Source organism: Streptomyces sp. NPDC002795 (genome assembly GCF_042888725.1).
Lineage (GTDB): Bacteria > Actinomycetota > Actinomycetes > Streptomycetales > Streptomycetaceae > Streptomyces.
In genome coordinates this window covers 910,960-1,026,302 of record NZ_JBIAQB010000001.1, presented here as the reverse complement: position 1 = coordinate 1,026,302, position 115,343 = coordinate 910,960, and the positions used below count along the sequence as shown (strand labels likewise).

Annotated in this window: 98 protein-coding genes and 4 pseudogenes (2 of these 102 only partly in view); 57 read left to right on the top strand and 45 right to left on the bottom strand. The window is 70.4% G+C overall.

Annotation, left to right across the window (positions count from 1 at the left end; genetic code table 11):
- The 10 genes and pseudogenes from ACFYWS_RS04490 to ACFYWS_RS04445 all read left to right on the top strand — a co-directional run.
- A protein-coding gene (locus ACFYWS_RS04490; protein ID WP_389269397.1) for a cytochrome P450 crosses the window boundary here: on the top strand, positions 1–173 show its final stretch. Its footprint begins 1,066 nt before the window's first position; only the last 173 of its 1,239 coding nucleotides appear in the window; its start codon lies off the left edge, out of view; the stop codon is at positions 171–173.
- 21 nt (positions 174–194) lie between these two features.
- Positions 195–287, top strand: a pseudogene (locus tag ACFYWS_RS04485) (NIPSNAP family protein); the annotation flags it as partial.
- A gap of 127 nt (positions 288–414) precedes the next feature.
- Positions 415–2,646: a CDP-glycerol glycerophosphotransferase family protein gene (locus ACFYWS_RS04480; protein ID WP_389269395.1), complete on the top strand. Its 2,232-nt coding sequence runs from the start codon at positions 415–417 to the stop codon at positions 2,644–2,646.
- Between the two features lie 22 nt (positions 2,647–2,668).
- The gene (locus ACFYWS_RS04475; RefSeq protein WP_389269393.1) at positions 2,669–4,897 is read left to right on the top strand and encodes a CDP-glycerol glycerophosphotransferase family protein; all 2,229 of its coding nucleotides are present in this window, start codon (positions 2,669–2,671) and stop codon (positions 4,895–4,897) included.
- A gap of 57 nt (positions 4,898–4,954) precedes the next feature.
- Positions 4,955–7,195 carry a CDP-glycerol glycerophosphotransferase family protein gene (locus ACFYWS_RS04470; protein WP_389269391.1) on the top strand — a complete coding sequence of 747 codons (2,241 nt, stop codon included), beginning with the start codon at positions 4,955–4,957 and terminating at the stop codon, positions 7,193–7,195.
- A 65-nt stretch (positions 7,196–7,260) separates the two neighbouring features.
- Positions 7,261–8,847 (top strand): hypothetical protein, encoded by a 1,587-nt coding sequence (locus ACFYWS_RS04465; protein WP_389269389.1) that lies wholly within the window; start codon positions 7,261–7,263, stop codon positions 8,845–8,847.
- Positions 8,848–8,849: 2 nt separating this feature from the next.
- Entirely contained in the window at positions 8,850–10,403 is a 1,554-nt protein-coding gene (locus ACFYWS_RS04460) for a hypothetical protein (RefSeq protein WP_389269387.1), read from the top strand.
- Positions 10,373–12,427 (top strand): N,N-dimethylformamidase beta subunit family domain-containing protein, encoded by a 2,055-nt coding sequence (locus tag ACFYWS_RS04455; protein WP_389269385.1) that lies wholly within the window; start codon positions 10,373–10,375, stop codon positions 12,425–12,427. The genes ACFYWS_RS04460 and ACFYWS_RS04455 overlap by 31 nt, the downstream gene beginning before the upstream one ends.
- 45 nt (positions 12,428–12,472) lie before the next feature.
- A complete protein-coding gene (locus tag ACFYWS_RS04450; protein ID WP_389269383.1) occupies positions 12,473–12,898 on the top strand; it encodes a hypothetical protein in 426 nt (141 codons plus the stop codon).
- Positions 12,899–12,971: 73 nt separating this feature from the next.
- On the top strand, positions 12,972–13,577 hold the full coding sequence (locus ACFYWS_RS04445) for an acyltransferase (RefSeq protein ID WP_389269381.1): 606 nt from the start codon (positions 12,972–12,974) through the stop codon (positions 13,575–13,577).
- 1 nt (position 13,578) lies between these two features.
- Here ACFYWS_RS04445 and ACFYWS_RS04440 read toward each other — a convergent pair whose 3' ends face one another.
- Positions 13,579–14,547 (bottom strand): glycosyltransferase family 2 protein, encoded by a 969-nt coding sequence (locus tag ACFYWS_RS04440; protein WP_389269379.1) that lies wholly within the window; start codon positions 14,545–14,547, stop codon positions 13,579–13,581.
- A gap of 89 nt (positions 14,548–14,636) precedes the next feature.
- Between ACFYWS_RS04440 and ACFYWS_RS04435 the strand changes: the two are divergent.
- Positions 14,637–14,960, top strand: a pseudogene (locus tag ACFYWS_RS04435) (GtrA family protein); the annotation flags it as partial.
- Between the two features lie 58 nt (positions 14,961–15,018).
- Here the strand turns inward: ACFYWS_RS04435 and ACFYWS_RS04430 are convergent.
- From ACFYWS_RS04430 to ACFYWS_RS04410, 5 genes are all read right to left on the bottom strand, one after another.
- Positions 15,019–16,056 carry a Gfo/Idh/MocA family oxidoreductase gene (locus ACFYWS_RS04430; RefSeq protein WP_389269377.1) on the bottom strand — a complete coding sequence of 346 codons (1,038 nt, stop codon included), beginning with the start codon at positions 16,054–16,056 and terminating at the stop codon, positions 15,019–15,021.
- Complete coding sequence (locus ACFYWS_RS04425; RefSeq protein WP_389269494.1) at positions 16,053–17,156, bottom strand: DegT/DnrJ/EryC1/StrS family aminotransferase; 1,104 nt, start codon at positions 17,154–17,156, stop codon at positions 16,053–16,055. The genes ACFYWS_RS04430 and ACFYWS_RS04425 overlap by 4 nt, the downstream gene beginning before the upstream one ends.
- Positions 17,157–17,295: 139 nt before the next feature.
- Complete coding sequence (locus ACFYWS_RS04420) at positions 17,296–17,823, bottom strand: NUDIX hydrolase family protein (RefSeq protein WP_389269492.1); 528 nt, start codon at positions 17,821–17,823, stop codon at positions 17,296–17,298.
- 92 nt (positions 17,824–17,915) lie between these two features.
- Complete coding sequence (locus tag ACFYWS_RS04415) at positions 17,916–18,560, bottom strand: DUF4232 domain-containing protein (RefSeq protein ID WP_389269375.1); 645 nt, start codon at positions 18,558–18,560, stop codon at positions 17,916–17,918.
- Positions 18,561–18,725: 165 nt separating this feature from the next.
- Positions 18,726–20,372 carry a methyltransferase domain-containing protein gene (locus tag ACFYWS_RS04410; protein ID WP_389269373.1) on the bottom strand — a complete coding sequence of 549 codons (1,647 nt, stop codon included), beginning with the start codon at positions 20,370–20,372 and terminating at the stop codon, positions 18,726–18,728.
- Positions 20,373–20,815: 443 nt separating this feature from the next.
- Here ACFYWS_RS04410 and ACFYWS_RS04405 point away from each other — a divergent pair, with 443 nt between their 5' ends.
- Together ACFYWS_RS04405 and ACFYWS_RS04400 are read left to right on the top strand one after the other, a co-directional pair.
- Positions 20,816–23,194, top strand: coding sequence for a beta-L-arabinofuranosidase domain-containing protein (locus ACFYWS_RS04405; protein WP_389269371.1), 2,379 nt, complete (start codon positions 20,816–20,818; stop codon positions 23,192–23,194).
- Positions 23,195–23,272: 78 nt separating this feature from the next.
- Positions 23,273–23,854, top strand: a complete 582-nt coding sequence (locus tag ACFYWS_RS04400) for a dihydrofolate reductase family protein (RefSeq protein ID WP_389269369.1) — start codon at positions 23,273–23,275, stop codon at positions 23,852–23,854.
- Between the two features lie 12 nt (positions 23,855–23,866).
- Here the strand turns inward: ACFYWS_RS04400 and ACFYWS_RS04395 are convergent, their stop codons facing one another.
- The 3 genes from ACFYWS_RS04395 to ACFYWS_RS04385 form a co-directional block, all read right to left on the bottom strand.
- The gene (locus tag ACFYWS_RS04395) at positions 23,867–25,204 is read right to left on the bottom strand and encodes a M1 family metallopeptidase (RefSeq protein ID WP_389269367.1); all 1,338 of its coding nucleotides are present in this window, start codon (positions 25,202–25,204) and stop codon (positions 23,867–23,869) included.
- Between the two features lie 80 nt (positions 25,205–25,284).
- Positions 25,285–29,175: a Pls/PosA family non-ribosomal peptide synthetase gene (locus ACFYWS_RS04390; RefSeq protein WP_389269365.1), complete on the bottom strand. Its 3,891-nt coding sequence runs from the start codon at positions 29,173–29,175 to the stop codon at positions 25,285–25,287.
- Positions 29,176–29,358: 183 nt separating this feature from the next.
- On the bottom strand, positions 29,359–30,957 hold the full coding sequence (locus tag ACFYWS_RS04385) for a GMC oxidoreductase (RefSeq protein ID WP_389269363.1): 1,599 nt from the start codon (positions 30,955–30,957) through the stop codon (positions 29,359–29,361).
- 137 nt (positions 30,958–31,094) lie between these two features.
- On the opposite strand from ACFYWS_RS04385, the gene ACFYWS_RS04380 reads away from it, so the two are divergent.
- Positions 31,095–31,742, top strand: coding sequence for a TetR family transcriptional regulator (locus ACFYWS_RS04380; protein WP_389269361.1), 648 nt, complete (start codon positions 31,095–31,097; stop codon positions 31,740–31,742).
- A 67-nt stretch (positions 31,743–31,809) separates the two neighbouring features.
- Here ACFYWS_RS04380 and ACFYWS_RS04375 read toward each other — a convergent pair whose 3' ends face one another.
- Positions 31,810–33,129, bottom strand: coding sequence for a glycoside hydrolase family 125 protein (locus ACFYWS_RS04375; RefSeq protein WP_389269359.1), 1,320 nt, complete (start codon positions 33,127–33,129; stop codon positions 31,810–31,812).
- A 243-nt stretch (positions 33,130–33,372) separates the two neighbouring features.
- Here ACFYWS_RS04375 and ACFYWS_RS04370 point away from each other — a divergent pair, with 243 nt between their 5' ends.
- Both ACFYWS_RS04370 and ACFYWS_RS04365 read left to right on the top strand, forming a co-directional pair.
- Positions 33,373–34,317 carry an alpha/beta hydrolase gene (locus ACFYWS_RS04370; protein ID WP_389269357.1) on the top strand — a complete coding sequence of 315 codons (945 nt, stop codon included), beginning with the start codon at positions 33,373–33,375 and terminating at the stop codon, positions 34,315–34,317.
- A 3-nt stretch (positions 34,318–34,320) separates the two neighbouring features.
- Positions 34,321–35,913: a flavin-containing monooxygenase gene (locus ACFYWS_RS04365; protein ID WP_389269354.1), complete on the top strand. Its 1,593-nt coding sequence runs from the start codon at positions 34,321–34,323 to the stop codon at positions 35,911–35,913.
- A 24-nt stretch (positions 35,914–35,937) separates the two neighbouring features.
- Here ACFYWS_RS04365 and ACFYWS_RS04360 read toward each other — a convergent pair whose 3' ends face one another.
- Positions 35,938–36,471: a TerD family protein gene (locus tag ACFYWS_RS04360; RefSeq protein WP_389269352.1), complete on the bottom strand. Its 534-nt coding sequence runs from the start codon at positions 36,469–36,471 to the stop codon at positions 35,938–35,940.
- A 210-nt stretch (positions 36,472–36,681) separates the two neighbouring features.
- Between ACFYWS_RS04360 and rpmF the strand changes: the two genes are divergently transcribed.
- The 4 genes from rpmF (at position 36,682) to ACFYWS_RS04340 (ending at position 39,303) form a co-directional block, all read left to right on the top strand.
- Entirely contained in the window at positions 36,682–36,852 is a 171-nt protein-coding gene (gene rpmF, locus ACFYWS_RS04355; protein ID WP_389269350.1) for a 50S ribosomal protein L32, read from the top strand.
- A 6-nt stretch (positions 36,853–36,858) separates the two neighbouring features.
- Positions 36,859–38,031: a GTP-binding protein gene (locus tag ACFYWS_RS04350; RefSeq protein ID WP_389269348.1), complete on the top strand. Its 1,173-nt coding sequence runs from the start codon at positions 36,859–36,861 to the stop codon at positions 38,029–38,031.
- A gap of 29 nt (positions 38,032–38,060) precedes the next feature.
- The gene (locus tag ACFYWS_RS04345; RefSeq protein WP_389269346.1) at positions 38,061–38,498 is read left to right on the top strand and encodes a VOC family protein; all 438 of its coding nucleotides are present in this window, start codon (positions 38,061–38,063) and stop codon (positions 38,496–38,498) included.
- Positions 38,499–38,628: 130 nt separating this feature from the next.
- Complete coding sequence (locus tag ACFYWS_RS04340; protein WP_389269344.1) at positions 38,629–39,303, top strand: PepSY domain-containing protein; 675 nt, start codon at positions 38,629–38,631, stop codon at positions 39,301–39,303.
- Between the two features lie 45 nt (positions 39,304–39,348).
- Here ACFYWS_RS04340 and ACFYWS_RS04335 read toward each other — a convergent pair whose 3' ends face one another.
- The 4 genes from ACFYWS_RS04335 to ACFYWS_RS04320 all read right to left on the bottom strand — a co-directional run bounded on the left by ACFYWS_RS04335 (position 39,349) and on the right by ACFYWS_RS04320 (position 44,012).
- Positions 39,349–41,427, bottom strand: a complete 2,079-nt coding sequence (locus ACFYWS_RS04335; RefSeq protein WP_389269342.1) for a phosphocholine-specific phospholipase C — start codon at positions 41,425–41,427, stop codon at positions 39,349–39,351.
- 145 nt (positions 41,428–41,572) lie between these two features.
- Complete coding sequence (gene phnE, locus ACFYWS_RS04330) at positions 41,573–42,394, bottom strand: phosphonate ABC transporter, permease protein PhnE (RefSeq protein WP_389269340.1); 822 nt, start codon at positions 42,392–42,394, stop codon at positions 41,573–41,575.
- Complete coding sequence (locus tag ACFYWS_RS04325; protein ID WP_389269338.1) at positions 42,391–43,104, bottom strand: phosphonate ABC transporter ATP-binding protein; 714 nt, start codon at positions 43,102–43,104, stop codon at positions 42,391–42,393. Before ACFYWS_RS04325 ends, phnE begins: the two co-directional genes overlap by 4 nt.
- Positions 43,104–44,012 (bottom strand): phosphate/phosphite/phosphonate ABC transporter substrate-binding protein, encoded by a 909-nt coding sequence (locus ACFYWS_RS04320; RefSeq protein ID WP_389269336.1) that lies wholly within the window; start codon positions 44,010–44,012, stop codon positions 43,104–43,106. The genes ACFYWS_RS04325 and ACFYWS_RS04320 overlap by 1 nt, the downstream gene beginning before the upstream one ends.
- 233 nt (positions 44,013–44,245) lie before the next feature.
- On the opposite strand from ACFYWS_RS04320, the gene ACFYWS_RS04315 reads away from it, so the two are divergent.
- Positions 44,246–44,974, top strand: coding sequence for a GntR family transcriptional regulator (locus tag ACFYWS_RS04315; protein ID WP_389269334.1), 729 nt, complete (start codon positions 44,246–44,248; stop codon positions 44,972–44,974).
- Positions 44,975–45,014: 40 nt separating this feature from the next.
- Here the strand turns inward: ACFYWS_RS04315 and ACFYWS_RS04310 are convergent, their stop codons facing one another.
- A complete protein-coding gene (locus ACFYWS_RS04310; RefSeq protein ID WP_389269332.1) occupies positions 45,015–46,100 on the bottom strand; it encodes a zinc-binding dehydrogenase in 1,086 nt (361 codons plus the stop codon).
- 211 nt (positions 46,101–46,311) lie between these two features.
- Here ACFYWS_RS04310 and ACFYWS_RS04305 point away from each other — a divergent pair, with 211 nt between their 5' ends.
- The 6 genes from ACFYWS_RS04305 to ACFYWS_RS04280 all read left to right on the top strand — a co-directional run bounded on the left by ACFYWS_RS04305 (position 46,312) and on the right by ACFYWS_RS04280 (position 52,967).
- Positions 46,312–47,316, top strand: coding sequence for a LacI family DNA-binding transcriptional regulator (locus tag ACFYWS_RS04305; protein WP_389269330.1), 1,005 nt, complete (start codon positions 46,312–46,314; stop codon positions 47,314–47,316).
- A gap of 72 nt (positions 47,317–47,388) precedes the next feature.
- Complete coding sequence (locus ACFYWS_RS04300; RefSeq protein WP_389269328.1) at positions 47,389–48,666, top strand: MFS transporter; 1,278 nt, start codon at positions 47,389–47,391, stop codon at positions 48,664–48,666.
- A 32-nt stretch (positions 48,667–48,698) separates the two neighbouring features.
- Positions 48,699–50,471, top strand: coding sequence for a glycoside hydrolase family 3 protein (locus ACFYWS_RS04295; RefSeq protein WP_389269326.1), 1,773 nt, complete (start codon positions 48,699–48,701; stop codon positions 50,469–50,471).
- Between the two features lie 81 nt (positions 50,472–50,552).
- Entirely contained in the window at positions 50,553–51,092 is a 540-nt protein-coding gene (locus ACFYWS_RS04290) for a hypothetical protein (protein ID WP_389269324.1), read from the top strand.
- A gap of 104 nt (positions 51,093–51,196) precedes the next feature.
- A complete protein-coding gene (locus tag ACFYWS_RS04285) occupies positions 51,197–52,306 on the top strand; it encodes a sensor histidine kinase (protein ID WP_389269490.1) in 1,110 nt (369 codons plus the stop codon).
- Complete coding sequence (locus tag ACFYWS_RS04280; protein ID WP_389269322.1) at positions 52,299–52,967, top strand: response regulator; 669 nt, start codon at positions 52,299–52,301, stop codon at positions 52,965–52,967. The genes ACFYWS_RS04285 and ACFYWS_RS04280 overlap by 8 nt, the downstream gene beginning before the upstream one ends.
- Before the next feature lie 18 nt (positions 52,968–52,985).
- On the opposite strand, the gene ACFYWS_RS04275 is transcribed toward ACFYWS_RS04280, so the two are convergent.
- The 5 genes from ACFYWS_RS04275 to ACFYWS_RS04255 all read right to left on the bottom strand — a co-directional run bounded on the left by ACFYWS_RS04275 (position 52,986) and on the right by ACFYWS_RS04255 (position 57,606).
- Positions 52,986–53,336, bottom strand: a complete 351-nt coding sequence (locus ACFYWS_RS04275; protein ID WP_389269320.1) for an STAS domain-containing protein — start codon at positions 53,334–53,336, stop codon at positions 52,986–52,988.
- Between the two features lie 88 nt (positions 53,337–53,424).
- On the bottom strand, positions 53,425–54,390 hold the full coding sequence (locus ACFYWS_RS04270; protein ID WP_389269488.1) for an L-threonylcarbamoyladenylate synthase: 966 nt from the start codon (positions 54,388–54,390) through the stop codon (positions 53,425–53,427).
- 81 nt (positions 54,391–54,471) lie between these two features.
- Entirely contained in the window at positions 54,472–55,104 is a 633-nt protein-coding gene (locus ACFYWS_RS04265; protein WP_389269486.1) for a carbonic anhydrase, read from the bottom strand.
- A 130-nt stretch (positions 55,105–55,234) separates the two neighbouring features.
- Positions 55,235–56,758, bottom strand: coding sequence for a catalase (locus ACFYWS_RS04260; protein WP_389269318.1), 1,524 nt, complete (start codon positions 56,756–56,758; stop codon positions 55,235–55,237).
- A gap of 161 nt (positions 56,759–56,919) precedes the next feature.
- Positions 56,920–57,606, bottom strand: coding sequence for a DUF2848 domain-containing protein (locus tag ACFYWS_RS04255; protein WP_389269316.1), 687 nt, complete (start codon positions 57,604–57,606; stop codon positions 56,920–56,922).
- 153 nt (positions 57,607–57,759) lie between these two features.
- On the opposite strand from ACFYWS_RS04255, the gene ACFYWS_RS04250 reads away from it, so the two are divergent.
- A complete protein-coding gene (locus ACFYWS_RS04250) occupies positions 57,760–59,109 on the top strand; it encodes an MFS transporter (protein ID WP_389269314.1) in 1,350 nt (449 codons plus the stop codon).
- 37 nt (positions 59,110–59,146) lie between these two features.
- Positions 59,147–59,971, top strand: a complete 825-nt coding sequence (locus ACFYWS_RS04245; RefSeq protein ID WP_389269313.1) for a carbon-nitrogen hydrolase family protein — start codon at positions 59,147–59,149, stop codon at positions 59,969–59,971.
- A gap of 46 nt (positions 59,972–60,017) precedes the next feature.
- Here ACFYWS_RS04245 and ACFYWS_RS04240 read toward each other — a convergent pair whose 3' ends face one another.
- A complete protein-coding gene (locus tag ACFYWS_RS04240; RefSeq protein WP_389269312.1) occupies positions 60,018–60,647 on the bottom strand; it encodes a GntR family transcriptional regulator in 630 nt (209 codons plus the stop codon).
- A 66-nt stretch (positions 60,648–60,713) separates the two neighbouring features.
- Positions 60,714–61,535 (bottom strand): IclR family transcriptional regulator, encoded by an 822-nt coding sequence (locus ACFYWS_RS04235; RefSeq protein ID WP_389269310.1) that lies wholly within the window; start codon positions 61,533–61,535, stop codon positions 60,714–60,716.
- Positions 61,536–61,723: 188 nt separating this feature from the next.
- On the opposite strand from ACFYWS_RS04235, the gene ACFYWS_RS04230 reads away from it, so the two are divergent.
- Positions 61,724–62,848: a mandelate racemase/muconate lactonizing enzyme family protein gene (locus ACFYWS_RS04230; RefSeq protein WP_389269308.1), complete on the top strand. Its 1,125-nt coding sequence runs from the start codon at positions 61,724–61,726 to the stop codon at positions 62,846–62,848.
- Here ACFYWS_RS04230 and ACFYWS_RS04225 read toward each other — a convergent pair.
- Both ACFYWS_RS04225 and ACFYWS_RS04220 read right to left on the bottom strand, forming a co-directional pair.
- Positions 62,845–64,209 carry an ATP-binding protein gene (locus ACFYWS_RS04225; RefSeq protein ID WP_389269306.1) on the bottom strand — a complete coding sequence of 455 codons (1,365 nt, stop codon included), beginning with the start codon at positions 64,207–64,209 and terminating at the stop codon, positions 62,845–62,847. The two genes, ACFYWS_RS04230 and ACFYWS_RS04225, sit on opposite strands and share 4 nt — an antisense overlap.
- An 86-nt stretch (positions 64,210–64,295) precedes the next feature.
- A complete protein-coding gene (locus ACFYWS_RS04220) occupies positions 64,296–65,003 on the bottom strand; it encodes a response regulator transcription factor (protein WP_389269304.1) in 708 nt (235 codons plus the stop codon).
- Positions 65,004–65,066: 63 nt separating this feature from the next.
- Here ACFYWS_RS04220 and ACFYWS_RS04215 point away from each other — a divergent pair, with 63 nt between their 5' ends.
- Positions 65,067–66,257 (top strand): glycosyltransferase, encoded by a 1,191-nt coding sequence (locus ACFYWS_RS04215; protein WP_389269302.1) that lies wholly within the window; start codon positions 65,067–65,069, stop codon positions 66,255–66,257.
- Positions 66,254–67,285 carry a GDP-mannose 4,6-dehydratase gene (locus ACFYWS_RS04210; RefSeq protein ID WP_389269300.1) on the top strand — a complete coding sequence of 344 codons (1,032 nt, stop codon included), beginning with the start codon at positions 66,254–66,256 and terminating at the stop codon, positions 67,283–67,285. The genes ACFYWS_RS04215 and ACFYWS_RS04210 overlap by 4 nt, the downstream gene beginning before the upstream one ends.
- Positions 67,286–67,307: 22 nt before the next feature.
- Here the strand turns inward: ACFYWS_RS04210 and ACFYWS_RS04205 are convergent, their stop codons facing one another.
- Positions 67,308–67,688: a winged helix-turn-helix transcriptional regulator gene (locus tag ACFYWS_RS04205; RefSeq protein WP_389269298.1), complete on the bottom strand. Its 381-nt coding sequence runs from the start codon at positions 67,686–67,688 to the stop codon at positions 67,308–67,310.
- 91 nt (positions 67,689–67,779) lie between these two features.
- Here ACFYWS_RS04205 and ACFYWS_RS04200 point away from each other — a divergent pair, with 91 nt between their 5' ends.
- Together ACFYWS_RS04200 and ACFYWS_RS04195 are read left to right on the top strand one after the other, a co-directional pair.
- Positions 67,780–68,712 (top strand): NAD(P)-dependent oxidoreductase, encoded by a 933-nt coding sequence (locus ACFYWS_RS04200; RefSeq protein WP_389269484.1) that lies wholly within the window; start codon positions 67,780–67,782, stop codon positions 68,710–68,712.
- Positions 68,709–69,596, top strand: coding sequence for an NAD(P)-dependent oxidoreductase (locus ACFYWS_RS04195; protein WP_389269296.1), 888 nt, complete (start codon positions 68,709–68,711; stop codon positions 69,594–69,596). The genes ACFYWS_RS04200 and ACFYWS_RS04195 overlap by 4 nt, the downstream gene beginning before the upstream one ends.
- Here the strand turns inward: ACFYWS_RS04195 and ACFYWS_RS04190 are convergent.
- Positions 69,559–70,509, bottom strand: coding sequence for an alpha/beta fold hydrolase (locus ACFYWS_RS04190; RefSeq protein WP_389269294.1), 951 nt, complete (start codon positions 70,507–70,509; stop codon positions 69,559–69,561). The two genes, ACFYWS_RS04195 and ACFYWS_RS04190, sit on opposite strands and share 38 nt — an antisense overlap.
- Before the next feature lie 116 nt (positions 70,510–70,625).
- On the opposite strand from ACFYWS_RS04190, the gene ACFYWS_RS04185 reads away from it, so the two are divergent.
- From ACFYWS_RS04185 to ACFYWS_RS04170, 4 genes and pseudogenes are all read left to right on the top strand, one after another.
- Positions 70,626–71,054 (top strand): winged helix-turn-helix transcriptional regulator, encoded by a 429-nt coding sequence (locus ACFYWS_RS04185; protein WP_389269292.1) that lies wholly within the window; start codon positions 70,626–70,628, stop codon positions 71,052–71,054.
- Between the two features lie 68 nt (positions 71,055–71,122).
- A complete protein-coding gene (locus ACFYWS_RS04180; protein WP_389269291.1) occupies positions 71,123–71,251 on the top strand; it encodes a hypothetical protein in 129 nt (42 codons plus the stop codon).
- Positions 71,252–71,262: 11 nt separating this feature from the next.
- Positions 71,263–72,161: pseudogene (locus tag ACFYWS_RS04175) on the top strand (NADP-dependent oxidoreductase).
- 16 nt (positions 72,162–72,177) lie between these two features.
- Positions 72,178–73,077: an alpha/beta fold hydrolase gene (locus tag ACFYWS_RS04170; protein ID WP_389269289.1), complete on the top strand. Its 900-nt coding sequence runs from the start codon at positions 72,178–72,180 to the stop codon at positions 73,075–73,077.
- Positions 73,078–73,137: 60 nt separating this feature from the next.
- Here ACFYWS_RS04170 and ACFYWS_RS04165 read toward each other — a convergent pair whose 3' ends face one another.
- From ACFYWS_RS04165 to ACFYWS_RS04145, 5 genes are all read right to left on the bottom strand, one after another.
- Positions 73,138–73,815 carry a TIGR00266 family protein gene (locus ACFYWS_RS04165; RefSeq protein ID WP_389269287.1) on the bottom strand — a complete coding sequence of 226 codons (678 nt, stop codon included), beginning with the start codon at positions 73,813–73,815 and terminating at the stop codon, positions 73,138–73,140.
- 168 nt (positions 73,816–73,983) lie between these two features.
- Positions 73,984–74,385 (bottom strand): PPOX class F420-dependent oxidoreductase, encoded by a 402-nt coding sequence (locus tag ACFYWS_RS04160; RefSeq protein WP_389269285.1) that lies wholly within the window; start codon positions 74,383–74,385, stop codon positions 73,984–73,986.
- Positions 74,386–74,427: 42 nt separating this feature from the next.
- Positions 74,428–75,477: a phosphotriesterase gene (locus ACFYWS_RS04155; RefSeq protein ID WP_389269283.1), complete on the bottom strand. Its 1,050-nt coding sequence runs from the start codon at positions 75,475–75,477 to the stop codon at positions 74,428–74,430.
- Positions 75,474–76,493: a DMT family transporter gene (locus ACFYWS_RS04150; RefSeq protein WP_389269281.1), complete on the bottom strand. Its 1,020-nt coding sequence runs from the start codon at positions 76,491–76,493 to the stop codon at positions 75,474–75,476. Before ACFYWS_RS04150 ends, ACFYWS_RS04155 begins: the two co-directional genes overlap by 4 nt.
- 140 nt (positions 76,494–76,633) lie before the next feature.
- The gene (locus ACFYWS_RS04145; protein WP_389269279.1) at positions 76,634–77,386 is read right to left on the bottom strand and encodes a glutamine amidotransferase; all 753 of its coding nucleotides are present in this window, start codon (positions 77,384–77,386) and stop codon (positions 76,634–76,636) included.
- 130 nt (positions 77,387–77,516) lie between these two features.
- Between ACFYWS_RS04145 and ACFYWS_RS04140 the strand changes: the two genes are divergently transcribed.
- The 7 genes from ACFYWS_RS04140 to hutH all read left to right on the top strand — a co-directional run bounded on the left by ACFYWS_RS04140 (position 77,517) and on the right by hutH (position 87,754).
- The gene (locus tag ACFYWS_RS04140; RefSeq protein ID WP_389269277.1) at positions 77,517–78,527 is read left to right on the top strand and encodes a LacI family DNA-binding transcriptional regulator; all 1,011 of its coding nucleotides are present in this window, start codon (positions 77,517–77,519) and stop codon (positions 78,525–78,527) included.
- 13 nt (positions 78,528–78,540) lie between these two features.
- Positions 78,541–79,641: a M20 family metallopeptidase gene (locus ACFYWS_RS04135; RefSeq protein ID WP_389269275.1), complete on the top strand. Its 1,101-nt coding sequence runs from the start codon at positions 78,541–78,543 to the stop codon at positions 79,639–79,641.
- A 194-nt stretch (positions 79,642–79,835) separates the two neighbouring features.
- Complete coding sequence (locus ACFYWS_RS04130) at positions 79,836–80,294, top strand: hypothetical protein (RefSeq protein WP_389269273.1); 459 nt, start codon at positions 79,836–79,838, stop codon at positions 80,292–80,294.
- 165 nt (positions 80,295–80,459) lie between these two features.
- Entirely contained in the window at positions 80,460–84,131 is a 3,672-nt protein-coding gene (locus ACFYWS_RS04125; RefSeq protein WP_389269271.1) for a S8 family serine peptidase, read from the top strand.
- A 196-nt stretch (positions 84,132–84,327) separates the two neighbouring features.
- Positions 84,328–84,594 (top strand): DUF3311 domain-containing protein, encoded by a 267-nt coding sequence (locus ACFYWS_RS04120; RefSeq protein ID WP_389269269.1) that lies wholly within the window; start codon positions 84,328–84,330, stop codon positions 84,592–84,594.
- A complete protein-coding gene (locus tag ACFYWS_RS04115; protein WP_389269267.1) occupies positions 84,591–86,084 on the top strand; it encodes a sodium:solute symporter in 1,494 nt (497 codons plus the stop codon). The genes ACFYWS_RS04120 and ACFYWS_RS04115 overlap by 4 nt, the downstream gene beginning before the upstream one ends.
- A complete protein-coding gene (hutH, locus tag ACFYWS_RS04110; protein WP_389269265.1) occupies positions 86,081–87,754 on the top strand; it encodes a histidine ammonia-lyase in 1,674 nt (557 codons plus the stop codon). The genes ACFYWS_RS04115 and hutH overlap by 4 nt, the downstream gene beginning before the upstream one ends.
- Positions 87,755–87,802: 48 nt before the next feature.
- Here the strand turns inward: hutH and ACFYWS_RS04105 are convergent, their stop codons facing one another.
- Complete coding sequence (locus ACFYWS_RS04105; protein WP_389269263.1) at positions 87,803–88,759, bottom strand: PDR/VanB family oxidoreductase; 957 nt, start codon at positions 88,757–88,759, stop codon at positions 87,803–87,805.
- A gap of 169 nt (positions 88,760–88,928) precedes the next feature.
- Here ACFYWS_RS04105 and ACFYWS_RS04100 point away from each other — a divergent pair, with 169 nt between their 5' ends.
- Positions 88,929–90,134: a cytochrome P450 gene (locus ACFYWS_RS04100; RefSeq protein WP_389269261.1), complete on the top strand. Its 1,206-nt coding sequence runs from the start codon at positions 88,929–88,931 to the stop codon at positions 90,132–90,134.
- A gap of 9 nt (positions 90,135–90,143) precedes the next feature.
- On the opposite strand, the gene ACFYWS_RS04095 is transcribed toward ACFYWS_RS04100, so the two are convergent.
- The 6 genes from ACFYWS_RS04095 to ACFYWS_RS04070 all read right to left on the bottom strand — a co-directional run bounded on the left by ACFYWS_RS04095 (position 90,144) and on the right by ACFYWS_RS04070 (position 96,353).
- The gene (locus ACFYWS_RS04095) at positions 90,144–90,971 is read right to left on the bottom strand and encodes an IclR family transcriptional regulator (protein WP_389269259.1); all 828 of its coding nucleotides are present in this window, start codon (positions 90,969–90,971) and stop codon (positions 90,144–90,146) included.
- 82 nt (positions 90,972–91,053) lie between these two features.
- The gene (locus tag ACFYWS_RS04090; RefSeq protein ID WP_389269257.1) at positions 91,054–92,478 is read right to left on the bottom strand and encodes an amidase; all 1,425 of its coding nucleotides are present in this window, start codon (positions 92,476–92,478) and stop codon (positions 91,054–91,056) included.
- An 85-nt stretch (positions 92,479–92,563) separates the two neighbouring features.
- Entirely contained in the window at positions 92,564–92,860 is a 297-nt protein-coding gene (locus tag ACFYWS_RS04085) for a hypothetical protein (RefSeq protein ID WP_389269255.1), read from the bottom strand.
- A gap of 90 nt (positions 92,861–92,950) precedes the next feature.
- Entirely contained in the window at positions 92,951–94,441 is a 1,491-nt protein-coding gene (nhaC, locus tag ACFYWS_RS04080; protein ID WP_389269253.1) for a Na+/H+ antiporter NhaC, read from the bottom strand.
- A gap of 122 nt (positions 94,442–94,563) precedes the next feature.
- Positions 94,564–95,700 carry a P1 family peptidase gene (locus tag ACFYWS_RS04075; RefSeq protein ID WP_389269251.1) on the bottom strand — a complete coding sequence of 379 codons (1,137 nt, stop codon included), beginning with the start codon at positions 95,698–95,700 and terminating at the stop codon, positions 94,564–94,566.
- The gene (locus ACFYWS_RS04070) at positions 95,697–96,353 is read right to left on the bottom strand and encodes a GntR family transcriptional regulator (RefSeq protein WP_389269249.1); all 657 of its coding nucleotides are present in this window, start codon (positions 96,351–96,353) and stop codon (positions 95,697–95,699) included. The genes ACFYWS_RS04075 and ACFYWS_RS04070 overlap by 4 nt, the downstream gene beginning before the upstream one ends.
- 215 nt (positions 96,354–96,568) lie before the next feature.
- Between ACFYWS_RS04070 and ACFYWS_RS04065 the strand changes: the two genes are divergently transcribed.
- Positions 96,569–97,597 carry an asparaginase gene (locus ACFYWS_RS04065; protein WP_389269247.1) on the top strand — a complete coding sequence of 343 codons (1,029 nt, stop codon included), beginning with the start codon at positions 96,569–96,571 and terminating at the stop codon, positions 97,595–97,597.
- Positions 97,598–97,660: 63 nt separating this feature from the next.
- Here ACFYWS_RS04065 and ACFYWS_RS04060 read toward each other — a convergent pair whose 3' ends face one another.
- A complete protein-coding gene (locus ACFYWS_RS04060) occupies positions 97,661–98,995 on the bottom strand; it encodes an NAD-dependent succinate-semialdehyde dehydrogenase (RefSeq protein ID WP_389269245.1) in 1,335 nt (444 codons plus the stop codon).
- Positions 98,996–99,244: 249 nt separating this feature from the next.
- On the opposite strand from ACFYWS_RS04060, the gene ACFYWS_RS04055 reads away from it, so the two are divergent.
- The 3 genes from ACFYWS_RS04055 (at position 99,245) to ACFYWS_RS04045 (ending at position 102,039) form a co-directional block, all read left to right on the top strand.
- The gene (locus ACFYWS_RS04055) at positions 99,245–100,003 is read left to right on the top strand and encodes an ANTAR domain-containing protein (protein WP_389269243.1); all 759 of its coding nucleotides are present in this window, start codon (positions 99,245–99,247) and stop codon (positions 100,001–100,003) included.
- Between the two features lie 73 nt (positions 100,004–100,076).
- Positions 100,077–100,775 (top strand): GAF and ANTAR domain-containing protein, encoded by a 699-nt coding sequence (locus ACFYWS_RS04050; RefSeq protein WP_389269241.1) that lies wholly within the window; start codon positions 100,077–100,079, stop codon positions 100,773–100,775.
- 46 nt (positions 100,776–100,821) lie between these two features.
- Positions 100,822–102,039 (top strand): alpha-hydroxy-acid oxidizing protein, encoded by a 1,218-nt coding sequence (locus ACFYWS_RS04045; protein WP_389269239.1) that lies wholly within the window; start codon positions 100,822–100,824, stop codon positions 102,037–102,039.
- A 53-nt stretch (positions 102,040–102,092) separates the two neighbouring features.
- Here ACFYWS_RS04045 and ACFYWS_RS04040 read toward each other — a convergent pair whose 3' ends face one another.
- On the bottom strand, positions 102,093–103,637 hold the full coding sequence (locus ACFYWS_RS04040) for an FMN-binding glutamate synthase family protein (RefSeq protein WP_389269237.1): 1,545 nt from the start codon (positions 103,635–103,637) through the stop codon (positions 102,093–102,095).
- Positions 103,638–103,975: 338 nt separating this feature from the next.
- On the opposite strand from ACFYWS_RS04040, the gene ACFYWS_RS04035 reads away from it, so the two are divergent.
- On the top strand, positions 103,976–105,961 hold the full coding sequence (locus ACFYWS_RS04035; protein ID WP_389269235.1) for a glycoside hydrolase family 3 protein: 1,986 nt from the start codon (positions 103,976–103,978) through the stop codon (positions 105,959–105,961).
- 80 nt (positions 105,962–106,041) lie between these two features.
- Here ACFYWS_RS04035 and ACFYWS_RS04030 read toward each other — a convergent pair.
- Positions 106,042–106,638 (bottom strand): annotated as a pseudogene (locus tag ACFYWS_RS04030) (TetR/AcrR family transcriptional regulator C-terminal domain-containing protein); the annotation flags it as partial.
- On the bottom strand, positions 106,623–106,859 hold the full coding sequence (locus ACFYWS_RS04025; RefSeq protein WP_389269233.1) for a LysR family transcriptional regulator: 237 nt from the start codon (positions 106,857–106,859) through the stop codon (positions 106,623–106,625). The gene ACFYWS_RS04025 and the pseudogene ACFYWS_RS04030, both read right to left, overlap by 16 nt.
- Before the next feature lie 182 nt (positions 106,860–107,041).
- Here ACFYWS_RS04025 and ACFYWS_RS04020 point away from each other — a divergent pair, with 182 nt between their 5' ends.
- The 3 genes from ACFYWS_RS04020 to ACFYWS_RS04010 all read left to right on the top strand — a co-directional run bounded on the left by ACFYWS_RS04020 (position 107,042) and on the right by ACFYWS_RS04010 (position 110,688).
- Positions 107,042–107,767 carry a GntR family transcriptional regulator gene (locus ACFYWS_RS04020; RefSeq protein WP_389269231.1) on the top strand — a complete coding sequence of 242 codons (726 nt, stop codon included), beginning with the start codon at positions 107,042–107,044 and terminating at the stop codon, positions 107,765–107,767.
- A gap of 165 nt (positions 107,768–107,932) precedes the next feature.
- Complete coding sequence (locus tag ACFYWS_RS04015) at positions 107,933–109,330, top strand: cation:dicarboxylate symporter family transporter (protein WP_389269229.1); 1,398 nt, start codon at positions 107,933–107,935, stop codon at positions 109,328–109,330.
- Between the two features lie 8 nt (positions 109,331–109,338).
- Positions 109,339–110,688, top strand: coding sequence for an adenylosuccinate lyase family protein (locus tag ACFYWS_RS04010; RefSeq protein ID WP_389269227.1), 1,350 nt, complete (start codon positions 109,339–109,341; stop codon positions 110,686–110,688).
- A 46-nt stretch (positions 110,689–110,734) separates the two neighbouring features.
- On the opposite strand, the gene ACFYWS_RS04005 is transcribed toward ACFYWS_RS04010, so the two are convergent.
- A complete protein-coding gene (locus ACFYWS_RS04005; RefSeq protein ID WP_389269225.1) occupies positions 110,735–112,048 on the bottom strand; it encodes an MFS transporter in 1,314 nt (437 codons plus the stop codon).
- Between the two features lie 33 nt (positions 112,049–112,081).
- Entirely contained in the window at positions 112,082–113,233 is a 1,152-nt protein-coding gene (locus ACFYWS_RS04000) for a mandelate racemase/muconate lactonizing enzyme family protein (protein ID WP_389269223.1), read from the bottom strand.
- 148 nt (positions 113,234–113,381) lie between these two features.
- On the opposite strand from ACFYWS_RS04000, the gene ACFYWS_RS03995 reads away from it, so the two are divergent.
- The 3 genes from ACFYWS_RS03995 to ACFYWS_RS03985 all read left to right on the top strand — a co-directional run.
- Positions 113,382–114,164, top strand: coding sequence for a FadR/GntR family transcriptional regulator (locus tag ACFYWS_RS03995; protein WP_389269221.1), 783 nt, complete (start codon positions 113,382–113,384; stop codon positions 114,162–114,164).
- 63 nt (positions 114,165–114,227) lie between these two features.
- Entirely contained in the window at positions 114,228–114,902 is a 675-nt protein-coding gene (locus ACFYWS_RS03990; RefSeq protein WP_389269219.1) for an RraA family protein, read from the top strand.
- A 139-nt stretch (positions 114,903–115,041) separates the two neighbouring features.
- A protein-coding gene (locus ACFYWS_RS03985) for a 2-dehydropantoate 2-reductase (protein ID WP_389269217.1) crosses the window boundary here: on the top strand, positions 115,042–115,343 show its start. The gene runs 622 nt beyond the window's last position; only the first 302 of its 924 coding nucleotides appear in the window; its start codon is at positions 115,042–115,044; its stop codon lies beyond the right edge, outside the window.

Here is a 115,343-nt window from a genome sequence, read left to right as displayed (position 1 = left end):
TCCACCGCTGCATCGGCGCCCCGCTCGCCCGCCTGGAGGCGCGCACCGCCCTGCCCGCCCTCTTCGACCGCTACCCGGACCTGCGCCTCACGGTCGGTCCGGAGGAGCTGCGCCAGGTCCCGTCGTTCATCGCGTACGGCTGGCAGCAGATCCCGGTCCGCCTGCACGGCTGAGCCGCCTCTTGCCCACTAGGGCACGGAGGCGCACACCACGGCTGCTTCCTGCCGGCAGAGAGGGCCAGCGACAAGGCGCTGGCCCTCTTCAGCTTTCCCGGCCTCGCCGCGTACGGGCAGTCCGCTTTCACCTGAGTTCAATCAGGGTTAGGCATATCCACCAAATGCCGTATTCCGCGTAACCTTCCCAAATCATGTGCCGTTTTCGTGCAATACGCCGCTGACGACCCATGGAAACGCATTGCCACGGTTCAGTGTGATTGTCCCCGTCTATCGGGTACAGGCATATCTTCACGAATGCCTTGAATCCGTCCTGGAGCAGTCCTTCACGGATCTGGAGCTGGTCGCGATCGACGACTGCTCGCCGGACGCCAGTGGAGCGATCATCGACGAATTCGCGGCCCGGGACCCGCGGGTCCGCGCCGTGCATCTGGCGGAGAACGTCGGTCTCGGCCGGGCCCGCAACGCCGGTCTCGAACGTGCCACCGGCGATTATGTGATCTTCCTGGACAGCGACGACTCCCTCGCCCCCGACGCACTGCACGCGATCTCGGACCGGCTCAAGAACACCGACGGCCCCGACGTCCTGGTCTACGACTACGTACGGTCCTACTGGACCGGCGTGACCGTCCCCAACCCCGGAACCGTCCATCTCGCCGAGACGGGCCCCGCGTCCTTCACCCTGGACGACAGGCCGGGCCTGCTGCGGGTCCTGCACGTGGTCTGGAACAAGGCGTACCGCCGCGAGTTCCTGGAGCGCGCGGGATTCGTCTTCGCTCCCGGCTACTACGAGGACGTCTCCTGGACCTACCCGGTACTGGTCACCGCCGAGTCGATCGCGGTGCTCGACCGCGTCTGCGTGCGGTACCGGCAACGCAGAACGGGAGCGATCACCTGCTCTCCCGGGCGAAGACACTTCGAGCTCTTCGGCCAGTACGACCGGGTCTTCGCCTACCTGGACACGCATCCGGAGGCGTCGCGTTGGCGTCTCCTCGTCTTCCGCCGGATGCTCGACCACTTCAGTACGGTGTTCACGGCGCCCGACCGGCTGCCGCGCCGCAGCCGCGCCGCATTTCTGCGGAAGGCACGCACCTACTGCCGCCGCTACCGCACCCTGGGCGCGGCTCCTCCCGTGCGCACCAGGATCCGGCACGCGCTGGTCGGCCTGGGCGCGCACCGCAGCTACCGGGCACTGCAGTTCGCGGGTGTCCTCCGGCGACGCCTGCGCGGCATCGCCGTCGCCGCACGGCGTGCCGCCAGGGGGGCCGCCCTCCAGATCCACTACCGCGTCCAGCGGCTCCTCCCGCTGCGCGAGAACGACGCCGTGTTCTCCGCCTATTGGGGGAGGGGCTACAGCTGCAACCCGGCGGCCGTCGAGGCGAAGGTCCGCGAACTGGCGCCCCACGTCCGCACCGCGTGGATCGCCGACACCGCGCACCACCACACGGTCCCGCCGGCCGCCCGCCGCCTCACCCCCGGCACGGCCGCGTACTGGACGGCGCTCGCCCGCTCCAAGTACCTGGTCAACAACGTCAACTTCGACCGAAGACTCGTCAAGGGACGCGGTCAGGTATTCCTGCAGACCCAGCACGGCACCCCGCTCAAGCACATGGGCCTCGACCTCCTCGACCGGCCGCTCGCCCTCGGCGACAGCGACGTCCGGCGCGCGCTCGCCAACTGCGACAAGTGGGACTACGTCCTGTCCGCGAACCGCCATTCCACCCTCGTCTGGGAGCGGGCCTACCCCGCCGCCTACACCACGCTCGAATACGGCTACCCGCGCAACGACATCTATCGGAACGCCACCGGCGAGGACGTGGCCCGGCTGCGTGAGTCCCTGGGCATCCCCGGCGATTCCGTCGCGATCCTGTATGCCCCCACGCACCGGGACCACCGCCGCACCAAGCGCCACGCCATCGACCTGGAGCGCATGATGCGCTCACTCGGCCCCCGCTTCATGGTGCTCGCCCGCGCCCATCACCTGTCCACGGTCGCCCGGGTGGGCGACGAATCGCCCCGGCTGGTCGACGTCTCGGACCACCCCTGCGTCGAATCCCTCTGCCTGGCCAGCGACGTACTGGTCACGGACTACTCCTCGCTGATGTTCGACTACGCCCACCTGGACCGTCCGATCGTCGTGTACGCCGACGACTGGGAGGTCTACGAGGCGACCCGCGGCACCTACTTCGACGTCCGGGACTTCCCGCCCGGCGCCGTCGCCACCGGCGAGGACGAACTCGTCGACCTCTTCGCGACCGGAGCGTGGCGCGGCCCGGACGCCGCCCGGCAGCGGGCCGCGTTCCGCGAACGGTTCTGCCCGCACGACGACGGGCGCGCCGCCGAGCGGGTCGTGCGGCACGTCTTCCTCGGCGAGACCACGGGATCGCCGTCGGGGGAGCGGCGGCCGGCGCCCGCCCCCGGCCCGCGGCAGGAGCCAGGGTCCGCCGCCACGCTGCCCACCGGCGCCGCCTGAAAGCCCATCGAAGGAGTGTGTGTTGCCCCGCTTCAGTGTTGTCGTCCCGGCCCACGACGGGCCGGGACGACTGCCCGAATGTCTCGAATCGGTGCTCGGTCAGGCCTTCACCGACGTCGAGTTGATCGCGGTGGTCGGCGCACCGGAAGGGCTGTGCGCGTCGATCGTGGGCGCACACGCGGACCGCGATCCGCGGATCAAGGTGGTGCACTCGGAGCCGGATCAAGGCCTCTCGGGCGCGCGGAACGCCGGGATCGCGGTCGCCGAGGGCGAGTTCCTGCTCTTCCTCGACGGCGACGACACGCTGGCACCCCGCGCGCTGGGAGTCCTCGACGCGCGGCTCACCGAGTGCGAAGAGCCCGATCTGCTGTTCTTCGACCACGAGCGGGTGCACTGGTTCGACGGCGGCACGGGGCCGACGCTGGGGCGCCTGTGGGCGGACGCGCCGACCGGGGCCTTCGCGGTGGAACAGCACCCCGCACTGCCCGACGTATGGGTGCCCGCGTGGAGCGCGGCCTATCGGCGCGAGTTCGTGACCCGGCGCGAACTGGCCTTTGTGCCGGGCATGTTCACCGACACGGTATGGAACGTCATGACCACGCTCGGGGCCGAACGGATCGCACTGCTCGACCGGATCTGCGTACGCCATCTGCTGCGCCGCCAGGGCAGCCGGAACCACCTGCCCGGACTCCACCACATGGACCTGCTCGACCAGGTCGATCTGGTGATGCGCCGGGCCGCCGAGCTGACCCCCGACCCCGTGCTGCACGACAGGGTCTTCCACCAGATGGTGGGCAAAGTGCTCAAGACCGCGGCGACTCCCGGGCGGTTGCCTACCACCGCGGCCCGCCGGCAGTACTTCCGGCGGGCGAACCAGCTCTACCGTCAGCACCGTCCGGCCGGCAGCCGACGGCCGGGCGGAAGCGTGGGACTGCAACACGCCTTGCTGGCTTCCGGCTCCCGTGCGGCCTTCGGCGCGCTGCGCGGCACAAAGCGCCGGCTCGGCACAGCGGCCCGGTTCGGCCGACGGTGGGCGAGGCGGCTGAGCAGACGCGTCGGCAACCCTTACCGGGCATTCCTCAGGCGGCCCATCGACGAGAACCTCGCCGTCTTCTCCGCTTACTGGGGCCGCGGCTACGCCTGCAACCCCGCCGCCATCCACGCGGCAGCACGGCGCCTGGCCCCGCACATCAAAGCGGTCTTCCTCGTGACCAAGGGCCATACGGGGAACTTGCCAGACGACGTGGAGCGCGTCGTGATCGGAAGCGCCCGCTACTGGGAGGTCATGGCCACCGCCAAGTACACCTTCAACAACGTCAACTTCGAGATGGCGGTCAAGAAGCGCCCCGGCACCGTCCACGTGCAGACACAGCACGGCACCCCGCTCAAATGCATGGGCGTCGACCTGGTGGAGTACCCGGCCGCGGCCGCCGCGGCCGGGCCGCTCGGCAAGCTGCTCCAACGCGTGGACCGCTGGGACTTCAACGTCTCCTCGAACCGTCACTCCACCGAGGTCTGGGAGCGGGCCTACCCGGGCGCGTACGAGAGTCTGGACGTCGGCTATCCGCGCAACGACGCGTTCTACACGTCGACGGCCGACGACGTCGCCGAGATCCGGCGCCGCCTCGGCGTTCCCGAGAACCGGGTGGCCGTGCTGTACGCGCCGACCCACCGCGACTACCGCGCGGACTTCCTGCCCCAGCTGGACCTGGCGGCGTTCTGCCGGGCGCTCGGCGACGGGTTCGTCGTGCTGCTGCGCGCCCACCACTCCTATGTGGGGGCCGCGGGCCTCGAAGGGATGCTGCGGTCCGGCGCGTTGATCGACGTGACGGACCACCGCTCGTCCGAGGAGGTGTGCCTCGCCGCGGACGCCCTGGTCACGGACTACTCGTCGATCATGTTCGACTACGCCAACCTCGACCGCCCCATCGTCGTGTACGCCGACGACTGGGACATCTACCGCGAGACACGGGGCGTCTACTTCGACCTGCTCGCCTCGCCACCGGGCCCGGTGGCCCGCACCCAGGACGAGCTGACGAGGATCTTTCGCGAAGGCGCGTGGCACGGCGAGGCCTCGGCCTCGCTGCGCGCCGCGTTCCGCCGCCGGTTCTGCGAGTTCGACGACGGTCTCGCCGCGGAGCGGGTGGTGCGCAGGGTGCTGCTCGATGAGCCGGCGACGGCCCTGCCGCCGGTCGTTCCGCCGGGCGAGCGTGTGCCGGCCCCGGCCGCGCGCCACGTCCCGCTGCACTGACCCGTCGTCCGTCCGTCGCGGACGCCCGTCCCCATCCCCACGACAATGGAAGAGCCCGTGCCTCGTTTCAGCGTCATCGTCCCCGTCTACAAGGTCCAGGGGTACCTGCGCGCGTGCCTCGACTCGATCCTGACCCAGTCCTGCACCGACATCGAGGTCATCGCGGTCGACGACTGCTCACCCGACAACTGCGGCGCGGTCATCGACGAGTACGCGGCGCGCGACAGCCGGGTCACCGCGGTCCACCTGCCGGAGAACGTCGGCCTCGGCCGGGCACGCAACGCGGGGGTCGGTCACGCCACGGGTGACTATCTGCTCTTCCTCGACAGCGACGACAGCTACACGCCCGGGGCCCTGCGGGCCATCGACGAGCGGCTCACCGCCACCGACGACCCGGACCTCCTCGTGTTCGACCATGTACGCACCCAGTGGTGGGGCCGCGGCGGCAGGAGCATGACGGCGGATCTGCTCGCGTCCGCCGGGACGGACACCTTCGACATCACGAGCAGCCCCCAGTACCTGCATCTGTTCCTGGTGGCCTGGAACAAGGCGTACCGCCGCGACTTCTTCACCGGCCACGGACTCACGTACCAGCAGGGCCTCTACGAGGACGCCCCGGTCACCTATCAGGCGCTGGCCTGCGCCCGCCGCATCGCGTGTCTGGACCGGGTGTGTGTCGAGTACCTGCAGCGCAGACGTGGCGCGATCACCCGCACCCCGGGACGCAGGCACTTCGACATCTTCACGCAGTACGCGGGGCTGTTCGCGTTCCTCGACGCCCACCCGGAACTGCGTGAGTCGAGGCCGTACCTCTTCGAGCGGATGATCAACCACTTCCTGGCGACGATGCCGCTCAGCGAGCGCGTACTGCCCGAGGACCGGCCCGCCTTCCACCGGGAGACAGTGGACCTCTACCGGCGCCTCAAGCCCGACGGCTTCACTCCGCCGGACGATGTCTACCGCGGGCAGTGGCGTCTGATCGCCACCGGCTCCTACCCGGTGTTCCGGGCCTACGCGCTGGCCGAGCGGCTCGGCCGCGCCTCCCTCCGCAGGCAGCGGGAGCTGTCCGCAGCGGCCACCCGGCGGGTCAACCGTGTCTACGCGACGACCCAGCGCCGACGCCGCCTTGACCCCAACCTCGCCGTGTATTCGGCCAGTTGGCACCGCGGTTTGCTCGGCGATCCCGCGGCCATCGACGAGGCGGCCCGGATGCTGGCCCCGCACATCGACGCGGTGTGGGTCGTGCGGCCGGACGCCGTGGCGCAGCTGCCGAGCGGCATCGACTACGTCACGCCGGACACACCGCGCTACCACCGGGTGACGAGCCGGGCCACGTACTTCGTCAACAACGTCGGCTGGACCCTCGGCCTGGTCAAGCGCACCGGGCAGATCCACGTCCACACCCACGAGGGCAGCCCCCTGGGACACATGGGCGTCGACCGGCTCGCACGACCGGCCGCCAGACACCAGGTCAACGTGCGTGCGGACCTCAAGCGCGCGGACCGCTGGGACTTCAGCCTGGTCTCCAGCCCGTACGCGCAGCAGATCTGGGACCGCGCCTATCCCTGCCACTTCACCTCACTGCCGACAGGAGCCCCGCGCAACGACGTGCTGGTGCGTGGCGACCCGCTGCGCACGGTCGCCCTGCGCAAGCGCCTCGGTGTCCCGGACGGCAACACCGTGGTGCTCTACGCCCCGACCCGGCGCGAGCACCGCAGGTCCTACGTCCCGCGGCTCGATCTCGAACAACTGGTACGGGGGCTCGGGCCGACGGTCACCCTGCTCGTCCGGCTGCACCCGAAGGACGCACGGTCCGCGTTCCGCGGTCTGGAGCTGCGCGACCTCCAGCGGCGCGGGCTGCTCCTCGACGTCACCGACGAGCCCTCGGCCGTGGACATGATGCTCGTCTCCGACGCCCTGCTGACGGACTACTCGTCCCTGATGTTCGACTACGCCAACACCGACCGGCCGATCATCATCCACGGCGACGACTGGGAAGCCTACCGGGCGGCCCGCGGCGCCTACTTCGACGTACTGGCCGACCCACCGGGCCATGTCACCACCACCGTCGAGGAGTTGACGCGGCTGTTCGCGTCCGGCGCTTGGCGGGACACGCACTCCGCCGCGCTGCGCGCCGACTTCCGCCGCCGGTTCTGCGCCTACGACGACGGAGGCGCGGCCGCCCGGGTGGTCTCCCTGGTCATGCTCGGCAGGGAGCACCCGTCGGTCATTCCCGAGCAGGACACACCACCGCACCGCGAGGCCGCGCCCCCCGCTCTTCCTGACGGCACACGCTGACCGTACGCACGCAAGCACCACCTCCCGACTGCCGACCCGGTCCGAACCCCCAGGAGATCTCCGCCATGTCAGACGCCCCGCACGGTCCCCGGCCACGGGCCGCCGCGACCGCGAAGGCCCGGGCCCTGTGGACACGCGTCCCGCAGGACCTGCGGTTGCCGCTCGTCGTCTTCCTGTCCTGCCAGGCCTGTTACCTGCTGTGGTGGGCGGCCTTCTACCCAGGAATGATCGACTACGACGCGCTCGCCTACACCTGGCAGGTCACCACCGACCACTGGATCTCCAACCACTCGGTCCTCTACAACTCCCTGCTCTGGCTGAGCCTCAGGTCCACAGGTGGATTCGCGGCCCTGACGCTGTTTCAGACCCTCGCGATGTCCGCCGTGCTCGCCTACGCGTGCGCGAGCCTGCGCACGGTCGGCGTCCGCGGACGGTGGAGCGCACCAGCGGCGCTGGCGTGCGCCCTGGCTCCGCCGCTCGCCTCGTTCACCGTCTATGTGGGCAAGGACGTTCCGTTCACGATCTGCGCGGTCCTGGTCTTCGCCGTCACGGTGCGGCTCACGGGCAGGCGGTTGAACGGGAGTTGGGAAGGCCGCCTGCTCCGCTCCGAGATCGTTCTGCTCTGCGTCGGCTTCCTCGGCATCGGCCTGTTCCGCAACAACGGGTTCCCCGTCGCCGTGATCGCCGCGCTGTGTCTGGTCGCGGCGCTGCCCGGCGCGAGGCGGCTGCTCGTCGCGCTGGTCGCCGCCACCACCGCCGTGACCCTGGCGCTGATGTTCGTGGTCTACGCGGCGGTCGGCGTCGAGAAGCCGCCGAAGACGCTCGTCTACAACCTCCACTACGCCGACCTTTCGGTGACCTACGCGAAGGCGCCGGAGCTGTTCACCAAGGACGACCTGCGGCTGATGGCCAAGGCGGCGCCGCTCTCGTCCTGGCGCGAGAACGGCGCTTCGTGCTTCGCCTCCGATCCGATGTACCGGAGCCTGAACCGGCAGGTCACCGACCAACTCAGCGAACCACTCGTCCAGTTGTGGTGGCGCACCCTGCGCAAGGCGCCGCAGGACGTGATCGGCGCACGCCTGTGCCGGGGACACATCGCGTGGGCCGTCTTCCCCGGGCCGCAGGACCAGGGCGGCAGGACGTACAACGAGCTCAACCGGGTGGATCCGGTGTTCTACAAGTGGTACGAGGAGATGCGGACGAGCCCCTACAACGAAGCGGCCCAGCCCCGGCCGCTGTCCGCGACCCTCCACCACGTCGGATCCTTCGCGTACGAAGCCGCCCACACACCCCAACTGGAGTGGATCCTGTGGCGCGGCGCCATCTGGTCGTACGCCACCTACGTGCTCGTCACACGGTTCGCCCGCTCGCGCCGCTGCCGCCCGCTGTTCGCCCTCGCGGGTGTCACCTTCGGCACACAGCTCACCGTCCTGGTCGCGACCCCCTCGCCGTGCTTCCGCTACATGGCGGCGCCCATCTTCATCGGACTGCTCTGCCTGTCACTCGTCCCCGCGCTGCGCGGTACGGCAGGCCCGGTCATCCCGCCCCGGACCTCCCGTGACACACCGGCCGCCACCCCGCCGAAGAACGTGATCCCCACCGTGTCGGAGGCCCGGGTGTCCTCCGCGGCGCGCGCCGAGCGTCCGGAGTGAGCGTGGCCTCGACGGCGCGGTCCCTGCGGTCGCACGTACCGCCGGCACGACGGCTGCCCCTGGCCGTCTTCCTGTCCTGCCAGGCCTGCTATCTGTTCTGGTGGGCGGCCTTCCACCCGGGGCTGATGAGCGTGGACTCGGTGGTCTACACGTGGCAGGTCTCCACCGGCAACTGGCGTGCGGACCACTCGGTGCTCTACAACGCGCTGGTATGGCTGAGCTTCGAAGTCACCGGTGACATCGCCGCCCTGACGCTGTTTCAGACCCTCGCGATGTCCGCCGTGCTCGCCCACGCCTGCGCGGGGCTGCGGACCCTGGGCGTACGCGGGCGGTGGAGCGCGCCGGCCGCGGTGGCCTGCGCGGCGGCTCCACCCCTCGGATCCTTCATCGTCTTCATGTGGAAGGACGTGCCGTTCACGATCTGCGCGGTGCTGGTGTTCGCCGTGTCCGTACGACTGTTGGGCAGGCGTGCGCACGGTACCTGGACCGGCCGCCCGCGGCGCTCGGAGCTCGTGCTGCTGTGCCTCGGGCTGCTGGGTGTCGACCTCTTCCGCAACAACGGCTTCCCGGTGTCCCTGGTCGCCGCGCTGGCGCTCGTCCTGGCGCTGCCCGGGGCCCGCCTCCTGATCGCCGGTCTTGCCGCCGCGACCACCACCCTGACGCTGCTCCTCGCCCTCGTGATCTACCCGTCGGCCGGCATCGAGCAGCCGAGCAAGGCGTTCCTGTACAACCTGCACTACGCCGACCTCGCCGTGACGTACGCGCGCACCCCCGAACACTTCACCCCGGACGATCTGCGCCTGATGAGCGGGGCGGCACCACGGGCGACCTGGCACGAGGCCGGCACCAACTGCTACGTGTCCGACGTGCTCTACTACAACGCCTCCTGGAACCGGAGCGAGGCCGCCCGGCTCACCGAACCGCTGGTGCGGCTGTGGTGGCGCACCCTGCGCGAGTCCCCGCAGCAGACCATCGGCGCACGTCTGTGCCGGGCCCACATCGCCTGGTCCGTCTTCCCCGGACCGGCGGACAAGAGTGCCAGGACATGGACGTACGGCACAGCGATCCCTGCCGACCTATGGGGCTATGGAGCGATCGAGGACAGCCCCTACCGTTCGCAGCTCAAGGCCAGACCGCTGTCCCCAGCGCTCAACCACGCCGCCACCTCCGCCCGTTCCGCCTTCGGCGTCCCCCAACTGGAGTGGCTCCTGTGGCGCGGCGCCATCTGGTGCTACGCCACCTACGCGCTGGTCACGCTGCTCGCCCGAGCCCGCAGACGGCGCGTCCTGCTCGCCCTCGCCGGCGTCCCGCTCGGCGTGCAGCTCACGGTGCTCGCCGCCAACCCCGCGCCGTGCTTTCGCTATATGGTCGCGCCGATATTCATCGGAGTTCTCTGCCTCTCGCTGATTCCCGCCATACGGACCAGATCCGCCGAACACCCCGATCGTGTCGATTCTTGCGCAGGGGCATGTGACGCACAATCATCCCTGCTCACGACAGTGAATCCGGAAGGGCACCAAAGACGATGGCATACGACCCACAACAACGGTTCTTGAACCTGGTGCCCGGCGGCAACGGAATCATCTATGGGATTCAGGCGGACGGAAAGCTTTATTGGTATCGGCATACCAATTGGAGCACCGGCACCCCCGCGTCCTGGGCGAACTCCGGCTCCGGCCGCGTCATCGGGAACGGCGGCTGGCAGAAGTTCCGTTTCGTCCTGGCCGCGGCGGACGGACAGCTCTTCGCATGCATGCCCAACGGCGACCTTCTCTGGTACCGGTACATCCTGTCCAACAGCTCCACCGGCGCCGGGAGCTGGCACTCGGCGAGCGGCACCCGGATCGGAACCCAGTGGAACTTCCCCCGGGTGATCGGCGGTTGGAACAACGTCTTCTACGCGCAAGAAGGCAACGGAGACCTGCGCTGGTACAAATACACCGGAACCAACGGGTCCTTCAAATGGGCGGCCAATTCCGGTGCCAGGATCGGCACACAATGGCAGCCCTACACTCAGCTTTTCGCCGACCCCAACGGGGTGATCTACGGAACACGGCACGGCAGCGCGCTCAGCTGGTTCCGATACCTCGGGACGGACGGAAGCTTCAAGTGGGCGAACGGTGGCGAGGCCATTGACACCACCATGCTGGGTTCGTTCGAGAGAGGCCTCTTCTCCAACGGTTCCGGCGCCATTTACAAGATCCAGACGAGCACCGCCAACCCTCCGGGCTCCGACCACCGGCTCCAGTGGTACCGCCTGCTCAACTCCGAGACCGTGAACACCAGCGGTGTCCAATGGGCCAACGGGTCGGGCGCCGTGGTCGGTTCGGGATTCACCCGCGAGGAATCCGCGGCCCTGCAGGGATATCCGGCCTCGTTGTCCGCCCGGCAGGGCACGGGGCTCGGCATCCACGTGTCCACGACCTTCCCGTCGTACACGTCCTCCACCCTCCGCCTCGCCCCCACCGCGGGCGCCCCCGTCGTCGTCACCCAACCCACCAGCAGGACCGGAAGGTTCCAGCCGCTGCAGAGCGGATACCACAGCGCGGGATGCGGGTGGAGCCAGTCCTTCTCCGTCTCCGTGGGAACGGGGGCGAGCTGGCCTTCGGGCGTCTACGCCTCGCAGTTGAAATCGCCCCAGGGCAAAGAGCACAACGTGATGTTCGTCGTGCGGCCCTCGACACCGCAGCGACAGATCGCCGTCCTGGTACCCACCAACACGTACAACGCCTACAACTTCTGGGGCGGGCACAACCAGTACACCTCCGGCCAGGGCGGCGCTCAGCGCACCGTCTCCATGCGCCGCCCCAACATGGGGACCTCGTGGGACAACTTCTACGGCAAGGCCACGGGCATCATCGACCACCTGCTCTACAGCGACCTGCAGCTGTTCCGGTGGATGAGCTCGAAGAGCATCTCCTACGACTGCTACGCCGACAGCGACCTGCACACCACGGGCACCGACTGGCTGCGTACGCCGGCCCAGGGCGGGAAGTACAAGGCACTGGTACTGACCACACACCCCGAGTACTTCACGCAGACCGCGCGGGACAACGTCGTGGCCTTCCAGAACAACGGCGGACGCATCATCTACCTCGGCGGCAACGGCATCTACGAGCGGATGAAGTACACGGCGGACGGTCACGCGACCGTCTTCCGGCGGGCCGACGGCAGCCGGGACGTCTACGCCGACTCCGGACAGTCCGAGGCGCAGATCCTGGGCGTGTCCTACTACCAGCCCACGTATATGAGCTTCTCCCCGTACCAGGTGCGCGACACCAGCAGTAACCCCTTCACCGCGGGCACCGGACTGGAGGTGGGAGACATCTTCGGCACCGTCTCCTACGACATCGCCGCCAGCGGCTGGGAAGTCGACCGCCGGCCGGCCGCCCTCCCCGGTTCCGTGCTGATCGCGGAAGGGCTCAACAAGACGGGCGGAGCAGAAATGCTCTACGTCCCGCCTGTTGCCAGCAAGGGCTGGGTGTTCTCGGTCGGCTCCCTGTCCTTGACCGGCAGCATCCCGACCGACACCGCGCTCCAGAAACTCCTGCAGAACGTTTTCACGCAAGCGGTGGCCTAGGGCCTGCCGTCCCGGCCTACCGACGACTGACGGAGAGAAGAGAACATGAAGGAAATCCCGCGGCGCGCCGTGCTGGTCGGCGCTGTGGCGTCGACGGTCGCGCTGGGCCTGCCCACAGCGGCCGCCGCAGAGCGGCCCGCCCGCGAAGAACCGCCGGCCAGCAGTGCCTGCGGAGAGCTGGGCACCACCCAGGTCTGCGTCACGGCACGCGAGATGCAGGACGTGACCAGCCTCCAGTACGTCATCACCAACGGTGGTGCGCAGGAGATGACTTACACCGCGTGGTACGTGGATGCGACCGGGGGGCCTGAATCCGGCAAGGTCAAGGAAACGGTGGAGGCGGGCGGTACCGTCGTCGGATACTTCTACGGCGCCGTCCAGCACTGCTTCACGCTGCACCTGTGCGATGCCGCCGAGACGGAGTGCGTCGTCCTCGGGCCCGTCTGCGGCCCCTATCCGTCGGACGGGTGACGGCGGGCGGAGTACGTCCCCGCACCCAGATGCCCGGCGGTTCGTTCCACAGCACATGAAGCAGACAAGTGACGTGTCCCCCGCTGAGGTCCGGACGGCGGCCGGGGCCCAGGTCGACGAGTCGGCCGCACTGGGCCCCGGCACCGCCGTGTGGGAGCTCGCCCAGATCCGTGAGCAGGCCGTGCTGGGAGACAACTGTGTGGTGGGGCGGGGCGCCTATGTCGGCCCCGGCGTCAGGATCGGCCACGGGGTCAAGATTCAGAACCTCGCGCTCGTCTACGAGCCGGCGGAGCTCGGCGACGGAGTCTTCGTCGGCCCCGCCGTCGTCCTGACCAACGACCACAATCCGCGCTCGGTCGACCCCGCAGGGCGGCCCAAAGGGCGCGCCGACTGGGAGCCCGTGGGGGTCGTGGTCGCCGAGGGGGCCTCGCTCGGCGCGCGCTCGGTGTGTGTGGCCCCGGTCCGTGTGGGCCGCTGGGCGATGGTCGCCGCCGGCGCCGTGGTGTCCCGGGACGTGCCCGACTTCGCTCTCGTCGCCGGCGTCCCGGCCCGCCGTGTCGGCTGGGTGGGACGGGCGGGGCACCGGCTCCGTGAACTCCCCGGTTCGCCCGGCGTGTGGGAGTGCCCGCACACCGGTGCGCTGCACACCGAGAAGGACGACGTCCTCACGGAATCCTGATTCAAGAAGGGGTTCCGATTGCGACGGTGGCTGCCCGGCGGTCCGGGCTCTCCTGGATATCCAGCATGAGAGCGCCGATGAGAAAGTGAATTCCGGTAAGGACCGGCAGGGTTGCCAGCAGGACACTTCCCGCGCTGGCACTCGCGGGCCCGAGTGTGTGGAACAGCACCCACGTGCTCGCCACGCCGCCGAAGGCGACCAGCCCCAGCCCCGCAAGGAGCAGGAGCGCGATCGGCGAGAAGGAGAAGACGACGTACTTCAGGACGACACGCCGTCCGATCCCACGCGTCAGCTGGGTCATCAAGGCGGGAATCACCTTGTGCATACGCATCGTTGACACCTCGTTCCCGTACACCGCGGGAATGGGGACGTCGCAGGCCGGGATCCGCAGGATGTTCAGGTTGATCAGCAGGTCGTTCTCGAACGAGTAGTCCTTGGCCACGCGGTCGAGGTTGAGCCGTTCCAGTGCGGTCCTGTGGATCGCGGTGTACCCGTTCTGAGGGTCGAACAGGTGCCAGTACCCGGAGGCCAGTTTGGTCATGAAAGAGAGAACGATGTTGCCGAGAATCCGGAATTTCGGCATGCCTCGGTACGAGTCGCGGGAGTAGAAACGGTTCGCCTTGGTGAAGAGGGCGGTCCCGTCGCAGATCGGGGCGAGCAGGGCGGGAAGGTAGGCCGGGTCCATCTGCCCGTCACCGGCCATGACCACCGAGACGTCGCAGCCGAGGCGCAGGGCCTCCTGGTGCCCGTCGCACACCGCTCCACCCACTCCGGTGTTGGTCTCGTGCCGGATGAGCACCATCCGCGGGTCGCCGGCGCCGGTCGCCTCGGAGGACGTCTGATCGCTGCTGGCGTCGTCGACCACCACGATATGGTCGACGAAATCGGGCACGGTGCTGATCGTCCGGGCGATCAGCTTTTCCTCGTTGAACGCCGGAACCACGACGGCGATTTTCGTGTTCTGATACACGAAGGAAAACCCTCTCACGGTTCTTTCATGGAACCTGTCTGCGACAACAGCCTTGAGCACGGAGGAAGGTACCAGAAATCATTCAGAGAATGTGGCATTCGGCTCGCCGCCTTTCCTCTGCCGGTGCGACCAGATTCCTCCTGGTGGGAGGGGCCTGCTACGCCATTGATGTCGGAACGCTGATCCTGCTGCACGGTGTACTCCATATGCCGTTGGCCGCGGCCACCTCGCTGGCGTTCGTCACCGTGCTGGCGGTGAATTTCTGCCTCAATAGATCGTTCGTCTTCCGGAGCGGCGCGATGTTCGGCCCGGCCTTCGTCAAATATCTTGCGCTCGTCGTACTGAATTACGGGGCGACTCTGGCCACGGTCGCCGGGCTGACTGCTCTGGGCCTGTCGTACGTAGCGGCCAAGACGACGTCGACCGTCATCAACGCGGTGGCGAATTACGCGGCGTTCCGCTGGTGGGTCTTCAGGACAGCCGGCCGGCCGCCGTCGGATTCCGCGGGTGCGGGTTCTGCAGCGGCAGGGATGCCTTCCGTCGCGCCGAGTCCAGGACCACCTCGGCGACCTCCACGGTCCTCAGCCCCTGGGCGAGGGTGACGATGTCCATGGCCTTGCCCTCGACGGCGTCGCGGAACCGCTCGTGCTCGACCATCAGCGGCTCGCGCTTGGGGATCGCGTACCGGATCATGTCGCCCTCGGCGGCTCCGCGGAAGGCGCTCAGCGCTTCCCACTCCGTGGCGAAGGCACCGTTGGCATGGAAGGTGAGATCCGCGGTGAGAGTGTCCGCGATGAAGCAGCCGCGCTCGCCGGTGACCGCCGTGAAGCGCTCCTTGAGCGGGCTGAGCCAGTTCACGAGATGGCTGACCATGGTGCCGTCGGTGAGCTCTCCGACGACCGCGACCATGTCCTCGTGCGCGCGGCCGCTCTTGGACACGGTGCGGGCGGCCACGGAGGCGTAGCGGCACCCCGTCACCCAGCTGGTGAGATCGATGTCGTGGGTCGCCAGGTCCTTGACGACGCCCACGTCCGCGATGCGCGGCGGGAAGGGCCCCTGCCGCCGCGTGACCACCTGGAACATCTCACCGAGCTCGCCGGCCTCGAGGCGCGAACGCAGGCTCTGCAGCGCCGGGTTGAAGCGCTCGATGTGTCCGACTCCTGCGGTCAGCCGGGCCCCGTCGAAGGCGTCGGCCAGGCGTCGGGCCGCGATCGCGGAGTGGGCGAGTGGCTTCTCGATCAGCGCGCACACGCCGTTCGCGGCCAGGGCGATGCCGACCTCCTCGTGCAGCACCGTGGGGCAGGCGACCACGGCGTAGTCGAGGTCGAGTGCCAGCAGTTCGGGCAGGGCGGCGACGACCGGGGCGCCACGGGCGGCACCCGTGGGGTCTCCCGCCGGGTCCATGACGCCGACGAGTTCGACGCCGTCGAGCGACGAAAGCACCCGGGCGTGGTTGCGCCCCATCGAGCCCAGACCGACAAGCCCCGCACGCAGCGTCGGCCGGTTCATCGGACACCTCCGGCGATGCTCACGGCCCGGGCGATGCGCTCGAGATCGCCCGGTCCGAGGGCGGGGTGGACCGGCAGCGACAGTACCGACGCGGCTGCGCGTTCGGTCTCGGGCAGCGGAGGCCCGGCCGGGTCGCGGAACGGAGTCAGCCGGTGGATCGGCGTCGGGTAGTACACCGCGCTGCCGATTCCCTCCGCCGCCAGTTCCTGTCGCACGGCATCCCTGCGGCCGTCCGGGACGGCGACGGTGTACTGGTGGTAGACGTGCCGGGCGCCATCGGCCACGTGCGGCGCGGAAAGTCCCTCGATACGGGAGTCGAGCACCTTGGCGTTGGCCCGCCGCTGCTCGGTCCACGCGGGCAGCTGCGTCAGCTGCACCCGGCCCACGGCCGCCGCGACATCGGTCATGCGCAGATTGGCGCCGACGATCTCGTTCTCGTACCGCTGTTCCATGCCCTGATTCCTGAGCAGCCGCAGTGTGCGGGCCAGTTGGTGATCGGCGGTGGTGATCATGCCGCCTTCGAGCGCGTGCATGTTCTTCGTCGGGTAGAAGCTGAAGCATCCGGCCCGGCCGAATGTTCCGACCGGCAGGCCGTGCAGGGCGGCGCCGTGCGCCTGGCAGGCGTCCTCGACGACGGCGAGGCCGTGGCGCTCGGCGAGCGGCATCAGCCGGTCCATGGCGGCCGGGTGGCCGTACAGATGTACGGGGATCAGTGCCGCGGTGCGCGGGCCGACCGCCGCGGAGACCGCGGCCGGGTCGAGGCAGTAGGTCTCGGGCGTGATGTCGGCGAAGACCGGCTCGGCGCCCACCAGACGTACGGCGTTGGCGGTGGCGGCGAACGAGAAGGAGGGCACCACCACTTCGTCGCCAGGCCCGATGCCCAGGGCCATCAGGCTCAACTGCAGTGCGGAGGTGCCGGAGTTCACGGCGACGCAGGTTCGGCCCCCGACCAGCTCCGAGAATTCCTCCTCGAAGGCGGCCACTTCCGGCCCCTGAATGACAAGACCGCTACGCAGTACGCGTACGGCGGCTTCGATCTCGGCTTCGCCGATGACAGGCCGGGCGGCGGGAATTGGCAGATTGGACCCAGACACGAGCAGTCTCCATTGGAAAACGAAGGGAGTCGGCCTGCGTTCAACCCCGATTCACCGCCGGGGGTTTCTCTTGTTGCCTTTTATCAATCCTTAGGCGGTATGCGTAGGATGAGTGCATTGGTGGAGCAATAGCACCTGGGTGGGATCAGAGGCCGAGCCCCGCGTGGGCCAGGGCCTGTTTGAGGAGGGCGCCGTGGCCGCCGGGCATCTCGTTCTGCATGGCCGCCGAGACCGCGTCCTCGGGGCTGAACCAGACCAGGTCGAGCGCGTCCTGTCGGGGCTGGCAGTCGCCGGCCACCGGGACGATGTAGGCCAGCGAGACCGCGTGCTGGCGCGGGTCGTGGAACGGCGTGACGCCTTGGGTCGGGAAGTACTCGGCGACGGTGAACGGCTGCAGGGAGGCCGGTACCCGGGGCAGTGCCACGGGACCGAGGTCCTTTTCGAGGTGGCGCAGGAGGGCGTCACGCACCCGTTCGTGATGCAGTACGCGGCCGGAGACCAGGGTGCGGCTGACGTTGCCGTCGGGGCCGATGCGCAGCAGCAGTCCGACGCTGGTCACCTCACCGCTGTCCGCGACGCGCACCGGCACGGCTTCGACGTAGAGGATCGGCATGCGGGCACGGACCAGCTCAAGCTCGTCCTCGGCCAGCCACCCGGGCGTTGTCTCGGTCATGTCGGGCATGGGGTGATCATATTTCAGTGGGCCCGGTCTGTGGCCGAATTGACCGTGACCGGGCCTCGCTGAAGTGATGCGCTCCGACGGTCCTACTTGGCGGTGTGCGTCGGGTAGACCTCGACGTCGGTGTAGGCGCCCTTGATGTCTCCCGCGCCCGCGGGCCAGTCCAGGGTCACGCTGTGGGTCTCGTTCGGGGGCGTCACCAGGATGTTGGTCGGGGACGAGAGGCTCTCGCCGGAGCTGTCGATCTCGTAGGCCAGGTTGAAGACCGCGGAGTCACCGGGCTTCAGGGTGGTGACACGGGGCTGGGCCTGGCCGCGCTCGATGGGGTTCGAGGTGTTGTCGGCGTCCTTGATGTCGACACCGGCGAAGCCCGTCGCCGAGCAGGTGGTCGAACCCCGGTTGACCATGGAGATGTTGATCCTGCCGGTGCTGTCGTCGGGCGCGGCGTCCGTGGCGTTGATGGCGAGGTCCTCCGTCTTGCAGAAGGTGGCCTCGGCGCCGGACTTCGTCCCGCTGTTCGCGGCGCCGGCCTTGACCTCGGTGCCACTGCCGGAGTCCGACTTCGCGGCGCCGGCCTCCGCCTTCGAGGCACCGTCCGAGGACGAGGAAGAAGACGAGGAGGAGTTCTTGGAGGAGGTGTCCGTCCCGGAGTCGCCGCTGCCGCAGGCGGTGAGCGAGAGGGTGGCGGCGACACCGATGGCGGCGAAAGCGGAGAGGCGGGTGTACTTCATGGTGTTCCCCCGTGAGGAGCGTGGTGTGTGCGGTCAGAACTATTTGTATCCCGCACCGAGTCACAGGGAGTACTCCACAAGGTCTTCGTTCTGTCACAGCGATGATCATGCGAACGCGACCGGCCGACCCCGTGGATACCTCGGGGCCGGCCGGTGGAACGTCGCTCAGCCGTGCAGTTCGAAGTGGAAGATGCCCCACGTGAGATGAGCGTCGCGGCCACCGTCGACCCAGTGGCCGAGCCCCGTCTTCATCTGGCTGAGGTAGTCGTGGCTGATCTTCCTGGCCAGTCCTTCGGCCTCCAGGCGCTCGGTCTCCTCGAGGACCCGCTTGTAGTGGTTCACCAGCTGATCGCGGTGCTCTTCGAAACCGCCGTCGACGGCGGTGAACCCGAGCTGTTCCAGCTCGCGCGTGTAGAAGGCGGGCGAGCCCATGTCGTCCAGGTGGATCCGGTCGAGGATCGGCTGGAGCACGTCGGTGCGGTCGCCGTCCTTCGCCGCCATCGGGTCGGTGAAGATGACATGGCCGCCGGGCCGCAGCACCCGGGCGATCTCCTTGAGGACCTGGGCCCGGTTCCCGCTGTGCAGGAAGGCGTCCTGGGACCAGACGACATCGACCTGGTCGTCCGGGTACGGGATGTCCTCGTACGAGCCGTCCACGACCTCGATCCTGTCGGTGAGCCCGCGGCCCGAGTTCAGCTGCTTGTGGCGCTGGTTCTCCACCTCGCTGAGGTTGAGGGCCAGGACCCGGCAGCCGTACGTCTCCGCGAGGTACCGTGCCGAACCGCCGAAGCCGGAACCGAGATCGAGCACCACGGAATCCCGGGTCAGTTCGAGCTTCGACGCCATGTGCTCGACGGTCCGCCGGCTCGCGTCCGCGATGGGTTCGTCGGGGCTGTCGTACAGCCCGATGTGGATGTCCTCGCCGCCCCACACCGTGGAGTAGAAGGTGTCGGCGTCGGGTGAGTTGTAGTAGCTGCGGGCGGTGCCGACCGCGCCCTTGTACTGCTCGTCTCCGTCCGTCCTGTACTCCTTCTCCGCCACGTGGATGAAGAAGTCCGGCTGCTCACGCCGGTAGGTGTGCTGGAAGTCGCCGTAGGTCTCGATGCTCTGGAATCCGACGTCGGACATCAGCCGCCGCGTGTAGTCCCTGCGCAGCGGAAACATGTTGAGGTAGTACATGGAGCTGTCGGGGAAGCTGTACCGCATACGGCACAGGCCCTCATCGACGTACTCCGGTTCGACGATGACGTCCTCACCGCAGTAGTAGTAGCGGTGCTTGCTCGTGTACCCGTCGTCCAGGATCGCGTCGTAATTGCGCTGATCCAGTATGAGAATTCCGTCGTGCTTGAGCATCGCGTAGAACTCGGCCAGTGCCTTGCGCCGGTCGCGTTCCGAGAAGAGATGCGTGAAGGAATTGCCGAGGCAGACGATCGCGTCGTACTCCCCGTGGACGTCTCTGTTGAGCCATCGCCAGTCCGCCTGGACGACCCGCAGGATGTGCCCGCCCTGCTTCTGGCCGTTCTCGAAGGCCCTCGCCAGCATCTCCGCACTGCCGTCCGCGCTGACGGTCTCGAATCCGGCGGCCTGCAGCGCCACGGAGTGAAATCCCGTGCCTGTCGCGACGTCGAGCACGCTCTTCACCCCCCACTTCCGCAGCAGGTCGATGAAGAAATTGCCTTCGCTCTCCGTCCTCTTCTCCCAATCGATGAGGGAGTCCCATTTCTCTACAAAGCTGGGGACGTACTCCTCCGTGTAATGCCCGGTTTCGCGTACTTCGACAGGGTTGTCGCCGAACTCTTGGGCCGGTTGCACGATGATGGGGAACCCTTCAGCTATGAGGAATCTTGCCCTGGCGCGGCAGCCCGAGACGGTACATAGCTCCAGGACTCGGGAGCCGCACGGTCTGAGCGGATCGCTGTCCAAGAGCGGGGGGTCTCATGCCTCCAAACTTCGTATACAGGGCTGGGGTTGAGTCGAACAGGCGCTCTGGCCAGCGCCTCTTTCGGTTCAAGATTGTTTGAGGCGGAAATGATGAAGGCACCTCGCATAAAGGGCATTCATGAGTGAATCGCCGCGACGGCGATAGTCGGCCAGGGCCGGAAATCGCTCCAGAGGGGCTGTGTCCGGTGTGTGCAGAGGTGTTGACGGGTGGTCCACCCCGCGTGAGATCTTGTTGCCCGCTCAGGATTGTTCGGTAAGTCAGAGGCGGTTCGGTATTCCGAACGAAGCCGTAACTCCCGTGAAAGGGGAGGGGCATGACGACATCCGGTGGCCGCTTCATACGACGGCGGGACTTCATGGCCGCTTCAGCCCTCGGCGCCGCAACCGTGGCAGCCGGATCCTGGCCGGCGACCGCCCAGACGGCTGCCCAGGCGGCCACGCCCGGCACCGGCGCGGCGGACGCGCTCGCCCTTCCGAAGGACCTGCCGCCGTACGTCGGCGCGGGCAGCACGGCCCCCGTCCGGCCCTTCCGGCTGAACGACGTAACCCTGGGCAAGGGCCTGTTCCAGGAGAAGCGCGACAGAGTGAAGGCCTTCATCCGCGCCTACGACGAGCGCCGCTTCCTCGTGCTGTTCAACAAGACCGCGGGCCGGCCCAACCCGCCCGGCGTCGAGGTCCCCGGCGGCTGGGAGGACGGCGGCCTGCTGAGCGGCCACTGGGCCGGCCACTACCTCACGGCCCTCGCCCAGTCCCACGTCGACCAGGGCGAACAGGTCTACAAGGACAAGCTCGACCGCATGGTGCGTGAGCTCGGTGCCTGCCAGGACGCCCTGAAAGGCAAGACGGTTCACCCGGGCTACCTCGGCGCGCTGCCCGAGGACACCGTGCTGCGCGCGGGACCGCCCCGGTTCGCCGTGTACGGCGCCGACCCAGACACCAACACCTGGGCACCCTGGTACACCCAGCACAAGATCATGCGCGGCCTCCTCGACGCGTACACCCTCACCGGCAACGAGCAGGCCTTCGAGATCGTCCGGCACATGGCGGACTGGTCCCATCTGGCCCTGACACTCGGCGACATCGAGCACCCCGACTACAAGGGGCCCCTCACCCGCGACGACCTGAACTACCTGTGGGACACCTACATCGCGGGGGAGTACGGCGGCGCCAACGAGGTCCTCGCCGAGATCCACGCGCTCACCGGCGACGCCCGCCACCTGGAGACGGCCCGGCTCTTCGACAGCCGCGAGTCGCTCTTCGCCGCGTGTGTCGAGGACCGCGACATCCTCGTCACCACCGATGAGAACCGCCCCGGCCGCAGACGCCCGAACCACCTGCACGCCAACACACACGTCCCCAACTTCGTCGGCTACCTACGGGTCTTCGAACAGAACCGGGACGACGACTACCGGCGCGCGGCGGAGAACTTCTTCGGCATGGTCGTCCCCCACCGGATGTTCGCCCACGGAGGCACCAGCGGCACCGTCCCCGGCGCCAACACCAACCCCGAGGCGTTCCAGAACCGCGACAACATCGCCCACGCCATCGCGGGCGACGGCGCCGAGTCCTGCACCACGTACAACCTGCTGAAGCTGGCGCGCAATCTCTTCACCTTCGATCCCGACCCGGCCTACATGGACTACTACGAGCGCGGCCTGGTCAACATGGTGCTCGGGCAGCGCGCCGACACGGACCGGACGGACGATCCGCAGCTCGCCTACTTCCAGCCGCTGACCCCGGGCGCCGCCCGCGACTACGACAACACCGGCACGTGCTGCGGCGGCAGCGGCCTCGAAGGCGGCACCAAGTACCAGGAGACGGTGTACTTCCGCTCGGCCGACGACAAGACCCTCTGGGTCAACCTGTACATCCCCTCCACCCTGCACTGGCGGGAGAGGGACTTTACGGTCACCCAGAAGACCCGCTTCCCGCGCGAACAGAGCAGCACACTGAAGATCGACGGCAGCGGCCGGCTCGCCCTCAAGCTGCGCGTCCCCGGCTGGGTGGCCGACACCGGGGACGGCTTCACGGTCTCGGTCAACGGACGCCGCCAGACCGGCCCGCGCCCGAAGCCGGGCAGCTACCTCACCATCGACCGCGACTGGCGCCCCGGCGACACCGTCGAGGTCTCGATGCCGTTCACCGTCCGCATCGAGCGCGCCATCGACCGTCCGGAGATCCAGTCGGTCTTCTGGGGCCCGCTGATGATGCCGGTGCTCGGCGAGGTGGCCAAGGGCGAGTTCCAGGAGCTGACGCTCTATCAACACCTCAAGCTCGACGGCGACTACGCCCGGTCGGCGATCACCCCGCGCCGCGGCCAGACCCTCGCCGTCGGCAACCGCACCCTGCGCCCGCACTACGTCGGCGACCGGCAGCCCCAGTCCGCCTACTTCAAGCGCGTCGAACCCGAGGTGGTCTTCGGCTCCCTCGCCACCGGCGTACCCAACCGCAAGCGCGACGACAACCTGCCGGACTACGACGTACCGGTCGACGGCGTCACCTCACCCGGCGACGAGGGCCTGACCTTCCTCGACGTGGTGTGGGACGGCGCGCCGTTCGCCGGGCACCGCGACTTCGTCCGCCAGGTGGAGCGGACCGCGGCCAAGTGGAGCGCCGCGGGCCTCTTCACGGAGGAGCAGCGTGCGACCGTGGTCGAGCGTGCGGCGGAGGCGGAGCGGGAGCTGGCGCCGTAGAGGCCAGGGCGATGAATTCCGCCGTGATGTCCGGTCTGCACTTATGACGGGCGATCCATCGCGGGCCAGGAGGGCACCATGGCTGCTTCCTACACATTCGACGTCTTCTCCAGCCTCGACGGCTTCGGCGCCGCCGATGGCGGCGGCTGGACCGGCTACTGGGGGAAGCAGGGCCCCGAGCTGCTCGATCACCGCCTCGACCTGTACCGCGAGGAGCAACGGATGGTCTTCGGGGCCCACACGTACCGGGCGTTCGCGCGGATGCTGGCGGCGAGCACCGAGGAGTCGGAGGTGCGTGACCCCTGGGTGACGCGGATGAGGAGCCTGCCGGCCACGGTCGTGTCGACCACGCTCGAAGGGCCGCTCGACTGGCCGGACGCGACCGTCGCGCGGGGCGACGCCGTCGATGTCGTCGCGCGGCTCAAGCAGGAGTCTCCCGTGCCGTTGCGTTCGCACGGCAGTCTGTCCATGAACCGTGCGCTGATGGCCGCAGGCCTGGTGGACCGGGTCCAGGTGACGCTCTTCCCTGTGATCACGGGGCAGAGCGGGCTCGACCCGATCTTCCAGGGCGCGGCCGACTTCGATCTGGAGCTGCTCGAACACCGCACGCTCGACAGTCACATCCAGGAACTCGTCTACCGGCCGATCCTGCACGCCTGATCATCGACGATCTCAGGCCACCAGAACCGGCACCTCCGGCAGCGCCGTCCCGTACACCCACGCCCGGAACACCTGGTCCACAGAGTGGCGCGCGAACCGCTCCACGTGCGCGGCGAACATCTCGGTCGTGACGACGCCGTGGCGGTGCAGGTCCGTCCAGGTGCGCAGGGTCCGGAAGAACGCCTCGTCGCCGAGTGCGCAGCGCAGGGCGTGGATCGCCAGGGCGCCGCGTTCGTAGAGGCGGTCGTCGAACATGTGCTTGCGGCCGGGGTCGGCCAGGGACAGGTTCTCGGGGAGGCCTGCGAGCAGGCGGTGGGCCGTGGCGGCCAGGGTCTGGGCGTCGCGGCCGCCCGAGCGTTCGCACCAGAGCCACTCGGCGTACTTGGCGAGGCCCTCGTTGAGCCAGATGTGCCGCCAGTCGGCGACGGTGACGCTGTTGCCGAACCACTGGTGGGCCAGCTCGTGGGCGATCAGCCGCTCCGAACCGCGGGCGCCGTCAAGGTGGTTGGTGCCGAACAGTGACAGGCCCTGCGCCTCCACCGGTACGTCGAGTTCCTCGTCGGCGACCACGACCGCGTACTCGCCGAAGGGGTAGGGGCCGAACAACTCCTGGAACAGGGCCATCATCTGCGGCTGGCGCGCGAAGTCGCGGGAGAAGTCGGTGAGCAGGTGGGCCGGGAAGTGGCCGGTCTGCGGGACCCCGTCGAGGCCCGGATCGCCGAGCAGCGCTGTCTGGTATCGGCCGATGGCCAGGCCGACCAAGTAGCTTGACGTGGGGGCTGGTTGCTCGTACAGCCACGTCGTGGTCGAGGCCCTGGTCGTACGGGTGAGGAGGCGACCCCCGATCACCACCTGGTACGTGGAGGGGGTGGTGAGGGAGATCTGGTACGCGGCCTTGTCGGCGGGGCGGTCGTTGCACGGGTACCAGGAGGGGGCGCCGACCGGCTGGCTGGCGACGAGCGCGCCGTCGGTCAGCTCCTCCCAACCCAGGCCGCCCCAGAAGCTCTTCACCGGTTTCGGATTGCCGGAGTAGTGCACTTCCACGGTGAACGCGGCGCTCGCGGCCAGTGGCTTCGCCGGCCGGATGCGTAGTCGCCCACCGCGCAGCGTGTAGTGCGCGGGGCGGCCGTCGACCCGGACCCGGCCGATACGGAAATCGGCGAAGTTCAGCTGGAATTCGTCCAGTTCGGTGCGGCCCGCGATGGCACTGAGCCGCGCCGTGCCGGCCAGCCGGTTGGGCTCCGGCCGGTAGTCCAGGTCGAGTTCGTAACGGTGCACCCGGTAGCGGGAGTCCCCGTTGGACGGGAAATAGGGGTCCGCCTTGTGCTGACCGTAGTGCTGCCCGTTCACGGCTCGTCCGCTCCCTGTCCCTGTACTCGCAGTACTCGCACTCCTACGACATGGCCAACGCGCGGTCGGTGCCCACCGGTTCACGGGCGCCAGGCCTCTATCGGGTTGCCCAGCCACCGGCTCCCCGGCGGCACCGACTCGCCGGCCATCACCAGGGACGCGGGCCCGAGCGTGCTCCTGCTGCCGATCTCGCTGCCCGGCAGCACGATTCCGCCAGGACCGAGTGTTGCGCCCTCGCGAAGGGTCACAGTATCCGTCCGCAAGATCCGGTCGTGGAAGAGGTGCGTCTGCAGGACACAGCCCCGGTTCACGCTCACCCCGGCCTCCAGAGTGACCAGATCGGTCTCCGGCAGCCAGTAGCTCTCGCACCACACACCCGCCCCGATGCGCGCGCCGAGCCCACGCAGCCAGGCGGTCAGGACGGGCGTGCCGGGCACCGAGCCGACGAGCCACGGCACGGCGAGCATCTCCACGAAGGTGTCGGCCAGTTCACCCCGCCACACGAACCCGCACCACAGCGGATGCTCGCCCGTCCGATGGCGGCCGACCAGCAGCCACTTCGCCACGATCGACACCACGCACGCGAGCACGCCGGCCGACAGCAGGACGGGGCCGCTGACAAGCGCGGCCACCCACAGGCCGTGCGCCGCCGCGACGGCGGCCAGCGCGCCGAGCACCAGGACCACCAGAGTCACCGAGCAGAACACCGGGACGAGTCGGCCCAGTTCGACCACGGCGCGCGCCCAGCGCAGCCGCACCGGCGGCGTGTAGGTGCGGCTCGGATCGACACCGGTGGCCGGGCGCGGCAGCCGGACCGGCGGCAGACCCAAGTACGAACTGCCCTGCTTGGCCTTCTTCGGGGTGGCCGACAGGACGCCCACCAGACCGTCGTCAGGCACCGAACGGCCGGGCGCCGTCATGCCCGAATTGCCGAGGAACGCCCGGCGGCCGATCCGCGCGTGCCCGATCCGGACCCAGCCGCCCCCGAGTTCGTACGGCGCGGTCAGCGTGTCGTCGGCGAGGAACGCGCCGTCGCCGACCGTGGTGAGGCCGGGCAGCGCGAGCACCGTGGACACCTCGGCGTCCCGGCCCACGCGCATGCCGAGCAGCCGCATCCACACGGGCGTGACGAGCCCCGCGTACAGGGGGAACAGCGTCTGCCGGGACAGGTCCATCAGCTGCGTGACGGTCCAGGACTGCCAGCCCGCCCGACTGTGCACCGGGAACGTACCGGCGCTCAGGCCACGTCCGGCGAGGCGGACACCGGCCAGGATCAGCACGGCGTACGTGAGTCCGTAGGCGAGGGCCGCGGGGACGACGGCGAGCAGCGCGCCGCGCACGGCCTCGCTGAGCCCGGCGCCCGCGGGCACGAAGGCGCGCGCGACCAGCAGGGCGGGGAGGGCGGACAGCGGCGGGAGGAGGGTGAGGGCGAGGCCCGCGGCGCCGTACATCGCGCGCCAGCCCACCGTGCGCGGCGGACGCAGTCCCGGCCACTCCCGCTTGGCCTTGCCGAGCTTGACCGCCGGGGAGCCCGCCCAACGCTGACCGGTCGGGACGTGGCCCTGAACGGCGGAGCCCGGCGCGATCTCGGCGCGCTTGCCGACCCGGGCGCCGGGGAACAGCACACTCCGGGTGCCGACCACCGCTCCCGCGCCGACCTTCACGGCGCCGATCTCCAGACGGTCCCCGTCGAGCCAGTGCCCCGACAGGTCGACCTCGCTCTCGACGGCGCAGCCGCGGCCGAGCTTGAGCAGTCCGGTGACCGGAGGCAGCGAGTGCAGGTCGACGTCGGATCCGATTCGGGCGCCGAGCGCGCGGGCGTAGCGCTGCAGCCAGGAGCCGGTGAGGGAGGTGGCACCGCTGTGCTCGGCGAGGCGCTCGGCGGCCCACAGCCGCAGATGGACACCGCCGCCGCGCGGATACGTGCCCGGGCCGACGCCACGCAGCAGCAGCCGTGCGCCGCCCGCCGCGAGCGCGAGCCGGCCCGGCGGGCTGAACAGGAGCAGCGCCGCCGGGGCGATCAGCCACCAGGAGGCGGACGGGGCCCACGCGTAGCCGCCGAACCGGTGCAGGACGTCCGCCAGCGCGGCGAGCGCGACCGTCCAGCGCAGACCGTTCAGGGAGAACAGCGGTACCAGGAGCGCCAGTTGGATGAGCTTGGCGCGAGTCGGGACCGGGGTGATGGACCGCTCCGCGGCGTCGTCCTGCGCCGACTTCTCCAGGCGGCGGGCCAGCTTGCGCAGGACTGGACGCTCGTAGATGTCGATGACGGCGGCGTTCGGGTAGCGGGTGCGCAGCCGTGTGGTCAGCTGGGCGGCGGCGAGGCTGCCGCCTCCGATGGCGAAGAAGTTGTCGTGCGCGCCGGTCACGGGGACGCCGAGGGACTCGCTCCACTGCTCGGCGAGCCATGCCTCGGTGCCGTACAGCTGCTCGGCCGGGGCGCCGGTCTCCACATCGGGCAGCGGCCACGGCAGCGCGTCGCGGTCGACCTTGCCGGAGGTGCGCGTCGGCAGCTCGGCGACGGGGGCGAGCAACGGCACCAGTGCGGCGGGCAGTTGGCCCCGCAGCTTGTCCACGGCGGCCGCGTGCTGCCAGCCCTCCTGGGTGACGAGGTAGCCGACGAGCAACTGGTTGCCGCCGCGCGCGGTGCGCACGGCGCAGGCCGCGCCCGCGACGCCGGGCAGTGCCTGCAGCGCGGCGTCGACCTCGCCCAGCTCGATGCGCCGTCCGCCGAGCTTGACCTGCTCGTCGCCGCGTCCGAGGAAGACCAGACCTTCGGGGTCGGCCTTGACCAAGTCACCGCTGCGGTAGGCGCGCTCCCAGCCCAGGGCGGGCAGCGGCGCGTACTTCTCGGCGTCCTTGACCGGGTCGAGATAACGCGCCAACCCCACGCCGCCGATGACGAGTTGACCGCTGGCACCCATCGGGACGGGCCGGTCGGCCTCGTCGACGACGGCCAGTTCCCAGCCGTCCAGCGGCAGCCCGATGCGGACCGGTTCCGCGCCGGTCATCAGGGAGGCGCAGGTGACGACGGTGGCCTCGGTCGGCCCGTACGTGTTCCACACCTCGCGGCCCTCGGTGACGAGGCGCTGGACGAGTTCGGGCGGGCATGCCTCGCCGCCGAAGATCAGCAGCCGGACGTCGTTGAGGGCCTCCGGCTCCCACAGGGCGGCCAGCGTCGGCACGGTGGAGATGACGGTGATCTCCTGCTCGGCCAGCCAGGGCCCGAGGTCGGCGCCGCCGCGCACCTGCGAGCGCGGCACCGGAACCAGGCAGGCGCCGTGCCGCCATGCCAGCCACATCTCCTCGCAGGACGCGTCGAACGCGACGGACAGGCCCGCCATGACCCGGTCGCCGGGCCCGATCGGATCCTCGGTGAGGAAGAGCGCGGCCTCCGCGTCCACGAACGCCGCGGCGCTGCGGTTGCTGACGGCGACGCCCTTGGGCCGCCCGGTCGAACCGGACGTGAAGATGACCCACGCGTCGTCCTCGGGCCCGGGCCGCCCGACCGGAGCGGCGAAGGGCTCCGCGACGGTGAAGGTGAGCCCCGCCCCGATCACAGTCCTCACCCCCGCCTCGCCGAAGACGAGTTCGGCCCGCTCGTCCGGATCCTCGGCGTCCACGGGTACGTACGCGGCGCCCGCGGCGAGTACGGCGAGGATCGCCACGTACAGGTCGTTCGTGCCGGACGGAACGCGCACGCCGACCCGGTCGCCGCGCCCCACCCCCGCCCCGGCCAGACGGCGGCGCAGCCGCCCGACCTCGGCGTCCAGCGCGCGGTACGTCAGACGGCGCACGCCGTCGTCGAGAGCGGGTTCGTCGGGGTGTGCCCGTACGGTCGCGTCCAGGATGTCGACCAGGGTGCGCGGGGCGGCGGCGTCCTTCGCGAAGAAGTGCGCCGGAGCGTCGAGCCGTTCGGTCAGCTCCGCTTCGAGCAGGCCGAGCTCGTCGTGTGCGCGAGTGGCGTCCATCGGGTCCCAACGTCGAGACGACGACAGCCCGGCGGAAGCGACGCAAGTGCCCTCGAGCTGCCCGGAGTTGCCCAGCCTGGGCCGGACAACCGGGACATGTTACGGCGCCGGGGGCGTCGGGCGTGGATCGTGCAGGTCAATCGTGGCGTAACGAACTCACGTGAGGTTGTGTGCAGTTGTCTGTCAGATGACGGTGCCGACATCCTCCGCGGTGATGCTGTCCATGGCGCGTTCGGCGACCGCCGCGATGGTCATCGAGGGGTTGCAGGCGCCGGTGGTGCCGGGGATGAGCGCGCCGTCGAGGACGTACAGGCCGCGCTGTCCCTGGACGCGTCCCTCCAGGTCGCACACGGTGCCCATCGGCGCGCCTCCGAGCGGGTGCCAGGTGCTGTTGACCAGTGAGTTGGTGTCGACGAGGGTGCCGAGTCCCTCGGAGATCTTCGTCACCCGCTGGTGGATGGCGCGGTAGCTGCCGGAGTCGCCGCCCGCGGGCCAGTGCAGGGATACCGAGTCGGTGGCGCCGTTGTAGCGCAGGTGGCCGCGGTCGGAGCTGACGCCGAATCCGACCAGCATCGTGGTGCGGAGGTCGAGGCCCAGGGGCGGCAGGGAGGCCTGGATGACGGTGTTCGCGGTGGCGGGATCCGCCCAGTCCTTGCTGCCGTAGACGACGGGGCCGCCCTGCTCGCTGCCGAAGTCCTCCTGGAGGCTGGTCCAGGCGTAGATGCGGTCGCCGTTGGTGCCCCAGCCCTCACCGAGGCCGTCGGGCAGGTCGGGGATGGCGCCGGTCGCGCCCGCGCGGACCAGGAGCTTGCTGGTGTTGACGCTGCCGGCCGCCATGATCAGGGCGCGGGTGGTGAGCACCTTCTGTTCCTGTACGACACCGGAGTCGTCGGTGCGGTCGACGTGCACCTCCCAGCGGCCGTCGGCGGCGCGGGCCACGGAGGTGACGTTGTGGTGGGTGGCGACGGCGACCTTGCCGGTCGCCTCGGCCTGCTTCAGGTACGTCACGTCCACGGAGTGCTTGCCGCCGTTGTTGACGCCGAGCGCGCAGTCGCCGTTCGTGTACGACGGTTTCATCTCGCCGCGCAGTTCGGCCAGGGCGTAGTCCCAGTCGATCGGCATGGGGATCTTCTCCAGGCCGTATCCTGCCTTGCGGACCCGTTCGCCGAAGACCCGCGACGCGAAGTACGTGGGTGAGCCGATGAGTTGGTCGGGGGCGGTGGCCGCCTTGAGCATGCGGGCGACGCGCGGATAGTGGACCCGGTCCATACGCCGGTAGTCGAGGCCCTCGGGCAGCCAGCTGTTGAAGACGGACTCCGAGGGCTGGAGCGTCATGCCCTGGTAGACGAGCGATCCGCCGCCGACCCCGGCCGCGCACACACTGAGGATGTTCTCGCCGAGGACCGGTTCGAGGAGGCCGGTGTAGGGCGTGAAGCCGAGCGGGGTGCCGATCAGTCGGGCGAGAGGCCGGACGGCCTCGGGCAGGGTGCCGTACCAGAGCATCCGCTTGTCGAGCCCGGACACGTGGGGGAAGGTCTCCGCGTTCGGGCCGGTCGGCCAGCGCCGCCCGCGTTCGAGCACGGTCACCGGGACGCCGGACTGGGCGAGCCGCAGCGCGGCGACGCCGCCGCCGAAGCCGGATCCGATGATGACGACGCGGTGTTCCTCGCGGGTGAGCTTCACGCGGGCGGGCGCCGCCGAGGCGGTCGGGGAGGGAAGGGCGGTCACGGCGGTGAGGGCGGCGGCACCGGTGAGCAGGGCGCGCCTGGTGGGGGACGGCATGAGCAACTCCTTGACCAAGTGGGGGAGGGTACGGGGGCATGCGTACGCCTGCCAACTCCGGTCGAGAGCACGGTGGTTACTCGCCGGTCAGCTACCGCAGAGTAGAGTCGCGTGTCACTCAGTGACAAGATGGCGGCATGCGACAGATGCCATGGGAAGAGTGGTGGCAGGAGGCTCCGACGGACGAGCGGCCCTCGCTCGCCGAACGCCGCAAGGCCGCGCTCCGGTTCGAGATCGCCTGCGAGGCGGTGCGCCTGTTCACCACCCAGGGCGTCACCGCCACGACGGGCGAGCAGATAGCGCGGGCTGTCGGCGTCTCCTCGCGCACGCTGTGGCGCCACTTCCCGACGAAGGAGAGCTGCGTGCTCCCGTTGCTCACGGCGGGACTCGACTTCGCCGTGGCCCAACTGCGCCACTGGCCACCGGAGATGGACCTGCTGGACTTCTTCGCCGAGACGCGCGGGACGGGCGATCTGCCGCCGGGCACGCCCACCATCCTCGCCCTGATCCGCATGACCTCGACCGAACCCGCGCTGCGCGCCGTCTGGCTCCAGGCCCACGACGACGCGCTCCCCGTCCTCGGCCGTCTACTCGCGGAACGCTCCGGTGACGCCGCCGACGACCTGCGCGTGACGGTGCACGCGGCGACACTCAACGGCGCCCTGCGCGCGGCCGCGGAGAACTTCGCCCGCCGCTACGCGGACCAACCCGACGCCTCCTACGACGAGTTCGCCGCGTGCCTGGACGTCGCCCTGCGCGCGGCGTCGGAGGGGCTGCCGTACTAGGGCGTGTTTCGAACGTCCCGTCTGCCTCGCGGGGCCTGGGCGGACGACGCTACTTTCGAAACAAGCCCTAGCCGTACTGAAAGTGCGCCGACGTGTCCCACCAGGAGCGGGTGCCGAACCCGGCCAGGTCCAGGGCCAGTTCCGCGTACATGGCGTTGGCCCACGAGAACCAGTCGCGGGTGAACTGGTCCGGGTCGTCCTTGTGGAAGGACTCGTGCATCGCGCCTGTTCCGGCGTCGGTGTCGATCAGGGTGTGCAGCAACTGAAGCCGCCGGTCAGGGTCGTTGCTGGTCAGTCCCTCCACGGCGAGGGCGATCGGCCAGATGTGGCCGTCAGGGGTGTGGGGGCTGCCCACGCCCTCGGCGGCCGTGCCGCGGTACCAGGTCGGATTGGCGGGGGAGAGCACGAACGCGCGGGTGGCCAGGTACAGCGGATCCGTCGGCGATACGTCCGCGACCAGCGGAAGGGACAGCAGGCTGGGCATGTTGGCGTCGTCCGACAGGAGCGCGTTGCCGAGTCCGTCGACCTCGTAGGCGTAGATCGGGCCATGGTCGGGGTGGTCGACGGTGCCGTGTCGCCGCGTCGCCGTACGCAATTCGCCCGCCAACTCTGCGGCCGCGTCGGCGAGTTCAGTGTCCTGAACGTACTGAGCCATCTTGGCGACGCCGTCGAGGGCCGCGGCGGCGCACAGGTTGGCGGGCACGTTGTATCCGTAGGTGCACGCGTCGTCGCTGGGCCTGAACCCGCTCCAGGTCATCCCGGTCCGGGCGACGGGCGTTCCGCGTCCCCCGTTCTTCAGGGTCTCGGTCGGCGGGACGTTCGTCCGCACGAAGCGGTACTTGGAGAGGTTCTCGTGGTCCTGCTCCGTGCGCCATACGGAGATCGCGGCGCGCGCCGCCTCCATCGCCTGCGCCACATGCTCGGTGCGGCCGGTCGCCCGCCAGAAGCGATGGGCCAGCAGGAGCGGGAAGGCGAGGGAGTCGACCTCGTACTTCTCCTCCCACACCCAGGGGTCCTCGCACAGGTCGTCCGCGTCATAGGTCAGCCCGGAGGGCTCGGCGTTGAACGCGTTGGCGTACGGATTGTGCGCGATCTGCTGGAACTGGCGGCGCAGCACGGCGAGGAGGAGGTCCTGGAGGTCCGTGTCGTCCTTCAGGAGCGCCAGGTAGGGCATCATCTGCGTCGTCGAGTCGCGCAGCCACATGGCGGGGATGTCGCCCGTCACGACGAAGGCGGTGCCGTCGGGCATCGGGCGGATGGTGCGGGCCAGCGTGTCGTCCAGGCAGCGCACCAGCGTCTGTCCGAAGCGGGGGTCGCCGAGCTCGTCGAGACGGCGGACCGCCTGCTGGACGACCGGATGGTGCTGGACGCTGGTGGGAAACGGCATCGTCGGCCTTTCGGTGGCGGGGCGATGCCAAACGTAGATCACGACCGTGGGGCGGGGAAGAGCGCGGCGCCCCCGGACGTACACCAAGGGCGCGAGCCGGCCCCTGCCGAGGTCTGGACCCCGCGAGGATCTCCGGCGACCATGGCCCGTGCACGGTACAGCGGCCGGTGCGCGGGACCGGTCCCGCTCGCCGTACGAGCATCACCTCCGAGAAGACGAGCACATCGACGAGGGGACGGCCGTATGCCACTGGAACCGGTGACCCAGGCGTTTCTGGCGGAGTTGGCCAAGGCCGAAGGGCCGGCGATGCACGAGTCCACACCGGCCATCGCCCGGCTGCACGGCCCGGTCCTCTCCGGTCTCAGCGGCCGGGGCCCGGAGGTCGGCGCGGTACGGGACGTCAAGATCGAGGGCAGGGACGGCGGGCGCTTCCGCACGCGGGTGCTGCGCCCCGCGGGCACACCGCAGGCGATCATCGTGTACTTCCACGGCGGCGGCTGGGTCGTCGGAGACATCGACCTTCAGTACGACCACGTGGGCCGCCGTCTCGCGAACGCGACGCAGGCGACCGTGGTGATGGTCAACTACCGCAAGGCGCCCGAGTACCCGTTCCCGACCGCGATCGAGGACAGCTGGGCTGCCCTGACCTGGACCGCCGAACGGGCCGCCGAACTCGCCCCGCATGGCGCCCCGTTGCTCGTCGCGGGCGACAGCGCGGGCGGCAACATCGCCGCGGTCATGGCCCGGTGGGCCCGCGACCGCGGCGGCCCCACCATCGACTACCAGGCGCTCGTCTACCCCGTCACCGACTGCGACATGGACCGGCCCTCGTACATCGCTCCGCAGAACCAACTCCTGCTCGCCCGCGACACCATGATCTGGTTCTGGAACCACTACCTCCCCGACGAGCAGGCCCGCACACACCCGGACGCCTCCCCGCTGCGCGCCGAAAGCCTCGCGGGACTGCCCCCGGCGTTCGTCCACGTCGCCGAGTACGACCCGTTGCACGACGAAGGTGTCGCCTACGCGCACGCGCTCCGCGACGCGGGAGTCCCGGTGGCTCTGGAGGAGGCGGCGGGCCAGATGCACGCCTTCTTCCAGATGGTGGGCATCCTGCCGGGCTTCGAGGACGGGCTGCGGCTGGTGGCGGAACACATCAACAAGTTCGTCGCCGAAAGGGTGGTGTGAGCCATGGCCGACCATGATGTCATCGTCATCGGTGCCGGTTTCGCCGGCCTCTACCAACTGCACCGGCTGCGCGCGCTCGGCTTCGACACCTGCGTCATCGAGGCCGGTGCGGACGTCGGAGGCACCTGGTACTGGAACCGCTACCCCGGAGCCCGCTGCGACATCGAGTCCGTCGAGTACTCCTACTCCTTCGACGCGGACCTGGAACAGGAGTGGGACTGGAGCGAACGCTACGCGGCCCAGCCAGAGATCCTCTCCTACGTACGCCACGTCGCCGACCGCTTCGACCTCCGCAAGGACATCGCCTTCAACACCCGTGTCCAGGCGCTCCATTGGGACGACGCGGCGCAGCGCTGGACGGTGACGGCCTCCGACGGCACACCCCGCACCGCCCGCCACGTCATCGCGGCCACCGGCTGCCTGTCCGTACCCTCCCGGCCCGACTTCAAGGGCCTCGCGGACTTCGCGGGCGAAGTGCTGTGGACGTCGAACTGGCCCCACGAGGGCGCCGACCTGGCCGGGAAGCGGGTGGCCGTGATCGGCACCGGTTCCTCCGGGCTGCAGACCATCACCGCGATCGCCCCGCTGGTCGGCTCGCTCACCGTCTTCCAGCGCACCCCGTCCTACGCCGTGCCCGCCCACAACGGCCCCAATGCCGCCCGCCTCGCCGAGGCGCGGGCACGCTACCCCGAACGGCGTGAGGTGTCCCGCGCCTCCTCGAAGGGCTTCGACTGCGACGAAGAGGCGCAGGTGCTGCTGACCGAGACGGAAGAGGCGGAAATCGCGGGGGAGTTGGACCGGCGCTGGGACATCGGCGGGCTGTGCTTCGGCAGCGGCTTCAGTGACCTGCTCAGGGACGCGGAGGCCAACGAGGCCGTCGCCGAATACGTCCGCACCCGGATCCGCGAGAAGGTCAAGAGCCCCGAACTCGCCGAGCGGCTCACCCCGCGCACGTACCCGATCGCCAGCAAGCGGATGTGCGTCGACACCGGCTACTTCGAAGTCTTCAACCAGGACAACGTCACGCTGGTCGACCTCGCCGAACGGCCGATCGCCCGGATGACCGAGCGCGGGATCCGCACCGAGGACGGGGGCACGTACGACGCCGATGTCATCATCATGGCGACCGGATTCGACGCGATGACCGGCGCCCTGAACGCCATCGACATCCGGGGCGCCGAGGGGCGCTCGCTACGGGAGAAGTGGGAGCACGGCCCGCGCACGTATCTCGGCCTGATGTCGGCCGGCTTCCCCAACCTCTTCACGGTGACAGGACCCCAGAGCCCGTCCGTCCTCTCCAACATGATGACCTCGATCGAGCACCACGTGGACTGGATCACCCGCGCCCTCACGCACCTGCGCGAGCGCGGACTGCACCGCATGGAGGCCGACCCCGACGCCGAGGAGAACTGGGTCACCACCACCAACGACCTCGCCGACCTCACGCTCATGCCGCAGGCCGCGTCCTGGTACATGGGCGCCAACATCCCCGGCAAACAACGGGTGTTCATGCCGTTCATCGGCGGCGTAGGCCTCTACCGCGACCTCACCAACGGCATCGCGGTGAGCCACTACCACGGCTTCGAACTGAGCTGAGCCGAGCCGAGCGGGCTGCGCGGGTCAGATGGGCCGGGCGCTGCCCATTTCGGCGGGGAACGCGGTCGCGTCGCAGTCGAAGCCCTGGATCAGTTCGTGGAGCTTCCAGGCCCCGGCGTCGTTCCGCCGGAATTCCACGATGGTCGCGGCGGTGGACCCGGCCACCGGCGTGAAGTCGGTCTCCAGGAGGTCCGTGTACTTCTCCACGATGACGACGCCGGCGTTCTCGATGTCGGCGAAGGTGCGCGGGTCGGCGTCCTGATGGATCACCACTCCGACCACCACCCGCGCGTAGGAGGACGCCAGGCGGTCGAGTTCGAGAGCCATCACCTCGACGAAGCCGAAACCCATGCCGGTCTCGCTGTGCCGGGTCATGTTGATCGTGCCGTCGGGGGAGCGGCTGTCGTAGTGCACGACGTACGCGGGGTCCCCTTCGGGGTCGTCGTCGGAGTAGGTCGCGGCGACGATGTCGAGATGGCGTGGTGACTGCCCCACGGGACTCGGATCCCATCGAAGCCTGACTTCGATCTTCTGCAGTCCCGTCGTGACGCTGCTCACCGGGCGCCGCCTCCTTGCTTCGAATCAACGTGAGGCCATCCCGCCCCCGTGCCCTCAAGTATGGCCTGTCACCAGCGGCTTGATGCTCCCTTAACGCAATTCGCTCCCGCGACGGGCTCAGGCCCTTCGGTGGATTTGGTAATGGGATCCATTTTCATATAGCTTCCCTGTGTCGCACCGCGCCCCACCTGATGCCTGATGGAGGACCCCATGGCCGTTCCCAAGCGGAAGATGTCCCGCAGTAACACCCGCCACCGCCGCGCCCAGTGGAAGGCGACCACGCCCCAGCTCGCCCCGGTCACCGTCGACGGCGTCCCGTACCTCGTGCCGCAGCGCCTGGTGAAGGCGTACGAGCGCGGGCTGCTGCGGCCAGAGGGCTGACCGCACATGACCTCCGACCGACTCCCCGTCACGGTCCTGTCCGGCTTCCTCGGAGCCGGCAAGACCACCCTCCTCAACCATGTGCTCGGCAACCGCGAAGGGCTGCGGGTCGCCGTCATCGTCAACGACATGAGCGAGGTCAACATCGACGCCGCGCTGGTGCGCGGCGGCGAGGCCGCCCTGTCCCGCACCGAGGAACGCCTCGTCGAGCTGACCAACGGCTGTATCTGCTGCACCCTGCGCGACGACCTGCTGGAGGAGGTCGACCGGCTGGCCCGCGAGGGCCGCTTCGACCATCTCCTCATCGAGTCGTCCGGGATCTCCGAGCCGATGCCGGTGGCCGCCACCTTCGCGTTCGCCCGCGACGACGGTGCGACGCTCGGGGACATCGCCCGCCTGGACACCATGGTCACGGTCGTCGACGCGGCGAACTTCCTGACCGAGCTGGACAGCGGCGACGAACTGGTCGAGCGCGGCCTGGACCAGTACGAGGACGACGAGCGCACCGTCAGCGATCTGCTGATGGACCAGATCGAGTTCGCCGACGTCATCGTGGTCAACAAGCTCGACCTCGTCGACCACGCGGCGGCCGATCGGCTCCGGGCGGTACTGGCCCGCCTCAACCCCGTCGCCCGTGTCGTCCCGGCGGTACACGGACGCGTAGCTGTGAGCGACGTCCTGGGCACCGAGCTCTTCGACCTCGACCGCGCCCAACAAGCCCCTGGCTGGGTCCGTGAACTCAACGGCGACCATGTGCCCGAGACCGAGGCGTACGGCATCTCCTCCACGGTCTTCCGCTCCCAACTGCCTTTCCATCCCGACCGGTTGTGGCATTTCGTGACGGAGGACCTGGACGGTGGCGCCTACGGCCGGGTCCTGCGCTCGAAGGGCTTCTTCACCCTGGCCAGCCGCCCCAAGGTGACGGGCCTGTGGTCACAGGCGGGATCCGTCGCCCGCTTCGAACCCTCCGCCGCCCGTGACACCGAGAGCCCCGAGGGCCAGGAACTCGTCTTCATCGGCACCCACCTCGACGCGCCCGCACTGCACACCGCGCTGACCGCCTGCCTCATGGCGGACACCGAGAACCCGCCGACCGCCGACCCATTCCCCGCCTGGGACACCTACGGCATCGACGAGACCTGCGAGCACGAACACCCAGAGCTCGTAACGCCCGCCTAGCCGGCCGCCCGGCTCGTAGCATGCGACGCATGGCCATCAAACTCGAGAACGTCGCCATCGCTGTTCGGGACCTCGAAGCAACGATCTCCTTCTTCACCGACCTCGGCCTCACGGTCCTCGGCCGGGACACGGTCAGCGGCGAGTGGACCGACACCGCCGTCGGCCTCGACGGGAATCACGCCAAGATCGCGATGCTCCAGACGCCGGACGGGAACGGCCGCCTCGAACTCTTCGAGTACATCCACCCCGAAGCGATCGAGACGGAGCCGACGCTGCCCAACGAGATCGGCATGCACCGTGTCGCCTTCTCGGTCGACGACATCGACGAGGCCCTCGCGACGGCCGCCAGGCACGGATGCCACCCGCTTCGCGGCGTGGGTACCTACGAGGACATCTACAAGCTCACGTACGTCCGCGGCCCCAGCGGCATCATCGTGATGCTCGCCGAGGAGCTGAAGAAGGGCTGACGGAAGGGCTGACGGCTGTCGGGATGCCGAGCCCCGGAGAGGCTGGGACGATCAGCGAGCGTCCGCGTCGCGCGACGCGGATCCCCCGGCTGACCAGGGCACGAAAGGCTCACCGATGCACTCTGTACCCGTGAAGCGGAGCAACCGAAGCGCGCGAGGGCGTGCCGTCGGCGTCGTGTGCGCCGTCGCCGCGTCCCTCTCCCTGCTGAGCGCCTGCTCCTCGGACGAGGGGGACGACACCTCCTCGGGCGCCAAGGAAAGCGAGAGCGCCTCCCAGCAGGACCAGGCCAGCGACGCGACGCCGACCGGCCGGCTGAACGAGGACCAGGCCGAGCGAAAGAAGCTGCTCTCCGCGACGAAGGTCGACTGGGACAAGGCTGCACGCACCGCCCAGAAGGAGGTCTCCGGCAGCAAGCTCCTGGAGATCGAGCTCGGCGACGACAAGCAGGGCAACCCGGAGTGGGACGCCGAGATCGTCGCGTCGGACGGCACGAGCACCGACGTACGAATCGACGCCGTCACCGGCAAGGTGACCGGCTCCGCGTCCGACAAGGACCAGGACGCGGACGACAAGAAGGAGAACACCGACAAGCTCGCCGCGGCCAAGATCACGGCGATGAAGGCCGCCGGGACGGCCACGGACGAGAAGAAGGGCAAGGTCACCTCCGTCGCCCTCGACGACTCCGACGGAGGAACCACGGTCTGGTCGGTCGACGTGGTCACGCCTGCCACCTGGGACAAGACGACGTTCGACATCGACGCGGCCAACGGCAAGGTCCTGAACGAGCACGTCGACCGGGACTGACCGAAAGGGTGGGCGGGACGGCCCGCCCACCCCCATGGGGCTGCCTCAGGTGCGGATCGCCGGGTCGCTCACGCCCGCCTGGCCGTTCTCGACGTGGCCCGCGAAGCGGCGCAGGAAGGTCTTGTCGGCGTCCGAGGCCACCGAGACGTCGTACCAGCGCTTGCTCGCGCGCAGGTCGACGGTGTGCCGCACCGTGGCGCCCGGCTTGACGGTGAAGGTCTCGCTCTTGTCGCCGTAGGCGTCGGTGACGGTGAGGTGGGCGGCGGTGTCCGTCGGGTTGGTCATCGTCAGGGACAGGTTCCCGGAGTCGGCGACATGGCGGGCGGTGACCTCGGGGGCCTTGGTGGTGCCGGGGCCGCGGAAGGCGCGCAGGAAGCCGTTCGGGCCGTGCACCGTCAGGTCGTACGTCCCCTTGGAGTAATCCGTGTTCCAGCTGTCGGAGACGTTCTTGCCGGCTTCGGTGGTGTAGGTCCAGGGGCCGTCGGTGCGCACCGGAGCCGTCACGTAGAAGTGGGCGCCGGCCGTGGAGCCGCCGGTGAAGGTGAGCTGATAGCGGCCGTTCGCCGGGTCCGCCGAGCCGTCCACCGCGGGGGCGTAGCGCAGTGGGCGGGAGGGGCGGCTGCCCTTCTCCTGCGTGGGCAGCGCGCCCTGGGCCGGAGGCTTGGGCACGTAGCTGTCATGGCGCTCGTGGTCCGGCGGCTCGTAGGCGTCGGTGCCGGGGAGTTCGGCCGGGTCGGTGTCCTTGAGGGAGAAGTCGAAGGCCGAGCTGAGGTCGCCGCAGATGGCGCGGCGCCAGGGGGAGATGTTCGGCTCCTCGACTCCGAAGCGGCGCTCCATGAAGCGGATGACCGAGGTGTGGTCGAAGGTCTCGGAGCACACGTAGCCACCGGTGGACCAGGGCGAGACCACGATCATCGGGACGCGCTGGCCGAGGCCGTAGACGCCCGCCCCGTACGTGGCGTTCCCCTCGAAGACATCGAGGGTGGTGTCCACGGTGGAGCGGCCGTCGTCCGCGGACCGGGGCGGATACGGCGGCACCACGTGGTCGAAGTAGCCGTCGTTCTCGTCGTACGTGATGAACAGGGCGGTCTTGGACCAGACCTCGGGGTTCGAGGTCAGCGCGTCCAGGACCTGGGAGATGTACCAAGCCCCATAGTTTGTGGGGAAGTTGGGGTGTTCGGAGAACGCCTCCGGGGCGGCGACGTACGAGATCTTCGGCAGCTTGTCGGCCTTGACGTCGGCCCGCAGGATGTCGAAGTAGCCGTCGCCCGCCTTGGCGTTGGTGCCGGTGCGGGCCTTGTCGTAGAGCGGGTCGCCGGGCTTGGCGTCGCGGTACTGGTTGAAGTAGAGCAGCGAGTTGTCGCCGTAGTTGCCGCGGTAGGCGTCGTCGATCCAGCCCCAGCCGCCGTCCGCGTCCAGGCCGTCACCGATGTCCTGGTAGACCTTCCAGGAGACCCCGGCCTTCTCCAGACGTTCGGCGTACGTGGTCCAGCCGTAGCCCGCTTCCTCGTTGCCCAGGATCGGGCCACCGCCCGTGCCGTCGTTGCCGACGTGGCCGGAGAGCATGTAGTAGCGGTTGGGGTCGGTGGCTCCGATGATCGAGCAGTGGTACGCGTCGCAGATGGTGAACTTGTCGGCGAGCGCGTAGTGGAACGGGATGTCCTCGCGGGTCAGATACGCCATCGTCCCCGTGGTCTTGGCGGCGATCCAGTCGTCGTACTTGCCGTCGTTGAAGGCCTTGTGGCCGCCGCCCCAGTCGTGGTTGAGGCCCGCGATGAACTGCATGCCGAGGTTCTCGGCGTCCGGGTGGTAGGGCAGCGTCTCCTTGCCGGCGCCGTCCGCCTGGTGCCAGACCGACTTGCCGCTGGGCAGCGTGACCGGCCGCGGGTCACCGAACCCGCGTACGCCCTTCATCGCGCCGAAGTAGTGGTCGAAGGACCGGTTCTCCTGCATCAGGACGACGATGTGCTCGACGTCGTCCAGCGTGCCGGATCTGCGGGCCGCGGGGATCGCGGCGGCCCGGTCGATGGAGTCGGACAACGCCGCGATACCGCCGGCGACTCCGGCGGTGCCGGCGGCTGCGCCGGTGATCTGGAGGAAGCGCCGACGATTGAGTTCTGGCATGGGTCTATGGCCTCGTGGGGGAGAAGCGAACAGAAGTCGCCAAAGTGTTCCAAGAGGTCTGGTCCACTGGGAAGGGGGCGCGGTGTCCGAGTGGTGAATCGATGGCCAATTCGTGCGTCGGCTGCCTATGGGGGAGCGGGCGGGGTCACGAAAGGCGGCGGCGCACCGTCGCCGACAGGCGGTCCACCGCCACGATCAGGATCAGGACGACGAGGATGTGCGTGAGCATCTCGTCGAACTGGAACAGCTTGATCGACTGGTTGATGAGGAAGCCGATGCCGCCCGCTCCGACCAGGCCCAGGACCAGTGAGGCCCGGACGTTGACGTCGAGGCGGTACAGCAGCAGGCCTGTCAACTGGGGTGTGACCGTGGGCAGTACCGCGTGCGCGGCGACCTGGAGGCGGCTCGCCCCGGCGGAGCGCAGCACCTGCGCGGGCCCCGCGTCGGCGTCCTCCAGCGCCTCCGCCCACAGCTTCCCCATCACGCCGATGTTGTGGCACATCAGGGCGAGGACCCCGGGGAAGGGCCCGAGGCCCACCGCCGTGACGAAGATCAGGGCGAAGACGACGTCCGGCACGGCCCGCAGGAAGGAGAGCAGCGAGCGCGCGCCCTGGTAGACCCACCCGGCAGGGGTGGTGCCGCGCGCCGCGAGGAGTGCGAGCGCGAGTGAGCAGGGCACGGAGAGCGTGGTGCCGAGCAGCCCGATCCACAGGGTCACCAGCGCGCTGGTCAGGCTGGGGCCCAGCACGTCCCACCCCAGCGCGGGCGGGAACGCCTCGCCGAGGAAGTCGGCCATGCCGCTCCAGCCCTCGGCGAGCGCGGCGAACGACATGTCCGTGGCGTTCCACGCGATGACATGAACGGCGACCACCAGGACGGTGAGCGCGACGGCGAGGGCCCGGGCGCGCGGACGGCGCGGCCTGGCCGGGACGGGGCTGCGGCGTGCGGTGCGGACGGCGGTTGTCATGACACGGCCTTCAGGGATTCGGGCTGGTACAGGATGTCGACGTCCTGGTCGGGCGGCCCGTCCAGGAGTACGTGGCCGCCGCGCAGACCGACGATGCGGTCGGCATGGCGCGCGGCGAGGGCGGGCTGATGCAGCACGGCCAGCACGGCCAGGTCCTCGTCGTGGGCCAAGTCCGCCAGTAGCGCCAGGACTTGTTCGGCGGCTGCGGGGTCGAGGGCCGAGACCGGCTCGTCGGCGAGTACGACGCGGGGGCGCTGGCACAGCGCTCGCGCGACCGCGACGCGCTGCTGCTGGCCGCCGGACAGCCGGCCCGCCCGATCGTGCGCCCGGTCGGCCAGACCCACCCGCTCCAGACAGGCCATGGCCTCCTCCCGTACGTCGGCGGGAAACAGGGCCGGGACCAGCGAGCGGCGCAGCGGCAGCCGGCCCAGCGCGCCCGCGCACACGTTGTCCAGCACGCTGCGGCGTCGTACGAGATGGATGTGCTGGAAGACCATGGCGATGTCCAACGGCTGCCGGGGCCTGCCGTCGACGGTGGTGTGGCCCATGGCCGTGGGCTCCAGTCCGGCGGCGGCGCGCAGCAGGGTCGACTTGCCCGAACCGTTGGCGCCGAGCACGGCGAGCAGTTCTCCGGCCGCCACCGTGACATCCACCCCGTGCAGCACCTGCTGCTCGCCGTAGCGCACGGTGATCGAGGACAGTGTCAGCATCACACGTCCTTCTCGGTCAGGTGCAGGGTTTCCGCCAGCTCGAACAGCGGCTGGTACGTGGACTTCTGAACGGCGACCAGCGGGGCCGGCGGGTCCGCGTCGAGGAGGGCGCCGATCTTGCCGATCTTGTCGGCCGGCAGATCGAGCAGGGCGTCACGGACCGCCTTCTTGAACTTCGCGTCGTGGTCGCCCCGCACGGTGATCGGGTCGTTGGGTATCGGGTCGGAGGCCCAGAGTTTGCGGAACTTGGACGGGTCGAACGTCCCGGACTTCTTCGCGGTGGCGAGCTGCTGCGAGTTGATCTCGGCGGCGTCGACGGTGCCCTTGCTGAGGGCGAGCAGGGCCTCGGGGTGTCCGCCCGCGTAGGTGACCTTCACGTCCTCCTTCTTCAGCCCCGCGTCCAGCAGGGCCTTGCGGGGCAGCGCGTCACCGGAGGTGGAGCCGACCGAGGCCAGGGCCAGGGACTTGTCGCGGAGGTCGGCGAGCCGAGACACCTTGGACTTCTTGGGCACCCAGATCCCGGCGGTGTAGCTGGACAGCCGGCCGTCGGACCGGCCGAAGGAGGCGACGGGCTCGGCCTCGGCGCGCTTACTGGCGAAGACGTAGCCGAGCGGCCCGAACATGGCGAGGTCCAGCTTCTTGTTCTGCATGGCCAGGACTTCGGCCGAGTAGTCCTCCGTGATGGTCAGCTCGACCTCGCAGTCGAGTTTCTCGCCGAGGGCGTCGGCGAGGACCTGGGCCGCGGGCGTGAGCTTGGCGGGATCCTCGAACGGCTCCACGCCGAACCGGATCTTTCCGTCGGGACAGGTGGCGGACCCCGCGTCGGCGGAGCCGCCGCCGCAGGCGGTCAGGGAGAACGCCAGGGTGACGGCGGCGGCGACGACCGCCGCGGGACGGGCGAAGGACATGCGGAACTCCGATGCGTCAAGGTGGAGCAGAGGGACAGAGCAGCCCGGGGGGAGAAGCAGGGGGCGCGTGGCTGTCGGCACGGCGCCCGGGGTGGCGCCAGGAACGCTGTCAGCCCTCGAAACCCCGGTCAACCTCTTGTATCGACAAGACGCCCACTGTTCACCTTCTGTAAGGACAGGAGAGAGTGAGGACCGCGCCGATAGGCCGCCTCTGCGCATGTAAAGTCACGTGCATGGCCACTCCCTTGCACCGGTCCATCGCGGCCGAACTTCGTCAACGCATCCGCAGCGGAGCGATCGCCGTCGGAGCGGAACTGCCGCCCGAGGCGCGGCTGTGCGAGGAGTTCTCCGCTTCCAGAGGACCCGTCCGCCAGGCCCTGGCCACCCTCCGCGAGGAGGGCCTGCTCAGCGGTGGGCAGGGGCGGCGCGCGGTGGTGCTGGACGCGGTGCCGGCCCAGCCGTTCGAGGCGTTCCGGTCCTTCACCCGCCGGGCCCAGCTCACGGGGTACACGCCCGGACAGCAGCTTCAGGAGATCGCGCTGCGACTGCCGGAGCCCGAGGTTGCCGCCGTTCTCCACCTCGACCCGGGCGACCTGGTCGTCCAACTGCTGCGCCTGCGGCTGCTCGACGGCCGGCCGGCGATGCTGGAGCGCATGACCTTCGTCGAACCCGTCGGGCGGGCGCTGCTGGCGGCGGACCTCAACGCCGGGTCGATCTACGCGCTGCTGACCAAGGAGGGGGTGGATCTGCACTCGGCCCGGCACACCTTCGACGCCGTCCCGGCCGACGCCACCGACGCCCGCCTGCTCGAACTCCCCGAGAACGGGCCTCTGTTGCGGGAGCGCCGGCTCACCACCGACTCCCAGGGAGTGCCGATCGAGTGGTCCGACGACCGCTACCGCTCGGACGTCGCGACCGTCACGCTGACCAACACCCGCGGCGCACGGGCGGCCATGCTCTGAGGCGGGGAGGCGGCGCCCGCGCGCCGCATGCGGCTACCGGCTACCCCGCGGGTATGACGGCCTGACGGGGTGCGAGGGCGCCGGCGGCCGCGGCGATCGCGTCGTCGATCGCCTCCAACGGGTGGGCGCCGACGACGAGTTCACCGAACGGGTACTCCGTGTGATGCGCGGCGAGGAAGTCCACCGCCGTCTGGAGATCGGCCGCGCGGTAGTTGTGCACGCCCGTCACGGTCAGCAGCCCGCGCACGAGCCACTCCGGGTCGAGGGGGACCGGGTCGACCGGTGAGACGGAGCCCGCCAGCACGGCGACGCCGCCGGTCGTCAGCGTGTCCAGGCACGCCTGCACCGCGGCCCGATGACCGGACAACTCCAGCGAGACGTCCGCCTCTTGGGAGGCCGGAGCGTCCGCGCAGACCTCCGCCGCACCGAACCTCAAGGCCTGCGCGCGCCGGGCCGGGTCCGGATCGGCCACGGTCACGTGTGCTCCGGCCCGGTGGGCCATCGCCGCCGCGGTGACGCCGAGCATGCCGGCACCGGTGACCAGGACACGCCGCCCGTCCAGCGGACCGGCCGCCGCGAGGACGGCTGCCACCGTCGCCGTGGCGCACGAGGCCGGCCCGGCCACGGTGTCGGGAAGCCCTTCGGGTACCGCGACGATCGCGGTGCCCTCAAGCAGCACGCAGTGGGTGGCGAACCCTCCCGTCAACGGGGCGTCGGCGTCCAGCGGTTCGTGGCCGTACTTGCGCAGCTCGCGGCACTTCTGCGGAAAGCCTCGACGGCACCGGTCGCACGCGCCGCACGACGCGGTGACCGACCACACCACCCGCAGGCCCGGTGTCACCGGTGTGCCGTCGACGCAGGAGGGGCCGTCGGGCCCGACGGCGAGGACGGTGCCGACCTGCTCGTGACCGAGGACGCACGGACTGGGCGAGCGGCGGCGGCCGTGCACCGTGTGCAGATCGCTGCCGCACACGCTCGCCAGGTCGATCCGCACCAGCACCTCGCCGGGGCCGGGCCGGGCGGGAGTGGTGGCGGACACGAGGGTGAACGGGCGGCCGACGCCGTCCCAGCGGGCGTAGCGCACGGCGAGGGTGTCGGGGGTGCCGGGGGTGGGGTGTGTAGTCACGAATCCAACCTGTCATGAGGTTGAATGCCCTGTCTGCAACTTAGGTAGACAAGTTTTCTTCCTTTGGGTGGCCTTCTTGTGAACCGGTGTCGAACCGGAGTGTCGAACCCGGGTCTCTTGCGTCCCACGGTCCGCCGGAGTTACCTTCGGAACTGTTCCGCAATCGATTACGTAACAGTTCCAAACCGACCCACGAACCAGGTGAGGCCCCATGCCCCGCGTCACCATCGCGGACATCGCCAAGGAAGCCGGCGTCAGCAAGCCCACGGTCTCCCGTGCGCTGAACGGGCATCCGGACGTCGGCGCCGAGACCCGCGAGCGCATCCAGCGCATCGCCGCCGACCTCGGATACGCGCCGAGCGCCAGCGCGCGCTCCCTGCGTACCGGCAGGCACGACACGCTCGGGCTGCTGATGCCGCTCCAGCAGTGGTGGGGCTACTCCGACATCCAGTACGGGATCGCAGAGGAGTCCGCGCGGCGCGGCCTGCACCTGATGGTCCACCCGCTGCGCCCGGGCGAGCGCGCCGAGCGCGAGTTCGTCACGCAGACGCTGCCGACGCTGCCCGTGGACGGCCTGATCCTGCTGATGCCCGAGGGCACGCCCCGGCACATCGGCGCCATCGCGCACACCAGCATGCCCTCCGTGGTCATCGACGACCGCGGTCACCGGCTCGACCTGCCGTACGTCGAGAGCACCAACCGCGCCGGTTTCCGCGAAGCCGTGCTGCACCTGGTGCGGCACGGGCGGCGGCGGATCGCCTTCGTGGGCGGGCAGCTGAACGACGCCTTCGCCCAGGAGCGCTTCGAGGGCTACCTGGACGCCCTGCGCGAAGGCGGCATCCCGTACGACCCGGCCCTGACGCTGCTGCCGGCCGACCGCGAACCGACCGCCGACGAGATCACCGAACTGCTCGGCACCGACCCGGACGGGCTCGCCGTGGCCTGGGACGAGATCGCCTTCTCTGCGCTCAACGCCCTCCATGCCGCAGGCCATCGGGTGCCCGAGGACGTCGCCGTCATCGGGTTCGACGATTCCCCCATCGCCCGCGTCATGCAGCCGCCGCTGACCACCGTCCGCCAGCCGTTCCGGCAGATGGGCGCGGCCGCGGTACGGATGCTGCTCGACTCCATCGAGCACGGGCGGCCCCCGGCCCACTTCACCGTCCCCACCGAACTCGTGATCCGCGACTCCTGCGGCAGCCACGAGAACCAGTGACAGCCGGCAACACCCAGCAGCACCCATAAACACCCAGCAGTAATTCCCATGGCTCAAAGGAGAGTTGTGACCATGTCCGCCCCCAGCGGCGCCGCACCCGGCGCTGCCCCCGCACCGCCCGGGGGCGACGCCCGTGAGCGCGTCCCCGGCACCTTCGTCCTCGTCCACTTCCTGGCCCTGCTCGGCGCCTGGATGGGCGTACTGGTGCCGTCGCTTGTCTCCGTCGCGCTCAAGGTCGAGCGGATGGACGCGGCCGGCAAGGTGGGCGCCCTGTCGCTGGCGCTCGGCGTCGGCGCCCTGGTCGCGCTCGTCGCCAACCCGCTGTTCGGCCTGCTCTCCGACCGCACCACGTCCCGGTTCGGCGCCCGCCGCCCCTGGATGGTGATCGGCACGGCAGGCGGCTTCGTGGGGATCGTGGTGATCGCCTACGCGAACAGCACCTGGGAGATCGTCGTCGGCTGGTGTCTGGCGCAGTGCTTCTACAACGCCCTGGTGGCCGCCATCTACGGCGCCCTCGCCGACCAGGTGCCCGAGCGGCAGATGGGCTTCGCCTCCGCGGTGCTCGCCCTCGCCAACCCGCTCGCGACGCTCGGCGGCACCTTCCTGGTGGACTCCCTCAACACCTCGACCATCGCGCTGATGCTGGTCCCCGCGCTCGTCGGCGCCGCCCTGATCGTGCCGTTCCTGCTCTACGGCCGGGACCGCCGCGTCAGCAAGGATCAAGTGCCGACGCTGACCGCCCGCCAGCTGATCGCCTTCCTGTGGACCAACCCGGTGCGCTTCCCGAACTTCGGCTGGGCCTGGCTGAGCCGCTTCCTGATGTGGACCTCGTACGCCACCGTCACCACGTACATGGCGTACTACCTCTCCGACTATCTCGGCCAGAACGACGACGCCGTCACGCACTACGTGTTCATGGGCAGCCTCGTCGCCAACATCTTCATCCTGATCGCGACGGTGCCCGCGGGCCGGATCTCGGACCGGATCGGCCGCCGCAAGCCCATCGTGTTCACGGCCGCCGTACTGCTCGCCGCCTCGATGGGCGTGATGGCGCTGGCCACTTCGGTGACCGGGTTCCTCATCGCGCAGGCGATCGTCGGCATCGGCATGGGTGTGTACTTCGCCGTCGACATCGCGCTGCCCGCCGATGTGCTGCCCGACCCGAACAACGCGGCCAAGGACCTCGGCGTCATGAACATCGCCGCCACGCTGCCGTACTCCCTCATCACCCTCATCGCGCCGACGCTGCTCGCCCTCGGGGACGGCAACAACTACCCCGCGCTCTTCGTCTTCGGTCTGCTCGCCGCGCTCCTCGCGATCCCGGCCGTGCTGCCCGTCAAGCGCCGCTGAGCAACGCCCTCGCCGTACAAGGAAGTTCCGCCATGAACCACCCCTCCGCCCCGTACCTGAACCCCGAACTGCCCGTCGAGCGGCGCGTCGAGGACCTGCTCTCCCGCATGACACCACAGGAGAAGGCCGGACAGCTCTTCCACACCGCCAACACCCTCGCTCCCGGCGGCCGGCTGCTCGCCGAGCCCGACACGGACAACGGAGTGCGCACCGCGCACGAGCTGGTCGTGGACCGACACATCACCCACTTCAACCTGCTCAACGGGACCGACCCCTACGAGATCGCGCTCTGGCACAACCGGCTCCAGGAACTCGCCGCCGACACCCGGCTCGGCATCCCCGTCACCGTCTCCACGGACCCGCGCCACGGCATGTTCTCCAGCCCGGCGGCGGGCCAGGCCATCGAGCGGATGTCCCGCTGGCCCGAGCACACCGGCATCGGCGCGATCGGTGACGTCCGGCTCGCCGAGGAGTACGGGGAGGTGGTGCGGCGCGAGTACACCGCGCTCGGCATCCGGGTCGCGCTCGGTCCGATGGCCGACCTGTTCACCGACCCGCGCTGGTCGCGCGGCTACGGCACGTTCGGCGAGGACCCGGTCACGGTCGCCAACATGACGGCCGCGTTCATCCGGGGCCTGCGCGGCGGCGACGAGCTCGGCGCCCACTCCGTCGCGGCGATGGTCAAGCACTTCCCGGGCGGCGGACCGCAGTTGGGCGGCGAGGACGCGCACGACCCGGCGCACCGCGAGCAGGTGTACCCGGGCGGCCTGGCCCGGCTGCACCAACTGCCGTTCGACGCGGCGTTCCGCGCCGGGGCGACGCAGGTGATGACGTACTACGGGATGCCGCTGGCCGTGCCGGGCTGGGAGAAGGTCGGCTTCGCGTTCAACAAGCCCGTGGTGACCGACCTGCTGCGCGGCCACTACGGCTTCGACGGGATCGTCTGCACGGACTGGAACGTCATCGAGTCGACCATGCTCTCCGGCGACGTCTTCGAGGCGCACGCCTACGGCCTGGAGCGGCTCACCCCGGCCCAGCGGATCGCCCGCGCCCTGGACGCGGGCGTCGACCAGTTCGGCGGCGACGACTGCACGGACCTCGTCCTCGAACTCGTCGACAGTGGCGCCGTGTCGCAGGAGCGCATCGACGCGTCGGTACGACGACTCCTGCGCGAGAAGTTCCGGCTCGGACTCTTCGAGCAGCGCACGGTCGACGCCGAGGAGGCGGCACAGACCGTGGGTTCGGCGCCACTGCGCGAGGCGGGACGGACGGCGCAGCGCCGCTCGCTGGTCCTGGTGAAGAACGTCGACGCCGTCCTGCCCCTGTCCGACGGTAAGGGCGTGCGCGTGTACGCGGAGGGACTGGACGCTGAACTGGTCGCCGAACACGCCCAGTTGGTGCCGGATGTCGCGGACGCCGAGGTCGCCGTGGTGCGGCTGCGCGCCCCGTACGAGGACCGGGGCACCGCGCTCAGCGAGTGGTTCCACGGCGGCTCGCTCGACTTCCCCGAGGACGTCGTCCGCCATGTGCGCGGGCTAGCGGCGCGGGTGCCCACCGTCGTGCTCGTCTACCTGGAGCGCCCCGCCGTCCTCACGGAGATCGCCGACGCGGCGACCGCCGTCGTGGCCGACTTCGGTGCCGAGGACGGCGCCCTGCTCGACCTGGTCTTCGGGGCCGACGCACCGGAGGGGCGGCTGCCGTTCGACCTGCCGTCGTCGATGAAGGCGGTCGAGGAGAGCCGCGAGGACGTGCCCTTCGACACGCGTTCGCCGCTGTACCGCTTCGGGCACGGCATGACGTACTGAGCGGCGCCGCCGCCGATGTCCACCCGGAGGTCCACCCATGGGTCCAGGTGGTCAGCGCCTCGCCGCAGCAGTCTTGGGGGCATGACAACGACCGAGTGGATCACCGACATCGCTCTCATCCTCGTCGTCTTCCGGCAGCTGCGGGAAGGGCGGCTGGACTGGAAGTCCTTCCTCATTCCGCTGGGGATCGTGACCTTCGTGGCCCAGCAGTACCTCGACTCCGTCCCGACCGGGGGCAACGACCTCGTGCTGATCGGCACCCTGATGGCCGCGGGCGCCGCGCTCGGCATCGGCGGCGGCCTCTACACCCGGATCCGGGTGTCCGGGGAGCATCTCCTGATCAAGGCCGGTGCGGTCTCCGCGGTCCTGTGGGTGCTCGGCATGGGCGCGCGCATGGGGTTCCAGCTGTGGACCGAGCACGGCGGTGGCGACGACGTCGCCCGCTTCAGCCTCACCCATCACATCACCAGCGACCAGGCGTGGGTCGCCGCGTTCGTCCTCATGGCCCTCACCGAGGTCGTCACACGGCTGGCCACCATCTTCGTCCGCGGCCGCCTTGTCGACCGTGGGCCGCAGGCGCAGCTGACGCGTCCGGCTCTGAGCCCGGACCGTGGTGCCTGATCGTGGGCTATCGTCGCGCCGTGGCCACAGCTGAGAGCGGTCGGGACGTCGGGTCCGGCCCGGAGACCGGGCAGCGCCCGACGGTCCCGCGCAGGGACCCGAGGATGCACGGGGCCGTCACGCTGGTGGTCATCGCCTGTGGCTTCGTGACGGTCCGGCCGCTGGGGCTCAGCGGCCGGGGCCTGGCGGTCGGCGTCCTGCTCGTGCTGTGTTCGGTGGCGCTGCTCGCCCGGCATCTGCCCCAGGGCAGGTTCTCCCCGCGCGCCGTCTACGTAGCGCTGGCGCTCGGCATCGTCGCGTCGGCCGCGCTGATCGGCGTCAGCAGCACCGGGGCCGGCTATCTGTTCGCGTTCTTCCTCGTCGGCCACATCGGTTACCGCTTTCCTCCCCAGTGGTCGATCCCGCTGGCCGCGTCGAGCAGTCTCCTGTGCGGCGCGGTGCTCTCCTTCGACATCGGTCCGGGACATCCGAACCTTCCCTGGGTTCTGGGACTCACCACCGGCGTACCCGTGGCGGCGGGCATGCTCAGCCGGAGCAAGCAGCGCGCGCTGGAAGCGGTGATCGACGCGGCCGAGTCCTCCGAGCGCGCCGCCCGCGCCGAGGCCCGGACCGCCGCGCTGGCCGAGCGCGGCCGGATCGCCCGCGACGTGCACGACGTCCTGGCGCACTCGTTGGCCGGGATCAACATGCAGCTGGAACTCGCCGACGCGCTGCTGGACACCGGCGACCTGGACAAGGTCCGCGAGGCGAACCAGAAGGCGCACAGCATGGTCAAGGAGAGCCTCAAGCAGGCGCAGTGGACGGTGCACGCACTGCGCGAGGACGCGCTGCCGCTGGTCGAGACGCTGACCGCGATGCTGGAGTCGTCCGGCCACCGCGACGCGCTCGCCGTCACCGGCACCGTCCGGCCGCTGTCGGCACGCGGGACGCAGAACCTGTTGCGGATCGCCCAGGAGGCCCTGACCAACGCGGGCCGGCACGCTCCCGGCGGGACGGTCGCGGTGCGGCTCGCCTTCGCCGAGACGTCGACGACGCTGACGGTCCGCAACGGGCCCGCCGCCCGTGCGGTGACCGTGGGACTCGGCAGCGGGATGGGACTCATCGGGATGCGCGAGCGGGTCGCCCTCCTGGGTGGCACCCTTGCTGCGGGACCGGTCGCCGAAGGGCCGGACGCAGGCGGCTGGCAGGTGGAGGCAGTGATCCCCGATGAGTGAACAGGCCGATGGGCAGCGCCGGTTGAGAGTGATCGTCGCCGACGACCAGGCCGCCGTCCGCGAGCCGCTGGCGGCGGTACTCGCCCTGTCCGATGACATCGACGTGATCGCGGCCGCTGCCAATGGCACCGAGGTGCTGAGCGCCGTGGCGGCGGGGCCGGTCGACGTGGTGCTGATGGACCTGCGGATGCCGGAGACGGACGGCATCGAGGCCACCCGCCGGCTGAGCGAGGAACACCCCGGCGTAGCGGTGGTCGTGCTGACCACCTTCGCCGACGACGACTCCATCCTGGCCGCGCTGAGCGCCGGAGCCCGCGGCTACCTGACCAAGAACGCCGGCCGTCAGGACATCCTGCGGGCGATCCGGGCGGCCGCCGCCGGCCAGTCCGTCCTCGACCACGCGGTCCAGGACCGGCTGCTGGCCACGCTGCGCACCACAGCACCGCCGGCCGCCCCGCAGTCCCTGCCCGCGGACATCACGCCGCGCGAGCGCGAAGTGCTCACGCTCATCGGCCAGGGCCTGCCCAACCGCGCCATCGCCGAGAAGCTCTTCATCAGCGAGGCCACGGTCAAGACCCACATCAACAACCTCTTCGCCAAGGCCGGCATCCGCGACCGCGCCGACGCCGTCCGCCGCGCGATCGCCGCCGGCCTGGCCTGACGCGGCCCACCGGACCGGTCAGGACCCGGTGGCCCCCGGTGGGGGTGGGCCGGGGGCGGCGAGCAGGAGGCCGGTGGTGCCGGAGATGTCCAGGACCCGGCGGACGGGCCCGCTGACGGCGATCAGGCGCAGACTGCCTCCCGCGTCGGCGGCCAGCTGGTGATGGCGTACGAGGAGGTTGATGCCGGTCGAGTCGGTGAACGGCACCTCGGCGAAGTCGAGTTCGCAGCGGCGAGGGTGCAACGGGACCAGCGCGCGGTCGAGGCTTGGCGCGGTGTTCAGGTCGAGTTCCCCACGCGCGTGGAGGAGGACAAGGTCTCCGGCGTCGACGATGTGGATGTCGAAGAGGGGTGAGGTCGGCGTGCCCATGATGGTTGCTCCTCGGCCTGCCCGCTTGAGGTGCGTCGAGTGTCCCATGGAAGCACGGAGCGCCCCGTCCTCGCCGCCCGCTGATCCCTTACGCGGGCCGGGGCCCCGCCGCGCGGCGCAGCCGGTTGGCGATCGCGAGGCCGAGTCCCTCCTGTGCCGGAAGCGACGCGAGGATGAGGTCGCAGCCCTGCTGGTCGAGTTCGCGCAGGTAGCCGTACAGGCCGCGCGCGTAGGCGTCGAGGGACGCGGGGACGGCGACCACGGCGTGCGCCTTCCCCGCCACCGGGGCATCGGCGAGGGCCGACGGCAGGAACACGCCCACCCGGTGGCCGAGTTCGTGTGCGCGCCGTGTCTCGGCGACGAGTTCCTCGGCGTCGACGAGGACGACGCGCGCGTTCGGCGCGTAGTGCGAGGGATGCTGGCCGGGCACCCGCACCTCGCTGGTGGAGGGGACGTCGAGGGGGCGCCCCAGCGCCTGTTCGAGGTCCTCGCGCGTCACCCCGCCCGGCCGCAGAATGCTCAGCGACTCGCTCGTGGCGTCGACGATGGTCGACTCGACGCCGACCTCGCAGGGGCCGCCGTCGAGCACGAAGTCGACGCCGTCACCGAGCTCGGCGCGGACGTGGTCGGCGGTGGTGGGGCTGACCGAGCCGAACCGGTTGGCGGACGGGGCCGCGATGCCGCCGCCGAAGGCGTTGAGCAGCTCCAGCGCGACGGGGTGGTCGGGCACGCGCAGCGCCACTGTCTCAAGGCCGCCGGTCGTGTCGAGGGGCACCCGGCCGCCGCGCCGCAGGACCAGCGTGAGGGGCCCCGGCCAGAAGCGCTCCGCGAGCAGGCGCGCCGCCTCGGGCACGTCCTCGGCCCAGTCGGCGAGGTGCTCGGCGCCGCCGATGTGGACGATCAGCGGGTGGTTGGGCGGGCGGCCCTTGGTCTGGAAGATGCGTGCGACGGCGGCGGGGTCCTCGGCGTCGGCGCCCAGGCCGTAGACGGTCTCGGTGGGGAGGGCGACCAGGCCCCCGGCGCGCAGCACGCCGACCGCCTTGTCGATGTCGATGCCGGCGTCGGTGTCACGGGAGGGTGCCGTCACCGTCACGTTGTCCTTCACTGTGGTGCGCTTCTTTCGATGGGGCGGGGTTCAGCGTGCGGCGGTGGCGGGTTCGCTCAGGCCGTGGGAGGCGACCAGCCGCGCCGTGCCGTCGGCCAGTCGGTAGGACAGGCCCACCACGGCGAGGCGCCCGGCGGCCACCTGCTCGGACAGGACACGGGAACGGTCGAGCAGCAGGTCGACGGTGTGCCGGATGTGCTCGTGGAGGATCTCCTCGTCCTGGCCGCGGCCGGCGGCGCGGGCCGCGAGCACGCTCGGCGTCACCCGCTCGACGACGTCGCGCACGAAACCGGCGGGCGCCCTGCCTCCGTCGGCGGCGTCCTTGGCGGCGGCGATCGCCCCGCACGAGTCATGGCCGAGGACCACGACCAGCGGGCAGCCGAGCACGCTCACCCCGTACTCGATGCTGCCCAGCACCTCCGCACCGACCACGTGCCCGGCCGTGCGGACCACGAACATGTCCCCGAGCCCCTGGTCGAAGATGATCTCGGCGGCCAGCCGGGAGTCGGAGCACCCGAAAAGCACCGCGAAGGGGTTCTGCCCCGGCGCGGTCTCGGTGCGGCGTGCGGCGTCCTGGTTGGGATGGCCTGGGGTGCCGGTGACGAAGCGTTGGTTGCCGTCGAGCAGCATCGCGAAGGCGTCATCGGGAGTCGGGTTCAGCATCTCGGTCACGACGGCAGGTTACGACTCGGCGCCCGGAACCGTGCAACCAGGTCCACCGAACCCCGCGAACGAGGAGTGCGGGCGGCGGGTGTCCGGGCGGGTCCCGCCCGGACACCCGCCCGGGTTCACCTCAGGCCTTGCCCTGCATGCTGCTGCGCGCCGGGTTGGCCTGCTCGGACGCCTTGGGGTCCTTCTCGTCGGCCTTGGCCCGCACACCCTCCTTGATGCGCTGACCGATCGACGGGTCGATGTTGGACCAGTACTCGAAGGCCCGCACGAGCACCGGCTCGCTCACGTCGTTGAGCAGGTGACCGACGACGTTGTCCACGAGGCGGTCGCGCTCGGCGTCGTTGAGAACCTCGCGCACGAGGGTGCCCGGCTGCCCCCAGTCGTCGTCCTCGGCGTGGTCGACGTACGCGGCGCGGGTGATGTCACCGTCCGCGTACCAGCTGGGCGGTGTGCCGTAACGGTCCGTGTCGGCCGCGGGGCCGCCCTTGGAGTTCGGCGCGTAGACCGGGTCCTGCGTCTTGTTGTACGCCATGGCTCCGTCTTTGGAGTACGTACGCAGGGGCGCGACCGGCGCGTTGACGGGCAGCTGCTGGTAGTTGCCGCCGATGCGGTGACGGTGTGCGTCGGCGTAGGAGAAGAGCCGCGCGAGGAGCATCCGGTCGGGGCTGGGGCCGATGCCCGGGACCAGGTTGTTCGGCTGGAACGCGGCCTGCTCGATCTCCGCGTGGTTGTCCGTCGGGTTGCGGTCGAGCGTCATCCTGCCGACCTCGACCAGCGGGTAGTCGGCGTGCGGCCACACCTTGGTCAGGTCGAACGGGTTGAAGCGGTAGGTGGCCGCATCGTCGTACGGCATGATCTGCACGTGCAGGGTCCAGCTGGGGTACTCGCCGTCACGGATGTGCTCGAAGAGGTCACGGGTGTGGTAGTCCGTGTCGGCCGCGGCCATCTGGTCACCCTCGTGCTGGGTGAAGTGCTCGACGCCCTGGTCGGTCTTGAAGTGGTACTTCACCCAGAACCGCTCGCCCTGCGCGTTGATCCACATGTACGTGTGCGACGTGTAGCCGTTCATGTGACGCCAGCTGCGGGGGATGCCACGGTCGCCCATCAGCCAGGTGACCTGGTGCGCGGACTCGGGGGACAGCGTCCAGAAGTCCCACTGCATGTCGTGGTCGCGGAGGTTGTTGTCCGCGCGGCGCTTCTGGGACCGGATGAAGTGCTGGAACTTCATCGGGTCCTTCACGAAGAAGACCGGGGTGTTGTTCCCGACCATGTCGTAGTTGCCCTCGGACGTGTAGAACTTCACCGCGAACCCGCGGGGGTCGCGCCAGGTGTCCGGGCTTCCGCGCTCCCCGGCGACCGTGGAGAACCGGGCCACCAGGTCGGTGCGCGTCCCGGGCTGGAACACCGCGGCCTTCGTGTAGGAACTGACGTCCGCGGTGACCTGGAAGTGGCCGAAGGCGCCGCTGCCCTTGGCGTGCGGCTGCCGCTCCGGGATCCGCTCCCGGTTGAACTGCGCCATCTGCTCGATCAGATAGGAGTCCTGGAGGAGGATCGGGCCGCCGGCGCCGACCGTGAGCGAGTGCTCGTCGCTCTCGACCGGAACGCCGGCATCCGTGGTGGTCGCTTTGGCTGTGTCGTCACTCATGAGCTACGCGTGCCTTTCGACGGGTTCGCTAAACGCCGCGGAGCCCTGCGGGTGCAAACTCGCAGGAGGTTTCGGGCGGCGCCGCCTCCGGTATGGCCCACCCGGGCACACCGACGACATCACCATGCTGCGGCCTCCGTACGGACCCGGCCATTCGTGACTCAGCCGATCGGCACCGGCAGCGGTGTCACCGCGTAGGCCAGCGTGATGGTGTCACCGGTCGACGGGTCGGCCAGTTCCACCCGCCAGGCCTCGCCGAACTGGTCCACGCCCTCCGCCATCGGGATCGTGCCGGAGATCAGCACCGTGCCGGCAAGCAGCTCGCCGCGCCCGCGCAGCACGTCGGCCCAGTAGGACGGCGTGAGCAGCTCCGCGAGGGAGCCGTCCTGGATCAGGGACTCCTCGCCCTGCACCGTGACCCAAGCGCGGAGCGTCAGGTCGTCCAGGCGGCCCTCCACGTCGGACAGCCGCCAGGCGCGGCGGGCCAGGACGTCCGGGCTCGCGTTCTTGCTCCAGGCCACGCCGTGCACCTCGAGATCGCGGTCCGTGTGGTCGCACGCGGCCGTGAGCAGCAGCTCGCCGTCCTCCGCCACGATCAGCGCCCACTCCGCCTCACCCGAGGTCCGCCCGTGCTGCACCGCGACCCGCTCGGTCTGCTGCGCGAGGTAGGGGGAGATCGGGTACAGCGCCGGGGTCGTGGTCGGCGCGGGCACGCCGAGTTCGGCGAGCTCGGCGACGTGCGCGGCGACATCGTCCTGGCTGCGCCCGGCGTAACCGGCGTTGAGGACCTGGGTGACCTGCACGTCGCGGGTGGAGCCGTCGGGGAGTTCGAAGGTGAGCAGGGCCATGGAAATCTCCAGGGGTGAGCAGGGAGGTGAGCAAGTGGATGAGCAGGGCAGACGGTTGCGAAGCGGTTAACTTCCCGTTCAGGGCTTGCGCATACGACCTGTATACAAGAAGTATGCCGGAAGGTCGATGTCTCCCCCGAACCGAGGACCGAAATGCTGCAAGACTCCCCACGCGGCCCGGCCGCCGCACCGGTCGTCACCCCGAACCGCTCCGGTCTCGCCCGCGCCTTCTTCGCGAGCCTGACCGGCACCGCCCTGGAGTGGTACGACTTCGCGGTCTACTCCGCCGCGTCGGCCCTCGTCTTCGGTGACCTGTTCTTCCCCTCCGAGGACCCGCTCACCGGCACCCTGCTGGCCTTCTCCACGTACGCCGTCGGCTACGTCTCGCGCCCGCTCGGCGGCATCGTCTTCGGACGGCTCGGCGATGTCATCGGCCGCAAGAAGGTGCTGATCGCGACGCTCGTCCTGATCGGCGCGGCCACGTTCCTGATCGGCCTGCTGCCCACCCACGGCACCATCGGCGTGGCCGCGCCCATCGCGCTGGTCGTGCTCCGGTTCGCGCAGGGCGTCGGCGTCGGCGGCGAATGGGGCGGCGCCGTGCTGCTCTCCAGCGAGTTCGGCGACCCGAAGAAGCGCGGCTTCTTCGCCTCGGCCGCGCAGGTCGGACCGCCCGCGGGCAACCTCCTCGCCAATGGTGTCCTGGCCGCGCTCGGCGCTCTGCTGACCGAGGACCAGTTCCTCTCCTGGGGCTGGCGCGTCGCCTTCCTCGTCTCCGGCGTCCTGGTCGGATTCGGCCTGTGGATCCGCGCGAAGCTGGAGGAGACCCCGGTCTTCAAGGCGATGGAGGCCGAGCAGACCCGACCCGAGGCGCCGGTGCGCGAGGTGCTCACCCGCCAGCCCCGCGCCCTGATCGCCGCGATCCTCGCCCGCGTCGCCCCGGACGTGCTGTACGCGCTGTTCACCGTGTTCGTACTGACCTACGCCACCGACGAGCTCGACATGTCACGGGGGTCCGCGCTGACCGCCGTACTGATCGGCTCGTCGCTGCAGATCGTCCTGATCCCGCTCGCGGGCGCCCTGTCCGACCGCGTCAACCGCCGCCTGCTGTACGGCTGTTCGGCCGTCGGTGCCGGTGTGTGGCCGTTCGTCTTCTTCGGCATGGTCGACGGCGGCTCGTGGGGCCTGCTGGTCCTCGGTGTGATCGTCGCGCTGGTCCTGCACTCACTGATGTACGGCCCGCAGGCCGCGTTCGTCGCCGAACAGTTCTCGCCGCGGCTGCGTTCCACGGGGTCCTCGCTCGCGTATACGCTGGCCGGTCTGATCGGCGGCGCGATCGCTCCGCTGCTGTTCACGGCGCTGCTCGGCTCGTTCCACAGCTGGGTTCCGCTCGCCGTCTACGTAGCCATCACCGCGGCCGTGACCGTCGTCGGGCTCCTGCTGGGCCGCGACGCGGAGGCGGCCACGGACGAGGACGCGGAGCTGGTCGCGCAGGCGACCGCCTGAACCGTCACACCAACCGCCTTATCAGGAGGGACACCTCATGCGCATCGCTCTGAGCCAGCTCACCACCGGGCCCGACCCGGCCAAGAACCTCGACCTCATCGAGGAGCAGGCACGGCGCGCGGCCGACGCGGGCGCCCGCGTCGTTGTCCTGCCCGAAGCGGCGATGGCCTGCTTCGGCACGCCGCTCGCCCCGCTCGCCGAGCCGCTCGACGGGCCTTGGGCGAACCGGCTGCGCGCCATCGCCGAAGCGGCGGGCATCGTCATCGTCGCCGGAATGTTCACCCCTGCCGACGACGGGCGGGTGACCAACACCCTGCTCGCGACCGGGCCGGGCGTCGAGGCGACGTACGACAAGATCCACCTCTACGACGCCTTCGGCTTCCGGGAGTCCGACGGCGTCGCCCCCGGTACGCGCGTGGTCACCATCGACGTCGACGGCGTCCGCATCGGCCTCGCCACCTGCTACGACGTGCGCTTCCCCGAACTCTTCCGGGCCCACGCCGACGCGGGCGCGGTCGCCACGCTGCTCCCCGCGTCCTGGGGCGCGGGCCCCGGCAAGCGCGAGCAGTGGGAACTCCTCGTACGGGCACGGGCCCTGGACGCCACAGTGTGGGTCGCGGCCGTGGACCAGGCCGACCCGGCGGCGAGCGGCATCACTGCCTCGGGCGCGGCCCCGACGGGCATCGGCCACAGCATGCTGGTCGGCCCGGACGGTACGGTGCGGGAGAGTCTGGGTGCCGAACCGGGCCTGATCGTCGCGGAGTTGGACGTCGCCGAGGTCGACCGGGTGCGCGAGAAGACGTCCGTGCTGGCCAACCGCAGGCTCGGGCGCGACGACGCGGCGATCACGTACCCGAAGTAGGTCATGCGGCCGGGTTGGTCCCAGAGATCCCTGGGACCAACCCGGATCACCCCGCCAGCAGCACCTTCAGCGTCGACTCCAGGTGACTGTCGATCGCCGTGGTCACCGCGTCCGCGTCACCCGCGGCGAGCGCGTCGAGGATCACTTTGTGCTCGTCGATGACCGACTTCTGCCGGCCGCTCTGGTTGTACAGCGCCACGACGCCCGCGCGTACCTGGCGGCTGCGCAGCCCGTCGTAGTGACGGTCCAGCAGGCCGTTGCCGACGGCCGAGACGATCGTCGCGTGGAAGCGGTGGTCGATGGCGATGAACTCCTTGGCGTCGTCGGGCCCGCTCAACCCGCGCTGCCGGTCGAGGAGTTCGCCCAGTTCATCGAGTGGCACGCGATCGGCCTTGATGACCTGCTCCGCCGCGTACCGCTCCACCATGCCGCGCAGCTCCATCAGCTCGGTGATCTGCCGCCCGGTCAGCCGGGAGACGCGCGCGCCGCGCCGGGGCACCATCTCGACCAGGTCCTCGGCGGCGAGCAGCAGCAGGGCCTCGCGGATCGGGGTGCGGGAGACGCCGATGCGGTCGGCGATCTCCTGCTCGGAGAGGAACTCGCCCTGCATCTCGGGGTCGGTGAGCACCGTCCCCTTGAGGTAGGCGTACGCCTTCTCTCGACCGGACGTCCCCATGTGCTCTCCCGTGGGCCGTGGCTCGTGGACTGTGAATGTGGATCGCATACAACTTGTATACGGAAGTTACCACGGGGTGGCGTCTGGGGTGGCGTCACGCCGTGGCCGCTCCCAGCCCAACGCCGCCGAGACCCGGTCGGCCGCGGCGACCGTGATCCGGCCGGTCCTGTGCAGCCGATCGGCCATCCGGTCCGCGGGAGCACCGACGTTCAACGCGGCCACCACCCTGCCCCGGACATCACGGATCGGCGCCGAGACACCCACCAGGCCGGACTCGAACTCCTCACGAACCTCGGCGAATCCGCGCCGTCGGGCCTCCTGGATCCGCTGCCACAGCTCCTGGACGGAGTGCACGAGGGAGCCGTCGAAACCTTCGGACAAGTCGTCCATACCCAGACGCACATACAGCTCGTCGGGTGTCGCGTCGAGCAGCAGCACCCGCCCCGCCGAAGTGCGCGCCGCCGGAACACCCTTGCCCTCCCAGCCGTGTGCGCGGAAGTCGTGCCCGGAGACCGACAGGAGGGTCAGTACCTCGGCGTCCCTGAGGACACACAAGTGACACGTCTCCTCGATCTCGGCCGCGAGCCGTCGCAGCACCGGGGACGCCACCCGGACGAGCCGGTTCTCGGCGGTGCGCGCCACCAGGGACAGCAGCCGCCAGCCGAGCCGGTACTCCAGGGTGTCGGCGTCGCGTTCGACCACGCCTTCCTCGGCGAGCGCCTTGAGCGCCCGCGAGACCTGGCTCTTCTCACGGCCCGAACGCGCCGCGAGTTCCACCACCCCGAGCCCCCGCCCGTGTTCGGCCTCGTGCAGGGCCAGTACGTCGAGCAAGCGCAGATCGCGGGAGAGGCCGTGGCGCCGGGCGCCCGCCGCGGAGGTGTCAGCCACGGCGACCCCCGGACACCTGCGCGCCGGTTGCTCGCAGCGCAACCCACATTGCGATCCACCAGGATTCATTGCCCCTGCTCAGGGCCCTACCTACGGTGGTCCGATTCACCAGCACGTTCCCACCTCTAGATCTCCGTGCCAATGTACGCGCGACGCACCGGGGCGCGGCACGTCCCAGGGAGTAACCCATGAAGATCACGGACATCACGCTCGACCATCTGCGGCTCGAACTCGACCCACCGTTCCGCGCGGCCTGGGACCCGGTACCGCGGCGGCACTTCGACGCGACCATCGTGCGCGTGCACACCGACGAGGGTGTCACCGGGATCGGCTCGGGAGACACCATGGACGGCTTCGGTGCCTTCCGTCACCTCTTCATCGGCCAGGATCCGCTGCACATCTCCCGGCACGTGAAGGCGATCGAGACGGCGAACTTCCACGGCGGCCGCTACTGGCCGCTCGAAGCCGCGCTGTGGGACATCGTCGGCAAGGTGCACGGCCGGCCCGTGTCCGAACTGTTCGGCAACGCCACCAAGCGCCTGCCCGCCTACGCCTCCTGCGGTGAGCTGAAGTCTCCGCACGAGCGCGTGGCCACCGCCCTGAAGGTGCGTGAGGCCGGCTTCAAGGCGATGAAGATCCGGATCGACCGCGACCGGGTGAGCGAGGGCATCGCGGCCGTCAGCGCGGTGCGCGGGGAACTGGGCGAGGACTTCGACATCATGGTCGACCTCAACCAGTCCTGGCGGATGGCCGGCGACACTGCGGACGCGACCGACCTCGCACGCACCCGCAAGACCATCGCGCGCCTCGCCGAGCTGGACGTGTTCTGGGTCGAGGAACCGCTGCCGTACGCGGATCTCGACGGCTTCAAGCGACTGCGTGCGGAGAACCCCGGCGTGCGCATCGCGGCGGGGGAGATGCACCACTCGACCACCGAGCTGCTGCGCTACCTCGAAGAGGACGCGCTGGACGTCTACCAGATGGACGTCGTCCTGGCCGTCGGCATGCACCGGGCGCGCACCCTGGCCGAGGTGGCCCGGCTCAAGCACCGCCACTTCACCCCGCACAGCTGGACCAACGGCATCGGCGTCCTGGCGAACCTGCATGTCTCGGCCGGCGTCGGCGGCGGCCCGTACTTCGAGTTCCCCTTCGACCCACCGGGCTGGACCCCCGAGCGGCGCGACTTCATGCTCGCCGAGCCGGTACGGGTGGATGCGGACGGGTGCGTACGGGTGCCCGATGCGCCGGGCCTCGGTGTCGAGCTGGACGAGGACGCGGTGGAGCGGTGGCGGGTCGGTACCGTGCGCGCCTAGGCGCGCGGGATCGTGAGGCGGAACTGGGCGCCGCCGCCCGGCGCGGGTTCGGCGACGAGGTCGGCGTGGTGCGCGTGCGCGATCTGGCGGGCCATGGCGAGGCCGAGTCCTGACCCGGGCAGGGCGCGGGCGCTGCGGGCGCGGTAGAAGCGGTCGAAGACGTACGGCAGGTCCTGTTCGGAGATGCCGGGGCCGTGGTCGCGGACGGTCAGCTCCAGGGTGGCCGGGGCGGAGGTGAGGGTGACCTCGACGGGGCGGCCGGGCGGGCTGAACTTGGCCGCGTTGTCCAGCAGGCTCGACAGCAACCGTGAGAGCCGGGCCGGCACACCGGCGACGGTGGCGGTGCGTGCCTCGGGGGCGATCGCGAGGGTGAGCGGGGTGGCAGGCCAGTGGCCGCGTGCCGTCTCGACGGTGTGCGTCACGATGTCCGCGAGCCGGACCTCCTCGATCAGCGGGTCAGGTTCCTCGTCGCGGGCCAGCTCGACCAGGTCGTTGACCAGGAGGGTGACCTCGCGCAGCTGCCGGCTCAGCGCACCCGCCGCGCGCTCGCGCTGGGCGTCGCTGAGCCGCGAACTCTTGGTGAGCAGCTCGGCGTTGGTGCGCAGCGCGGTCAGCGGCGTGCGCAGTTCGTGGGAGGCGTCGGCGACCAGGCGACGCTGCGCGCCGATGGACTTCTCCAGTTCGTCGAGCATGGTGTTGAAGGAGGCGGCGAGCCGGGTGATCTCGTCGTCCTGCCCCGCGCGTTCCGGCGGCAGCTCGATGCGGTGCCGGGCGTCGCGGGTGGCGGTGATGCGTTCGGCCGTGGCGGTGAGGCGGCTGACGGGCGCCAGTCCCGTTCGGGACACCCAGGCACCGAGGGCGCCGGCCAGCAGCACACCGGTCACCCCCATGCCGCCGAGCAGCACCGCGGCCTGGCGCACACCCCGGTCCACGGTGTCGGCCCGCACCGCCACCTGGAGGGCGCGCCCCTCGGGCAGCGGCGTCGTGAGCATCCTGCCCCGGTGGCCGGCCAGCGTCAGCTCGCTGTAGTACGGCCCTCGGTCGCCGGACGCGACCTCGCGCGTGGAGTCGGTGACCGGCAGGAGGTACGGGTCGGCGGGATCGTCCGCCGGCCGCGCGGGGACCAGTTGCGCGCAGGCCGGGGCGGCGAGGTAGCGGCACTGGCCCTGCACCACACCGGACGGCTCGTGGGCGTACTGCTGGGTGGCCAGCCGCGCGGACTGCGTCAGGTGCAGGTCGAGCTGGTGCAGAAGTTGATGGCGGATCACCACGAAGCTGCCGGCACACAGGCCGACGGCCACGGCGGCCACGGCCGCGGCGGCGGCGAGGGTCAGCCGGGTGCGCAGGGGGCGGCGGCGCATCCAGCGGGCATGTCTGCGCCCGCCCCTGGGCCGCGACGGGGACGGCGATGGAGTGCTCGCGGGCGGCGTGTTCGTGGGTTGAGTGCTCACGCCAGGTCCAGCCGGTAGCCGACGCCGTGCGCCGTGTGGACGAGCCGCGGTTCGCCCTCGGCCTCCAATTTGCGGCGCAGATAACCGACGTAGACAGCAAGGGAGTTGGAGTCGGGGCCGAAGTCGCGGCCCCACACCCGCTCCATGATCGTCTCGCGGGGGAGTACCTGGCCCGGGTGGCGCAGCAGCAGCTCAAGGAGGGAGAACTCGGTGCGGCTGAACTCGATGACCCGTGACCCGCGCCGACCGCTCCTGCTGGCGGGGTCGACGACGAGGTCGGCGAAACCCAGCGCCGTCGCGGACTCCTCGGGCGCGGCGCTGCGACGCAGCAGCGCCCGGATCCGTGCCACCAGCTCGTCCAGCGCGAACGGTTTGACCAGGTAGTCGTCGGCCCCCGCCTCCAGGCCGTCCACCCGCTCGCTCACCGAGCCCAGCGCCGTGAGCACCAGGACCGGCGTGCGGTCGCCGAGCGCCCGCAGGCGGCGGCAGACCGCGAGGCCGTCCATGCCCGGGAGCATGACATCGAGCACCATGGCGTCGGGCTCCCACGTGGCGAGGGCGGAAAGCGCCGCGAGGCCGTCCTCCGCCCCGCGCACCTCGTACCCCTCGACCGCCAGTCCGTCCTCGACGGCGTACCGCACCTCCGGCTCGTCATCCACCACCAGAACCTTCGGTGCGTTCGTGCACCCGTCGGCCGCGTTCATGGTCACAGCCTGCCAAAACCTGGTCTTAGAAAGTTCTTAGAGCGCGTCAGCAGTGTGTCGGCCATGAGGACACAGCGAACATCCCATGACCGGCTGTCGGTGGTGATCGGCGCGGGCGGCACGGGCGGACACATCTACCCGGGGCTCGCGCTGGCGGACGCGCTGCGGCGGGCGGTGCCCGACGCGGAGATCTCGTTCGTCGGCACCGAGCGCGGCCTGGAGACCCGGCTCATCCCGGAGGCCGGGTACCGCCTGCACACCGTCGACATGATCCCCTTCGATCCGTCGCTCGGTGCCCGGCGGTTCCTGCTCCCCGCCGCGCTGGTCAAGTCCGGCGCCCAGGCCAAGTCGGTGCTGCGTGCGCAGCGGGCGCAGGTCGCGGTCGGCATGGGCGGCTACCCGAGCGCCCCGGTGATCGTCGGGGCGCGGATGGCCGGGCTGCCCAGCGTCATCCACGAGTCCAACGCGGTGCCCGGGCGGGCCAACCGCTTCGCCGCGCTGCTCACCGACCAGATCACGCTGGCCTTCGAGGAGAGCCGTGCGCATCTGTCCGGCAGCCGGCACGCCGACGTCGTGGGCATGCCCATCGCCGCGGAACTGGCCGCACTGGACCGGCCCCGGCTGCGGGGCGACGCCCGGCGGGCCCTCGGGGTGCCCACCCACGGACGGCTCCTGCTGGTCAACGGCGGCAGCCTCGGCGCCGCCCGGCTCACCGCGGCCGCCGCCGACCTCGCGAGGCGCTGGCGCGACGGCACCGGCATCCACCTGCTGATCAAGACCGGGCCCGCCACTCTGGACGAGGTCCGCCGGGAGCTCGCCGAGACCGGCGCGGACCGGGTGGCGACCGCCGTGCCCTACCTCGACCGAATGGACCTGGCGTACGCGGCCGCCGACCTGGCCGTCTGCCGCGCCGGGTCCGCGACCGTCGCCGAACTCGCGGCCACCCGCACCCCCGCCGTCCTGGTGCCCTACCCCTACGCGCCGGGCGACCACCAGACCCACAACGCGCGGGTCCTCACCGACATCGGCGCGGGACTCCTCCTGCCCGACGCCGAGACGGACGCCGACCGCCTGGCCTCACTCATCGAGCCACTGCTGGCCGAACCGGCCCGGCTGGCGGCCATGTCGGCCGCCGCACACCCCGGACGGCACGGGCAGGCGGCCGACCTGCTGGCCGCACACGTCCTGCGCCTGGCCGGCCACCCCCTCACCCACCCCATCCTTCCCACGCCCCACACGGAGATCGCCATATGACACCCAAGGCCCACTCCAACGCCGCTGCCACCGACTTCGACTGGACCGGCCGCACCGTCCTTGTCACCGGAGCCGAAGGGTTCATCGGCTCCACACTCGTCGACCTGCTCGTCGCCCGCGGCGCGAAGGTCCGCGCCCTCGTCCACTACAAGCCGTACGGCGAGAAGGGCAACCTCGCCCCCTACCTCGGCGCCGCCCACGGCCCCGTCGAGATGATCGCCGGTGACGTCCGGGACGCCGGTCGTGTCATGGACGCCGTCGAGGGCTGCGACACCGTCTTCCACCTCGCCGCGCTCATCGGCATCCCCTACAGCTACGACTCACCCGGCGCGTACGTGCAGACCAACGTCGTCGGCACCGAGAACGTGGCCGAGGCCTGCCGCCGCCACCAGGTCCGCCGACTGATCCACACCTCCACGAGCGAGGTCTACGGCACCGCCCTCACCGCCCCGATCAGCGAGTCGCACCCGCTCCAGCCGCAGTCCCCGTACTCCGCGTCCAAGATCGGCGCGGACATGATGGCCCTGTCCCACTGGCACGCCTTCGAGCTGCCGGTGACGGTGGTGCGCCCGTTCAACACGTACGGCCCCCGGCAGTCGGCCCGCGCCGTCATCCCCACCATCCTCGCCCAACTGCACGCCGGACGACGCCAGATCAAGCTCGGCTCCCTCACCCCGACACGCGACTTCACCTACGTCACCGACACCGCCCGCGGCTTCCTGGCGCTGGCCGCCTGCGACGCGGCCCTGGGACACAGCGTCAACCTCGGCACCGGCCAGGAGATCGCCATCGGGGACCTCGCCAAGGAACTGATCAACGCCTCGGGCCGGGACGCCGAGGTCGTCGTCGACCGGACCCGGCTGCGCCCCTCGGGCAGCGAGGTGCACCGCCTGCTGTCCGACAACTCCCGCGCCCGGACCTTGGCCGGCTGGGAGCCGGAGGTCTCCCTGGGCGAGGGGCTGCGCCGCACCTCCGAGTGGGTCGCGGAGAACCTGCACCTGTTCGCGGCCGACCGGTACCAGGTCTGACGTGTGACCTGTGACCTGCGGGTCAGGAGGCGGCCGACGCCGACGTGCCGGGGGTCGTGACGACGTCGAGACCGAGGCGGTGGATCCGGTCGCGGCCCCACTCACCCAGCGGCAGCAGCGCCTCGTTGAGCGCCGCGCCCGATGCGGTCAGGGAGTACTCCACCTTCGGAGGCACCTGCGCGTACACCGTGCGGTCGACGAGGCCGTCCGCTTCCATCTGGCGAAGATGCTGGGTCAGCATCTTCTCGCTCACACCCGGCAGCGCACGGCGCAGTTCGGCGAAGCGCCGGACGCCGTGGGTGTGCAGTTCCCACAGCACAAGGCCCTTCCACTTGCCGCTGACGACGTCGAGTGCGGCGTCGATGCCGCAGATGTAGGGGCCGTTGCGGGGTGCCTGCGCCATGGTCGGCAGCCTCCACTCTCTCCTCGCTCACCAAAAGGTAAGTACCGCAGTAAATAGTGGGTACTTCCGCGACGATACAGCCTTGCGCAGCATGGTCGTCGTGTCCGAACCCACTAGAAACCCAGCCCAGTTGACCGACGTCAGCATGCTCGGCCTCGGCGCGATGGGCAGCGCGCTGGCGACCGCGCTGCTCGACGCCGGCCGTTCCGTGACCGTCTGGAACCGAACCCCTGACCGTGCCGCAGACCTGGTGGCCCGCGGCGCCCACGGCGCGGGCTCGGCCCGCGAGGCGGTGACGGCGAGCCCGATCGTCATCGCCTGCCTGCTCAAGTACGCCTCGGTCCGGGACACCCTCGGCCCGATCGCGGACGACCTGCGCGGTCGCACCCTCGTCAACGTCACGACCACCACACCGAACGAGTCCCGCCAACTCGCCGCCTGGGCTGCCGAGTTCGGGGCCGACTACCTCGACGGCGCCATCATGGCCGTCCCCGCCATGATCGGATCCCGCGAGGGCCAGATCTTCTACAGCGGCTCGCGGAAGGCGTACGACGCCCTCCTGCCGACCCTCGACCTCTGGGCCACCAGTGAGTTCCACGGCGAGGACGCGGGCCGTGCGTCGCTGGTCGACCTGGCGATGCTGTCGGGGATGTACCAGATGTTCGCGGGGTTCATCCACGGTGCCGCGATGGTCGCCCCCATGGGGATGAGCGCCTCCGAATTCGCCGCCCGCCAGGCCCCGTTCCTCTCCGCGATGACCCACGGACTCGCCGGCTACGCGGAGGTCATCGACGGCGGCGACTACACCGTCCCGGGCCAGCAGAGCCTGGACTTCTCCGACCTGTCGCACCTCGTGCGGGCCAGCGAGGAACAGGGCGTCGACCCCGCCCCGATCGCCGCCGTCCAGGCGCTGATCGTCCGTCAGATCGCCGCGGGCCACGGCCCGGAGGGGCTGGCACGGATCTACGAGAGCCTGCGCGCCACCCGTCCCACCACACACCCCGAGGAAGGAACCGCGGCATGAGCGCCACCCCCGTCACCCTGATCGGCCTCGGCCCGATGGGCCAGGCCATGGTCCGTACGCTGCTCGCGGCCGGCCACCCGGTCACCGTCTGGAACCGCACCGCCGCCCGCGCCGACGGCCTCGTGGCCGACGGCGCCACCCTGGCCCCCTCGCCCGCCGACGCGGTCGCCGCGAGCGAACTGGTCATCCTCAGCCTCACGGACTACCAGGCGATGTACGACATCCTTGGCACCGCGACCGATGCGCTGGCCGGTCGCACCCTCGTCAACCTGAGCTCGGACACCCCCGACCGGGCCCGCGAGGCCGCGGCCTGGGCGGCCTCGCACGGGGCGAGGTTCCTGACCGGAGGTGTGATGGTGCCCCCGCCGATGGTGGGCACCGGGGCGGCGTCCGTGTACTACAGCGGCCCGCCCGAGACCTTCGAGGAACACCGCCCGGTGCTGGCCCGCATCGGAACGCCGCGCCACCTCGGCGAGGACGCCGGCCTCGCCCAACTCATGTACCTGGCACACCTCGACGTCTTCCTGACGAGCCTCTCGGCACTGACACACGCCACCGCGCTCCTGGGCTCCGCCGGGATCACCGCGACGGAGGCGGTCGACGAGCTGATGCCGACACTGACCGGCCTCCCTGCGATGCTCCAGGCCGGCGAGAACGTCGGCGCGCAGATCGACGCCGGAGAGCACCCGGGCCACCTGAGCACGGTGACCATGATGGGCGCGACGGCGGACCACATCGTCGGCGCCGCCGCCACGGCCGGAATCGACCTCACGCTGCCGCGCGCGCTCCAGGGCCACTACCGGCGGGCGATCGCCGACGGCCACGGGAAGGAGAACTGGACCCGGATCATCGACGGGATCCGGAGCCCTCGGGCGAACGCGTAGGCGTCGGCCTCCCGCCGCGGTCATGAGGAGACTCGGCCCGCTCCTCGGCCATGTGCCGGCGGAAGTGCGGGAGTGTGGCGCCGGCCAGGAACGGACGCAGCAGCGCGAGCAGGGCATCCGGCCGGTGCAGCGGGATGATGTGGCCGCAGCCCTCGATGAGGTGTGCGGTGAGATCGTCGGTGACCGGGCGGAGCTGGCGTTCCAGGGCGGCGCCCACCGGGTGGGAGCCCAGCGCCATCGTCGGCACCGTCAGGCGGGCCGCGGTGACCGCCTCGTCGATCTGTGCCGCGCTTTCGGGCAGGGCCCGGTAGTACGAGAACGCGCGGCTCAGCGCCTCGCGGCCGGTGTAGGCGCGGACGAAGGCGTCCCGGACGGCCGGGCGCACGCCGTCGCCGAGGGTGCCGGTGCGCAGGAACCAGTCGACGTACTCGGCTTCGTGGCCTTCCAGTACGGTCTCGGCCAGGCCGGGTGCGGCGGAGTGGAAACCGAACCACCACGGAGGGCCGCCTGCCAGGAACTCCTCGGCGCCGGGCAGTCCGCCCAACAGGGACTCCATGACGACCAGGCGGCGGACGAGGCCGGGGCGGCGCAGCGCGAGAAGGAACGCCGGCGGGGTGCCCGCGTCGATGCCCACGACCGCGGCCGATGACACATCGAGCGCGGTGAGAAGCGCCGCGGCGTCCTCGGCCAGGGTGCCCGCGTCGTACCCGGATTCGGCGTGGCCGCTCGCGCCGAACCCACGGAGATCCGGTGCGATGACGCGGTAGCGGTCGGACAGGCCGGCGATGACATCCGTCCACAGCTCCCAGGTGTGCGGGAAGCCGTGCAGCAGCAGCAGGACGGCCGGGCCGGAACCGGAGACGGCGACGTTGAGTTCGACACCGTTGACCGGGATGCGCCTGAGCTCGGGCATGGGGGACTCCAGGGGAGGGGTGCGAGGAGCACGGTGAGGATTGGTGACAACGTCACGTTAGGGAACTAACCTGGCCCGTCCAAGACGGCACTTTTCCCTCAGGTGGTGAGCCCCAGGTGACCACGTCGAAGTCCGGCGGACGCGACAGGCGGCGCGGCGAGCGCGGTGACCTGCTGGACCCGCTCTGCCCGACCCGCCGGTTGCTCGACCGCATCGGCACCAAGTGGACGTCGATGGTGGTCAAGTTGCTGGCGGAGCACGCCCCCGGCGAGCTCCGTTTCGCGGAACTACGGCGCCTCGCCCCCGGCATCTCGCAGAAGATGCTGTCCGTCACCCTGCAGAGCCTGGCCCGCGACGGCCTGGTCGAACGCCGTGTGGAACCCACCGTGCCGCCAGCCGTCCACTACCGCCTCACCGAACTCGGCCTGTCCCTCGAAAGGCCGCTCGCGGCCCTGCGGGGCTGGGCCGAGACCCACATGCCGGAGATCGACCGCAACAACCAGCTCGCCGAGGAGTCGGCACCCGCCGAGGACCGACACCCGTGAGGCATGATCGGGGCCATGAGGCATCCGCTGCCGCATGAGGCACACATCGACCTCGGGGGCTGGCCCACGTGAAGCGAACGCCGTTCCCGCCCGCGTTGTGGCTGATCGTTCCGCTGCCCGGTGACGAAACGTACAAGGAACGGGTCCTGCCCAGTGCGCTCAGCCCCTGGCTCGCCCGCAACGTCCGCGGCCAGTAACGGAGTTCCTCATGAAGGCAGCACGCTTCAGCCGGTTCGGCGGTCCCGATGTGCTCGAAATCGTCGAGCTCCCCGATCCGCGTCCGGGAGCCGGGGAGATCCGGATCGCGGTGCGCGCCGCCGGTGTGAACGCCAGTGACTGGAAGAAGCGGCAGGGGCTGATGGATCAGGAGCTGCCCCAGACGATGGGCTACGAAGCCGCCGGGGTCGTCGACGAGATCGGCGACGGAGTCGAGGGCGTTGCCGTCGGGGACCGGGTGTTCGGGTTCGGCGGTGACGGCGCCGCGCAGGCGGAGCGTGCCGTGCTGTCCGCATGGGCGGCCATCCCCGCGTCGCTCGACTTCGCCGGCGCCGCGGCCCTGCCCTCCTCGGTCGAGACCGCCGCGAGAGCCCTCGACCAGCTCGGCGTCCGCGGCGGCGGCACACTCCTCATCAGCGGGGCCTCCGGCAGCGTAGGCAGCGCCGCCGTCCAACTCGCCGTCGCGCGCGGCGCGCAGGTGATCGGCACCGGCAGCCCGGCCACCCACGACCGGCTCCGCGAACTCGGCGCGGAACCGGTCGCGTACGGGGAAGGCATGCCGGACCGTGTGCGGGCCGTGGCATCGAACGGTGTCGGCCTGGCGTTGGACGTCGCCGGCAGCGGGATCCTGCCCGAGCTGATCGACCTCGTCGGCGGCGCGGATGGTGTCATCACCGTCGCCGACTTCGACGGTGCGCGGCGGCACGGTGTGCGCTTCAGCCGCGGTGACGCGGGCCGTGCGCTCTACGCGCTGGGACAGGTGGCCGACCTGGTCGAGGCGGGCCGGTTCACGCTCCCCGTCGGCCGGAGCTTCCCCTTGGCCGACGTCGCCGAGGCGCACCGGGTCGGGAGTCCGGCCACGTACGCGGAAAGCTCGTTCTCCTGGTCTGACGTTCTCCATGAGGCGATGAGGTTTCCTCGCGGCCGGAGTCCTACCTTCGTCACCGCGATCGCGGTCGACCGCCCAGGGGAAGGACGACCCATGACCACCACCCGAACCCTCGATGTTCCCGGTGCGCGCCTGCGCTACGAAGTCCGTGGCTCCGGGCCGCTGTTGCTGGTCATGGGATCGCCGATGGACGCGGAGGCGTTCGGGCCGCTGGCCGACGCGCTCGCGAGCGACCACACGGTCGTCACCCACGACCCGCGGGGCATCTCGGGCAGCACCCTCGACGACCCCGGGCAGGACTCCACCCCTGAGCTCCGGGCGGACGACGTCGCCGTTCTCCTCGACGCGCTCGACGCGGACTGCGCCGACGTCCTCGGCAGCAGCGGCGGGGCGGTCACAGGGCTCGCGCTGGTCGCGCGGCACCCCGGGCGGGTCCGCACGCTCGTCGCGCACGAGCCTCCGCTGCTGGAGCTGCTCCCCGACGCCGCCGAGCAGCGCGCCGCGACCGAGGAGATCATCGCGACCTTCCACCGGGAGGGGGTGGGCGCGGCGTGGACGAAGTTCATGGCCAACGCCGGATTCGACGTCGACGGCGGTGAGGAAGCCGCTCCCACGCCACCGCCCGGCGAGCCATCGGAACCTTCGGAACAGGACCTTGCCAACAGCGCCCGCTTCTTCGCCCATGAGCTGCGGGGCACCACTCGCTACGTACCCGACATCGCGGCCCTGACGGCCGGCTCGACCCGCGTCGTCGTCGGTATCGGCGCCACCTCGGGGGGCCTGATCACGGTCGGGACCTCCAGGGCCCTTGCCGAACGTATCGGGACCGCTCCCGTCGAGTTCCCCGGAGACCACGGCGGCTTCGTCGAACAGCCCAAGGAGTTCGCCGAGCGGCTACGGGAGGTGCTGAGGGGATAGGGCCCGCCGTCGGCGAGGGCGGCCAGCGCCTCCCGGTAGGCCGCACTCTCGTGCGCCGCGTCAGCTCCGCGTGAACGGGAGCTTCGCCGTGAGCCAGGTGACCAGCGCGCCGGGGTTGCGGCTCTGGGTCCACACCCGGCCGGGACCTGTCATCTCGAAGACCAGGCCCTCGCCCGACTTGAGGGTCTGCATTAGCCCGCGGCTCACCTTGCGAGTGGTGTACGAGACGCCGTCGTCGAAGGCGACCATGTGGCCGGAGTCGAGGACGATCCTCTCGCCCGCCCGGAGGTCGAGCACGTCCAGCGCTCCGTAGCAGGACGCGAGCACCGTGCCCCGGCCCTCTGCGCGGACGAGGAAGCCGCCCTCGCCGCCGGCCATGTTCTTGAAGCCGCCCCACTTGGTGTCGAGCTCGATCCCGTCGGACGAGCACAGCCAGGCGCCGCGAGCCAGGTTGAGGCCGCCGTTCACCTCGATGTCCGTGACGTCCCCGGGCAGGTTCGCGGCGAGGTCGACCCAGCCGCCCTCGGGACCCGCGGTCAACCGGGTGACGAACAGTGACTCGCCGCCCAGCACGTTCCGCTTGAGGCCCTTGAACAGACCGCCTTCGGTCTTCGCCTCGACGTCGATCCCGCTGGACGTCGCCATCATCGCGCCGGACTCGGCCCGGACGCTCTCGCCCGCGGTCAGCAGGACGCGCGCCACCGCGAAGGACGGACTGTGGCGGACCTCGATCTGCATGGCTGGCCTCTTCTCGCGTGGGGGACGACGGCGGTCCACCGTCGTCGTCCCATCGTCCCGCGCAGATCGTCGTCGCAGGTCAACGCGGCCCCCGACTCGCCTGCGACCGAGGGAGGAGCCACCCGGTGGGCCGATCCTCCTGACGGTTGACCGACCGGCCGGACGGGGCTAGAAGGTGATCTCCAGGCCGATGACGGGATGCCTGCGGTGGCGTCCCGAGAGCGCGGAGTACCAGTCGCCGATGCGGGCCATCACGTACTTCTGCCGCAGCAGCGCCCCGGCCTTCCTCGTCTCCTCCTCGTCGTCCAGTACCCGGCCGGTTCCCGTGGCGTGGACGGCGCCCGGGGCGATGCGCCCGCGGAGGTCGCACACGGTGACCTCGGCCCGGGAGTCGCGGCGCAGCCGCTTGACCTTCCAGGCGTCGGCCGCGCTGCGCACATAGAGCCGGTCACCGTCCACGGCGTGCCAGACCGGGGTGGCTCTCGGAGTGCCGTCCTTGCGGTAGGTGGTGAGGCTGACGTAGCGGGCGCGCTTGAGCGCGGCGAGTGTGGCGGGGTCGAGTGAGGTCACAGGGGGACGGTACCGGGAGGTGGGCCAGGGGTCCCCTCGGTGTCAGCAACCGGTGAGCATCCGGGCCGGGTTGTCGTGGGTGAGGCCGGTGACCAGGTCGTGGTCGATGCCTCGGGCGGCGAGCATTCCGGCGAAGACGGTGGGCACGAACGTGAGGCCGTTGCCGCCGTGCTGGGTCCACATCTGCTTGAGGAACAGGTCGTGGCTGAGCAGGAGTTGACCCGCATGGCCGTGGGAGGCGAGCCGTGCGACCGCGTCGGCGGTGAGTTCCGCCCGCGGGGCGGCGCCCTCGTGGGGGAAGGTGATGTCCATACCGATCATGTCGAACTCCAGCCACACGCCGCGTGCCGCGATGGAGTCCTGATAGGCGGTGTCACCGCTGGACGGGTCCATGTGGGCCAGGACGACCCGCCCGGGTGCCACGCCCACCTCGTCGAGCACGATGTCGAGGACTTCGTGTGCGCGCCGCTGCCATCCCGGGAGGTGGATCATCAACGGGACGTTCGGGTGGTTGAGTTGAGCGAGCGCGGCGGCGCGGACGGAGAGGTGTTCGGCGGGGGTGAAGTCGGGGGAGACGCCGATCTCGCCGATCAGGCCGGGCCGGATGTGGTGGTCCGGCGTGCCGTGGGCGAGTTCGTCGTCGATGGCCTGAGCCTGCGCTTCGACGTCGGCCGCGGTGATGCGGGGGCCCTCGAACTTCTCGAGGTACGCGCCGCAGCCCATGACGACGTTGACCCCGCTGCGTAGGGAGGCCTCGCGCAGCCGCTCGGGCGCACGGCCGATCGCGGCGCTGGACGTCGCGTCGACGACAGTGCCGCCTCCGACGGCCCGGAACGCCGCGACCTCACGGAGGACTTCAGTCATCGGCTTGGCTGCGAGGTTGTCCGGGCAGCAGTACGGATCGTGCCGCAGGGCCGACGCGGCGGAGGCGCTGACCGGCTGGTCGGCCAGGAACTCGGTGAACGGGTGGCTGGGCTTGTCGAGTACGCCGGAGAGGTCGTTGAACAGGTGCTCGTGCGGGAGGACGAGGCCGAGGTCGGCGGCGGGGACGGGGCCTGTGACCGTCCGGGCGTGCGGCTGGTGGTGTGTCATGGCCGGTCCGCGGCTTGCTGAGTACGGGAGGGGATCATCGCGATGCCCGCGGCGACGATGCCGAGCACCGTGCCGATCACGGTCACCACGTGCACGGTGTGTCCGAGCGAAGGGTTGACCGTGTCGAGGACGAGCGACCCGAGCAGCTGACCGGCGACGGAGGAGAGCCCGAGCAGGAGCAGACCGAGGCCGCGGACGAGCAGTGCCATGAAGGCGATGGAGAGCAGGCCGAGGATTCCGCCGGTGTACATCCACCACGTGGAGGGCAGGGTGAAGTCCACCGACCCCGCGGCCATGCGGACCAGCAGGCCCAGCAGTAGGACGGTGAAGCCGACGAGGAAGTTGAACCCGATCGAGACGAGCATGGAGCCTGTCGAGCGGGCGACGGCGGAGTTGCCCGCGGGCTGCCAGCCCGCGAGCAGGCCCGCGGCGAAGGGCAGCAGGGCGAAGGCGATCGTGCCCGGCACGTGGAAGGAGGGCAGGATCGCCAGGACGGTGGCGGCGATGGCCAGGACGGCGCCCAGCAGTCGCGTCGGGGACAGCGGCTGCTTCACCTCCGAGGTGACACCGAAGCGGTCGCAGATCACTCCGGAGACGATCATTCCGGAGACCAGCGCGATCTGGAAGACGGCGACTCCGAGCGCGCCGACCGACACACCTTCGGAGAGGACGACGGCGCCGCCGCACAGGCCCGCCAGACAGTTCCACCAGGGGAGATTGCCGGTGCGCAGCTGCCGGGGCAGGCTCAGCGCCTGGCGGCGGGTGGTGGGCCGGGCGAACACGATGATCGCCATGAGCAGCAGGCCGCTGCCGAAGGAGATGACCGCCGCGGCGTTGCCGTCGTCGATGGTGTCACCGAGGGCGCCGTTGACGGTGGACTGCAAGGGGCTGAGCATTCCGGCCAGGATGGTGGCCACGACCAGCAGCGCTGTGGCGGTGTTCCGGCCGGTGCGGCCGGTACCTGTCGACGGATCGGTCCGCACGAGCGACGGGTCAGGGGGCGAAACGGATGTCATCGTGAAGCCACCAATTCTCTGAGCGTTCCGGGCAGGGCCGGACCGGCAGTTTCACCGTGACGCGAAGGCTCCGTGAAACAGCACGTTAGGTCCGCTGGGGGAGGGGCGTCGACCGTGATCGGTGAGGTGTCCGTCACGGCTCACTCCGCGGCCGCGGCGAGCCATGCCACGGACTGGTGGAACAGTCGCTGGTAGCCCTTCCACTCGAGGAACTCGGTCGGGGCCCAGTGCGGCGAGATGTCCGAGGCGAACGCCAGGGTGCGGCCGGCGCCCACGGTGCGTACGGCGAGCAGCGGACGTGATTCGACGGTGGCGAGGACGGTGGCGTCGGGCCTGGCGACGAGGCGCTGGTAGCCGAGCAGGATCGGCCACTGGGCGTCGAGTCCCGCGGTGACCTCGTGGTCGGCGTCGGTGAGCTCGCCGTTGACACCTTCCGGGCACTCGACCCGGTCGTCGTAGGGGTAGATCTCGACCGGCAGTACGTCCTCGACGGCGGTGCCGTGGAAGTTGGCCTTGCCCTGGAATCCCTGGAAGCTGAGATAGCCGCCGGCCATGGCCAGGCCGCCGCCCTTGCCGACCCACTCGGCGAGGAGCTTGAGGCGGTTGGGGAAGGGCCGTCCCTGGGCGAAGACCTGCGGGGGCAGCAGCAGTGAGTTCGCGCCGATGTCGGACAGGATCACGACGTCGTAGGCGGCGAGCTTCTCCAGTGTCTCGGGGAAGTCGGTCGCCACGGCGTGGGAGGGCAGGTGGGTGACCGCGTGGCCCTCGGCTTCCAGAGCCTCGATGAGGGCGGTCGCGCCCGTCTCGTACTGGGCGTGCGGGAAGGCGTCGTAGCCCTTGAAATCGGTCGAGGCGTTGATCCAGGACTCGCCGGCGATGAGAACGCGCGCCATGAGGGCTCCTTGCTTTGCGCAATGTTGTGCTCGTTGTTGCGCAACGCTAGGGATGGGTTTTCGTGAAGTCAATGGGGTAGCGGCAAAGAGATATGGATAGACTGCCGGGACGCGCAGAGAGGAAACCCGGGTGACATTGACGAGCGTTGCGCAACATGCGCAAGTGTCGGTATCCACGGCATCGCGCTATCTGCGCGGCCAGCTGAAGGTGAATCCCGAGACGGCCGCCAGAATCGACTCCGCCGTCCGCGAGCTCCACTACGAGGTGCCCGCCGCCCCGTCCGAGACCCCGAGCCCGCGCCGGAACCCGGTCATCGCGCTCGTCGTACCGGACCTGCTCAACCCGTTCTTCGCCGAGCTGGCCGAGGAGATCGCCGACCGGGCGGCCGCCAGTGACGTGGAACTGGTCGTCGGTGTCACCGGCCAGCAGGCGCGGCGCGAGGCGAGCGTCAGTGACCTCGTGGCCAGGTCCGACGCGATCGACGGGATGATCTACGTAGGCATCCACCGCAGCAACCCCCGGCTGATCGCCGCGATCGACGCGGGGCTGCCGGTGGTCGTCCTCGACGAGGAGATCGCGGGCAGCTCCCAGGCCGACGCCATCTCCGTCGACAACTACAGCGGCGCCTACCAGGCGACGGCCTACCTCGCCCAGCTGGGCCACCGGCACATCGCCCACGTCGCAGGACCCCCGGAACTGTCCACCAGCCGCGACCGGTACCGCGGCTACCGCGACGCCATGGAGCACGCCGGACTGAGCGTCAGCGAAGACCTCGTCCTGCACGGCCCGTACACCGAACGCTTCGGGGCCAGCACCTTCCCCTACCTCGCCCGCGCCACCGAGGCGCCGACCGCGGTCTTCGTCGGCAGTGACATCGTCGCGGTCGGCATGCTCGCCAGCGCCGAACTCCACGGCCTGCGCATCCCCGAGGACCTCTCCGTCGTCGGCTGCGACGGGATCCGCGTCGGCGAATGGCTCCGCCCCAAACTCACCACCGTGCAGCAGCCCGTCGCGGAGCTGGCACGGACCGCGCTGGAAGTCGTCCAGGCGCGCATCGACAAGCCCGACAGCGAACGAGTGCAGCAGGTCCTCCCGCTGCACCTCGTCATCCGGGGATCGGCCGTACCGCCCCGCACCTGACAGGAGACACCGCGTGCTCGACCCCGTGGCCCTCACCCAACAGCTCGTCAGGCTGGACACCCGCGCGGGAAACGAGAAGCCCGCCGCGCAACTCCTCGCCCCACTCCTGCGCGACGCCGGCTTCACCGTGCGTATGGAGGAGGGGGAGGGGAAGGAAGAACCGGGACGGGCCAATCTCGTGGCCCGCACGGGCACCGGCACACCCATCACGCTGACCGGCCACCTCGACACCGTCCCTGCCGATGCCGCGAGTTGGTCCTTCGACCCGCTCAGCGGTGACATCCGCGACGACCGGCTGCTCGGGCGCGGCAGCAGCGACATGAAGGCCGGTGTGGCCTGCATACTCGCCGCCGCCATCGAGCACTCCGCGCGTTGCGCGGACGCGAACGTGCAGGTGGTTCTCACCTTCGGGGAGGAGACCGGCTGCGACGGTGCGGCCCAACTCGACGACCTGACCCCCAGCCCCGTCGTGCTGGTCGCCGAACCCACCGGCAACCAAGTGGTCCTGGGCCACAAGGGCGCGCTGTGGCTCCGCCTGACCGCGCACGGCCGCAGCGCCCACGGCTCACGGCCCGAACTCGGCGTCAACGCCCTCGCGGCCCTCGCCGGTGCGGCCACCCGCATCCACGGCCACGACGGCTGGCCCAGCAGCGGGACGCACGGCGCGGCCACCGTCAATGTCGGCACGTTCCACGCCGGCGTCCAGCCCAACCTGGTGCCCGATCACGCCGAGCTGATGCTGGACATCAGGACGGTCCCGGGCTTCACCTCCGGTGACGCCGTCTCGGCGATCCGCCGACTGGCGGGCCCGGACACGGACATCGATGCCGTCCTCGACCTCCCGAGCATCGCCACCGACCCGGGTGACGGGCTCGTGAAGACACTGACCGCTGCGCTGCGACCGGGCGAAACGGACCGGGACCCGCAGTACGCCACGTACTTCACCGATGCCTCGGTCCTCACCGGGAAACTGAACTCGCCGGCGGTGATCCTGTACGGACCGGGCGAACCGGACCAGGCACATGTCACGGACGAGACCTGTTCCGTGTCCGGGATCACGAGCGCCACCAAGGCGATGCTGAGGCTCTTGGACGCCTGGCAGGACCTCGCCTGACACCTCGGGCCGCGGAGTTCACGAAGTGACGACCGTCATGTCACGAACGTGTCCTGAACACGATCAAGAAGCAACTGGGGCAACCACGCCGCTGTCTGAGAGGACAGAAAGCAACACGGGCGGACACCCACACCCGCCCGGTTCACTCGCCCGTCGCTCACCAGGAGCGACGGCCCCACGCGGAGGACACCAGCATGCGCACTCGGAAGATCTCGGCCCTGACGTTGACCGCAGTGGCCCTCGGACTGTCGCTGACGGCGTGCAACGGCAGCGACGGCGCGGGCAGTGCGTCATCCAGCGCTTCCTCCAGCGCGTCTTCTTCTGTGAGCAGTTCGGCGGAGGCCGTGACCACCCCGCAGCCCGATGCGACGGCGGGCCAGTCGTCGGGTGCTCCCGCCACGTCCGACGCGAAGTGCACGGACCAGATCAACTACGCGGGCGACCCGCGCTCCAACGCCGAGATCAACTCCATCGGCGCGGACACGGGCACCTGCCCGCCCGTTCAGAAGTCCGACGAGGCCTCGGGCACACCGAAGGACCCCGGCACGAAGTGCACGGACCAGATCGACTACGCGGGGGACTCGCGTCCCAACGCGGAGATCAACTCCATCGGCGAGGACACGGGTTACTGCCCGCCGGTCAAGCAGAAGTGAGTTGAAGCAGAAGTGAATCCGCGGGCCTGAGCCGGGTGGCGGATAGGCGCCGTGGCGCCAACCCGCCACCACAAATCAAGTCCCCCACACCGCACAGTAGTTGACACTCTTCCCAGCTCTCGGAGCGCACCCCCGCACCCGATGGTTCCAGGAGAAGAGGCAACTATGGCAAGAGGCACCGCGCGACGCGGCGCGGCTCTGCTGTCGGCCGGTCTGGCGTTCGCGCTGCTGCCGGCCGGCGGTGCGCACGCCGCGCCGGACGACGTGAGACCCCAGCCCACGAAGGCCGCCCGCGCCGCTCACACCGTGACGCTGGTGACCGGGGACAAGGTGACCGTGACCGACATCGGCGGCGGGCAGCGGACCGTCGACGTCAAGAGGCCTCGGGGCGCCGACGGCCTCGTCCGTACGCAGGTCACCGACGGCGCGATACGTGTCGTGCCCGACGAGGCGGCCCCCTACCTCGCCTCGGGGAAGCTCGACGCCCGGCTGTTCGACGTGAGCGGGCTCATCGAGCAGGGCCTCGCGGACACCAAGGCCGAAGCCACCCCGCTCATCGTCACCTACGGAGGTAAGGGCAAGGGCAGGAGCGCACGTAGCGCCGCCGACACGCCCAAGGGCGCCGACCGCACCCGCAAGCTCGCCAGCATCGGCGGCGCCGCCCTCGACGCCGACAAGGGACGCACCTTCTGGAACGACCTGACCAGCAAGGGCGGTTACACCGACGGCATCGGCAAGGTGTGGCTCGACGGCCGCGTCGAGGGCGACATGGAGCAGTCCAACGCCCAGATCGGCACCCCGAAGGCGTGGGAGGCCGGACTCACCGGCAAGGGCGTGAAGGTCGCCGTCCTGGACACCGGCTACGACACCACCCACCCCGACCTCGCCTCCCGCGTGAGTGAGTCGAAGTCCTTCATCGAGGGACAAGAGGTCGCCGACCGCGCGGGACACGGCACACACGTCACGTCGACGGTCGGCGGCTCCGGCGCCGCGTCCGACGGCAAGGAGAAGGGTGTCGCGCCCGACGCCACACTCGCCGTCGGCAAGGTGCTCAGCGACGAGGGCTACGGCACCGAGTCCGAGATCATCGCCGGCATGGAGTGGGCCGCCAAGGACATCAAGGCCAAGGTCGTCTCCATGAGCCTCGGCTCCGACACCGGCAGCGACGGCACCGACCCGATGGCGCAGGCCGTCAACTCCCTTACCGCGGACACCGGCGCGCTCTTCGTCGTCGCCGCGGGCAACGCCTACAACCCCGGCACCATCGGCTCGCCCGGCGCCGCCGACTCGGCGCTCACCATCGGCGCGGTCGACGCCGACGACGAGCGGGCGTCCTTCTCCAGCCAGGGCCCGCGCCTCGGCGACGACGGCCTCAAGCCCGACCTCTCCGCCCCCGGCGTGGACATCCTCGCGGCCCGCTCCTCGCTGGCCGACGGCTCGGGCAGCTACACCACCATGAGCGGTACGTCGATGGCGACACCGCACGTCGCAGGTGTCGCCGCGCTCCTCGCGCAGGCCCACCCCGACTGGACGGCCGCGCAGCTCAAGAACGCGCTGATGTCGTCGTCGAAGCAGCTGTCCGCCTCCGCGTACACCATCGGCTCCGGCCGGGTCTCCGTGCCCGAAGCGATCGCCGCGGAGATCACCGCGACGGGCAGCGCCGACCTCGGCTCCTACCGCTGGCCGTACGACAGCAACAAGCCGGTCACCAGGACCGTCACGTACACCAACTCCTCGGACGACGCTGTGGAGTTGGACCTCGCCGTGCAGGGAGGAGCCGCGGGCGTCGCGACGCTCGCCGACTCGAAGGTGACCGTGCCCGCGCACGGCACCGCCTCCACCACTGTCACCGGTGACGGGTCGAAGGCCGCCGTCGGCACCAACAGCGGTCGGATCGTGGCCAGTTCGGGCGGCGAGGCCGTCGCGCACACCGCCTTCGGCCTGGTCAAGGAGGAGGAGCGGTACACGCTCACCGTCCACGTGAAGGACCGGGACGGCAAGCCGGCCGCGGCCAACCTCATGTACCAGCAGCTCGCCAAGGGCACGCTCCCGCAGCCGGCGACGGTCGACGCGTCCGGCACCGTCAAGCTGCGCCTGAAGCCCGGGACGTACTTCCTGGACTCGTTCCTGGACGTGCGCGGGGCCCACGGCAAGGACTCCCTCGGCACGGCCTACCTGGCCGACCCCGAGGTGAAGGTCGACGTGGACCGCGAGATCACGCTCGACGGCACCGAGCTGCGTGAGGTCGCCACACGTGTCTCGAAGGACACCGACCCGCACCAGACGCTCGTGCAGTACGACCGCAAGGCCGGCGGCACCGATGTGTTCGGCATGGTGCTGCTGCCCGTCAAGTACGACACGTTGTACGCCCTGCCCAACCGCCCGGTGAGCGACGGCAGTTACGCGTACCGCACCACCTGGCGCGAGGCCCAGCCGCGCATCACCGTCGACGGTGTCGAGGAGGTGTGGGACCAGCCCGGCTCCACGCTCGTCGAGGGTGACAGCCGGCTCGCGCTGGTGAACGCGGGCGCCGGTGCGCCCGCCGACTACACGGGCAAGAACGTGACCGGCAAGGGCGTCCTCGTGCACGTCGACGGCAGCCGCACCCCGGCGCAGCTCGCTCAGGCCGCCCAGGACGCGGGCGCCAAGGCGCTGTTCCTCACGGACGACAACCCCGGCCGCCTGAACACCCTCTTCTACAACGACGACGACACCGACCGTCCGTTGCAGATCGCGAGTGTCACCAACGCCGACTTCGCGCGGCTGCTCGCCAAGCAGAAGCGCGGTGAGCGCATCAAGATGAAGGGCGTCGCCAACCCGACGTACTCCTACGACCTGTCGAAGGGGTACAAGGGCGCCATCCCGGACCGGAGTCTGCTCTTCGCGCCGGGCTCCAAGGACCTCGCCACCGTGGACACCACCTTCTACGGTGCGAAGAAGGCCGCGGGCAGCGAGTTCCGGCACTCCGTCGACCCGTCCTTCGCGGTCGCCGGCGGGTTCCAGGAGCGGTACGAGTTCCCGGGCCACCGCACCGACTACGTGTCCGTCGAGCCGGACCAGAAGTGGCACGAGTCCGTCAACCTCGGCTCCCTGGAAGAGCGCAGCGGCCTGGTTTCCTACCGGCCGGGCAAGCGCACCGAGTTGAACTGGTTCAAGCCCGTCTGGCACCCCTACGGCGGCAGCGGCCTCGGCTGGGGCCAGGAGCGGCGCGGCGACATGCTCCGCTTCAACATCCCCGGCTGGGGAGACTCGGGCCCCGACCACACCGGCTTCGGTGACCCGTACAGTCCGGAAGCCGGCATGACGCAGTCCACCGAGGCCTTCGTGAACGGCGAGAGCGCGGGCCGGCGCACGGGCAGCACCGCCCAGTTCAGTGTCACCGACGGCTCCGAGCTGCCGTTCAAGGTCGTCACCGACACGGAACTCGACCCGTCCGTGTGGGGCATCCGCAGCACCTCGCACAGCGAGTGGACGTTCCGCTCGGGCACCACGCCGACCGACTCGTACACCTTCCTGCCGCTGATCAACCTCAACTACGACATCGACACGGACCTCGCCGGAAAGATCCGCTCGGGCAAGCGCCTGCCGGTCGGCCTGTCCGCCGAGTACGTCAAGGACGCGGCCGGGACCGGCACCATCGGTGGTGGCTCCCTGAAGGTGTCGTACGACGACGGCAAGACGTGGAAGCCGGTACCCCTCACGGGAGCTGGCGCCTCCTGGAAGGGCTCGCTGAACGTACCGAAGGATGCCTCCTCGCTGTCACTGCGGGCGACCGCGAAGGACGACAAGGGTGGCTCGGTGACCCAGGAGGTCGTGCGGGCCGCTGCGGTGAAGTAGCGGCAGAAGGGGTACGGCGGCTCGGCGCGGAGACACCGCGCCGAGCTTCGCCGTTCCTGCACCGTGAGAATCCGCCATTGCCAAGATCGGTTCACCGGGCAAGCATTCCCCGCGCACCCGCCCGGTGACCTGAGGACTGTGCCTTCCGGACGGGGGTCCCACCCATGTCCCGTCCGTCCGGAAGGGAGCACGTCACGTGTCACGCCGCTGGATCCTCCATCTGCTCAGCGCCGTCCCGGTCGCCGGGTCGTTGATCGTCGTCAATACCGAGCAGCCCTACGTCCTAGGCCTGCCGATGGTGGTGTTCTGGGCCGCCCTGTGGGTGGTGCTCACCACCGTCGTCATGGCGGTCGTCTACTGCCTCGATCCCGCCAACCGCGAGCCCGACGAACTACCCGACGAGCACGGTGAGTTCACCGATGCCGCGGCCCCGAGTGCCACCGCCGAAGGAGCCGCCCGGTGAACACCGCCCTCGCCATCCTCGGCAGCGCCTTCGTCCTCGTCCTCGTGCTCGGGCTGCTCGCCCGGCGCGGTCGCACCATGGACCTCGAACAGTGGTCCGTCGGCGGCCGCGGACTCGGCAGTCTGCTCGTGTTCCTCCTCGCCGCGGGCGAGAACTTCACCACGTACACCTTCCTCGGTGGCAGTGGCGGCGCCTACTCGATGGGCGGGCCGATGATCTACATGTTCTCGTCGATCTGCTACGTCGTCTTCTACTGGCTGGCCCCGCCGATCTGGGCCTACGCCCGCCGCCACAAGCTGCTCACCGCCCCGGACCTGTACGCCCGCAAGTACCGGTCCAAGGGCTTCGGTGTGCTGACCGCCGTCGTCGGAGTGGTGTCCCTCATCCCGTATCTGGTGCTGCAGCTCAAGGGGCTCGGCATCATCGTCCACGAGTGCTCGTACGGGCGGATCTCGCAGGGCGCCGCCGTGTGGATCGGTGTCGCCGTCATCGCCGTGTACGTCACCGTGTCCGGGCTGCGCGGCACCGCCTGGAACGCGATCATCAAGGACACGCTGATGCTCGTCCTCGTCGTGGGGCTCGGTCTTTACCTGCCGATCCACTACTACGGCGGGCTCGGTGACATGTTCCACGCGCTCTCCGCCGCCCACCCGCATTTCCTGACACTGCCGGACCACGGGTACAGCGTGTGGTGGTACATCTCCACCAGCCTGCTGTTCGCCCTCGGCATCTGTACGTGGCCGCACATGATGCCCGGCATCCTGGCCGCCCGTAGTGCCAAGGCGCTGCGCCGCAACGCCGTGATCACACCCGCGTACCAGATCGTCCTCGTCATGGTCCTCGTCATCGGGTTCACCGCGGTGCTCAAGGTGCCGGGCCTGAAGGACGGGGACCTCGCGCTGCTCTCGCTCGCCAAGGACGCGCTGCCGCCGTGGCTGGTCGGGCTCGTCGGTGTCGCCGGGATGCTCGCCGCGCTCGTGCCCGGCGCGATGCTGCTCCAGTCCGCCGCGATGCTGATCGCGAAGAACATCTACCAGACGGCCCGCCCCGCCACGAGCGACCAGACCGTCGGGCGGCTCAGCCGCCTCCTGGTGCCGGTCCTCGCGCTCGTCGCGGCCGTGCTCACCTTCCGCGGCGGCGAGGCCATCGCGATGCTGCTGATCATGGCGTACGGGTTCGTGGTCCAGCTCTTCCCGGTGCTCGTCGCGTCGATGTGGCGGCGCAACCCTGTCACCACGGCCGGTGCATGGGCCGGTGTGTGCACCGGCGTCGCCATCGTCAGCTGGACCACCCTCACCGATGCCACCAGCGCGAGCCTGCTGCCGTGGGCGCCGCGGCCGGTGCAGGACCTCGACGTGGGTGTCGTCGCCATGGTCGCCAACATCCTCGTACTCGCCGTCGTCAGCGCGGCCACCCGGCACTGCGCCGGACACCGGGACGACACCCGCCCCGCCACCACTGCCACCGTTCCGGAAGGAGCCGCCCTGTGACCACCACAGCCACCACAGACACCGCACCCCTCGTCCTCGGCGACCGGCCGCTCACCCTCGACGACCTCGTCGCCGTCGCCCGCCACCACCGCCCCGTCGCACTCGGCACGGAGGCCGAGAAGGCCATGGCGCCGAGCGCCGCGTGGGTCTCCCGGCTGACCGGCGGCATGGCCGAGGGCGAGGCCGCGCGCCCCGTCTACAGCGTCAACACCGGATTCGGCTCGCTCGCCGGACGGCAGGCCTTCGAGGCCCCCGAGGACGCCGTCGAACTCTCCCGCCGGCTCATCGTCTCCAACGCATGCGGCGTCGGCCGGCACTGCGGCGAGAACGTCGTCCGCGCCACCATGCTGATCCGCGCCTCCAGCCTGGCGCGCGGCTACTCCGGCGTCCGCCCCGACGTCGTGCACACCCTGCTCGCCATGCTCAACTCCGGTGTCCACCCGGCGATCCCCGAGTACGGATCCCTCGGCGCCAGCGGCGACCTCATCCCGCTCGCCCACCTCGCCCTCGCCCTCAGCCGTCCCGCTGGTGACACCGACCCGGAACAGGACAGTGGACTCGCCCACTACGAAGGCGAGTTGATGAGCGGGCGCGCCGCCATGGCCGCCGCGGGCATCGACCGGCTCGCCCTCGGCGCCAAGGAAGGCCTCGCCCTCACCAACGGCACCTCGTACTCCACCGCGCTGTGCGCCCTCGCCCTCGCCGACGCGGAGAACCTCCTCGCCACGGCCGAGGTGACCGCCGCGATGAGCATCGAGGCACTGCTCGGCTTCGGCGACGCCTTCCTGCCACAGCTGCACGAGGCCCGCGGCCACCCCGGGCAGATCGCGACGGCGGCCCGGCTGCGCGAACTCCTCGACGGCAGCGCCTTCGTCGACGGCGCCGCCGACACCGATCCCGTACGCCAGCCACCCCAAGACGCGTACTCGCTGCGGTGTGTGCCGCAGGTGCTCGGCCCTGTGCGGGACACCCTCGGCTTCGTCCACGGCATCGTCGAGACGGAACTCAACGCCGCCACCGACAACCCGCTCGTCGTGCCCGGACTGCCGCGCGACCTCAAGGCCGTCTCCGGCGGCAACTTCCACGCCCAGTACCTGGCGTTCGCCTCGGACTTCCTGTCCATCTGCGTCACGGAGATCGGCTCGATCGCCGAGCGCCGCCTGTTCCGGCTCAACGACGGCACACTCAACCGCGGGCTGCCCGACATGCTCGTCGACGGCGAGAAGGTCGGCATGGACTGCGGCTACATGCTGCCGCAGTACCTGGCCGCCGCCCTGGTGTCCGACTGCAAGACCCTCGCGCACCCGGACAGCGTCGACTCCATCCCCACCTGCTCCAACCAGGAGGACCATGTCTCGATGGCGTCCAACGCGGGGCGTCACGCCCGCCAGGTCGTCGCCAATATCGAGGCGGTCGTCGCCACTGAGCTGCTGATGGCGGGCCAGGCGCTGGAGTTGCGGCTCGCCGAGCAGGGGAGGGACGCGGAGGCCCTCGCCCCGGCCACCCGCGCCGCACTCGACCGGCTCCGCGCCACACCGGCCACCGACGGGCGGCCGATCGACCAACTGACCCGAGACGTCGTCATGTACCCGAGGGTGCACGCGGCGCTCGACCTCGTCCGGACCGGGGCGGTCGTGGAGGCGGCGGACGGGGCGAGGCAAAGGGCGTGACCTGTACGGGAGTTGCCAGGGCGGACGCCGCCCAGGCGGCTCCCGGACTCACACGTCGAGCACCAGACGCTCCCCCTGGCAGCGCGAGACGCAGATCATCATGACGTCGCCCGCGGCCCGCTCCTCCTCGCTCAGGAGCTGGTCGCGGTGGTCAGGAGTGCCTTCGAGCACCGGTGTCTCGCACGTCCCGCACACACCCTCACGGCACGAGGTGAGCGTACGGACCCCGGCCTGCGTCAGGGCGTCGACGATGGACTGCCCGGCGCCCACCTCGATCTCCCGCCCGTCGGCGGTCTCCACCGTGAACGGCCGGTCGTCGACCTGCCGTTGGGCTTCCGGCGTCGCGACGAAGCGTTCGAGCGTCAGGCACGAGTGCGGGCGCGCGTCGGCGTACTCCTGGACGGCCGTCAGCAGTCCGGACGGGCCGCACGCGTACACATGCGCCCCCGCCGCACCCACACCGTCGAGCTCCGCGGCGAGGTCCGCGACACCCGAGACATCGTCGCGGTGCAGACGCACCCGGTCGCCGTACCGGGTGAGTTCGTCGGCGAACGCCATAGTCTCCGCGCTGCGCCCCAGATACAGCAACTGCCAGTCGGTGCCCGCCCGTTCGGCTGCCGCGAGCATCGGCAGGATCGGTGTGATGCCGATGCCACCGGCCACGAACACCAGCCGCGATGTGTCCAGGTCCAGCGCGAAGTTGTTCCGTGGCGCGCTCACCAGCAGGGTGTCGCCCGCAGCGACCCGGTCGTGCAGATACGCCGAACCGCCCCGGCCGTCGGGCTCGCGCAGCACGGCGATGCGCCAGGCGGCCCGTTCCTCGCACGCGGACGACAGCGAGTACTGCCGGACCAGATCCCGGGACAGCACGACATCGACATGTGCTCCGGGCGTCCACGCCGGAAGCGCCCCGCCCTCACGCGCGGCCAGCACCAGCGAGCGCACCCCCACGGCCTCGGAGCGCGTCTCCTTCACGGTCACGGTCAGGTAGTCCTGCGTAGGCATGCTTCCTCCATGTCGTCCATGTGCGGGGGGCCGGGCCTCCTCAGCCGCATCGTCAGAAACCCGGCCGCACGCGGCAACAGCGGTTCTCAGCAGGTGATAACGCCCGTGTCCCGGGCACGGCCCGCCGGTCTACGGTGCCTGCCACCACCGAGTCGCATCAGGAGGCCAGATGTCCGCCCCGGCCGACACCCCCGTCGCACACCTCGCCGACGACCCCTACGACGACGCCCACCTCACCGACCCGTACCCGCTCTTCACGCGGATGCGTGACGCGGGGCCCGCGGTCTGGCTGGAGCGCTACGGGGTGCACGCCTTCACCCGGTACGAGCAGTGCCGCGAGATCCTCACCGACCACGGGACGTTCCTCTCCGGCGCCGGGGTCGGGCCGCGCAACTACCACCAGGAACCCCCGTGGAAGCCCGCCGGCATCCTGGACTCCGACCCGCCCATGCACACGCCGCTGCGGGCCGCCATGTCCGGGGTCATCTCCCCGCGCAACGTGCGCGCGCTGCGCCCCGCGTTCCGTGCCTACGCCGAGCAGCTCGTCGACGAACTCCTCGACAAGCGCGAGTTCGACGCGGTGACCGAGATGGCGGAACTCTTCCCCATCGAGGTCTTCGGCAACGCCGTCGGCATCCCCCGCGAGGGCCGCGCGGAGAACCTGCTCCCGCACGGAGCCATGAACTTCTCCGCCTTCGGCCCCGAAGACGCCCGCTACGCCGCGTACTTCGCCGCAGGCGAGCACACCGTCGACTGGGTCATGGAGAACTGCGCCCGCGAGAACCTGACGCCCGACGGGCTCGGCGCGAAGATCTGGGAGTACGCCGAGCAGGGTGTCATCACCGGTGACGAGGCCACCCGCCTGGTGCGCGCACTGCTGTCGGCGGGGCTCGACACCACGGTGCTCACCCTCGGCAACACCATGAGGTGTCTGTCCGCCAACCCGGACCAGTGGGCACTGCTGCACGCCGACCCGAAGCTGACACGGTTCGCCGTGGACGAGGCGCTGCGCCACGAGTCGCCGTTCCAGTCCTTCTTCCGCACGACCGCGCGCGAGGTCGACTTCCACGGTGTCCACATCCCCGAGGACACCAAGGTCGCCCTGTTCACCGGGGCCGCCAACCGCGACCCGCGGCGCTTCGGCGACGACGCGCACACCTACCGGATCGAGCGGGACGCCTCGGGACACCTGGCGTTCGGCTTCGGCATCCACCAGTGCGTGGGCCAGCCCGTCTCGCGCCTGGAGGCGGACGTCCTCATCGGCGAACTGGCCCGCCGGGTGCGGACGGTGGAACCCGCCGGTGACCCGGTTCCCTTCCTGCACAACACGTTGCGCGGCTGGAAGCATCTGCCGGTGCGGATCACTCCGGTGTGAGGGGGGCGGTCAGGCGCTGCGGGGATCGGCCCCGTACTCCAGGATCCCCGCGAGCCGGAGGCTCGCCGCCTGGAGCCGCTCACGGGCCTGCCGCCGCCACGCGGGACCGCAGCGCGACTCGGGACCGGCCACGGTCAGCGCACACACCACCTCGCCCGTCGAGGTCACCGGCACCGCGACGGCGACCGCTCCCTCGTTCAGCTCGCCCTGCGAGACCAGGAACCCGCTCGTGCGGATGGTCTCCATCTCCCGTGCCAGGCGGGCCCGGTCGGGCGTACGGTCCGTGATCGTACGCATCGGCCGGCCCAGCACCCGGTCGATCACCGGAGGCGGCGCGTGGGCCAGCAGGATGCGCTGACCCGCCCCCGCGTACAGCGGCAGCAACTGGTTGATCCGGAACGCCATGCGGATCGCGTGCGGTGACTGGGTCTGGCGCAGACACATGGCCTGCGACCCGACCCGCACGGTCAGCACGGCCGTCTCACCCGTGGCGTCCGTGAGCTCCTGCAACAACGGGTGCCCGAGCTCCACGAGCCGGGTGTGCGTCAAATGCTGCCCCGACAGCTCCAACAGCCTCCAACCGGGCACGTACGTACCCGAACGCTCCTCCACCAGGTCCAACTCCCGCAGCGTGCGCAGGTACCGGTACACCGTGCTGACCGGTATCCCCGCGTCGGCCGCGATCTGCTCGACGCGGGTCTCCCCGGACTCGGCGACACTGATGAGCACGCTCAGCCCACGCTGGAACGACACACCGGCACCGGACGCGGCGGGGCGCGCGGCTTCCGGCGTTGGTGTGTCGTCGGAGTCGTACGGATGCGGGACAGCCCTGGACAATGTCTTCTCTTCTCGGACCGGTGCGCTGAGCGGCGTCGCGGCCGGCCTGCGGCGCCGCCAGATTAGACCACGGAGGAACCCCTCAGACCAGCGCCTCGTACGACCACGGACGCGCCGCCTCCACGGCCTTGCCGATGCGGAACACCGTCGGGTCGTCGTAGGTGTGGCCGACGATCTGGATGCCGGTCGGTACGCCCCAGCTCGACATGCCCGAGGGGACGTTGAGGACGGGACAGCGGTTGTTGATGTTGAAGGGGTTGGTCATGGCGCACCAGAGGGACTCGACCGTCTCCTCGCCGTGCACCACGACCTTGTCGTCCGCCAGGTCGTCGCCCGCGTGCCAGCCGGGGATCGCCGTCGTCGGGCACAGCAGGGCGTCGAACGGGGCCATGGCGGTGGCGAGTTGGTTCTGGACGCGGTGCTCGGCGCGCAGGCTGTCGAGGTAGCTGACGTGGGCGCGGGCGCGGGCCATCGCGTCGACGAAATCGCGGGCGTACGTCGTCAGGTCGTCGGCCCGGGTCGCGGCGATCTCGGTGACCTGGGCGCCGAAGATCGTGGAGAAGTGGCCCGCGATCGAGGTCAGCAGATCGGCCCGGGTCCAGGGGAGTTCGATCTCCTCGACGTGGGCGCCGGCCTCGGTCAGGGCCGCGGCGGTGGCCCGCAGGTTCGCCTCCACCTCGGGGTGCACGTCGTACTCGCCGAGGCGTACGCACAGCGCGATCCGCATGCCCGCCACGTCGTCGTACTGCGTCGGCAGCGTCAGCTTCGGGCGGATGGTGGTGTGGTCGCGCGGGTCGGGGCCGCACAGCACGTTCTGGAAGGCGATGACGTCGTCGACGGTGCGGGCCATCGGGCCGTCGCCGCGGTAGTGGTCGGCGGCGATCGGGCCGTGGCCGGGGTTGCGGCCGTACGGCGCCTTGAAACCGACGGTGCCGGTGAACGCCGCCGGGATGCGCGTCGAGCCACCGATGTCGGACGCGGACGCGAGCAGGGTCGTACCGGCCGCGAGGGACGCACCGGCGCCGCCGGACGAACCACCCGGCGTGAACTCGGTGTTCCACGGATTGCGGGTGACACCCCACAGGCGGGTGTGCGTGAACGTCGCGATGGAGAACTCGGGGGTCGCGGTGCGGGCGTGGATGATGCCGCCCGCGTCGAGGATCCGGTCGACGAACGGGTGGTTCTCGGTGGCGAGTTCGTCCCTGCGGGTCAGCGAGCCCTCGGTGAGGGGCCGCCCGAGGATCCCGTGCTTCTCCTTCGTGGCCACCGGGATGCCCTCCAGAGGGCGCGGGTCGCGGCCGTTCCTGCCGAGGTACGTTCCCTCGGCGTGCCGGGCCTGCTCCAGGGCCTCGTCGAAGAGGCGCTCCGTGAAGGCGTTGATCTTCGGCTCGACCTGGTCGGTGCGGTCGATGACGGCGCGCATCAGCTCGACGGGGGACAGCTCCCGGGAGGCGAAGAGACGGCGGGCCTCGGTGGCGCTGAGGTAGGTGAGTTCGGCGGAAGTCATGTGGGCCACCTTCGTTGATGTGTCCGACGCGCGCGTGGGATTGCACGGATCCGCCGATCTCCGGGGGTGGTTGGGGCGAATACGTCTACGTGGTGGACACCGCCCGCGTGCAGGTGGGCCGCCTCGCAGCGCAGCACCGCCTTGCCGCCCCCGAGCACCCCGGCGAGGGACCGCAGCAGGGCGCGTTCTGCTCCCGGCTGAGCGCGACCAGGCGCCACTGGCTGCCTTCCTGGTGGAGCCGCTGCACCAGGTGGGTACGGGTGTCGGTGACGTCCGGGTCGCGCGCGAGCGCCAGGTCGAGTTCATCGAGGGGTCTCGCGGCGGCAGTTGCGGCCGCTCTCGACGCCAAGGCCGCCGACGGGTGCGCTGCGGTTGCATGCATGCGGTGAGCTTGCGGCTGCGGATTCTTGCAACTCCGCCGGCCGGCCGGCCGGAAGAGGCCGGTTCTGTAGCCCGCGTCACACCGTGGGCATCAGGAGACGGGTGTGGCGGGGGCCGGCTCCGCAGATGTCGCCCGGGGAGCCGGACCCGAAGCGCTGCGCGCGATGCCGATCCCGGTGTACCCGCAGATCACTGCGAACACCGCGCCCAGGTAGCAGAGGAAGGCGTAGGGCGCGTACGAGATGGTCGCCACGCCCAGCGTCGTCGACATGTACATCGCGGCCTCGCTCCAGGGGATCAGCGGCACCATCACCGTGCCGGAGTCCTCCAGGGTGCGGGAGAGGTTCTTGGGGGCGAGGCCCTTGTCGGCGTAGACCTGCTTGAAGCCCTCGCCGGGGATGAGGATCGTCAGGTATGAGGTGCCGGTGGCCAGTGCCACGCCGATCGAGGACCCGACCGTCGCCAGGACGATGCCTCCGGTGCGGCGGACGCGGTGCAGCAGGCGGGTGATGAGGACGTCCATGAAGCCCGCCTCGGTGATGATGCCGGCGAACGCGAAGCCGGCGAGGCCGATGAGGACGACGCCCGTCATGGAGGAGAGTCCACCGCGGTCGAGGAGCGTCCTGGCCGTCTCCGGGATGGCCTGCGCGTCCCACCCGTGCGCGGCGAGCATGTCGGTGCTGAAGCCCTCGGACGCGGCGGTGCTCAGTTCGGACAGGGAGAAGCCCTGCACCACGCCGCCCAGGATCGCGGCCACCACCGACGACAGGATGATCGTCGGCAGCGGCGGCTTGCGCAGCACCGCTCCCACCAGGACCACGAGAGGCGGCAGCAGAAGGAGCGGGCTGAAGGTGAACGCCTTGTCCAGGAAGCCGAGCAGCTCCTCCGTCTGCTTGCCCGCGCCCTGCGAGGAATCCGTGTGCATGCTCAGGCCGAGGACGAAGTAGGCGATCAGCGATACGACCGCGGCGGGCACCGTGGTGTACAGGAGGTGGCGGATGTGCTCGAAGAGGTTCGCCCCCGCCACGACCGGGGCGAGGTTGGTCGTGTCCGACAGCGGTGACATCTTGTCGCCGAAGTAGGCGCCCGCGACGATCGCCCCGGCCGTCATGGGCAGCGAGGCACCAAGTCCGCCCGCCACGCTGATGAGCGCGACGCCGACCGTGCCGACCGAGCCCCACGACGTTCCCGTGAGCGTGGAGACGACCACCGTGACCAGGAACGACACGGGGAGGATCCAGTGGGGTTCGATCACCTGGAGCCCGTAGTCCACGACCATGGGGATCGTTCCGCTGATCATCCAGGTGCCGGTGAGCATGCCGATCGAGATCAGGATCAGCAGCGCGGGCATCGTCGAGTCGATCTTGCGGCGGATACCGGTGAGCATCTGCTCCCACGTCACGCCGAACCACATCGCGTACACCCCGGCGAAGCTGGAGGCGACGATCAGCAGGATCACGGGAGCGAGGTCGAGCCAGACCGTACCGACCACCAGCAGCGCGATCATCACGGCGATCGGGGCGAGGGCCTGGAAGAAGGTGGGTGTCCGGCGCGTCGCCGCGGCCGGAGCGGTTTCGGGCATGGGTTCGCTCTTTCCGGGGGTGGTTGCGGGCAGGCCGGGCCGGGCCGCCGGGCATGCCTGGCGGCCGGAGTCCTGCTCCGATGTCTGGGGGTTGTGGGGGTGGCGCGCGGAACTCTTGCCTCTTACGGAGTGGGTTCCGGCTGCGCGCCGTGGTGTGTCAATGGCTCGGGACGGCGCAGCAGTTGGGCCACACGGTCCGTGGGAAGCGAGGGTGCGTGGTGGCCCCGGACGCCGGTCACGGGCCGGGCGGCGAACAGGGAGCCGAGGACGGCTTCCTCCGTCGCCTCGGACACGGCCCGGAACATCAGGTCCATCAAGGGTCCGTCCTCGGCCAGGGCCGACGTGGTGCGGACGGGCCCGGACGGTACGTGGGGTGTGCGGTTCGTCGTGGACCAGGCCAGGGCGTACTCGCCGCTGCCGTGCTGGACGATGCCGCCGGTGCGGGCCAGACCGACCGAGGCGCGCTTGGCGATGCGCCGCAACTGGCGGGCGTCCGCCGGGGCGTCCGTGGCGACGAGAACGACACAGGAACCGGCGCCGCGGGCGAACTCGGCCTGCTCCGCCGCCCCTTCAGGTGTGAGGTGGTGGCCGACCGGGGAGCCGAGCACGGTCAGGTCCGCCGCCCGGCCGAAGTTGGCGAGGACGAGGACGCCCACGGTGAAGCGGCTGCCGTCACCGGCGTCGACGAGCCGGGAGCTGGAGCCGATGCCCGCCTTCCAGCCGAAGGACACCATGCCGGTACCCGCCCCGACGGCCCCTTCCTCCACGGGCCCCTCGGACGCCGAGGCCAGCGCGTCGAGGACGTGACCCGGGCGTACGAGAAGCCCCCGGATGTCGTTGAGCCAGCCGTCGTTGCACTCCAGGACCACCGGGTTGACGGTGCCCGTGGAGACACCGATCTCCGGGTGGTCGCGCAGCGTGTGCCGGGTCAGGCCCTCGAAGGCGGCCCCGACACCGAGCGTGTTCGTCAGCGCCAACGGCGTTTCCAGGACGCCGAGTTCGACGACCTGGCTGAGTCCGGCGGCCTTGCCGAACCCGTTGACGACGTCCACGCCGGCGGCCGGCTTGTTGCGGAACACGGAGTCGGGGGCGGGGACGACGACGGTCACGCCCGTCCGCGCCGGCCGCGCCTCGTCGTCATGGTGGAGGGTGAGGTGTCCCACGCGCACACCTCGTACGTCGGTCAGGGAGTTCGAGGGGCCGGGCGGCAGTGTGCCCGGGGCGATCCCCAGCGCGCGGGGGCGGGGCCGGTGTGTCACGTCGCCTCCGACCGCATGGAGTGCAGCAACTCGGTCTCCACCAGGGAGAGATGGGACTCCATCAGGCTCGCCGCGAGATCGGCGTCGCCGTCCGCGACCGCCTCGGCCATCGCCTCGTGGTCGGCAAGCGATGCCTCCGTATGGGCGGGCCGCGACACCAGCCCGCTGCGCAGCACGATCACCTGCTGCTGCACGAGCCACACCTGCTCGGCGATACGGGGGCTGTGCGCGGCCTCCATCAGCGCCCGGTGGAACTCGAGGTCCAGGTCGTACGGGAGCTTGCGTCCCGTCTCGCGCGCCGTGCGGGAGCGTACGCACACCTTGCGCATGCGGGCCACCTCCTTGGGCTGCCTGCGGAGCGCGGCCAGGCGCGCCGCGCGGCACTCAAGGGCGGAGCGCAGCTCGAAGAGCGCCGCCACGTCCTCGGGTCCCGCCGTCAGGACGGCGGCGCCCTTGTTGGGCACGTGCACCAGCAGCCCGTCGCTCACCAGCTGACCGATGGCCTCGCGCAGCGGGCTGCGGCTGATGCCCAGATCGCGGGCGATCTCCACCTCGTTCAGGCGGGAGCCGAGCGGCAGCACACCGGTGAGGATCTGCTCGCGCAGCATCTCGACCACCTGTCCCGCCAGGCGACGGTGGACCAGTCCGGTCACGGGAACCTCCGAAGGACAAGAGACAGACCACTGTGAGAAGTGTGGACAGACGACAGTGGACAGGCGCTCTGAACTCTCTGTCAAGGCTTCCTGGTGACCGTCTTTCATCGCGGACAAGTGTCGACACTTGCTCCTGAAACTGATAACTGTCGACACTTGAAAGCCGTGGCGACCCCCGCCAGGGCCCCGCACCACCGACCAGTCGAAGGACACTCATGACCGCCGCAGCCCTCAGCAAGTCCACGCCCATGTCACCGGTTTCGCGGCCGGAGTGGCCCGTGCTCGCTGAAGTGTGGCGCGGTGACTTCCTCGAGTCCGTGCACCACGGGTCGGTCGTGGTGCTCGACGCGGCCGGCGCCGCCGTGCTGGCGGCAGGCCCCGTCGACAGCCCCATGTACCCCCGGTCGTCCAACAAGCCGCTCCAGGCCGTCGGCATGCTCCGCGCGGGACTCGACCTCGACGGCGAACTCCTCGCCCTCGCCTGCGCCAGCCACTCGGGCGAGGACTTCCACCTCGACGGGGTGCGCCGGATCCTCGCGGGAGCGGGGCTCACCGAGGACGCCCTGCGGTGCACCGAGGCCCTGCCCATCGGCGCCGAGTCGCAGCCCGCGCACCTCGCCGCCGGTCTCGGCCCCAGCCGCATCACGATGAACTGCTCGGGCAAGCACGCGGCGATGCTCGCCACGTGCGTGGCCGCGGGGTGGTCCCTCGACGACTACCTCGACCCCGGCCACCCGCTGCAGACCGCCCTGCGCGAGGCCTTGGAGGACCTCGCGGGGGAGAAGTCGACGGCGGTCGGCGTCGACGGCTGCGGAGCCCCGCTGTTCGCCCTCACCCTCACCGGCCTGGCCCGCGCCTTCGCGAGGATCGCGGCAGCGGCCGAAGGCACCCCCGAGAAGCGGGTGGCCACCGCCATGAACACCCACCCCGCGTACGTGGGCGGCACCGGCCGTGACGTCACCGACCTCATGCGAGCGCTTCCCGGTGTCGTGGCCAAGGACGGGGCCGAAGGCGTCTACGCCCTCGCCCGCCCGGACGGCTCCGCCGTCGCCCTCAAGATCGCGGACGGCGCGCAGCGGCCGCGCCCCGTGGTGATGACCGCCGCACTGCGCCACCTCGGTGTCGACGTCGACACCGACCCGCGGTTGGCTGCGCTGACCGAGGCTCCGGTCCTCGGGCACGGTGAACCGGTCGGGGCGGTGCGCCCCTCGCCGGTGCTCGCCACCGCTGCGCACCAGGCGTGAACCGCCGGTGGCGTCGACCGGACGAATCCCGTCGACGCCACCGCCGCCTGCCCCGCTCCGCGCCTACGCGACGGTGCGGATGAGCTTCTTGTTCACGAACTCCTCGATGCCCGGCCGGCCCAGCTCGCGGCCGAAGCCGGAGCGCTTGACGCCGCCGAAGGAGAGCTCCGCGCCCTCGGCCCCGACGCCGTTGATGAAGACCATGCCGGCCTCGATACGGTCCGCGACCCGCTGGGCCTGGTCGGCGTCGGTGGTGAAGACGTACGAACCGAGGCCGTACGGGGTGTCGTTGGCGATCCGCAGGGCGTCGTCCTCGTCGGCGGCCTTGAAGACCATGGCGACGGGGCCGAACAGCTCCTGGCGGGCCGTGGCGTGCTCGGTGGTCAGGCCGGTGAGCACGCCCGCCGGGTAGTGGGCGCCGTCGCGCTTGCCCTCGGAGTGCAGCGTGGCGCCCTCGGCGACGGCCGCCGCCACCTGGCGCTCCAGCGTGTCCGCCGCGGCCACGGAGGACAGCGGGGCGCCGGACTGGCCCGCGAGGAGCTGGGCGGCGAACTTCTCCACGAACGCGTCGTACAGGTCGGAGACGACGACGAAGCGCTTGGCGGCGTTGCAGGCCTGGCCGGTGTTGTCGAGGCGGGCCGCGACCGCGGACTCCACGACCGCGTCGAGGTCGTCGGCCGACAGCACGACGAACGGGTCGGAGCCGCCCAGTTCGAGAACGACCTTCTTCAGGTTCCGCCCGGCGATCTCGGCGACCGCCGCCCCCGCACGCTCCGAACCGGTGAGCGAGACACCCTGGACGCGCGGGTCGGCGATGACGTCGGCGATCTGCTCGTTGGTGGCGTAGACGTTGACGTACGCGCCGGCGGGGAAGCCCGCCTCGCGGCACAGCTTCTCCAGGAGCGCCGCCGTGGCGGGACACTGCGGGGCGTGCTTGAGCACGATGGTGTTGCCGAGGGCGAGGTTCGGGGCGGCGAACCGGGCGACCTGGTAGGCGGGGAAGTTCCACGGCATGATGCCGAGGAGGACGCCCACCGGGCTGCGGCGGACCACGGCGCCGCCGGGACCGGAGGTGACGTTCACCGGCTCGTCGGCGAGGTACTCCTCGGCGTGGTCGGCGTAGTAGTGGTAGATGTCCACGCAGAAGTCGACCTCACCCTCCGCCTCCTCGCGCGGCTTGCCCATCTCCCGCACGATGCTGTCCGCCAGCTCGGTGCGGTGCTCGGCGTGCAGGTCGCCGAGGCGGCGCAGCAGCGCGGAGCGGTCGGCCACGGTGCTGGTGCGACCCCACGCGGTCGCCTGGTGCGCGGCGTCGACGGCCGCGGCCACCTCGGCGTCGGTGGCGGTGGAGTAGGTCTCGACGATCTCGCCGGTGGCCGGGTCGGTGACTGCGTACATCGAATCTCCAGAAGAGTGCGAGGGGGCAAGGAACGAGGTCGGCGTGCGGTCCCCACGTGCCGCGATGCCAACTGGAAGAACCCTACGGCTCCAGGACGGTGCGGGCTCCGGCGGCCGACCGGAGTCGCCCGCGGGCCACTGCCCGGAATCCTTCGATTCGGTTCCGGCCGCAGGTGCCGTGCGGGATACTGGCAGTGTCGCCACAGGTCAGCCCGGCGACGGGGAATCGGGGCAGAAGGGGGCTGCGTGATGGCGCAGTGGGAGCGGGACGAGCGGCTCGCGCGGGCGTTTCTGGAGCTGGCCGACACCCTCAGGGACGGCTTCTACCTGGTGGACTTCCTGCACGTACTGACCGACCACATGCGCGAGTTGCTGGACGTGACGGAGATCGGGGTCGTCATGGTCGACGCCCAGGACCGGCTGGTGGACGTGACCGCGTCCACCGACACCGCCCACCAACTCGAAGAGGCTCAGGTCGAGTTCGACGAGGGGCCGTGCAAGGACTGCTGCCTGGGACACGAGCAGGTCGGACCCGTGGATCTGACGCGTCCCGCCCTCGCCGAACGCTGGCCACGCTTCACCAAGGCCGCCCGCACGGCCGGATTCGCGGCCACGGCCGCGCTTCCGCTGCGACTGCGCGAGGAGGTGATCGGTGCGGTGAACGTGTTCCACGCCCGTCCCGACGCTCTCCACCCGGCGACCCTGCGCCTGGGGCAGGCCCTGGCGGACGCGGCGACCATCGGCATCCTGCACCACCGCCTCTCCCAGGACCAGGCCGAACGGGTCGGACAGCTGCAGACCGCACTTAACAGCCGCATCGCCATCGAACAGGCCAAAGGCGCACTCGGGGCCCGGCTGGACATCGCACCCAATGCCGCCTTCGAGCGTCTGCGGGCCTACGCCCGTGCCCAACGGACCTCGCTGACCCAGCTGTGCCTGCGGGTCGTCGAGGGCCAGGTCCCCGCCGAGGAGTTCGCTCTGGCCCCGGACAGACAGCGGCGCCTCTGAGCGCTTTGCCGCCAACGTCCTGCGGCTCACACCATCGGAGTCCCACCGACCACAGCCAAGGAGTGCCCGCCCGGTGTCCGCAGACTCCTCCGACATCCCCGCTCTCCTGACCGCCGCCACCCACTCCGGTCACGGACTGAGCGCGCTCGCGCCCGCCTCCTGCGCGCACGTGCTCGGCCTCGACAGCATCACCCTCTGCCTGATGAACACATCCGGCCTCGAACTGGTCTGGTACGACCCGTCCCACACCGCAGGGATCGCCTTCGAGGACCTCGAGTTCACCCTCGGCGAGGGCCCCACCCACGACACTGTGCGCACCGGCGAGCCCGTGCTCGTCCCCGACCTGCACACCGTGCCCGAGGAACGATGGCCCGCCCTGCTGCCCGCCGCCCGCCACAGTCCTCCGCGCGCCGTCCACGCCGTACCGGTGAACCTGGGGGCCACCCGGCTCGGCGCCCTGACCGGCCACCGCGCCGCCCCCGGCCCGCTCACCCGCCCCCAGATGAGCAGCCTCCTCGCCCTCGCCGAAGGCACCGTCACGATCCTCACGACCCCCGAGGGCATCCACGACATGCGGGCGGACCAGCCGCTTCCGCTGCACCGTGCCGTCGTCCACCAGGCAACCGGCGCCCTGACCGTCCACCTCGGAGTCCCCCTCGACCAGGCCCTCATCCGCCTGCGCGCCTACGCCTTCACCCACAACCGCCCGCTCCACGACGTCGCACACGACGTCGTCCACCGTTACGCCACCCTTGACATGCCATCCTGCTGACACGTGCTGTAGGGCACCACATTCGTCACGCATCGCAGGAGCCCCCGTGAAACACCGACTGCCCCAGATCTCCGAGCTGCGCCCCCTGTTGAGGTTCGACGGCTTCAATCCGGACAGGCGCGCCGCCCGCCTCGGGAAGGCCGCCGACGTATGGGATCTACGCGCGATAGCCAGGCGCCGCACACCCCGCCCCGCGTTCGACTACGTGGACGGCGCGGCGCAGCGCGAGCTGACGGTGCGTCGGGCCCGCAGAGCGTTCGACGACGTCGTACTCCTGCCGCGCATCCTGCACGGGACCGAGAAGGTGGACCTGAGCACGGAGATCGCGGGCGCGTCGTCCGCGCTGCCGTTCGGGATCGCACCCACCGGGTTCACGCGCTTCATGCACGCCGAGGGCGAGGACGCCGGAGCGACCGCTGCCGCCGCGGCAGGCATCCCGTTCTCCCTGTCCACCATGGGCACCCGCTCGCTCGAACAGGTCGCCGCCACCGCACCGGACGGCCGCCGCTGGTTCCAGCTGTACCTCTGGAAGGACCGGCAGAAGTCGCTCGACCTCCTCCAGCGGGCGACCGCGAGCGGCTTCGACACGCTCCTGGTCACCGTGGACACCCCGGTCGCGGGCCAGCGGCTGCGCGACACCCGCAACGGCATGGTGATCCCGCCGAGGCTCACCCTCAAGACCGTGCTCGACGCCTCGTACCGGCCCGAATGGTGGTTCAACTTCCTGACCACCGACCCGCTCAGCTTCGCCTCGCTCTCCGGTACCAGCCAGGACCTGCCGTCGCTCATCAACTCGATGTTCGACCCGACCCTGTCGATCGAGGACCTGGAGTGGATCCGCTCCCAGTGGCCGGGAAAGCTGTTCGTCAAGGGCGTCCTCACCGCCGAGGACACGCGCCGCTCGCTCGACGCCGGGGCCGACGGGCTCGTCGTGTCCAACCACGGCGGACGCCAACTCGACCGCGCACCCGTCTCGTTCCACGCCCTGCCCGAGGTACGGGCCGAGGCGGGCGACGACGTGGAGATCATCCTCGACTCCGGCATCATGTCCGGCGCCGACATCGTCGCCGCACTCTGCGCAGGGGCCGACTTCACCCTCGTCGGACGCGCGTACCTGTACGGGCTGATGGCCGGCGGCCGCGAGGGTGTCACGCGAGCCGTAGAACTGCTCGCCAAGGAGATCGAGGTGACGATGCAGCTCATCGGGGCCGCGACCATCGCCGACCTCGGACCGCATCTGCTGCGCACGCGGCACACGGGCTGAGACGGTGCCGCCGGCGGTGACACCATGAGGTGTCACCGTCGGCCGATGCGCTCTCAGACAGCCGGCTCCGGTCGCGGATCCGGCCGCGTGGTGAGGAGTTCGGTGATCTCCTGGGCGAGATCCTCGCCGAGTTCGCCCCAGCCGTCCTTGTAGCCGTAGACACTGGCCAGCGTACGGGCCTCGTAGTCGCCGTTCATGATGTCGATGTCATCGGGCGTGATGAGCGAGGGGTGGGCGACGCCGACCGCTCCCGACACCTTCAGCAACTCCTTGCGCAGGGTGCGCAGATACATGGCGGCGCGAGTGGCCTTCGAGGGTGCGTCGACACCACGCATCAGCCACGGGTCCTGCGTGGCGATGCCGGTGGGGCACTTGTCGGTGTGGCACTTCTGCGCCTGGATGCACCCTATGGACAGCATCGCCTCGCGGGCTACGTTGATCATGTCGACGCCCAGCGCGAAGGCGACGGTGGCGTTCTCGGGCAGGCCGAGCTTGCCGGAGCCGATGAACGTGAGCTGGTCGGTCAGGCCACGCTCGGCGAACGTGCTGTAGACGCGCGAGAAGCCCATCCGGAACGGCAGCGACACCGAGTCACTGAAGATCAGGGGAGCGGCGCCGGTGCCGCCCTCGCCGCCGTCGATGGTCACGAAGTCGACGCCCCGGTCACCACGCGCCATCAGCGTGGCGAGCTCCTCCCAGAAACTCATCTCGCCGACCGCGCTCTTGATGCCGACCGGGAGCCCGGTCTCGGTGGCGAGCAGCTCAACGAAGTCCAGCATCGAGTCCACGTCGTGGAACGCGGTGTGCCGCGACGGCGAGGCGCAGTCCTTGCCGGCGGGGATGCCGCGGATCTCGGCGATCTCGGAGGTCACCTTCGCGCCCGGCAGCATCCCGCCGAGCCCCGGCTTGGCGCCCTGCGACAGCTTGATCTCTAGCGCCTTGACGGGCGCGCTGTCGACCACGGCCTTGAGCTTGTCGAGGTTGAACGTGCCGTCCTCGTCGCGGCAGCCGAAGTACGACGTGCCGATCTGCAGGACGAGGTCACCGCCGCCGCGGTGGTACGGGGAGAGGCCGCCCTCGCCGGTGTTGTGCATCGTGCCGGCCAGCGCCGCGCCCTTGTTGAGCGCCGTGACCGCCGCGCCGGACAGCGAACCGAAGCTCATCGCCGAGATGTTCACGACGCTCGCGGGCCGGAACGCCTTGGCGCGCCCGCGCGGCCCGCCGAGCACCTTGGCCGAGGGCAGCGGGGCCTGCGGGTCGTGCAGGTCGGGGAGCACACCGGCGAACGTGCGCTGCTTCACGTACGCGTGGCCCTGGACGTGCTCGACGTCGTTGTCGGTGCCGAACCCGAAGTAGTTGTTCTCTTCCTTCGCCGACGCGTAGATCCAGCTCCGCTGGTCGCGGCTGAAGGGACGCTCCTCGTCGTTGGACGTCACGACGTACTGGCGCAGCTCGGGGCCGATGGTCTCCAGCAGGTACCGGGCGTGCCCGATCACGGGGAAGTTCCGCAGCAGTGCGTGCTTCTTCTGTACGAGGTCGCGGGCAGCAACCACCGCCAACGCGGTAGCGGCCGCCGCACCGATGTTCCGAGCACGCATGACGTTCCTCTCCTCGACTGCTCGATACCCGCCGTCACCGCTGTACGGCGAAACGACACCTGATCGTAGAGGTCGGGGGTCGGGGAGGGCAGGCCCGGGGGAGGGCGCGCCGAACTCCCGTCAGGCGCCGGGGTGTTGCGAGACATTGCGGGCTCCGAGCGCTTTGCGTGTCACAGCTCTTGCATTGCTTGAACATGCAACCTACTTTGAAGGCGCTCCGGTGATGTATCGCTTCACAGCATGAAGACGTAACCCTCCTCGCCCGCCGCCGCCCACGCGGCGAACCGGCTGTAGGAGGCCTTGCACGCACATAAGTGGACCTCGATGGAGAGGAACGCATGCGTTCACGTAATCACCCCACGAGCGGTCGGCGAAGACTGACCCTCGCGGCCGCCATAACCACCGTCGCCGCCCTCGTCGCCCAGCCGGGCATGCTCAACGCACCGGCCGACGCCCACGGGAAGCCGTCCGCCCCGCGCCTGGAATCACGCGACGTACCGATCCTGACCAAGGACGGCATCCGGTTCCGCGACCTGAACCGCGACGGACGCCTCACCCCCTACGAGAACTGGCGCCTCGGCGCCACCGCGCGCGCCCGCGACCTGCTGTCCCGGATGACGCTGGAGGAGAAGGCCGGGCTCCTCGTCCACGGCACCCTCCCCACGTCGGGCGACGGCTACGACGCGGCCGCGACGGCCCGGCTCGTCGGCGACCGCCACGTCACCACTGCCATCACCCGTCTGTCGAAGTCCCCGGAGAAGGTCGCCGCGGCCAACAACAGCGTGCAGGCGACCGCCGAGAAGCAACGCCTCGGGATCCCCGCGGTGATCTCCACCGACCCGCGCAACGGGTTCGCCGTGGTCGAGGGCCAGACCGTCGCGGGCGCGGGCACGACGGCCATGCCCGACGCCATCGGCATCGCCGCCGCCCACAACACCCGGCTCACCGAGAAACTGGGCGACATCATCCGCCGCGAGTACCGGGCCGTAGGCATCACCGAAGGCCTGTCACCGCAGGCCGACATCGCCACCGAGCCCCGCTGGACCCGCATCAACGGCACCTTCGGCTCGGACCCCGACACCGCGGGCCGCCAAGTCAACGCCTACGTCAAGGGAATGCAGCACGGCGCCGACGGCCTCGGCACCGACAGCGCGGCCACCGTCACCAAACACTGGGTGGGCTACGGCGCCCAGGCCCATGGCTACGACAGCCACTACCACTACGGCCGCTACGCCACGTTCCCCGGCAAGAACTTCGCGGACCACATCACACCGTTCAAGGGCGCGTTCGCCGCGCGCACCTCCGGCGTCATGCCCACGTACTCCATCCTCAAGGACCTCACGTACAAGGGCCACAAGCTGGACCAGGTGGGCGCGGGCTTCAACTCGTACCTCCTGAAGGACCTCCTCCGAGGCACCTACAAGTTCGACGGAGTCGTCGTCTCGGACTGGGGCATCACCGGCGACTGCCCGCAGCAGTGCCTCGACAACCGACCCCCGGCGTCCTTCATCGGACCGTGGGGCGTCGGCATGCCCTGGGGCGTCGAGGACCGGTCGGTCCTCCAACGCACGGCACTCACCCTGAACGCGGGCGTCGACCAGATCGGCGGCAGCGACCAGCCCTCGTACGTCGTCCAGGCCGTACGGCAGAAGCTGGTCAGCGAGCAGCGGGTGGACGAGGCGGCCCGGCGTGTGCTGGAGCAGAAGTTCCGCCTCGGCCTGTTCGAGAACCCGTACGTGGACGAGGAGGCGGCGGGCCGCCTGGTCGGCAACGCCGGGTTCCAGGCGTTGGGCGACAAGGCACAGGCCGACTCCCTCACCCTCCTGAAGAACAACGCCCGCACCCTGCCCGCGCGCAGCGACCAGGTCCACACCGTCTACCTCCACGGCGTCTCCGCCGACGAGGCGGAGGCACGCGGCCTGAAGGTGGTGGACGACCCGGCCGACGCGGATCTGGCGGTGGTCCGCCTCGCCGACCCGAGAGCCGGCTCCGACCTCACGGGCCTGGAGTTCCCCACCTCGGACCCCGCGTACCAGGCCCTGCGCAAGGCCGCGGCCACCGGCACGCCGACGGTCGCCGCCCCCAAGCTGGACCGCCCGCTGATCCTGACAGGTGTCACCCGCGCCGCCGACGCGGTCGTCGCCAACTTCGGCGTCTCCGACGCGGTACTCCTCGACACGGTCTTCGGCGACCGCACCCCGAACGGCAGACTCCCCTTCGAGCTGCCGTCCTCGATGAAGGCGGTGGAGGCGCAGCGGGGCGACGTACCCGATGACACGACGCGTCCGCTGTATGGCCGGGGGTTCGGGTTGAACTATCGGTGATGGTGGGAGTGTTGGGGCGGCTGCGTGTGTGGGGCGGCCGCCCCTGGGGCCGGTGAGTGCATCATCGGCAGCGACTCATGTCATACGCGACTGGCGAGGAGGCCGTCCAGCAGGGCCCGGAGACCGTCCGCGTAGGTGTCCTTCGCGGTCAGTGGTGCCCAGCGGTCCGCGGCCTGTGCCAAGCGCGGCAGCTCGTTGGGGTCGAGGCCGGCGAAGACCTGCTCCCGGTAGGTCGCACGGTCGTCGTCGGAGCGCCGGCGGGCCGCGGTTGTCCTGACCACGATCTCACCTGCGGTGTAGTACCAGATCGCACGGTAGCCGTGCACCGCCTGGTCGAGAGAGAGGCCGCATTCGACGAGGCCGTCGACGATTTGCTCGACGAACCACAGCGCGGCCGTGGACATCAAGTCGTCGGCGGTCAGCACCTCCACGATCCAGGGGCAGGCCGCGAGTGCCTCGTGGATCGCGGTAGCGGCGACGACGATCCGCTCGCGAGGGTGGGCAGGAAGTTCGGGTCGACTCATATTCCGTGCGGCGTAGTCGTCCAGCAGGAGGACGAGTAGTTCTTCCTTGTCGCGGACGTGGTGGTAGAGCGCCATCGGCGTACTGCCGATCTCAGCGGCCAGTCGACGCATGGTCAGCCGGTGCACGCCTTCCTCGGTCACGATCCGGCGCGGATCAGAAGAGACCCCGCCACAAGACCCACCCGCTCGGCGGCATGCGTCGGCCGCAGGCTGCGTGGACCACGCTCGAAGAGCCGCACGCCCAGGCCGCGTTCGAGGGCAGCGACCTGCTGCGACACCGCCGACGTGGTGTATCCGAGCCGCTTTCCCGCGGCGCTGAGCGACCCGGTCTCCAGCACGGCCTGGAAAGTCTGCAGGTGTACGAGGTTGAGCATGCCGTCCTCCTTGCCGGGCGACGTGCGCGTGATGTGTGAGTGGTGCGCCGCCCGCACGTCGCGGTGCGCAACATCATGCACCGCGTGCGCCGGACGGGCCGGGCCACCTGCCGACGGTTCGGCGTACTGCCCGCATGTTCTAGGCTTTCGACCTGGAGTGTCGTCGGAGCGAGGGGTCTTTCGTGCGTGAGCCGCGGTACGTGGTCATTGCGGATGACCTGATGTCCCGGGTGTCGGCGGGTGAGTGGCCGGTGGGCGAGCTGCTGCCGACGGAGCCGGAGCTGGCGGCGGCGTACAAGGTGTCGCGGGAGACACTGCGGCGGGCGTTGCAGCGCCTGGAGGCGCGCGGTCTGATCTCCCGTCACCCGGGGACGGGGACGCGGGTGGAACGGTCGCGGCCCGCGGCCGCGTTCACGGCCCATCTGGGCAGCCTCCAGGAGCTGACTCAGTACGGCGAGTCGGCCGTGCGCAGTGTGCTGTCCGTCGACACGGTCGTGGTCGGGGCCGAGCTGGCGGCGGCGACAGGGCTTCCGGAGGGTGCCGAGCGGGTGTGTGTCACGTCCGTGCGCCGCGACCCGGAGCACGGCGACCGGGTCATCTCGTGGGCCCAGGTCTATCTGGAGTCCGCGGACGCGGAGGCGATCAAGGGGGACCTCGGCGAGGAGTCCCTGTTGATCTCCGACCTCGTCGAGGCGCGCGCCGGCCGGACGGTGGAGCGCGTGGTGCAGAAGATCCGGGCGGTGGGTGTTCCGCCCGAGGCGGCGCGGCAGTTGGGCGTGGTGCCGGGCAGCCCCGGCATGCAGTTCATCCGCCGCTACCACGACGCCGCAGGCCGGCTCTTCGAGGTCAGCGTCAGTACGCACGCACCCGACACCTTCGTCTACGAGACGACGCTGCAGCGCAGTTGACGCCGGACGGACGTCCGTTTCCATGGCGCGCCGGGGCCAATGCTGCTCACCGAGCGCGATTCCAACGCTCCATTCGGTAGTTGACCACGGGCATCCCTTGACAGGTGTGCGCCCGTGAGATTTCTTGTCTAGACACAGCTCATGTCTAGACAAGGATGTATGCGCATGAGGTCCACCGAAGACCTGCTCGCAGCCGAGCCCCCACCCGCGACGCCACGACGGAAGCGCTGGTACCGAGGGATCGGGGCGCAGGTCGCCGTCGCCATGGTGCTGGGCGTGGTCGTCGGGTTCGCGTTCCCGGACTTCGCCGTCGACCTGAAGATCGTGGGGGATCTCTTCCTCTCCCTGGTCAAGGCGGGTGTGGCTCCTCTGGTCTTCCTGACCGTGGTGATGGGAATCGCCTCGGCGGGAGACCTGAAGAAGGCCAGCCGCATCGGCCTGCTGGCTCTGATCTACTTCGAGGTCGTCTCGACGATCGCACTCCTGATCGGGCTCGTCGCCGCGAACGTATTGAGCGTGGGCATGGGGGCACGTACGGACGCGACCGGCGCCGCCGCGGACGTGCCCTCGGGCGAGAGCGAGCACGGCTTCACCGCGTTCCTGAAGGACATCGTCCCCGACAACTTCATCGGCGCGTTCTCCTCGGGTCAGCTCCTCCAAGTCGTCGTCCTGGCCGTCCTGTTCGGCGCCGGCCTGATGATGCTCAAGCCGCACATGCAAGCTCAGGTGAACAAGGGTCTCGAGGTCATCTCGGAGACGTTCTTCGCGTTCGTCAACGTCATCATGAAGCTGGCGCCCATCGGCGCGTTCGGCGCCATCGCCTACTCGGTGGGCGCCAACGGCACCGGCATGCTCCTCGCCCTGGCCGAACTGGTCCTGCAGTACTGGGTGGTTGTCGCGCTCTTCATCGGCGGCGTGCTGGGCCTCGTCTGCCTCCTCGCCGGCTTCAACATCGTGCGCATCCTGCAGTACGTCCGCGTCGAGATGACGCTCGTCCTGGGCACCGCGTCCTCCGAGGCCGCCCTGCCGGGCCTGCTGAAGAAGCTCACCCGGATCGGCTGCTCCAAGCAGAGCGTCGGACTCGTCGTGCCCACCGGCTACGCGTTCAATCTCGACGGCACCTCGATCTACATGGCCATCTGCAGCATGTTCGTCGCCAACGCGTACGGCATCGACATGGGCATCGGCCAGCAGGCCGGACTCATGCTGATCATGCTGCTCACCTCCAAGGGCGCGGCCACCGTGTCCGGCGGCACCTTCGTGGTGTTCGCCTCCACCGTCGCGGCCACCGGCTATCTGCCCGTCGAGGGTGTGGCCGTCCTCTTCGGTGTCTACCGGCTGATGTCCATGGCCACGGCCTTCTGCAACACCTTCGGCAACGTCGTCGCCACCTTCGTCGTCGCCAAGTGGTGCAAGGAGATGGACACCGACAAGGTCAACGCCGCACTGGCCGACCCCAAGGCGTTCCTCGCCCGCACCGAACCCGAACTCGACGACCGCCCCGCCGAATCCGAAGGCCCCGCGGTTCCGTCGCCCGCCCTGACCAGCAGCACGAAGAAGTGAGAACCACCATGAGCTCCACCGTCTACGACTCCCTGCTCTTCCGTGACATGTTCGGTACCCCCGCCATGCGCGCGGTGTTCGCGGACACCGCCTACGTGCAGCGGATCATCGACACCGAGACCGCGCTGGCCCGAGCCCAGGCCAAGGTCGGAGTCATCCCCGACGCCGCCGCACAGGACATCACCCGCAAGGCCAACTTCGAGGACCTGGACCTGGAACGGCTGCGCACCGAGACGGAGATCGTCGGCTACCCCGTGCTGCCGGTCGTCAAGCAGGTCGGTGACCAGTGCGGCGACGCCGGACGCTACCTGCACTGGGGCGCCACCACGCAGGACATCATGGACACCGCCGTGATGCTCCAGTGCAAGGCGGGTGTCTCCCTCCTCCAGGAGCAACTCGACAGCGTACGCACCGCCCTTCGGGAGCTCGCCGCCGAGCACGAGGACACGGTCACGGCAGGCCGTACCCACCTCCAGCACGCCCTACCTGTCACCTTCGGTTTCCGCTGCGCGGTGTGGCTCTCCGCCCTCGACCGGCACGCCGAGCGGCTCGATCAGGCCCGTGAGCGCGCTCTGATGGTGCAGTTCGGCGGTGCGGCCGGCACGCTCGCCTCTCTGGGGGAAGGGCCCGAGGGGCTCCAGGTCCGTGCTGCTCTCGCGGCCGAGCTCGGCCTCAAGGACCCGTCCATCACCTGGCACGTGGCTCGCGACGGTCTCGTCGAACTCGTCTCCCTGTTCGCGGCGGTCGGCGGCACCCTCGGCAAGATCGCATGGGACGTCATGATGATGTGCTCCTCGGAGTTCGGGGAGCTCGCCGAGCCGTTCGTGCCCGGCCGCGGGGCCAGCTCGACCATGCCGCAGAAGCGCAACCCCATCTCCAGCGAGCTGATGTTCGCCGCGGCCAAGCTGCTGCGGGACAAGTCCTCGACCATGCTGGACGCGATGATGCAGGACTTCGAACGCGCCACGGGCCCCTGGCACCTGGAGTGGGCCACGGTCCCCGAGGCCTTCCTGCTGGTGGCGAGCTCCCTCCACCAGGCGCACTTCATGCTCTCCGGCCTTGAGGTCAAGGCCGACAAGATGCTCCAGAACACCCACTTGACCGGCGGACTCATCGTCGCCGAAGCGGTCATGATGGACGTCGCCCCGGTCCTGGGCCGCAACCAGGCGCACGAGGTCGTCTACGAGGCTTGCCGCACCGCCATCGAGCAGGGCACCACGCTCCAGTCCCAACTCCTCGCCAACGACGACCTCGTCGGCCACCTCGGGGCCCCCCGCATCGAGGAACTCTGCGACCCCGCCCGCTACCTCGGCAGCGCCCGGGCCATGACTCGCAATGTGGTGGCGTCGAGCGGCTGACGGTCCGAGGGGGGAAGCGTGCTGCGCCGACCGGGCGCGGCGTTGATCAGCTTCGGTCGACGTCCAGCGGCCGCACCCGTGGCAGCAGGAAGAGATACGCGGCCGCTCCGGCCAGCGAGACCACGCCGGTCACCAGCAGGGGCAAGGTGAACGAGCCCGAGGTCTCCAGGAGCCAGCCGGTGACGACGGGGCCGAGGAAGCCGGCCACGTTGCCCGCGCAGTTCTGGATGCCTCCCAGGGCGGCGGCGTGGCGGGTGCTCGGGCCGATGTCGGCGGGCAGGGCTCCGAGTGAGGCCGCGCCGAGCATCAGCAGGCCGTAGCTGACGGAGAGGAGCGCCAGGGCCGCGGCGGCGCTGGGCACCAGGACCGCCGCGGCGATCACGCTCGCCCCGAGCATGCCGACCACCAGTGGTGTCTTGCGGACCATGGTGGTGCTCAGGCCGCGTGCGGTGAGGCGGTCCTGGAGCACGCCGCTGAGCAGTTCCGCGCAGATGGCCACCGCCCCCGGGATCATGCCCATCAGGCCCAACTGGAGGAGGTCGAAGCCGCGTTCGTCGACGAGGTAGCTGGGGAACCAGGTGACGAAGAAGTACGCGATGTAGTTGAAGCAGAAGAAGCCTGCCATCAGGCCCCAGGTGGCGCGGTAGCGGAACAGCTCGCGCCAGCGGAGGGTGTCAGCGCCCGCCGGATCGGGCTGCTGCCCGGCCTTGATGTGTGCCAACTCCGCGGCCCCGACGCGCGGATGGGCGTCCGGATCGCGGTAGGTGACCAGCCAGCCGATCGCCCACAGCACACCGATCCCGCCCGCCAGCAGGAACGCCGCACGCCATCCGGCGAACCCGATCACGGTGGTGACCAGCGGCAGTGTCAGCACGCCGCCGATCCGGGCGCCGGTGTCCCAGATCGCCGAGGCGGTGCCCCGCTCGGAGCGGGGGAACCACTTGCCGACCGCGGCGACGCACGAGGGGTACTGCGACGACTCGCCGACACCCAGCGCCACCCGCAGCCCGAGGAGCACACCCACACCCTGCACCGCCGCGGTGGCCAGAGTCGCGGCTCCCCAGATCAGCCCGCCGATACCGAACGCGATGCGGGCGCCGAACCGGCCGACGACCGCGCCGGCCGGCAGCAGGCACACCGCGTACATGAGGAAGAACCAGCCGAGCACGAGCCCCTGCACGGAGGGGCTGATGTGCATGTCGTCGGACATGTGCGGCAGGGCGACGCTGATGACGGATCGGTCGATGTTGCTGACGGCCACGCCGGCACAGGCCATGGCGGCGATCTGCCAGCGCACCCGGGTCCGGCCCGGGCGGCGGGTCGGCCTGCCGGCGGGCGCGGACGTGTTCTGCACGGTCATCTGCCGGTCTCCGAATCTAGAGGGTTGGCCTGCTCAGCGGATGACCATGCCGGCACCGGGCCGGTACGGGAACTGTTCCTCGCCGCCTTCGGGCAGGATGCCGCCCGAGCCGGGCCCGGTGGGCACGGTGACGTGTCCGTCGACCACCTTCAGCGGTTCGGCCATCGTGGCGTCGCGCATCGGGTTGAGCAGGGTGCACACCTCCACCAGCGGCAGCCCGGCGGCGATCGCCGCATGCAAGCTGGTCATCAACTGGACGCCGCTGCCCCACACATGCGGGACGCAGCCGACGCCGTGCGCCGCGGCGTGCTCGGCGACCCGGCGGAACTGGACCCAGCCGCCGACCATGCTCAGGTCGGGCTGGGCGATGTCCACGCCCCCGACGTCGATGAGGTGGAGGAAGTCCTCCAGGACACTGTGGCTCTCCACGCCGGTCACGTCGGTGTCCACGGCCTCGCGGACGGCCGCGTACCCGGCGTGGTCCTCCGCCGCGCACGGCTCCTCGTACCAGCGGGCACCGAGCGCAGCGGCCTCGTGGCCCACGCGGACGGCGTCCTCGAGAGACCAGGGGGTGCTCGCGCAGCCCTGCACGGCGTCGAGGCAGAAGCGGGTGGTCGGGGCGAGCTTCGGCACGATCTCGCGCATCAGGTCGATGGTGGTGTCCGCGTCGCGCATGGCACGGAACTTGACGGTGCGGTGACCGGCCGCCTCCATCTCGGCGTTCCACTGCGCGACCTGCGCAGGGGTGGTGCCGAGGCCGCCGCTGGCGTACACCTCGACGCGCTCGGGAACACCCTCGGCGCTGCCGCGCAGATGCTGCCACAGCGGGATGCCGGCCTCCTTGGACTCGGCGTCCAGGCAGGCGATCTCGATGGCCGCGATGACACCCGAGCTGATGCCGCCGCGCGCCCAGAAACGGGTGCGGTCGCGCAGGTAGTCGCCCAGCTCCACGGCCGGCAGGTCGTGGGAGGGGAGGTAGCGGCGGAACGCGTCGAGCAGACCGGCCACGGCCTCGGCGGCCATGGTGCCCTGGGCGACCTCGCCGAGACCGGTGGCCCCCGACTCCAGGCGGACCTCGACGAGCGCGGCGTCCCAGCTGGCGAAGCGCCCGCCCACCCACTCCAGGGGCGGGTCGCCCGCGGTGTCGTAACCGAGCAGGACGGGACGTACAGAAGCGATCTTCACAGGGGCTCCCGAAGTAGAGGTGTGAGAAGCGCGGGGTGGCGCTGCCGGATGAACGTAGGAGCGCGCGGCGACACCCGTCAAGCAATTGGCAGGGCCAATTCATGGATTGGGTGAGCCGGGCCACCGGGGGCACCAGTACGCTGTGGCGATGGAATCGAGCACCCCCGTCATCGACGACGTCATCGCCCGGATCAAGGCCATGATCTCTTCGGAGGGATACGAGCCGGGCAGCCGGCTGCCCACCGAACGCGAGCTGGCCGGCCGCTTCTCCGTCTCGCGCAACACGATCCGCGAGGCCGTGCGGGCGCTCTCCCTCACCGGGGTCGTCGAGTCCCGGCGGGGCTCGGGCACGTACGTGACCAGCCTCGCGCCCAAGGCGATGCTGGACTCGATGTCCCTGCTCGTGGAGTTCTCCGGGCAGGCAGGGCTGGCCGACATTCTCGCCGTGCGCCGCGTTCTGGAGGCGGAGGCCGCCGCGAGCGCGGCCGCCCGCATCGGGGAGTCCGAGCTGGCCGAACTGCGTTCCTGCCTGGAGCGGATGCGGCACGATCCGCAGCGCGGTGACGGCAGTGTCGCCGCCGTCACCCAGGCCGACCTGCACTTTCACTCGGTCATCGCGGGGGCCTCCGGCAACCCGGTACTCGCCGCTTTGATCAACGCGCTGGGCGACCGCACCCTGCGCGGCCGTGTCTGGCGTGGGTACATGGATACAGGGGTCTACGACCGGGCGCAGGCCGAACACGAGGCGATCTACGACGCGTTGGCCGACGGTGACCCGACGCGGGCGGCGGCGTCCGCGGCCGCCCATGTGGCGCAGGTCGAGCGCTTCTTGCGCAGCGAGACCGCACAGGGTGCGGCGGCTGTCGGGGGGCCGGTCGATGTGGGTACTGAGGAGGGCCCCTCCTCGGATTTGGCCGGGCCAATTGCTTGACCGGGTGCTCGCGGACCACTTAGCGTCCAGGCGTTCCGTCCACCGCGTCCGGGAGGCCGCCGTATGACTGAGACCGCCACACCCACAGAACACCCTGCACCCGCTTCGGTCCGCCCCGATGTGACCGCGGCCCAACTCGCCGACTCCCTCGACGCCTTGGGCCACCGTCACCAGGTCCTGAGCGGCACGATCCGGCCCGTCGCGACCGGACTGCGCGCCGCGGGGGTGGCCCGCACCCTGCGCTTCGTACCGACCGAGGTCGACAGTGCCGATCCCTATCGCGACTTCATCGACTTCATGGACACCGTCGAGGCCGGCGAGGTCGTCGTGATCGCCACCGGCGGCTGCGACCGCAGCGCGTACTGGGGCGAGCTGTTCTCGGCGGCAGCGCTCGGGCGGGGCGCGGCCGGAGCGGTGCTCGACGGCCCGGCGCGCGACACCGCCGCCATCGCCGCCCTTGGCTTCCCGGTGTTCGCCGCAGGTGCCCGTCCCATCGACTACCGCGGCCGTATGCGCGTCGATGCCGCCCAGGTGAGCGTCGAGTGCGGCGGTGTCACCATCGCCCCCGGCGACCTCGTCGTCGCCGACGGCGACGGTGTCGTGGCGGCGCCGGGCGCCGTCGCCCATCAGGCCGCCGCGGCCGCCGACTCCCGCGCAGCCGGCGAGTCCACTGTCCTCGCCGAACTCCGTGCCGGTGCCCGCCTCGGTGAGGTGTGGGAGCGGTACGGCCTGCTCTGAACCGGCCTCTGCCCCGCCGGTACGGCGGTCCCCGCAGTCCGAAGTCCTGCCCCGGCTTTGTGCCGGGCAAGGGTTGTCTTCCCGCAAGGTCTATAGCATTCTAGCAATCGCGAATGATTCCTATAGGAAACGAGCGGTCGTGGGAGTCAACATGTATGCGGAGGCCGGATCGGAGCCCGTCGCGGTCGTCGGCCCCGGCGCCGTCGGCCTGGCGCTGGCGGCACGACTGGCCATCGAGGGGCATCCGGTCACCCTGTGCGGACGCCCCGGCGCGGAGCCCCTCCGGCACATCGAACTGACCGACCATCAAGGCACCCGGACCGTCGCGGTCGACTGGCAGGACGACCCGGCACACCTGGGCCCGTTCCGGTGGGTCGTCGTGGCGACGAAGCTGCACCAGAGCGACGCGGCGCGCGCCTGGCTGGAACGGCTCGTCGGCCC

Coding starts and splice junctions, on each gene's coding strand:
- ACFYWS_RS04465 (WP_389269389.1), top strand. CDS start 7,261: ATGTCAGACGCCCCGCACGGTCCCCGGCCACGGGCCGCCGCGACCGCG.
- ACFYWS_RS04060 (WP_389269245.1), bottom strand. CDS start 98,995: ATGTACGCAGTCACCGACCCGGCCACCGGCGAGATCGTCGAGACCTAC.
- ACFYWS_RS04200 (WP_389269484.1), top strand. CDS start 67,780: ATGGTCGTCGTGTCCGAACCCACTAGAAACCCAGCCCAGTTGACCGAC.
- ACFYWS_RS04325 (WP_389269338.1), bottom strand. CDS start 43,104: ATGCTGACACTGTCCTCGATCACCGTGCGCTACGGCGAGCAGCAGGTG.
- ACFYWS_RS04390 (WP_389269365.1), bottom strand. CDS start 29,175: ATGGACGCCACTCGCGCACACGACGAGCTCGGCCTGCTCGAAGCGGAG.
- ACFYWS_RS04010 (WP_389269227.1), top strand. CDS start 109,339: ATGAGCTCCACCGTCTACGACTCCCTGCTCTTCCGTGACATGTTCGGT.
- ACFYWS_RS04090 (WP_389269257.1), bottom strand. CDS start 92,478: ATGACTTCCGCCGAACTCACCTACCTCAGCGCCACCGAGGCCCGCCGT.
- ACFYWS_RS04105 (WP_389269263.1), bottom strand. CDS start 88,759: ATGCCTACGCAGGACTACCTGACCGTGACCGTGAAGGAGACGCGCTCC.
- ACFYWS_RS04170 (WP_389269289.1), top strand. CDS start 72,178: ATGAGGTTTCCTCGCGGCCGGAGTCCTACCTTCGTCACCGCGATCGCG.
- ACFYWS_RS04375 (WP_389269359.1), bottom strand. CDS start 33,129: ATGCCGTTTCCCACCAGCGTCCAGCACCATCCGGTCGTCCAGCAGGCG.
- ACFYWS_RS04240 (WP_389269312.1), bottom strand. CDS start 60,647: ATGGGGACGTCCGGTCGAGAGAAGGCGTACGCCTACCTCAAGGGGACG.
- ACFYWS_RS03995 (WP_389269221.1), top strand. CDS start 113,382: ATGGAATCGAGCACCCCCGTCATCGACGACGTCATCGCCCGGATCAAG.
- ACFYWS_RS04125 (WP_389269271.1), top strand. CDS start 80,460: ATGGCAAGAGGCACCGCGCGACGCGGCGCGGCTCTGCTGTCGGCCGGT.
- rpmF (WP_389269350.1), top strand. CDS start 36,682: ATGGCCGTTCCCAAGCGGAAGATGTCCCGCAGTAACACCCGCCACCGC.
- ACFYWS_RS04385 (WP_389269363.1), bottom strand. CDS start 30,957: ATGCCGTCCCCCACCAGGCGCGCCCTGCTCACCGGTGCCGCCGCCCTC.
- ACFYWS_RS04150 (WP_389269281.1), bottom strand. CDS start 76,493: ATGACATCCGTTTCGCCCCCTGACCCGTCGCTCGTGCGGACCGATCCG.
- ACFYWS_RS04085 (WP_389269255.1), bottom strand. CDS start 92,860: ATGCATGCAACCGCAGCGCACCCGTCGGCGGCCTTGGCGTCGAGAGCG.
- ACFYWS_RS04315 (WP_389269334.1), top strand. CDS start 44,246: ATGGCCACTCCCTTGCACCGGTCCATCGCGGCCGAACTTCGTCAACGC.
- ACFYWS_RS04155 (WP_389269283.1), bottom strand. CDS start 75,477: ATGACACACCACCAGCCGCACGCCCGGACGGTCACAGGCCCCGTCCCC.
- ACFYWS_RS04265 (WP_389269486.1), bottom strand. CDS start 55,104: ATGCTGAACCCGACTCCCGATGACGCCTTCGCGATGCTGCTCGACGGC.
- ACFYWS_RS04250 (WP_389269314.1), top strand. CDS start 57,760: ATGCTGCAAGACTCCCCACGCGGCCCGGCCGCCGCACCGGTCGTCACC.
- phnE (WP_389269340.1), bottom strand. CDS start 42,394: ATGACAACCGCCGTCCGCACCGCACGCCGCAGCCCCGTCCCGGCCAGG.
- ACFYWS_RS04195 (WP_389269296.1), top strand. CDS start 68,709: ATGAGCGCCACCCCCGTCACCCTGATCGGCCTCGGCCCGATGGGCCAG.
- ACFYWS_RS04450 (WP_389269383.1), top strand. CDS start 12,473: ATGAAGGAAATCCCGCGGCGCGCCGTGCTGGTCGGCGCTGTGGCGTCG.
- ACFYWS_RS04215 (WP_389269302.1), top strand. CDS start 65,067: ATGAGGACACAGCGAACATCCCATGACCGGCTGTCGGTGGTGATCGGC.
- ACFYWS_RS04190 (WP_389269294.1), bottom strand. CDS start 70,509: ATGCCCGAGCTCAGGCGCATCCCGGTCAACGGTGTCGAACTCAACGTC.
- ACFYWS_RS03990 (WP_389269219.1), top strand. CDS start 114,228: ATGACTGAGACCGCCACACCCACAGAACACCCTGCACCCGCTTCGGTC.
- ACFYWS_RS04130 (WP_389269273.1), top strand. CDS start 79,836: ATGCGCACTCGGAAGATCTCGGCCCTGACGTTGACCGCAGTGGCCCTC.
- ACFYWS_RS04290 (WP_389269324.1), top strand. CDS start 50,553: ATGACAACGACCGAGTGGATCACCGACATCGCTCTCATCCTCGTCGTC.
- ACFYWS_RS04285 (WP_389269490.1), top strand. CDS start 51,197: ATGCACGGGGCCGTCACGCTGGTGGTCATCGCCTGTGGCTTCGTGACG.
- nhaC (WP_389269253.1), bottom strand. CDS start 94,441: ATGCCCGAAACCGCTCCGGCCGCGGCGACGCGCCGGACACCCACCTTC.
- ACFYWS_RS04230 (WP_389269308.1), top strand. CDS start 61,724: ATGAAGATCACGGACATCACGCTCGACCATCTGCGGCTCGAACTCGAC.
- ACFYWS_RS04335 (WP_389269342.1), bottom strand. CDS start 41,427: ATGCCAGAACTCAATCGTCGGCGCTTCCTCCAGATCACCGGCGCAGCC.
- ACFYWS_RS04245 (WP_389269313.1), top strand. CDS start 59,147: ATGCGCATCGCTCTGAGCCAGCTCACCACCGGGCCCGACCCGGCCAAG.
- ACFYWS_RS04035 (WP_389269235.1), top strand. CDS start 103,976: ATGCGTTCACGTAATCACCCCACGAGCGGTCGGCGAAGACTGACCCTC.
- ACFYWS_RS04145 (WP_389269279.1), bottom strand. CDS start 77,386: ATGGCGCGCGTTCTCATCGCCGGCGAGTCCTGGATCAACGCCTCGACC.
- ACFYWS_RS04065 (WP_389269247.1), top strand. CDS start 96,569: ATGACCGCCGCAGCCCTCAGCAAGTCCACGCCCATGTCACCGGTTTCG.
- ACFYWS_RS04205 (WP_389269298.1), bottom strand. CDS start 67,688: ATGGCGCAGGCACCCCGCAACGGCCCCTACATCTGCGGCATCGACGCC.
- ACFYWS_RS04455 (WP_389269385.1), top strand. CDS start 10,373: ATGGCATACGACCCACAACAACGGTTCTTGAACCTGGTGCCCGGCGGC.
- ACFYWS_RS04400 (WP_389269369.1), top strand. CDS start 23,273: ATGGCTGCTTCCTACACATTCGACGTCTTCTCCAGCCTCGACGGCTTC.
- ACFYWS_RS04220 (WP_389269304.1), bottom strand. CDS start 65,003: ATGAACGCGGCCGACGGGTGCACGAACGCACCGAAGGTTCTGGTGGTG.
- ACFYWS_RS04370 (WP_389269357.1), top strand. CDS start 33,373: ATGCCACTGGAACCGGTGACCCAGGCGTTTCTGGCGGAGTTGGCCAAG.
- ACFYWS_RS04025 (WP_389269233.1), bottom strand. CDS start 106,859: ATGCTCAACCTCGTACACCTGCAGACTTTCCAGGCCGTGCTGGAGACC.
- ACFYWS_RS04430 (WP_389269377.1), bottom strand. CDS start 16,056: ATGAACCGGCCGACGCTGCGTGCGGGGCTTGTCGGTCTGGGCTCGATG.
- ACFYWS_RS04295 (WP_389269326.1), top strand. CDS start 48,699: ATGAACCACCCCTCCGCCCCGTACCTGAACCCCGAACTGCCCGTCGAG.
- ACFYWS_RS04280 (WP_389269322.1), top strand. CDS start 52,299: ATGAGTGAACAGGCCGATGGGCAGCGCCGGTTGAGAGTGATCGTCGCC.
- ACFYWS_RS04015 (WP_389269229.1), top strand. CDS start 107,933: ATGAGGTCCACCGAAGACCTGCTCGCAGCCGAGCCCCCACCCGCGACG.
- ACFYWS_RS04275 (WP_389269320.1), bottom strand. CDS start 53,336: ATGGGCACGCCGACCTCACCCCTCTTCGACATCCACATCGTCGACGCC.
- ACFYWS_RS04365 (WP_389269354.1), top strand. CDS start 34,321: ATGGCCGACCATGATGTCATCGTCATCGGTGCCGGTTTCGCCGGCCTC.
- ACFYWS_RS04055 (WP_389269243.1), top strand. CDS start 99,245: ATGGCGCAGTGGGAGCGGGACGAGCGGCTCGCGCGGGCGTTTCTGGAG.
- ACFYWS_RS04345 (WP_389269346.1), top strand. CDS start 38,061: ATGGCCATCAAACTCGAGAACGTCGCCATCGCTGTTCGGGACCTCGAA.
- ACFYWS_RS04100 (WP_389269261.1), top strand. CDS start 88,929: ATGTCCGCCCCGGCCGACACCCCCGTCGCACACCTCGCCGACGACCCC.
- ACFYWS_RS04380 (WP_389269361.1), top strand. CDS start 31,095: ATGCGACAGATGCCATGGGAAGAGTGGTGGCAGGAGGCTCCGACGGAC.
- ACFYWS_RS04415 (WP_389269375.1), bottom strand. CDS start 18,560: ATGAAGTACACCCGCCTCTCCGCTTTCGCCGCCATCGGTGTCGCCGCC.
- ACFYWS_RS04040 (WP_389269237.1), bottom strand. CDS start 103,637: ATGCGTGCTCGGAACATCGGTGCGGCGGCCGCTACCGCGTTGGCGGTG.
- ACFYWS_RS04320 (WP_389269336.1), bottom strand. CDS start 44,012: ATGTCCTTCGCCCGTCCCGCGGCGGTCGTCGCCGCCGCCGTCACCCTG.
- ACFYWS_RS04165 (WP_389269287.1), bottom strand. CDS start 73,815: ATGCAGATCGAGGTCCGCCACAGTCCGTCCTTCGCGGTGGCGCGCGTC.
- ACFYWS_RS04350 (WP_389269348.1), top strand. CDS start 36,859: ATGACCTCCGACCGACTCCCCGTCACGGTCCTGTCCGGCTTCCTCGGA.
- ACFYWS_RS04305 (WP_389269330.1), top strand. CDS start 46,312: ATGCCCCGCGTCACCATCGCGGACATCGCCAAGGAAGCCGGCGTCAGC.
- ACFYWS_RS04005 (WP_389269225.1), bottom strand. CDS start 112,048: ATGACCGTGCAGAACACGTCCGCGCCCGCCGGCAGGCCGACCCGCCGC.
- ACFYWS_RS04210 (WP_389269300.1), top strand. CDS start 66,254: ATGACACCCAAGGCCCACTCCAACGCCGCTGCCACCGACTTCGACTGG.
- ACFYWS_RS04420 (WP_389269492.1), bottom strand. CDS start 17,823: ATGACCGAGACAACGCCCGGGTGGCTGGCCGAGGACGAGCTTGAGCTG.
- ACFYWS_RS04260 (WP_389269318.1), bottom strand. CDS start 56,758: ATGAGTGACGACACAGCCAAAGCGACCACCACGGATGCCGGCGTTCCG.
- ACFYWS_RS04225 (WP_389269306.1), bottom strand. CDS start 64,209: ATGCGCCGCCGCCCCCTGCGCACCCGGCTGACCCTCGCCGCCGCCGCG.
- ACFYWS_RS04255 (WP_389269316.1), bottom strand. CDS start 57,606: ATGGCCCTGCTCACCTTCGAACTCCCCGACGGCTCCACCCGCGACGTG.
- ACFYWS_RS04300 (WP_389269328.1), top strand. CDS start 47,389: ATGTCCGCCCCCAGCGGCGCCGCACCCGGCGCTGCCCCCGCACCGCCC.
- ACFYWS_RS04405 (WP_389269371.1), top strand. CDS start 20,816: ATGACGACATCCGGTGGCCGCTTCATACGACGGCGGGACTTCATGGCC.